Source organism: Streptomyces sp. NPDC006335 (genome assembly GCF_040612795.1).
In the GTDB taxonomy this organism is placed as follows: domain Bacteria; phylum Actinomycetota; class Actinomycetes; order Streptomycetales; family Streptomycetaceae; genus Streptomyces.
Genome location: NZ_JBEXQX010000002.1, coordinates 505437 through 619230 on the forward strand (window position 1 = coordinate 505437; position 113794 = coordinate 619230).

Annotated in this window: 98 protein-coding genes and 2 pseudogenes (2 of these 100 only partly in view); 48 read left to right on the top strand and 52 right to left on the bottom strand. The window is 70.5% G+C overall.

Annotation, left to right across the window (positions count from 1 at the left end):
• On the bottom strand, nucleotides 1-304 hold the beginning of the coding sequence (locus tag ABZ098_RS08255) for an MFS transporter (protein WP_356588459.1). The gene continues 965 nt to the left of window position 1, outside the view; 304 of the gene's 1269 nt are visible here — the first part of the coding sequence; its start codon is at nucleotides 302-304; its stop codon lies off the left edge, out of view.
• A gap of 63 nt (nucleotides 305-367) precedes the next feature.
• Between ABZ098_RS08255 and ABZ098_RS08260 the strand changes: the two genes are divergently transcribed.
• Nucleotides 368-1318 (top strand): LysR substrate-binding domain-containing protein, encoded by a 951-nt coding sequence (locus ABZ098_RS08260; protein ID WP_356588461.1) that lies wholly within the window; start codon nucleotides 368-370, stop codon nucleotides 1316-1318.
• Between the two features lie 22 nt (nucleotides 1319-1340).
• Here the strand turns inward: ABZ098_RS08260 and ABZ098_RS08265 are convergent, their stop codons facing one another.
• On the bottom strand, nucleotides 1341-2096 hold the full coding sequence (locus ABZ098_RS08265) for an alpha/beta hydrolase (protein ID WP_356588463.1): 756 nt from the start codon (nucleotides 2094-2096) through the stop codon (nucleotides 1341-1343).
• A gap of 113 nt (nucleotides 2097-2209) precedes the next feature.
• Between ABZ098_RS08265 and ABZ098_RS08270 the strand changes: the two genes are divergently transcribed.
• Nucleotides 2210-3373 (top strand): adenosine deaminase, encoded by a 1164-nt coding sequence (locus tag ABZ098_RS08270; protein WP_356588465.1) that lies wholly within the window; start codon nucleotides 2210-2212, stop codon nucleotides 3371-3373.
• A 137-nt stretch (nucleotides 3374-3510) separates the two neighbouring features.
• On the top strand, nucleotides 3511-3867 hold the full coding sequence (locus ABZ098_RS08275) for an ATP-binding protein (RefSeq protein WP_356588467.1): 357 nt from the start codon (nucleotides 3511-3513) through the stop codon (nucleotides 3865-3867).
• A gap of 81 nt (nucleotides 3868-3948) precedes the next feature.
• On the opposite strand, the gene ABZ098_RS08280 is transcribed toward ABZ098_RS08275, so the two are convergent.
• The 5 genes from ABZ098_RS08280 to afsQ1 all read right to left on the bottom strand — a co-directional run bounded on the left by ABZ098_RS08280 (nucleotide 3949) and on the right by afsQ1 (nucleotide 7795).
• Nucleotides 3949-4149, bottom strand: a complete 201-nt coding sequence (locus ABZ098_RS08280; protein WP_123762707.1) for a PspC domain-containing protein — start codon at nucleotides 4147-4149, stop codon at nucleotides 3949-3951.
• A 96-nt stretch (nucleotides 4150-4245) separates the two neighbouring features.
• Nucleotides 4246-4797, bottom strand: coding sequence for a VanZ family protein (locus ABZ098_RS08285; RefSeq protein ID WP_356588469.1), 552 nt, complete (start codon nucleotides 4795-4797; stop codon nucleotides 4246-4248).
• Between the two features lie 93 nt (nucleotides 4798-4890).
• Entirely contained in the window at nucleotides 4891-5544 is a 654-nt protein-coding gene (locus tag ABZ098_RS08290; RefSeq protein WP_356589359.1) for a hypothetical protein, read from the bottom strand.
• Entirely contained in the window at nucleotides 5544-7121 is a 1578-nt protein-coding gene (locus ABZ098_RS08295) for a HAMP domain-containing sensor histidine kinase (protein WP_356588471.1), read from the bottom strand. Before ABZ098_RS08295 ends, ABZ098_RS08290 begins: the two co-directional genes overlap by 1 nt.
• Nucleotides 7118-7795, bottom strand: a complete 678-nt coding sequence (afsQ1, locus tag ABZ098_RS08300; protein ID WP_053851936.1) for a two-component system response regulator AfsQ1 — start codon at nucleotides 7793-7795, stop codon at nucleotides 7118-7120. Before afsQ1 ends, ABZ098_RS08295 begins: the two co-directional genes overlap by 4 nt.
• A 229-nt stretch (nucleotides 7796-8024) precedes the next feature.
• Here afsQ1 and ABZ098_RS08305 point away from each other — a divergent pair, with 229 nt between their 5' ends.
• Nucleotides 8025-8768, top strand: coding sequence for a SigE family RNA polymerase sigma factor (locus ABZ098_RS08305; RefSeq protein WP_356588473.1), 744 nt, complete (start codon nucleotides 8025-8027; stop codon nucleotides 8766-8768).
• 151 nt (nucleotides 8769-8919) lie between these two features.
• Here the strand turns inward: ABZ098_RS08305 and ABZ098_RS08310 are convergent, their stop codons facing one another.
• Complete coding sequence (locus ABZ098_RS08310) at nucleotides 8920-9264, bottom strand: DUF6281 family protein (protein ID WP_356588475.1); 345 nt, start codon at nucleotides 9262-9264, stop codon at nucleotides 8920-8922.
• Nucleotides 9265-9337: 73 nt separating this feature from the next.
• The gene (locus ABZ098_RS08315) at nucleotides 9338-9997 is read right to left on the bottom strand and encodes a uridine kinase (protein ID WP_356588477.1); all 660 of its coding nucleotides are present in this window, start codon (nucleotides 9995-9997) and stop codon (nucleotides 9338-9340) included.
• Nucleotides 9998-10103: 106 nt separating this feature from the next.
• On the opposite strand from ABZ098_RS08315, the gene ABZ098_RS08320 reads away from it, so the two are divergent.
• The gene (locus tag ABZ098_RS08320) at nucleotides 10104-10499 is read left to right on the top strand and encodes a hypothetical protein (RefSeq protein WP_356588479.1); all 396 of its coding nucleotides are present in this window, start codon (nucleotides 10104-10106) and stop codon (nucleotides 10497-10499) included.
• 85 nt (nucleotides 10500-10584) lie between these two features.
• Here the strand turns inward: ABZ098_RS08320 and ABZ098_RS08325 are convergent, their stop codons facing one another.
• Genes ABZ098_RS08325 through deoC form a run of 3 tightly spaced genes read right to left on the bottom strand, consistent with a single transcriptional unit; the run spans nucleotide 10585 to nucleotide 13884 of the window.
• Entirely contained in the window at nucleotides 10585-11472 is an 888-nt protein-coding gene (locus ABZ098_RS08325; RefSeq protein ID WP_356588481.1) for an aldehyde dehydrogenase family protein, read from the bottom strand.
• Complete coding sequence (locus tag ABZ098_RS08330) at nucleotides 11465-12919, bottom strand: aldehyde dehydrogenase family protein (RefSeq protein ID WP_356588483.1); 1455 nt, start codon at nucleotides 12917-12919, stop codon at nucleotides 11465-11467. The genes ABZ098_RS08325 and ABZ098_RS08330 overlap by 8 nt, the downstream gene beginning before the upstream one ends.
• 5 nt (nucleotides 12920-12924) lie before the next feature.
• On the bottom strand, nucleotides 12925-13884 hold the full coding sequence (gene deoC, locus ABZ098_RS08335; RefSeq protein WP_356589361.1) for a deoxyribose-phosphate aldolase: 960 nt from the start codon (nucleotides 13882-13884) through the stop codon (nucleotides 12925-12927).
• A 110-nt stretch (nucleotides 13885-13994) separates the two neighbouring features.
• Between deoC and ABZ098_RS08340 the strand changes: the two genes are divergently transcribed.
• Nucleotides 13995-14666 (top strand): PH domain-containing protein, encoded by a 672-nt coding sequence (locus tag ABZ098_RS08340; RefSeq protein WP_356588485.1) that lies wholly within the window; start codon nucleotides 13995-13997, stop codon nucleotides 14664-14666.
• A 588-nt stretch (nucleotides 14667-15254) separates the two neighbouring features.
• Here the strand turns inward: ABZ098_RS08340 and ABZ098_RS08345 are convergent.
• From ABZ098_RS08345 to ABZ098_RS08355, 3 genes are all read right to left on the bottom strand, one after another.
• A complete protein-coding gene (locus ABZ098_RS08345; protein ID WP_356588487.1) occupies nucleotides 15255-16886 on the bottom strand; it encodes a phospho-sugar mutase in 1632 nt (543 codons plus the stop codon).
• 351 nt (nucleotides 16887-17237) lie between these two features.
• On the bottom strand, nucleotides 17238-18062 hold the full coding sequence (locus ABZ098_RS08350; protein WP_356588489.1) for a purine-nucleoside phosphorylase: 825 nt from the start codon (nucleotides 18060-18062) through the stop codon (nucleotides 17238-17240).
• A gap of 123 nt (nucleotides 18063-18185) precedes the next feature.
• Nucleotides 18186-18623 (bottom strand): gamma-glutamylcyclotransferase, encoded by a 438-nt coding sequence (locus ABZ098_RS08355; protein ID WP_037718810.1) that lies wholly within the window; start codon nucleotides 18621-18623, stop codon nucleotides 18186-18188.
• Nucleotides 18624-18719: 96 nt separating this feature from the next.
• Between ABZ098_RS08355 and ABZ098_RS08360 the strand changes: the two genes are divergently transcribed.
• From ABZ098_RS08360 to ABZ098_RS08375, 4 genes are all read left to right on the top strand, one after another.
• Nucleotides 18720-20168, top strand: coding sequence for an NAD(P)H-quinone dehydrogenase (locus ABZ098_RS08360; protein WP_356588491.1), 1449 nt, complete (start codon nucleotides 18720-18722; stop codon nucleotides 20166-20168).
• Between the two features lie 190 nt (nucleotides 20169-20358).
• Entirely contained in the window at nucleotides 20359-21300 is a 942-nt protein-coding gene (locus ABZ098_RS08365) for a DeoR/GlpR family DNA-binding transcription regulator (protein ID WP_356589363.1), read from the top strand.
• Nucleotides 21301-21936: 636 nt separating this feature from the next.
• Complete coding sequence (locus ABZ098_RS08370; RefSeq protein WP_356588493.1) at nucleotides 21937-22986, top strand: helix-turn-helix transcriptional regulator; 1050 nt, start codon at nucleotides 21937-21939, stop codon at nucleotides 22984-22986.
• Nucleotides 22987-23066: 80 nt separating this feature from the next.
• Nucleotides 23067-23765, top strand: coding sequence for a hypothetical protein (locus ABZ098_RS08375; RefSeq protein ID WP_356588495.1), 699 nt, complete (start codon nucleotides 23067-23069; stop codon nucleotides 23763-23765).
• Nucleotides 23766-23870: 105 nt separating this feature from the next.
• Here the strand turns inward: ABZ098_RS08375 and ABZ098_RS08380 are convergent, their stop codons facing one another.
• Entirely contained in the window at nucleotides 23871-25643 is a 1773-nt protein-coding gene (locus ABZ098_RS08380) for a biotin carboxylase N-terminal domain-containing protein (RefSeq protein WP_356588497.1), read from the bottom strand.
• Between the two features lie 363 nt (nucleotides 25644-26006).
• Between ABZ098_RS08380 and ABZ098_RS08385 the strand changes: the two genes are divergently transcribed.
• Nucleotides 26007-26519 (top strand): hypothetical protein, encoded by a 513-nt coding sequence (locus tag ABZ098_RS08385; RefSeq protein ID WP_356588499.1) that lies wholly within the window; start codon nucleotides 26007-26009, stop codon nucleotides 26517-26519.
• Here ABZ098_RS08385 and ABZ098_RS08390 read toward each other — a convergent pair.
• Complete coding sequence (locus ABZ098_RS08390) at nucleotides 26488-27108, bottom strand: nucleoside triphosphate pyrophosphatase (RefSeq protein ID WP_356588501.1); 621 nt, start codon at nucleotides 27106-27108, stop codon at nucleotides 26488-26490. The genes ABZ098_RS08385 and ABZ098_RS08390 overlap by 32 nt on opposite strands.
• An 18-nt stretch (nucleotides 27109-27126) precedes the next feature.
• A complete protein-coding gene (locus tag ABZ098_RS08395) occupies nucleotides 27127-27255 on the bottom strand; it encodes a hypothetical protein (protein ID WP_086724589.1) in 129 nt (42 codons plus the stop codon).
• Between the two features lie 106 nt (nucleotides 27256-27361).
• Between ABZ098_RS08395 and ABZ098_RS08400 the strand changes: the two genes are divergently transcribed.
• The gene (locus ABZ098_RS08400; RefSeq protein WP_356588503.1) at nucleotides 27362-28483 is read left to right on the top strand and encodes an SGNH/GDSL hydrolase family protein; all 1122 of its coding nucleotides are present in this window, start codon (nucleotides 27362-27364) and stop codon (nucleotides 28481-28483) included.
• Here the strand turns inward: ABZ098_RS08400 and ABZ098_RS08405 are convergent.
• Together ABZ098_RS08405 and ABZ098_RS08410 are read right to left on the bottom strand one after the other, a co-directional pair.
• The gene (locus ABZ098_RS08405) at nucleotides 28480-28689 is read right to left on the bottom strand and encodes an acyl-CoA carboxylase subunit epsilon (protein WP_356588505.1); all 210 of its coding nucleotides are present in this window, start codon (nucleotides 28687-28689) and stop codon (nucleotides 28480-28482) included. The genes ABZ098_RS08400 and ABZ098_RS08405 overlap by 4 nt on opposite strands.
• A gap of 17 nt (nucleotides 28690-28706) precedes the next feature.
• A complete protein-coding gene (locus tag ABZ098_RS08410; RefSeq protein ID WP_356588507.1) occupies nucleotides 28707-30299 on the bottom strand; it encodes an acyl-CoA carboxylase subunit beta in 1593 nt (530 codons plus the stop codon).
• A 111-nt stretch (nucleotides 30300-30410) separates the two neighbouring features.
• Here ABZ098_RS08410 and ABZ098_RS08415 point away from each other — a divergent pair, with 111 nt between their 5' ends.
• Together ABZ098_RS08415 and ABZ098_RS08420 are read left to right on the top strand one after the other, a co-directional pair.
• Entirely contained in the window at nucleotides 30411-31274 is an 864-nt protein-coding gene (locus tag ABZ098_RS08415; protein WP_356588509.1) for a biotin--[acetyl-CoA-carboxylase] ligase, read from the top strand.
• 132 nt (nucleotides 31275-31406) lie between these two features.
• On the top strand, nucleotides 31407-32498 hold the full coding sequence (locus tag ABZ098_RS08420; protein ID WP_356588511.1) for an adenylate/guanylate cyclase domain-containing protein: 1092 nt from the start codon (nucleotides 31407-31409) through the stop codon (nucleotides 32496-32498).
• Here the strand turns inward: ABZ098_RS08420 and ABZ098_RS08425 are convergent.
• Nucleotides 32495-33136, bottom strand: coding sequence for a hypothetical protein (locus ABZ098_RS08425; protein ID WP_356588513.1), 642 nt, complete (start codon nucleotides 33134-33136; stop codon nucleotides 32495-32497). The genes ABZ098_RS08420 and ABZ098_RS08425 overlap by 4 nt on opposite strands.
• Nucleotides 33137-33336: 200 nt before the next feature.
• Here ABZ098_RS08425 and ABZ098_RS08430 point away from each other — a divergent pair, with 200 nt between their 5' ends.
• From ABZ098_RS08430 to hutH, 3 genes are all read left to right on the top strand, one after another.
• Complete coding sequence (locus ABZ098_RS08430; RefSeq protein WP_356588515.1) at nucleotides 33337-34137, top strand: enoyl-CoA hydratase-related protein; 801 nt, start codon at nucleotides 33337-33339, stop codon at nucleotides 34135-34137.
• Between the two features lie 447 nt (nucleotides 34138-34584).
• Nucleotides 34585-35733, top strand: a complete 1149-nt coding sequence (locus ABZ098_RS08435; protein WP_356588517.1) for a GGDEF domain-containing protein — start codon at nucleotides 34585-34587, stop codon at nucleotides 35731-35733.
• An 81-nt stretch (nucleotides 35734-35814) separates the two neighbouring features.
• The gene (gene hutH, locus ABZ098_RS08440; protein WP_356589365.1) at nucleotides 35815-37353 is read left to right on the top strand and encodes a histidine ammonia-lyase; all 1539 of its coding nucleotides are present in this window, start codon (nucleotides 35815-35817) and stop codon (nucleotides 37351-37353) included.
• A gap of 43 nt (nucleotides 37354-37396) precedes the next feature.
• Here the strand turns inward: hutH and ABZ098_RS08445 are convergent, their stop codons facing one another.
• Both ABZ098_RS08445 and ABZ098_RS08450 read right to left on the bottom strand, forming a co-directional pair.
• Nucleotides 37397-38158 carry a hypothetical protein gene (locus ABZ098_RS08445; RefSeq protein WP_356588519.1) on the bottom strand — a complete coding sequence of 254 codons (762 nt, stop codon included), beginning with the start codon at nucleotides 38156-38158 and terminating at the stop codon, nucleotides 37397-37399.
• 42 nt (nucleotides 38159-38200) lie between these two features.
• The gene (locus ABZ098_RS08450) at nucleotides 38201-38503 is read right to left on the bottom strand and encodes a hypothetical protein (protein WP_356588521.1); all 303 of its coding nucleotides are present in this window, start codon (nucleotides 38501-38503) and stop codon (nucleotides 38201-38203) included.
• A gap of 109 nt (nucleotides 38504-38612) precedes the next feature.
• Between ABZ098_RS08450 and ABZ098_RS08455 the strand changes: the two genes are divergently transcribed.
• Together ABZ098_RS08455 and ABZ098_RS08460 are read left to right on the top strand one after the other, a co-directional pair.
• Nucleotides 38613-38957: a hypothetical protein gene (locus ABZ098_RS08455; protein WP_356588523.1), complete on the top strand. Its 345-nt coding sequence runs from the start codon at nucleotides 38613-38615 to the stop codon at nucleotides 38955-38957.
• 212 nt (nucleotides 38958-39169) lie between these two features.
• Nucleotides 39170-40435, top strand: coding sequence for an Ig-like domain-containing protein (locus ABZ098_RS08460; RefSeq protein WP_356588525.1), 1266 nt, complete (start codon nucleotides 39170-39172; stop codon nucleotides 40433-40435).
• 77 nt (nucleotides 40436-40512) lie between these two features.
• On the opposite strand, the gene ABZ098_RS08465 is transcribed toward ABZ098_RS08460, so the two are convergent.
• Complete coding sequence (locus ABZ098_RS08465; RefSeq protein ID WP_356588527.1) at nucleotides 40513-44670, bottom strand: hypothetical protein; 4158 nt, start codon at nucleotides 44668-44670, stop codon at nucleotides 40513-40515.
• Between the two features lie 525 nt (nucleotides 44671-45195).
• Here ABZ098_RS08465 and ABZ098_RS08470 point away from each other — a divergent pair.
• From ABZ098_RS08470 to ABZ098_RS08490, 5 genes are all read left to right on the top strand, one after another.
• Nucleotides 45196-52008, top strand: coding sequence for an RHS repeat-associated core domain-containing protein (locus ABZ098_RS08470; protein ID WP_356588529.1), 6813 nt, complete (start codon nucleotides 45196-45198; stop codon nucleotides 52006-52008).
• A gap of 22 nt (nucleotides 52009-52030) precedes the next feature.
• Nucleotides 52031-52792 carry a hypothetical protein gene (locus ABZ098_RS08475; protein ID WP_356588531.1) on the top strand — a complete coding sequence of 254 codons (762 nt, stop codon included), beginning with the start codon at nucleotides 52031-52033 and terminating at the stop codon, nucleotides 52790-52792.
• Nucleotides 52793-52939: 147 nt separating this feature from the next.
• Nucleotides 52940-54400, top strand: coding sequence for an ABC transporter permease (locus ABZ098_RS08480; protein ID WP_356588533.1), 1461 nt, complete (start codon nucleotides 52940-52942; stop codon nucleotides 54398-54400).
• Nucleotides 54401-54636: 236 nt separating this feature from the next.
• Nucleotides 54637-55320 (top strand): ABC transporter ATP-binding protein, encoded by a 684-nt coding sequence (locus tag ABZ098_RS08485; RefSeq protein WP_356588535.1) that lies wholly within the window; start codon nucleotides 54637-54639, stop codon nucleotides 55318-55320.
• 214 nt (nucleotides 55321-55534) lie between these two features.
• Nucleotides 55535-58855: a S8 family peptidase gene (locus ABZ098_RS08490; RefSeq protein ID WP_356589367.1), complete on the top strand. Its 3321-nt coding sequence runs from the start codon at nucleotides 55535-55537 to the stop codon at nucleotides 58853-58855.
• A 105-nt stretch (nucleotides 58856-58960) separates the two neighbouring features.
• Here the strand turns inward: ABZ098_RS08490 and ABZ098_RS08495 are convergent, their stop codons facing one another.
• Nucleotides 58961-59431, bottom strand: a complete 471-nt coding sequence (locus ABZ098_RS08495) for an Lrp/AsnC family transcriptional regulator (RefSeq protein ID WP_356588537.1) — start codon at nucleotides 59429-59431, stop codon at nucleotides 58961-58963.
• A 93-nt stretch (nucleotides 59432-59524) separates the two neighbouring features.
• Here ABZ098_RS08495 and ABZ098_RS08500 point away from each other — a divergent pair, with 93 nt between their 5' ends.
• Nucleotides 59525-60337, top strand: coding sequence for an LLM class flavin-dependent oxidoreductase (locus ABZ098_RS08500; protein WP_356588538.1), 813 nt, complete (start codon nucleotides 59525-59527; stop codon nucleotides 60335-60337).
• On the top strand, nucleotides 60334-60786 hold the full coding sequence (locus tag ABZ098_RS08505) for a nucleoside deaminase (protein WP_356588540.1): 453 nt from the start codon (nucleotides 60334-60336) through the stop codon (nucleotides 60784-60786). Before ABZ098_RS08500 ends, ABZ098_RS08505 begins: the two co-directional genes overlap by 4 nt.
• A gap of 87 nt (nucleotides 60787-60873) precedes the next feature.
• On the opposite strand, the gene ABZ098_RS08510 is transcribed toward ABZ098_RS08505, so the two are convergent.
• Nucleotides 60874-61179, bottom strand: coding sequence for a hypothetical protein (locus ABZ098_RS08510; RefSeq protein WP_356588542.1), 306 nt, complete (start codon nucleotides 61177-61179; stop codon nucleotides 60874-60876).
• A 410-nt stretch (nucleotides 61180-61589) separates the two neighbouring features.
• Between ABZ098_RS08510 and ABZ098_RS08515 the strand changes: the two genes are divergently transcribed.
• Nucleotides 61590-62360: an antibiotic biosynthesis monooxygenase gene (locus tag ABZ098_RS08515; protein ID WP_356588544.1), complete on the top strand. Its 771-nt coding sequence runs from the start codon at nucleotides 61590-61592 to the stop codon at nucleotides 62358-62360.
• Between the two features lie 40 nt (nucleotides 62361-62400).
• Here the strand turns inward: ABZ098_RS08515 and ABZ098_RS08520 are convergent, their stop codons facing one another.
• The gene (locus ABZ098_RS08520; protein WP_356588546.1) at nucleotides 62401-63303 is read right to left on the bottom strand and encodes a helix-turn-helix transcriptional regulator; all 903 of its coding nucleotides are present in this window, start codon (nucleotides 63301-63303) and stop codon (nucleotides 62401-62403) included.
• Between the two features lie 180 nt (nucleotides 63304-63483).
• On the opposite strand from ABZ098_RS08520, the gene ABZ098_RS08525 reads away from it, so the two are divergent.
• The 4 genes and pseudogenes from ABZ098_RS08525 (at nucleotide 63484) to ABZ098_RS08540 (ending at nucleotide 66592) form a co-directional block, all read left to right on the top strand.
• A complete protein-coding gene (locus tag ABZ098_RS08525) occupies nucleotides 63484-64524 on the top strand; it encodes an NAD(P)-dependent alcohol dehydrogenase (RefSeq protein ID WP_356588548.1) in 1041 nt (346 codons plus the stop codon).
• Nucleotides 64525-64619: 95 nt separating this feature from the next.
• Nucleotides 64620-64810 (top strand): annotated as a pseudogene (locus tag ABZ098_RS08530) (VOC family protein); the annotation flags it as partial.
• Between the two features lie 433 nt (nucleotides 64811-65243).
• On the top strand, nucleotides 65244-65936 hold the full coding sequence (locus ABZ098_RS08535) for a hypothetical protein (RefSeq protein WP_356588550.1): 693 nt from the start codon (nucleotides 65244-65246) through the stop codon (nucleotides 65934-65936).
• Nucleotides 65937-65968: 32 nt separating this feature from the next.
• The gene (locus ABZ098_RS08540; RefSeq protein WP_356588552.1) at nucleotides 65969-66592 is read left to right on the top strand and encodes a hypothetical protein; all 624 of its coding nucleotides are present in this window, start codon (nucleotides 65969-65971) and stop codon (nucleotides 66590-66592) included.
• A gap of 40 nt (nucleotides 66593-66632) precedes the next feature.
• On the opposite strand, the gene ABZ098_RS08545 is transcribed toward ABZ098_RS08540, so the two are convergent.
• A complete protein-coding gene (locus ABZ098_RS08545) occupies nucleotides 66633-67226 on the bottom strand; it encodes a hypothetical protein (RefSeq protein WP_356588554.1) in 594 nt (197 codons plus the stop codon).
• 253 nt (nucleotides 67227-67479) lie between these two features.
• Here ABZ098_RS08545 and msrA (ABZ098_RS08550) point away from each other — a divergent pair, with 253 nt between their 5' ends.
• Complete coding sequence (gene msrA, locus ABZ098_RS08550; protein WP_356588556.1) at nucleotides 67480-67992, top strand: peptide-methionine (S)-S-oxide reductase MsrA; 513 nt, start codon at nucleotides 67480-67482, stop codon at nucleotides 67990-67992.
• A 133-nt stretch (nucleotides 67993-68125) separates the two neighbouring features.
• Here the strand turns inward: msrA (ABZ098_RS08550) and ABZ098_RS08555 are convergent, their stop codons facing one another.
• From ABZ098_RS08555 to ABZ098_RS08570, 4 genes are all read right to left on the bottom strand, one after another.
• On the bottom strand, nucleotides 68126-69046 hold the full coding sequence (locus tag ABZ098_RS08555) for a DUF5829 family protein (RefSeq protein WP_356589369.1): 921 nt from the start codon (nucleotides 69044-69046) through the stop codon (nucleotides 68126-68128).
• Nucleotides 69047-69366: 320 nt separating this feature from the next.
• On the bottom strand, nucleotides 69367-69960 hold the full coding sequence (locus ABZ098_RS08560) for a DUF4291 domain-containing protein (protein WP_356588558.1): 594 nt from the start codon (nucleotides 69958-69960) through the stop codon (nucleotides 69367-69369).
• 425 nt (nucleotides 69961-70385) lie between these two features.
• Nucleotides 70386-71093, bottom strand: a complete 708-nt coding sequence (gene msrA / locus ABZ098_RS08565; RefSeq protein WP_356588560.1) for a peptide-methionine (S)-S-oxide reductase MsrA — start codon at nucleotides 71091-71093, stop codon at nucleotides 70386-70388.
• 355 nt (nucleotides 71094-71448) lie between these two features.
• Nucleotides 71449-72567, bottom strand: a complete 1119-nt coding sequence (locus ABZ098_RS08570; protein WP_356588562.1) for a hypothetical protein — start codon at nucleotides 72565-72567, stop codon at nucleotides 71449-71451.
• A 161-nt stretch (nucleotides 72568-72728) separates the two neighbouring features.
• On the opposite strand from ABZ098_RS08570, the gene ABZ098_RS08575 reads away from it, so the two are divergent.
• The gene (locus tag ABZ098_RS08575; protein ID WP_356588563.1) at nucleotides 72729-73886 is read left to right on the top strand and encodes a cystathionine gamma-synthase; all 1158 of its coding nucleotides are present in this window, start codon (nucleotides 72729-72731) and stop codon (nucleotides 73884-73886) included.
• A gap of 12 nt (nucleotides 73887-73898) precedes the next feature.
• Here the strand turns inward: ABZ098_RS08575 and ABZ098_RS08580 are convergent, their stop codons facing one another.
• The 3 genes from ABZ098_RS08580 to ABZ098_RS08590 all read right to left on the bottom strand — a co-directional run bounded on the left by ABZ098_RS08580 (nucleotide 73899) and on the right by ABZ098_RS08590 (nucleotide 75313).
• Nucleotides 73899-74147 (bottom strand): hypothetical protein, encoded by a 249-nt coding sequence (locus ABZ098_RS08580; protein WP_356588565.1) that lies wholly within the window; start codon nucleotides 74145-74147, stop codon nucleotides 73899-73901.
• A gap of 28 nt (nucleotides 74148-74175) precedes the next feature.
• Complete coding sequence (locus ABZ098_RS08585; protein WP_356588567.1) at nucleotides 74176-74679, bottom strand: sigma factor-like helix-turn-helix DNA-binding protein; 504 nt, start codon at nucleotides 74677-74679, stop codon at nucleotides 74176-74178.
• Nucleotides 74680-74809: 130 nt separating this feature from the next.
• The gene (locus ABZ098_RS08590) at nucleotides 74810-75313 is read right to left on the bottom strand and encodes a MarR family transcriptional regulator (protein ID WP_209440215.1); all 504 of its coding nucleotides are present in this window, start codon (nucleotides 75311-75313) and stop codon (nucleotides 74810-74812) included.
• A gap of 161 nt (nucleotides 75314-75474) precedes the next feature.
• On the opposite strand from ABZ098_RS08590, the gene ilvA reads away from it, so the two are divergent.
• The 3 genes from ilvA (at nucleotide 75475) to ABZ098_RS08605 (ending at nucleotide 78769) form a co-directional block, all read left to right on the top strand.
• A complete protein-coding gene (ilvA, locus tag ABZ098_RS08595; protein WP_356588569.1) occupies nucleotides 75475-76704 on the top strand; it encodes a threonine ammonia-lyase in 1230 nt (409 codons plus the stop codon).
• Between the two features lie 194 nt (nucleotides 76705-76898).
• Entirely contained in the window at nucleotides 76899-77927 is a 1029-nt protein-coding gene (locus ABZ098_RS08600; protein WP_356588571.1) for an ATP-binding cassette domain-containing protein, read from the top strand.
• Nucleotides 77924-78769, top strand: coding sequence for an ABC transporter permease (locus ABZ098_RS08605; RefSeq protein WP_356588573.1), 846 nt, complete (start codon nucleotides 77924-77926; stop codon nucleotides 78767-78769). The genes ABZ098_RS08600 and ABZ098_RS08605 overlap by 4 nt, the downstream gene beginning before the upstream one ends.
• A gap of 60 nt (nucleotides 78770-78829) precedes the next feature.
• Here the strand turns inward: ABZ098_RS08605 and greA are convergent, their stop codons facing one another.
• Nucleotides 78830-79330, bottom strand: a complete 501-nt coding sequence (greA, locus tag ABZ098_RS08610) for a transcription elongation factor GreA (RefSeq protein ID WP_053851062.1) — start codon at nucleotides 79328-79330, stop codon at nucleotides 78830-78832.
• Between the two features lie 167 nt (nucleotides 79331-79497).
• On the bottom strand, nucleotides 79498-79896 hold the full coding sequence (locus tag ABZ098_RS08615; protein ID WP_356588576.1) for a DUF4307 domain-containing protein: 399 nt from the start codon (nucleotides 79894-79896) through the stop codon (nucleotides 79498-79500).
• Between the two features lie 135 nt (nucleotides 79897-80031).
• Here ABZ098_RS08615 and mca point away from each other — a divergent pair, with 135 nt between their 5' ends.
• Nucleotides 80032-80892, top strand: a complete 861-nt coding sequence (gene mca / locus ABZ098_RS08620; protein WP_356589370.1) for a mycothiol conjugate amidase Mca — start codon at nucleotides 80032-80034, stop codon at nucleotides 80890-80892.
• Complete coding sequence (locus ABZ098_RS08625) at nucleotides 80885-81142, top strand: hypothetical protein (RefSeq protein WP_356588578.1); 258 nt, start codon at nucleotides 80885-80887, stop codon at nucleotides 81140-81142. Before mca ends, ABZ098_RS08625 begins: the two co-directional genes overlap by 8 nt.
• 1008 nt (nucleotides 81143-82150) lie before the next feature.
• On the opposite strand, the gene ABZ098_RS08630 is transcribed toward ABZ098_RS08625, so the two are convergent.
• The gene (locus ABZ098_RS08630; protein ID WP_356588580.1) at nucleotides 82151-85354 is read right to left on the bottom strand and encodes a tetratricopeptide repeat protein; all 3204 of its coding nucleotides are present in this window, start codon (nucleotides 85352-85354) and stop codon (nucleotides 82151-82153) included.
• 169 nt (nucleotides 85355-85523) lie between these two features.
• Here ABZ098_RS08630 and ABZ098_RS08635 point away from each other — a divergent pair, with 169 nt between their 5' ends.
• The gene (locus ABZ098_RS08635) at nucleotides 85524-87554 is read left to right on the top strand and encodes a thioredoxin domain-containing protein (RefSeq protein WP_356588582.1); all 2031 of its coding nucleotides are present in this window, start codon (nucleotides 85524-85526) and stop codon (nucleotides 87552-87554) included.
• On the opposite strand, the gene ABZ098_RS08640 is transcribed toward ABZ098_RS08635, so the two are convergent.
• From ABZ098_RS08640 to ABZ098_RS08655, 4 genes and pseudogenes are all read right to left on the bottom strand, one after another.
• Nucleotides 87551-88294, bottom strand: a complete 744-nt coding sequence (locus ABZ098_RS08640) for a Mut7-C RNAse domain-containing protein (RefSeq protein WP_356588584.1) — start codon at nucleotides 88292-88294, stop codon at nucleotides 87551-87553. The two genes, ABZ098_RS08635 and ABZ098_RS08640, sit on opposite strands and share 4 nt — an antisense overlap.
• A 33-nt stretch (nucleotides 88295-88327) precedes the next feature.
• Entirely contained in the window at nucleotides 88328-88954 is a 627-nt protein-coding gene (locus ABZ098_RS08645; protein WP_356588585.1) for a TetR family transcriptional regulator, read from the bottom strand.
• Between the two features lie 11 nt (nucleotides 88955-88965).
• Nucleotides 88966-90565 (bottom strand): annotated as a pseudogene (locus ABZ098_RS08650) (MFS transporter).
• Nucleotides 90566-90665: 100 nt separating this feature from the next.
• Nucleotides 90666-91379, bottom strand: a complete 714-nt coding sequence (locus tag ABZ098_RS08655) for a hemolysin III family protein (RefSeq protein WP_356588587.1) — start codon at nucleotides 91377-91379, stop codon at nucleotides 90666-90668.
• A 336-nt stretch (nucleotides 91380-91715) separates the two neighbouring features.
• On the opposite strand from ABZ098_RS08655, the gene ABZ098_RS08660 reads away from it, so the two are divergent.
• Entirely contained in the window at nucleotides 91716-93539 is a 1824-nt protein-coding gene (locus tag ABZ098_RS08660; protein WP_356588589.1) for a phosphoenolpyruvate carboxykinase (GTP), read from the top strand.
• A gap of 189 nt (nucleotides 93540-93728) precedes the next feature.
• On the opposite strand, the gene ABZ098_RS08665 is transcribed toward ABZ098_RS08660, so the two are convergent.
• The 6 genes from ABZ098_RS08665 to ABZ098_RS08690 form a co-directional block, all read right to left on the bottom strand.
• Nucleotides 93729-94325, bottom strand: a complete 597-nt coding sequence (locus ABZ098_RS08665; protein ID WP_356588591.1) for a hypothetical protein — start codon at nucleotides 94323-94325, stop codon at nucleotides 93729-93731.
• Nucleotides 94312-95868, bottom strand: a complete 1557-nt coding sequence (locus ABZ098_RS08670) for a VWA domain-containing protein (RefSeq protein ID WP_356588593.1) — start codon at nucleotides 95866-95868, stop codon at nucleotides 94312-94314. Before ABZ098_RS08670 ends, ABZ098_RS08665 begins: the two co-directional genes overlap by 14 nt.
• A complete protein-coding gene (locus ABZ098_RS08675; protein WP_356588594.1) occupies nucleotides 95865-97040 on the bottom strand; it encodes a toxic anion resistance protein in 1176 nt (391 codons plus the stop codon). Before ABZ098_RS08675 ends, ABZ098_RS08670 begins: the two co-directional genes overlap by 4 nt.
• Nucleotides 97041-97054: 14 nt before the next feature.
• Complete coding sequence (locus ABZ098_RS08680) at nucleotides 97055-98119, bottom strand: hypothetical protein (protein ID WP_356588596.1); 1065 nt, start codon at nucleotides 98117-98119, stop codon at nucleotides 97055-97057.
• 475 nt (nucleotides 98120-98594) lie between these two features.
• Entirely contained in the window at nucleotides 98595-99017 is a 423-nt protein-coding gene (locus tag ABZ098_RS08685) for a hypothetical protein (RefSeq protein ID WP_356588597.1), read from the bottom strand.
• An 88-nt stretch (nucleotides 99018-99105) separates the two neighbouring features.
• The gene (locus tag ABZ098_RS08690) at nucleotides 99106-100317 is read right to left on the bottom strand and encodes a pyridoxal phosphate-dependent aminotransferase (RefSeq protein WP_356588599.1); all 1212 of its coding nucleotides are present in this window, start codon (nucleotides 100315-100317) and stop codon (nucleotides 99106-99108) included.
• 125 nt (nucleotides 100318-100442) lie between these two features.
• Between ABZ098_RS08690 and ABZ098_RS08695 the strand changes: the two genes are divergently transcribed.
• Nucleotides 100443-101129: a hypothetical protein gene (locus ABZ098_RS08695; RefSeq protein WP_356588601.1), complete on the top strand. Its 687-nt coding sequence runs from the start codon at nucleotides 100443-100445 to the stop codon at nucleotides 101127-101129.
• Nucleotides 101130-101331: 202 nt separating this feature from the next.
• A complete protein-coding gene (locus ABZ098_RS08700; protein WP_356588603.1) occupies nucleotides 101332-102264 on the top strand; it encodes a serine protease in 933 nt (310 codons plus the stop codon).
• A gap of 7 nt (nucleotides 102265-102271) precedes the next feature.
• On the opposite strand, the gene ABZ098_RS08705 is transcribed toward ABZ098_RS08700, so the two are convergent.
• Nucleotides 102272-103903, bottom strand: coding sequence for a D-aminoacylase (locus tag ABZ098_RS08705; protein WP_356588606.1), 1632 nt, complete (start codon nucleotides 103901-103903; stop codon nucleotides 102272-102274).
• A gap of 25 nt (nucleotides 103904-103928) precedes the next feature.
• Complete coding sequence (locus ABZ098_RS08710; protein WP_356588608.1) at nucleotides 103929-105203, bottom strand: amino acid deaminase; 1275 nt, start codon at nucleotides 105201-105203, stop codon at nucleotides 103929-103931.
• Between the two features lie 111 nt (nucleotides 105204-105314).
• Between ABZ098_RS08710 and ABZ098_RS08715 the strand changes: the two genes are divergently transcribed.
• The 5 genes from ABZ098_RS08715 to ABZ098_RS08735 all read left to right on the top strand — a co-directional run bounded on the left by ABZ098_RS08715 (nucleotide 105315) and on the right by ABZ098_RS08735 (nucleotide 109783).
• A complete protein-coding gene (locus ABZ098_RS08715; protein WP_356588610.1) occupies nucleotides 105315-106409 on the top strand; it encodes a sugar kinase in 1095 nt (364 codons plus the stop codon).
• Nucleotides 106406-107176: an IclR family transcriptional regulator gene (locus ABZ098_RS08720; protein WP_356588612.1), complete on the top strand. Its 771-nt coding sequence runs from the start codon at nucleotides 106406-106408 to the stop codon at nucleotides 107174-107176. Before ABZ098_RS08715 ends, ABZ098_RS08720 begins: the two co-directional genes overlap by 4 nt.
• Complete coding sequence (locus ABZ098_RS08725) at nucleotides 107173-107592, top strand: RidA family protein (RefSeq protein WP_356588614.1); 420 nt, start codon at nucleotides 107173-107175, stop codon at nucleotides 107590-107592. The genes ABZ098_RS08720 and ABZ098_RS08725 overlap by 4 nt, the downstream gene beginning before the upstream one ends.
• 113 nt (nucleotides 107593-107705) lie before the next feature.
• Nucleotides 107706-109178 (top strand): gluconate:H+ symporter, encoded by a 1473-nt coding sequence (locus tag ABZ098_RS08730; RefSeq protein ID WP_356588616.1) that lies wholly within the window; start codon nucleotides 107706-107708, stop codon nucleotides 109176-109178.
• 83 nt (nucleotides 109179-109261) lie between these two features.
• Nucleotides 109262-109783, top strand: a complete 522-nt coding sequence (locus ABZ098_RS08735) for a hypothetical protein (protein ID WP_356588618.1) — start codon at nucleotides 109262-109264, stop codon at nucleotides 109781-109783.
• A gap of 56 nt (nucleotides 109784-109839) precedes the next feature.
• On the opposite strand, the gene ABZ098_RS08740 is transcribed toward ABZ098_RS08735, so the two are convergent.
• Nucleotides 109840-111183, bottom strand: coding sequence for a M14 family metallopeptidase (locus ABZ098_RS08740; protein ID WP_356588620.1), 1344 nt, complete (start codon nucleotides 111181-111183; stop codon nucleotides 109840-109842).
• A gap of 239 nt (nucleotides 111184-111422) precedes the next feature.
• On the opposite strand from ABZ098_RS08740, the gene ABZ098_RS08745 reads away from it, so the two are divergent.
• Entirely contained in the window at nucleotides 111423-112739 is a 1317-nt protein-coding gene (locus ABZ098_RS08745; protein WP_356588622.1) for an Nramp family divalent metal transporter, read from the top strand.
• Here ABZ098_RS08745 and ABZ098_RS08750 read toward each other — a convergent pair.
• Nucleotides 112736-113794, bottom strand: the 3' portion of a protein-coding gene (locus ABZ098_RS08750; RefSeq protein ID WP_356588624.1) for a hypothetical protein. The gene runs 198 nt beyond the window's last position; only the last 1059 of its 1257 coding nucleotides appear in the window; the start codon falls outside the window, past its right edge; its stop codon occupies nucleotides 112736-112738. The two genes, ABZ098_RS08745 and ABZ098_RS08750, sit on opposite strands and share 4 nt — an antisense overlap.

The window sequence follows — 113794 nt, forward strand, 5'->3', positions numbered from 1 at the left end:
TGACCGTACGGCGTCCGAAGCGCTCGGAGAGGGCGCTCATCGGCAGCACGAACAGCGCCAGACCGCCGGTCGCCGCCGCCACCGTCCAGCTCGCCTCGCTCGCCGCGACCCCGAACTCGCCCGAGATCAGCGGGAGGAGGGCCTGCGTGGAGTACAGCAGCGCGAAGGTCGCGACACCGGCGAGGAACAGGGCGAAGCTCATCCGGCGGTAGCCGGGGCCGCCCGGGGTCAGACGGGAGTCGGCGGTGACGGGGACGGGGGATACGGCGCCCACGTGGGTGGACGCCTCGGTACTGGCAGGCATGCTTCGAAGCTACGTACGACCGCGCTCATCCGTCCAATGCATGGATTCGCCATAATCGTTCCCATGGAGCATCAGCAGAGGTCACAGCCGCGCCTGTCACCGTCCAGTGACACAGAAGACATGGTGACGTTGCTGGCCCCGCGGCTCGCCCACTTCGCCGGGGTCGCCCGCACCGAGCACGTCACCCGCGCCGCCCAGGAGATGGACGTACCCCAGTCGACGCTCTCGCGGGCCATGGTCCGCCTCGAACAGGACCTCGGCGTCGACCTGTTCGCCCGTATCGGCCGCACGGTCTCCCTCACCCCCGCCGGCCGCACCTTCCTCGTCTCCGTCGAACGCGCCCTCGCCGAGATCCGGCGAGCAGCCGACGAAGTCCGCGCCGACGCCGACCCGGCCACCGGCAAGGTCGCCTTCGGGTTCCTCCACACGATGGGTTCGGAGACCGTCCCGGGCCTGATCCGCGCCTTCCGCGCCGACCATCCCCGTGTCCGGTTCAGCCTGGTCCAGAACTACGGCGAGGCGATGATCGAACGTCTGCGCGCGGGCGAGCTGGACCTGTGCCTGACCTCCCCGGTCCCGGACGCCCCCGACCTCGTCGCCCGCCGCCTGGACGAGCAGAAGCTGCGGCTCGTGGTCCCCGCCGACCACCCCCTCGCCACCCGCAAGCGGGTACGCCTCGCCGAGGCCGCCGAGGAGTCCTTCGTCACCCTGGAACCCGGCTACGGCCTGCGCCGCATCACCGACGACCTCTGCCAGGAGGCCGGCTTCAAACCGAGGATCGCCTTCGAGGGGGAGGAGGCGGAGACGCTGAGGGGTCTGGTGGCGGCGGGCCTGGGAGTCGCCCTGCTGCCACCGCCCGCCTTCCCCCGCCCGGGCGTCGCGGAACTGACGGTCACCGCGCCGAGGGCGGCCCGCGAGATCGGCGTCGCCTGGCTCGACGGCCACCCGGACACCCCGCCGGTGGCCGCCTTCAAGAAGTTCCTGCTGTCGAGGCGGGGCAACCTGCTGCCCTGACCTACCGCCTACCGCCTACCGCCTACCGCCGACGCCCGAACCCGGAGGCGAGCGGCATCCGCAGCCCCAGCGGCGGGGGCGCGGCCAGCGCGTCCTGCACCGGCCGGGACAGCACCCGCCCGAACAGCGCCCCCATCACGAAGTCGACGGTGAGGGCCTGGACTTCGGCCCGGTACTGGTGCAGTCCGTGCCCGTCGGAGTGCACCTCGAACCGGCACACCTCCCGGTTCGCCTTCTTCGCCCGGGACGCGAGCCGGAACGACAACTCGGGGTCCGCCTGCTCGTCGTTGGTCCCGTGCACGATCAGCACCCGCCGCCCCACGAGCTGCCTGACCGGTTCGGGCGTGGCCGCCACATCCTCCTCGGGCAGCCAAGGAGCGACCGCGACCACGGAGTTGACCGCCTCGTGCCCGCCCGCGCGCAGTGCTGCCCGGCCGCCCATGTCGACACCGACCAGGGCCACGGGGACGTCGCCGTAACGCCGTACGACCTCGTCGGCGGCCCAGGTCGCGTCGTGCGCGAGATGCGCCTCGCCGCCGTTCCACCCGCGGTAGCGGTAGTGCACCAGGTGTGCCGCGAGCCCCTCGGCGTGCCCCGCGCGGGCGAGTCGTCGTCCCAACGCCCTTACGGCGGAGGGGAGTCGCATCGAGGCGGGTCTGCGCAAAGAGGTCTCGTCGCCGCCCGGGAGGAGCAGCACCACTCCGCTCACCGCCGCCGGCTCCGGGCCGAGTGTCCTGCCCAGTCGGGCGCTGCGAACCGGCGTCGCTTGCTGTGCCATGACAGAACAGTGTCAGAAGCCGCGGTGTACGACACGGGGCGGGGCGGTCACCGTTACGTATCGGCGGATTCGTACAACGGGCGCTCTACGCGCGTAGGAGTTACAGTGCCAGGATGACGAGCCAGACTGACCGGATGGGGAACTCCCCGAGCCCGGACCAGATCCGCCGGGCACCCAAGGTTCTGCTGCACGACCACCTCGACGGCGGGCTGCGCCCCGGCACGGTCGTCGACCTCGCCCGGGAGACCGGGTACTCCCAGCTCCCCGAGGACGACGCCGACCGGCTGGGCGTCTGGTTCCGCGAGGCCGCCGACTCCGGTTCGCTGGAACGGTACTTGGAGACCTTCTCGCACACCGTGGGCGTCATGCAGACCCGTGAGGCGCTGACGCGGGTGGCCGCCGAGTGCGCCGAGGACCTCGCCGCGGACGGCGTCGTCTACGCCGAGGTGCGGTACGCCCCCGAGCAGCACCTGGAGAAGGGGCTGACCCTCGAAGAGGTCGTCGAGGCCGTCAACGAGGGCTTCCGGGAGGGCGAGCGCAGGGCCAGGGCCGAGGGCCGCCGCATCCGGGTCGGCGCCCTGCTCACCGCCATGCGGCACGCGGCCCGCGCCCTGGAGATCGCCGAACTCGCCAACCGCTACCGCGACCTGGGCGTCGTCGGGTTCGACATCGCGGGCGCGGAGGCCGGCTACCCGCCCACCCGGCACCTCGACGCCTTCGAGTACCTGAAGCGCGAGAACAACCACTTCACCATCCACGCCGGGGAAGCCTTCGGGCTGCCGTCGATCTGGCAGGCCCTCCAGTGGTGCGGCGCCGACCGGCTCGGGCACGGTGTGCGCATCATCGACGACATCCAGGTCCACGAGGACGGCACGGTCAAGCTCGGACGGCTCGCCTCCTACGTGCGGGACAAGCGCATCCCGCTGGAGCTGTGCCCCAGCTCCAATCTCCAGACCGGGGCCGCGTCGTCGTACGCCGAGCACCCGATCGGACTCCTGCGGCGCCTGCACTTCCGGGCCACCGTGAACACCGACAACCGGCTGATGTCCGGCACCAGCATGAGCCGGGAATTCGAGCACCTTGTCGACGCGTTCGGTTATTCACTCGAAGACATGCAGTGGTTCTCCGTCAATGCGATGAAATCAGCGTTCATTCCTTTCGATGAACGACTCGCGATGATCAATGACGTCATCAAGCCCGGATATGCCGAGCTGAAGTCCGAATGGCTGTTCCAGCAGACCGCCTCCACCAGCGGTTCTGTGGCCGACGAGAACTGACCGGGGAAATTCTCGGGTGCGGAATGCGGGCGGGTGTTCACAAACCGTCCGCATTTCGATGTTTGCGGCGGGCGGGTTCCCGTGTTTACGGTCGTGGACCGCTGACATCCCGCAAACCCATTTCGAGGACGCATTTCATGAAGCAGTCTGCTGCCAAGACCCTCGGTGTCGCCGCCCTCGGTGCCGCCTTCGCCGCCGCCGGCGCGGGTGCCGCGAACGCCGCTCCGGCGGTCCCGGACGCCACCCAGGCGCTCGGCTCCGTCTCCCAGGGGCTCCCCACCGAGAACGTCACCAAGGCGCTGCCGGGTGCCGGCGACGCGCTGACGCAGGCCCAGCCGGCGGTCACCACCGGCCTCTCGGCCGCGCAGCCCGCCGTGGAGAAGGTCCTCGCCGACGGTCCGACCGGGCCCGTCGCCGGTCTCCTCGGCGGTCTGCCGGTCGGCCAGATCATCCCCGGCAGCGGTACCGGCCTCAACGGCCTGCCGCTCGGCTGAGTCCCGTCGCTCCTCGCACGCGCCGGTGGGGCGCATCCCGAGTTCACGGGGTGCGCCCCACCGGCGTACGTGCACAGGAGGTCACCAGGCGGTCTGCGCCTTGTCCTCCGAGGGGAACAGGATCCACAGCGCGATGTAGAGCAGGAACTGCGGGCCGGGCAGCAGGCAGGACACCAGGAAGATCACGCGCATCGTGGTCGCGGAGGTGCCGAAGCGCCGTGCCAGCGCGGCACACACTCCGCCGATCATGCGGCCGTTGGTGGGGCGGGCGAGGCGGGACATTGCGGCTCCTTCGTGAGCGTCGACGACGGTCCGGGTCCGAGTGACCCTTTCCAGCTGTCTTCAACGCTACGGAGACGAACGGCACAAAGCGTCGCTCTACGGTGCGATCCCGACCCTGGGAATCGTCGGGGTCCTACCCTGAGTCGGCTCCTCCTGGCGGGCCGTTGCGCTTCCGCGCCGCTCGTTCCTGCGGCGGAGCGAGTGCCGTACCGCCGGCACGACCACGAGGTGCGCGAGGGCGACGCCCGCGGTGTTCAGGAACAGGGAGTCGATGTCGACGACCTGGCCGGGGACGCCGGTCTGGAGCAGCTCTATGCCCAGGGAGATCAGCGCGCCCGCGGCGCAGGTGCGGATCAGGGAACCGACCGGGGACGCCCACAGGCGGCCGTGCACCATCGGGAGCAGCAAGCCGAGGGGGGCCAGCAGGGCGAGTCCCTCACCGATCCGGCGGGCCGCCTCCTGGCCGCCGAGGGCGAGGTCGGCGCGGATGCCGGCGAACGGGTGCAGGTTGGCGGGGACGACCCAGGGCACGTCCAGCGGACGCAGCGTGAGCCAGGCGACGAACGCGAGGTGTGCGACCAGGAGGGCACCTCCTGCCACACGGACGCGAAGGGCGGCATTGCCGCCGACGAAGCCTTGACGCTGCACGATCCCCTAGACGCCCCGCTCGGCACGATCGGTTCCGGAACACCCCGAGGTACCTGGGTGAGGTCTGTGCCACACGTGGTGGCCGCTCCCGCGTCAGCCGCCCGTCACCTCGGTCGACGGCGGCTGGTGGCTGCCCGGCTGGGCGCGCACCTCGTCCGTGCAGTCGTAGCGGCGCAGCGGTGCGGTCGTGGGGCCGCCGAGGACGACGGAGCCGTCACCCTCGGCCGCGGCCGAGTCGGAGAAGGTGCACACGACCTGGGCGAGGGCGTAGGCGGAGAGCTCGGTGGGCGGGGTGCTCAGCCGGAGCGTGTCCTCGGGGTCCCTCGGGCGCGGACCGCTGACGGTCGTGCCGCCGCGCACGTACGTCTGGTACCCGGCCTCCCGCTCGGCCGTCGACGGTGTCTCGGCGAGCTGGTCGAGGAGCCCCTGCGCGACGAGCACCCGCCGTTCGGAGTCGGCGGTCCCGTCCGGGACCCTGAGGCTCCGGTCGACGGCCACCAGGGACGCCCCGCACAGCAGGAACACCTGCACGGCCAGGCGCTGCGCGGCCTGCTCGGAGGCGTCCGGCTCGGACAGCGAACACCGCACCCGGGAGGGCGCCGGGCCGAAGTCGGTGGGCACCTCGGTGGGCCGGATCCCGCACCCGGCGACCAGCAGACCGAGCAGCGGGAGCGCCAGCAGCCGGCGCGCGGCCGGTCCGGTGCGCGGTGCCGCCGCCCGCCGCGCACGTCGTCCTCGCCGGTGCATCACGCCTGCCCCTTCTTCGCCCCGTCGTCGTCCTTCTTGGCCTCCGTGAGCTGTTCCGCCAGCGCCGAGGCGTCCCGCGGAATCCGCAGCGTGAAGACGGCGCCCCCGTCGGGGGAGTTCGCCGCGGTGATCTCGCCGCCGTGGATGTGGGCGTTCTCCAGGGCGATCGAGAGGCCGAGGCCGCTGCCCTCGGAGCGGGGGCGGGAGGCGCTGGCCTTGTAGAAGCGGTCGAAGACATGCGGCAGGACGTCCTCGGGGATGCCGGGGCCGTGGTCGCGGACCCCGATGACCACCTCGTCGTCCGCCGCGCGCACCGCCACCCGCACCGGGGAGCCGCCGTGCTTGAGGGCGTTGCCGATCAGGTTGGCCAGGATCACGTCGAGGCGCCGCGGATCGAGGCGGGCGTGGATGCCGCGCTCGGCGTCCAGCTCCACCGCGTCCAGCCACGCCCGCGCGTCGATGCACGCGGTGATCTGGTCGGCCACGTCGACGTCGTCGAGGACCAGCCGGGCCGTCCCCGCGTCGAAGCGGGTGACCTCCATCAGGTTCTCGACCAGGTCGTTGAGCCTGCGTGTCTCGCTGACCACCAGGCGCACGGCCGGCTCGATCATCGGGTCCATGGAGCCGGACTCGGCCTCCAGCTCCTCCTCCAGGATCTCCGTCACGGCGGTGATCGCGGTGAGCGGAGTGCGCAGTTCGTGGCTCATGTCCGCGACGAACCGCCGGGACGCGTCGTCGCGGGCGGCCATGTCGTCGACCCGCTTCTCCAGCGCCTCGGCCGCGTAGTTGAACGTCCGTGACAGATCGGCGAGTTCATCGGTGCCCGACACCCTCAGCCGGGTGTCCAGCCTGCCCTCGCCGAGCCGCCGGGCGGCGACCCCCAGCCGGTGCACCGGTTTCAGTACGGTCGTCGCGGCGGCCTGCGCGAGCAGCGCGGAGCCGATCAGGGCGAGCCCGGTGGCGATCCCCAGCGACCAGGCGAGGGAGTTGAGGTCCTTGGCCTCGGGCTCCAGGGACTTGAGCATGTACCCGGTCGGGCCGCCGCCGATCACGCGCGTGCCGGCGACCAGGTACGGGGTGTCGTGGACGACGGTCCGCTGCCAGTACAGGTGGTACGCGTACTTGTTGGCGGAGTCGACCTTCTGCTTCTCGTTCACCGCCTCGCGCAGCGACACGGGCACGTCCTGGAGCGTGAAGCCGTCCAGGGCGCCCGAATTGCCGTACACCTCCCCGCCCTTGGCGTCGGAGGCCACGAGCAGCACGCTGAACCGCTGGCTGCTGCCCGCCATCTGGCCCGCCGCCTGCTGGAGTTCGCCCTGGGTGGGGTCCTCCGGCAGGGCGCCCGCGCGGTTCTGCATCTCCTGCTGGAAGTCCCGCAGGACCGCGTCCTGGGCGCGGGTGAGCACCGCCTCGCGGTTGAGCCAGTAGGCGATCCCGGACGCGGACACGGCGGCGGTCAGCGCCACCAGGCCGAAGACGACGACCAGACGCAGCCGCAGGCTGGTGAAACGCAGCCGTGACCACACACCCTTGCGAGCCGCGAACCAACCGCGGAGCCCCCCTTGCGCTTCGGTCACTGAGGCGTGTCCAGCCGGTAGCCCACGCCCCGCACGGTACGGATCAGCGTCGGGGACGAGGGCACGTCCTCGACCTTGGCGCGCAGCCGCTGCACACAGGCGTCCACCAGGCGCGAGTCGCCGAGGTAGTCGTGCTCCCACACGAGCCGCAGCAACTGCTGGCGGGACAGCGCCTGGCCGGGCCGCCGGCTCAGCTCCAGCAGCAGCCTGAGCTCGGTCGGGGTGAGCTGGAGGTCCTCGCCGTTCTTCGTCACGGTCATGGCCGCGCGGTCGATGACGAGCGAGCCGAAGGACGCCGAGTCGTTGGACTCCCGCTCCCCGCGCCGCAGCACGGCCCGGATCCGGGCGTCCAGCACCCGGCCCTGCACCGGCTTGACGACGTAGTCGTCGGCGCCGGACTCCAGCCCGACCACCACGTCGATGTCGTCGTTGCGGGCGGTCAGCAGGATGATCGGCAACTGGTCCGTGCGCCGGATGCGCCGGCACACCTCGAACCCGTCGATGCCGGGCAGCATCACGTCCAGCACGATCAGGTCCGGCCGCTGCTCACGCAGCAGTTTGAGGCCGTCCTCACCGGTGGCAGCGGTGGCAACCCGGTGACCCTGGCGCGTGAGGCTCAGCTCCAGGGCCGTACGGATGGCGTCGTCGTCCTCGATCAGCAACAGGGAAGGCACGGGCTCATTCTGGCCCATGGAGGGGGTGCGGTACGACCTGTGGGGACACGCAGTCCGTACGGCACCCGTCCGTGGGTCCGCTGGGCAATTCCTGAGACGGATCCCTGTGACAGGTCTGTGACAGTCGGCGGACACGGCCATGAAGGTGCGTTGGCAGAGTTCTCGGCACAGGCAAGGAACCACCGCCTGAGCAAGCCGAACACCGGAAGTCCACGACGGGGGGCGCGAGATGAACACGCTGCACAGCATCAGCACCAGCGCAGTGGTCACGCGGCTGCACGACGTGAACGGGGGCCGGGGTTCCGAGAAGTCCGGTGCGGTGAGCGGGCGGGGGTGCGCTCGCGGCACCGGGCGTCAGCACACCGGGTACATGTCGGTGGTTGACACCTTCACGGGGGAATCGCACGGGGGATCGTCGTACAGGGAGGACACGGGGGAGCGTCGTTCGCTGTCGGAGGCGGAGTTCACCGCCTACGTCCAGGAGCGCCGCGCCTCCCTGTACGCCACCGCCTACCACCTGACCGGCGACCGCTTCGAGGCCGAGGACCTGCTCCAGAGCGCGCTGTTCTCGACGTACAAGGCGTGGGACCGGATCAGCGACAAGGCCGCGGTCGGGGGCTACCTCCGCCGCACCATGACGAACCTGCACATCAGCGCGTGGCGCCGCCGCAAGCTGAACGAATACCCGACCGAGGAACTGCCGGAGACGCCCGGCGACACGGACGCGATGCGCGGCACGGAACTGCGCGCGGTCCTGTGGCAGGCGCTCGCCCGGCTCCCCGAACTCCAGCGCACGATGCTGGTCCTCCGGTACTACGAGGGCCGCACCGACCCGGAGATCGCGGAGATCCTCGACATCAGTGTCGGCACGGTGAAGTCCAGCATCTGGCGGTCCCTGCGCCGCCTGCGCGAGGACGAGGTCCTCAGCTTCGGCCGTGACGAGGAGAACGCCTTCGGGGAGCTCGTCGCCTGAGGGTGGGGGGAAAGCAAGGGAACGGGGGACCAGGGGTACCGGCTGGGGGGCCGGTACCCGTGGGGGGGACCAACGGGGAACACGGGGGAAGCACCGAGAAGCGGGACCGGAGGGCCGGGGGGTCCGTCCAGTCCCGCTTTTCGGCGTGCGCTCAGCGGATCTCCACGAGCCGCGCCCCGGCGGGCGTGTCACCGACGGCCACGGCCTCGGCGGGGTCCCGCCCCTCGACCGCGTACGCGCCGGTCGTCGCCTCCGGGACCGCGGCCTCGTCGTCGCCCGGTGTGTCGTCGCACGCGGGGACCGTGGCGGTGCCCAGCTTCTCGCCGACGGTGAAGTCCGCCTTGTCGCTGGGCAGATAGCGCCGGTTCTCGAAGCTCACCACCCCGGCGCAGGAGGGCGCGGCCTCTCCGTCCGAGGACGTGGCGTCGCCGTCCACCGTGCAGCCGACGGCCGCCACCAGCATCGCTACCGTCATGACCAGCCGCGCGTTCGTCATCGGCTTCCTCTCCGCGGGGACCTGTTTACGGTCCTACGACGGAGACGGCACCGAAGTCGTTCGGCCGGGCCGTTCAGGCGGCCGGAGTCGCGGCCGGCCGGCGGCCCGCCGCCGCGGCGGCCAGGCGGCCGAGGGCCTCGTCCTTGTCGCAGCGGTGGGCGCCCAGCGCGGTCTGGCGGGCGATGATCGAACGTTCCAGGCGCATCAGCCGCCAGCCGCGGCGCAGCAGGAACGGCACGGACTTGCGGCCCTCGCGCAGGTCCCGCAGGAACCGGCGACGGAAGGTGCGCACCGGTCCCCGGCTCAGGCACAGCGCGTCGGCCAGCACCCCGAGTTCCCGGCAGCGGGTGACGATCTCGGCGGCGAAGATGCCCTCCGCGATGAACAGCGGGGTCCGGCCCATCTCGACCGCCTCCTCGCCGGTGCGGGCGCTCAGCGAGATGTCGTACACCGGGATCTTCGTACGGCCCGTGCGGCACAGGTCGACGATCGCGGCCACCGCGGTGTCCGCGTCCCACGATCCGGGGTGGTCCCAGTCGATGTCGGAGCTCCCCGCCACCAGCGGCAGCGTCGGGTCGTCGCCCTCCTTGTAGAAGTCGTCGAGCCTGAGGACCGGCAGACCGGAACGGGCCGAGAGAAGGGACTTGCCGGAGCCGGAGGGGCCGCAGAGCAGCACGACTCGCGTCGGTATGGGCGGTTGGGAACTCACGGGACACCAGTGTGAGGCATTCACCCGCTGTTCATCGACCCAGCGGGTTGGCTTTGAAGCGCGCGTCACACCTCAACTACCCTTCGTGTCGACACGATTACCCAGTGCACGAAAAAAGGTGGCAGAAACGATGGCCCGACACGCGAACCCGACCGTCCAGCGCACGCTCACCGCCCTCGCGACCGCGGGTGTCGCTCTCGGCGCCGGCGCCCCGGTGGCAGCCGCGGACGCCGAGCCGCTTGTCGACGTGCTGCACACCCGGCCCACCTCCCTCGGCAACATCGACCCCCAGGCCGGGCTCCGCTCCCTCACCGGGACGGTCGGCTACGTCACCGGACCGGTCGCCGGCCTCAAGCCGAACCCGCTGGCCGGGACGGGCGTGGACCCGCTGGACAACGGGCTGGGGACCCAGCTGGCGGATTTCCAGCCGCTGACGTCCCAGGCGGTGACCGGGCCGGTCGCACAGGCGCAGTCCATCGGGAGCATGCCGGTGGTGGGGCAGGTGGCGGGACTGCTGAGCAACTGAGCCGGACACCCGGCCGCTTCGGCACAGAGCCGCGCCTTCCCCGGACGGGAGGAAGGCGCGGCTCCGCGGTGTCGCGGCTCCGGTGTCAGTACGCGGAACCGGACGCGCCCAGCGACCCCGTCGGGTGCCACACCGTCTTGGTCTCCAGGAACGCCGTCAACCGGTCGATGCCCGGGGTCGCCGTCCAGTCGTCCACAGGCTGTGGACGCAGGACGCGCTTCAGGTTGTCCGCCGCCGCGATCTCCAGCTCCTTGGCGAGGACCTCGTCCGCGCCCGCCAGATCGATCGCGTTGACGTCCTGGTGGGAGGCGAGCGGGGCCGCGATCTCCGCGGTGCGGCCCGAGAGGACGTTGACCACGCCTCCGGGGACGTCCGAGGTGGCCAGGACCTCGGCCAGGGAGAGGGCGGGGAGGGGGGACCTCTCCGAAGCCACCACCACTGCCGTGTTGCCCGTGGCGATCACCGGGGCCAGCACGCTCACCAGGCCCAGGAACGACGACTCCTGCGGGGCCAGGACGGCCACCACGCCCGTCGGCTCGGGGGAGGACAGGTTGAAATAGGGGCCCGCGACCGGGTTGCCGCCGCCCACGACCTGGGCGATCTTGTCGGTCCAGCCCGCGTACCAGACCCAGCGGTCGATGGTCGCCTCGACCTGCTCGGCCGCCTTCGACTTCGACAGGCCCTCGGCGTCGGCCACCTCGTGGACGAACTGCGCCCTGCGGCCCTCCAGCATCTCCGCCACGCGGTAGAGGACCTGGCCGCGGTTGTACGCCGTCGCGCCGGACCAGCCGCCGAACGCCTTGCGCGCGGCCACGACCGCGTCACGGGCGTCCTTGCGGCTCGACTGCGGCGCGTTCGCCAGCCACTTGCCCTTCGAGTCCGTCACCTCGTACACCCGGCCGCTCTCGGAACGCGGGAACTTCCCGCCGACGTACAGCTTGTAGGTCTTGAGCACGGAAAGTCGGTCAGACATCGAGGTACGCCTCCAGGCCGTGGCGGCCGCCCTCGCGGCCGAAGCCCGACTCCTTGTAACCGCCGAACGGCGAGGTCGGGTCGAACTTGTTGAACGTGTTGGACCAGACGACACCGGCGCGGAGCTTGTTGGCCACGGCCAGGATCCGCGAGCCCTTCTCCGTCCAGATGCCCGCCGACAGGCCGTACTGCGTGTTGTTGGCCTTGGCGACGGCCTCGTCCGGGGTGCGGAAGGTGAGGACCGACAGGACCGGGCCGAAGATCTCGTCGCGGGCGATGGTGTGCGCCTGGGTGACGTTCGTGAAGAGCGTCGGGGCGAACCAGTAGCCGGAGGAGGGGAGTTCGCACTCCGGTGACCAGGGCTCGGCGCCCTCGGCCGTGCCCTTCTCGACGAGCGAGGTGATCCGCGAGAGCTGCTCGGCGGAGTTGATCGCGCCGATGTCGGTGTTCTTGTCGAGCGGGTCGCCGAGACGCAGGGTGGACAGCCGGCGCTTGAGCGAGTCCAGCAGCTCGTCCTGGATCGACTCCTGGACGAGGAGGCGGGAGCCCGCGCAGCAGACCTGGCCCTGGTTGAAGAAGATGCCGTTGACGATCCCCTCGACGGCCTGGTCGATCGGGGCGTCGTCGAAGACGATGTTGGCGCCCTTGCCGCCCAGTTCGAGGGTGAGCTTCTTCCGCGACCCGGCGACCGTGCGCGCGATCTCCTTGCCGACGGCGGTGGAGCCGGTGAAGGCCACCTTGTTGACGTCCGGGTGCGCGACCAGCGCGGCCCCTGTGTCGCCGTAGCCCGGAAGGATGTTGACGACACCCCTGGGCAGGCCGGCCTGGCGGCAGATGTCCGCGAAGAACAGGGCGGACAGCGGGGTCGTCTCGGCGGGCTTGAGCACCACCGTGTTGCCGGTCGCCAGCGCCGGGGCGATCTTCCACGCCAGCATCAACAACGGGAAGTTCCACGGGATGACCTGACCGGCGACACCGAGGGGCTTGGGGTTCGTGCCGAAGCCGGCGTGCTCCAGCTTGTCGGCCCAGCCCGCGTAGTAGAAGAAGTGCGCGGCGACCAGCGGGAGGTCCGCGTCGCGGGTCTCCTTGATGGGCTTGCCGTTGTCCAGGGTCTCCAGGACGGCGAGCTCGCGGCTGCGCTCCTGGATGATCCGGGCGATCCGGAACAGGTACTTGGCGCGCTCGCAGCCGGACAGCGCCGACCACTTCTCGAAGGCCTTGCGAGCGGCCAGCACGGCACGGTCGACGTCCGCCTCGCCCGCCTGGGCGATCTCGGACAGGACCTCCTCGGTGGACGGGGAGACGGTCTTGAAGACCCTGCCGTCGGCGGCCTCCACGAACTCGCCGTCGATGAACAGCCCGTAGGAGGGGGCGATGTCGACGACCGAGCGGGATTCGGGTGCCGGGGCGTACTCGAATGCGGATGCGGATGCGGATGCGGATGCCATGGTGATCAGTCCACCGTCACGTAGTCGGGGCCGGAGTAGCGGCCGGTGGCCAGCTTCTGACGCTGCATCAGCAGGTCGTTCAGGAGCGAGGAGGCGCCGAAGCGGAACCAGTGGTTGTCCAGCCAGTCCTCGCCGACGGTCTCGTTGACCAGCACGAGAAACTTGATCGCGTCCTTGGTCGTACGGATGCCGCCCGCCGGCTTCACGCCCACCTGGACGCCGGTCTGCGCGCGGAAGTCGCGCACCGCCTCCAGCATGAGGAGGGTGTTCGACGGCGTGGCGTTGACCGCGACCTTGCCGGTGGACGTCTTGATGAAGTCCGCGCCCGCCAGCATGCCGAGCCAGCTCGCGCGGCGGATGTTGTCGTACGTCGACAGCTCGCCGGTCTCGAAGATGACCTTGAGCCGGGCGTCCGTACCGCAGACCTCGCGCACGGCGACGATCTCGTCGTACACCTTCATGTACCGGCCGGCGAGGAACGCGCCGCGGTCGATGACCATGTCGACCTCCTCGGCACCGGCGGCCACGGCGTCGCGCACGTCGGCCAGCTTCACGTCGAGGGCGGCGCGGCCGGCCGGGAACGCGGTGGCGACCGAGGCGACCTTCACGCCGGAACCGGCGACGGCCTCCTTGGCGACGGTCACCATGTCGGGATAGACGCAGACCGCGGCCGTGGCGGGGGTCGTCCGGTCGGTCGGGTCGGGGCGGACCGCCTTGGCGCCGAGCGCCCGGACCTTGCCCGGGGTGTCCGCGCCTTCCAGCGTCGTGAGGTCGACCATCGAGATGGCGAGGTCGATCGCGTACGCCTTCGCGGTCGTCTTGATGGAACGGGTGCCGAGGGAGGCGGCGCGCGCCTCCAGGCCGACCGCGTCGACGCCGGGCAGCCCGTGGAGGAAGCGGCGCAGCGTGCTGTCGGACGCGGTCACGTCCGTGAGCGGGTGTGCGGCTGATGCAGTGGTGGGCATGGTCACCAGACGAGCATATCTACGCGCGTAGCGGCTGTACACCCCGGCGATCGGGTTCTGCGGGCACCCGCACACGGTCGCGAACCGGCCCGGCGCTTAGGATCGGCCTCATGACGACCGCACCCCCCGAGTCCAGGGACCGCATCTACCGCTCACCCATGGCCTTGATCGGCGGCTTCCTCCTCCTCGTCATCATCGGCTGGCTCGGTATCGACGCCGTCCTCTCCGGCTCCGGCCGCACACCGTGGCTCGCCCTCGCCACGCTGATCCTCGTCGTCCCTCTGGTGGTCGCCTTCACCCTGCGCCCGGCCGTCTTCGCGAACGACGACCGGCTGCGCATCCGCAACCCCTTCCGCGTGATCGTCGTGCCGTGGGGCCAGGTCGAGATGTTCCGCTCCGGCTACTCGAACGAGGTGTTCGTCGAGTCCGGCACCAAGTACCAGCTGTGGTCGATCCCGGTCTCCCTGCGCGGCCGCAAGAAGGCGGCCCGCCAGACCGCCCGGCAGGCGGCCCGGCCGTCCGACGCCCGCGGTTCCGGCCGGGGCCTCGGCCTGTTCGGCGGCGGAATGCAGGCGGACGGCTTCGGCGGCCGCACACCGGTCCCGGAGGGGCCGACCCGGGCCGAGACCGACAAGATCATGGACGAGCTGCGCGAGCTGCTGGAGGCACGGGGGAAGGCGAAGACCTCCCAGGGTGAGGTCACCGTGCGATGGGCGTACGAGATCGTGGGGCCGGCGGTGGCGGGGGCGGTACTGCTGGCGATCCTGGTGGCGGTGGGATAGCGCGTTTCGGGCGCCGTGGGGTGGGGTGCGGTCCTGTAGGGCGGGTGCTTGCGGGCCCGCGCCGTGTACGCCCCCACGGGTGGTCGGGGTTCGGTGGAACCGGCTCGTCGGGGTGCGCGGGGTGAGGAACGGCCTGTCGTGGTGCGGGTGACTACAGCTCCCCAGGGGCGCGGGGAACTGCGCGACCGGCGACGACGTGCCCGCGGCCGCCGTACGACGGCACGTGGCAGTGGAGTTTGCTGTCGGTCGCGTCAGATGGCGGCGCGGTCGGTCGGGGTGCGTGGTGTGGGGGAAGGTCTGTCGTGGCGCGGGTGAGTGCGCTCCTCAGGGGCGCGGGAAACTGCGCGAGCGGTCACGACGTGCCCGCGGCGGCTGTGCGACATTACGTGCGGGGCGGGGACGGTCTGTCGTGGTGCGGGTGACTACAGCTCCCCAGGGGCGCGGGAAACTGCGCGACCGGCCACGACGTGCCCGCGGCGGCTGTACGACATCACGTGGCCGTTGACTGGTCGTGGCTGTTGTTCGGAGGGCGGCCGTCGCTGAGGGGGCAACTGACGGCCGTCTCCTCCTGTGCGGCCGGTGTCGGGGTCAGATGCCGGCCGCCGCCGACAGGTCGCGCTTGATCGCGGTCAGCAGGTCGGTCGCCCGGGCGCGGGCCGCCGGGAGGTCGCCGTGGGTGGCGACCGGGACGACCACCTCCAGGTAGCACTTCAGCTTGGGCTCGGTGCCGCTCGGGCGGACGATGACCCGGGCGCCGTCCAGCGTGTAGCGCAGACCGTCCGTGGGCGGCAGCCTGTCCGTGCCCCGCGTGAGGTCCTCGGCCCGGGTGATGGCCAGGCCCGCGAGCTCGGTCGGCGGGTGCTCGCGGAGCTGCTCCATCGCGCGGGCGATGACCGACAGGTCCTCCACGCGGACGGAGAGCTGGTCCGTGGCGTGCAGGCCGTGGGTCACGGCGAGGTCGTCGAGGAGGTCGGGGAGCGTGCGGTTCTGCTCCTTCAACTCGGAGGCGAGCTCCGTGACGAGGAGGGCCGCGGTGATGCCGTCCTTGTCCCGTACGCCCTCGGGGTCCACGCAGTAGCCGAGGGCCTCCTCGTAGCCGTAGCGCAGGCCGTCCACCCGGGCGATCCACTTGAAGCCGGTGAGGGTCTCCTCGTAGGGGAGGCCCGCCTTCTCGGCGATCCGGCCGAGGAGGGAGGAGGAGACGATCGACTCGGCGAAGGTGCCCCGGGCGCCGCGGGCCACCAGGTGGGCGGCGAGGAGGGCGCCCACCTCGTCGCCCCTCAGCATGCGCCAGGCGCCGTCCTCCTTGACCGCCACCGCGCAGCGGTCCGCGTCGGGGTCGTTGGCGATGATCAGGTCCGGGTCCGTCTCCCGGGCCTTCGCGAAGGCCAGGTCCATCGCGCCGGGCTCTTCCGGGTTGGGGAAGGCGACGGTCGGGAAGTCGGGGTCGGGGTCGGCCTGCTCCACGACGAGCTCCGGCGCGGGGAAGCCGGCCCGGGCGAAGGCGGCGAGGAGGGTGTCCTTGCCGACGCCGTGCATCGCGGTGTAGACGGTGCGGGCGGTACGCGGGGAGTCGGCCGCGAGTACGGCGTCCGTGCGGGCGAGGTAGGCGTCGAGGACGGCGTCGTCGAGGGTCTCCCAGCCGGTGTCGGGGCGCGGGACGTCGTTCAGGCTCACGATCGCGGCGATCTCGGCTGCGATGTCCGCGTCGGCGGGCGGGACGATCTGGGAGCCGTCGCCGAGGTAGACCTTGTAGCCGTTGTCGCGGGGCGGGTTGTGGCTGGCGGTGACCTCCACGCCGGCGACCGCGCCGAGGTGCCTTATGGCGAACGCGAGGACGGGGGTCGGCAGGGGGCGGGGAAGCACCGCCGCCCTGAGGCCCGCGCCGGTCATCACGGCCGCGGTGTCGCGCGCGAAGTCGGCGGACTTGTGGCGGGCGTCGTAGCCGATGACCACGAGGCCGCCGGTGCTGCCCTGCTTCTTGAGGTACGCGGCGAGGCCGGCGGCGGCGCGGATGACGACCGCGCGGTTCATGCGCATCGGTCCGGCGCCGAGTTCGCCCCGCAGGCCGGCGGTGCCGAACTGGAGCGTGCCGCTGAAGCGGGCGGTGAGTTCGCTGACGTCTCCGGCCTCGATGAGCCGCGCGAGCTCGTCGCGGGTGTCCGGGTCGGGGTCCTCGGCGAGCCAGGTTCTGGCCCGGGCGATGAGATCGTCGTGCACGGGTGCCTCCGGCGGTTGGGCGGTTCGTGTGCGGGTGGGGTGGGGGCGGGCGTCTTTTGCGCAGTTCCCCGCGCCCCTGATGCCTGCGGCGCAGCTGCGGGCCCGGTGGGGGCTTGTGCAGCGCTGCGGGTGGGTCGTGGGGTCGGTGCCGGGGTGGGGGGTATCCGTCCTCGGTCCGGCGGCTCGGTCACTCCAACAGTTCTGGATGACGGACGCCGGCCGCTGCGGGCGGACACCCCCACCCCGTCCCCTTCGCGCCGTACGCGGCTTGAGGTGCGTCCACCGTCCCACCCCAGGGGCGCGGGGAACTGCGCGGCCGGCCACGAAGGACCCGCAGCCGCCGCGTTTCCCTCAGATGCGGCCGAGCACCTGCGCCAGCAGGGAACCCATCCGGGTCGCGCTGTCACGGCCCGCCTGGAGGACCTCCTCGTGGTTCAGCGGCTCACCCGTCATTCCCGCGGCGAGGTTCGTCACCAGGGAGATGCCCAGGACCTCTGCGCCCGCCTCACGCGCGGCGATCGCTTCGAGGACGGTCGACATGCCCACCAGGTCCGCGCCGATGACGCGGGCCATGCGGATCTCGGCCGGGGTCTCGTAGTGCGGGCCGGGGAACTGGGCGTAGACGCCCTCTTCCAGGCTGGCGTCGATCTCCTTGCACAGGGCGCGCAGACGGGGGGAGTAGAGGTCGGTCAGGTCGACGAAGTTCGCACCGATGATCGGGGAGGTCGCCGTGAGGTTGATGTGGTCGCTGATCAGGACCGGCTGGCCGGGGCGCATGCCCTCACGCAGGCCGCCGCAGCCGTTGGTGAGGACGATCGTCTTGCAGCCGGCCGCGACCGCGGTGCGCACGCCGTGGGCCACGGCCGCGACGCCCCGGCCCTCGTAGTAGTGGGTGCGGCCGAGGAAGACCAGGGCCCGCTTCGCACCGATCTTGTACGAGCGGATCTTGCCGCCGTGTCCCTCCACCGCCGGCGGCGGGAAACCGGGCAGCTCGGTGACCGGGAACTCGGCGTCGGGGGCGCCGAGGGCGTCCACGGCCGGCGCCCAGCCGGAGCCCATCACGAGGGCGACGTCGTGGGTCTCGGCGCCGGTCAGTTCGCGCAGGCGCGCGGCGGCGGCGTCGGCGGCGGCGTGCGGGTCGCCCTGGATGTCGTCCGGAAGAAGAGATGCGTTCACGCGCATGAGGGTAGCCGGTCTCGGCCTACGCGCGTAGATGACAGAGCTGACGGGATGGCGATCGTTGTCTTGTCGTTTCCAACCAACCGGGTGACCCAGGGTGGCCCGGGTGACGTGTCCGGGTCAGCAGGGGCGTTTGCGGAGTTCCATGACGTAGTCGTGGGGCGCACCCGCGGACTCCGCCGCGTCCGCGATCTCCCCCAGGTAGCGGGCGGAGGGCAGACCGCCCTCGTAACCGTTCAGGACGTACGTCCAGGCATGCTCCTCACCCTCCAGGGTGTGGACCCGCATGCGCGTGCGGCGGTAGATGTCCAGGCCCACGCCTTCCCAGCGGTCCATCGACTCGTCGTCGGCGGGGGCGATCTCGTAGAGCGCCACGAACACCTGGGACAGGGGGTCCTCGACGATCGTCGCGAGCGCGCCCTCCCAGCCCATGTGCTCGCCCCCGAAGGTCAGCCGCCACCCGTTCAGCCACCCCGTGGCGCGCAGCGGCGAGTGCGGGGCGCGGCGGGTCATCAGCCGCGCGTCGAGGTTGCCGGCGTAGGCGGCGTAGAGCGACATGGGTCGAGGGTACGGCAGCCTTCCCCGGTGTCTCTCCCGTAACAGTGGCGTCTCGGGGCGCCCCCCAGGCCGTGGCACCCCGGGTCGTGCGGGACAATGGAGTACGTGACTCGGATCGTGATCATCGGTGGCGGACCCGGCGGATACGAGGCGGCCCTGGTGGCCGCCCAGCTCGGCGCGGAGGTGACCGTCGTCGACTGCGACGGTCTGGGCGGAGCGTCGGTGCTGACCGACTGCGTGCCGTCGAAGACCCTTATCGCTACGGCCGAGGTCATGACGACCTTCGACTCGTCGTACGAGGAACTGGGGATCATCGTCGCCGACGACACCCCACCCCTGGAGCAGGCCGCCCGGGTGGTCGGGGTCGATCTGGGGAAGGTCAACCGGCGTGTGAAGCGGCTCGCTCTCGCCCAGTCCCATGACATCACCGCCTCCGTGACGCGCGCCGGGGCCCGGGTGCTGCGCGGGCGGGGCCGTCTGGAGGGCATGCAGGCCCTCGACGGGTCGCGGAAGGTGGTCGTGCGGGCCGCCGACGGGAGCGAGGAGACGCTCGTCGCGGACGCCGTGCTGATCGCCACCGGCGGTCACCCCCGTGAGCTTCCCGACGCCCAGCCCGACGGTGAGCGCATCCTCAACTGGACCCAGGTCTACGACCTCACCGAGCTGCCGGAAGAGCTCATCGTGGTCGGCTCCGGTGTCACCGGTGCCGAGTTCGCCGGTGCCTACCAGGCGCTCGGCTCCAAGGTGACGCTGGTCTCGTCGCGGGACCGGGTGCTGCCGGGGGAGGACCCGGACGCGGCCGCCGTCCTCGAGGACGTCTTCCGCCGCCGGGGCATGAACGTCATGGCGCGCTCCCGTGCCCAGTCCGCCAAGCGGGTCGGGGACCGCGTCGAGGTCACTCTCGCGGACGGGCGGGTCATCACCGGGTCGCACTGCCTGATGGCCGTGGGCGCCATCCCGAACAGTGCCGGCATGGGGCTGGAGGAAGCGGGCGTCAAGCTGCGCGACTCCGGGCACATCTGGACCGACAAGGTGTCCCGGACGACGGCTCCCGGCGTGTATGCCGCCGGTGACGTGACCGGCGTCTTCGCACTCGCCTCCGTCGCCGCCATGCAGGGACGTATCGCCATGTACCACTTCCTCGGCGACGCGGTGGCCCCGCTCAACCTGAAGACGGTCTCGTCGAACGTCTTCACCGACCCCGAGATCGCCACCGTCGGCTACTCGCAGTCCGACGTGGACGGCGGGAAGATCGACGCCCGGGTCGTGAAGCTGCCGTTGCTCAGGAACCCGCGCGCCAAGATGCAGGGCATCCGCGACGGCTTCGTCAAGATCTTCTGCCGGCCGGGCACCGGGATCGTCGTCGGCGGTGTCGTCGTCGCGCCCCGCGCCTCCGAACTGATCCATCCCATCTCGATCGCGGTCGACAACAATCTGACGGTCGAACAGATCGCGAACGCGTTCACCGTTTACCCCTCCCTTTCGGGCTCGATCGCCGAGGTGGCACGGCAGTTGCACACGCGCAAGGAGACGGGCGGGGCCTGACGGCCGAAAGCGATTCCTGCCTGGTCACAGGGAGTTGCCGACCATTCGCGCGGCATAGGCGGGGGGATTAGGCCCTATACCACTTCCCGCCCTGCTGTGCGAACATCTTCTGCTATTCGGCGCAAACAGCTGAAAGCAGACGGTCGCCCGCGTTACTGTCAGTTTCGTGTTCGCTGCAGAACGTCGCCAATTGATCCTCGAAATGGTGCGAGCCAATGGAGCCGTGTCGCTCCGTGAGCTCGCCCGCGTCGTCCAGACCTCCGAAGTGACCGTACGGCGGGACGTGCGCGCACTGGAGGCAGAAGGACTCCTCGACCGCCGGCATGGCGGTGCGGTATTGCCGGGCGGGTTCACGCGGGAGTCCGGCTTTCCGCAGAAATCGCATCTCGCGACCGCCGAGAAGACGGCCATCGCCGATCTCGCCGCGGGTCTCGTCGAAGAAGGCGAGGCCATTGTGGTGGGGGCGGGTACCACCACACAGGAGCTGGCCCGCCGGCTCGCCCGGGTTCCCGGACTGACCGTCGTGACCAATTCCCTCCTGGTGGCCCAGGCGCTCGCCCACGCCAACCGGGTCGAAGTCGTGATGACGGGCGGCACCCTGCGCGGTTCCAATTACGCCCTGGTGGGTTCGGGGGCGGAACAGTCGCTTCAGGGGCTCCGGGTCTCACGGGCCTTCCTCTCCGGGAGCGGGCTCACCGCCGAGCGCGGCCTTTCCACGTCCAACATGCTGTCGGCGTCCGTGGACCGGGCGCTGGTGCAGGCCGCCGCGGAGGTCGTGGTCCTCGCCGACCACACCAAGCTCGGCACCGACACGATGTTCCAGACCGTGCCGACGGACGTCATCACCCGCCTGGTCACGGACGAGCCCCCGGCCCACGACGACCGGGCCGCCACGGAACTCCAGGCGCTCGCCGACCAGGGGGTGCAGATCGCCGTGGCCGGTGCGTCGGGAGCACCGGGGGGTGATCACGTCCCGGCGCGGCAGCAACAGCGCCGGGACGTGCCCGTCCCGGGCCCCCGCCGCAGCCAGCTCCCGTCGGCGGGCCCCTCGCTGCGAACGGCCACGGCCCTGGGCGAACCGGCTCCGGGAGCGGAGCGGGCGGCCCGGGTGGCGGACCTGCGCCGCCGCTGAGACCCTCGGTGCCGTGGGGGCCCTTGGTCGGATACGTCTCCGGGCGGCTCGCGGAACGGGGGCAGGGCTGCTTGGGGCGGGCGGGGACTGTTCGAGCCGGGGCAGCTCGTCTGGCCGCATGGGGTTGCACCGGCGGTGCGAGGCGTGGTCCGGGACGGCATGCCTCGGGCCCGTGGCCCGAGGGCGGTGCGGAAACTCGTCCGCGTGGCGGCTCCAGAATGGGAGCGCGGGCGTGGGGCTGGTTCGAGGCCGCAGGTGGTCGTGAGCTTCAACGGCCGTGAAGTACAGGTGACTTGAGGCGCGAGGTTGCTCCAGCCGCTGCCGATGCCGAGTCGGCGGCAGCGTTGCCGTGCGGCACGCTCACGGGACGGCCGGATGGTCCGAGGGCCGGTGACGGACTCACGTGTCGGGGCGGCTGCGGGCGTAACCGCGTGCGGTCGGTGTCCCTGACCCGCCTCCGGGCACCCTCAGCTCGACCAGCCCCGGGAACCCCCAGCTCAACCAGCCCTCTGCGCGCCCCCGTCGGTCCTCCGCCCAACCCCGGCATTCCCCGCGCGCCCCTTCACCTGGCGGCTGCACGTCGTACGTTCTTCTCAAGAGGGAGATCTCTGGCGAGAGCGGCGCCGGGAGAGTGGCATGGAGATCAGCGGGGCGGACGCGCGTCGAGTGGTGGAGCTGGGGCGGGAGCTGGCGGACGCCGCCCGGCCGGAGGAGCTGTGGGAGCGGGCGCTGACCGCGGTGATGGGGCTCGTGCCCGCCGACGCCGGGCAGCGGTACCGGCTGCCGCTCGACGGGCGCGGGGTGTTCGTGCTCAACGTGCCCGCCGACTCCTTCCACGCCGACCCGATGGTGATCTACGACCATCCCCTGGACCACCCCTTGACCGACCTGATGCTGGACACCGTCACCCCCGGCGCCTGGCGCGTCAGCGACGTGGCCGGTGAGCGTCAGTGGCGGCGCACCCACTGCTACAACCTCGACTTCCGCCCCTTCGGCCTGCGCCACCACCTCGTCGCGGCCGGGGGGACGGACAACGCGACCGCAGTCGAGGGCTACGCGCTGGTCCGCTCCCGCACCGACTTCACCCCACGCGAACGCGACCTGCTCAGCCTGGCCCAGCTGCAATTCAGCACGTTGGAGACCCAGTTGGCCGAGCGGCAGCGCCTCCTCGCCCTCTCCGCCGCCGCCCTGCGCCTCGCCGAGGGGCACGGCTGCGGAGTCGCGAGCATCGACGCCACCGGCCGCCCCCACCCCCTCAACGCCGTCGCCGCCGAACTCCTCACCGCCCTGCGCGACGACCCACGCCTCACCGCCGAAGCCTCCTTCACCGCCCGCCACATCGAGGTCCGGCACCTCCCCGCCACCCCCGGCCTGCCCGCCCTGCTCCTCCTCCACGACTTGTCCCGTGCCCGCGCCGTGGCCCGGCTGTTCGGCGTCACCGAGCAGGAGCACCGCACCCTCGCCCACCTCCACGACGGCCGTACGCCGACGGAGACGGCCCACCGGATGCGGCTGTCCCCCGCGACCGTGCGCGGCTACATCGCCTCCCTGCACCGCAAGCTGGAGGCCGGCCACACCGCCGCCCTGCTGCGCCGGGGCCGCGACCTGGGCCTCCTCACCGACCGCAGTGACTGGACGGACCACCGAACGGACCGACACGACATGTCGCGACCCCCTCAGAATTGACGGATGGTCACCGGTCGCCCCCCGCCGCTTCACTGGCACAAGGCGCTCCGCACGGGGGCAGACCGCCAAGGGGGACTCCCATGACCACCACACCGGCAGCCACGCCCACCGCCGCCGCCGAGGGCGCCTCGCCCGGCACCGCCCGCCTGCTCGCCGCGATCGCGGCCGGCCTCGGCCCCCTGATGTTCGCGGCGGCGGGCCTCGTGGCGCCGTACGACACGGACGCCTCCAGCAAGGAGATCGCCCGGGACGTGGCCGCGCACCAAGGAGCCACGGAACTGTCCGTGTGGCTGTGGACGGTGGGCACCGTGCTGTTCCTGCCGGGCCTCGTCGGCGTGGCACTGCTCGCCGTGTCCCGCTCGGCCCGGCTGGGCCTGTGGGGCTCGGTCCTCTTCGGCACCGGGCTGATCGCCGTCAACGCCACCCCCAACCTCGACATGGTCGCGCTCGGCGGTTTCGAGAAGGGCGTGAGCCAGGACTCCCTGGTGCGGGTGGCCGACGGTGTCAACGAACTCGCCGTGGTGAACGGCCCGATCCTCTACTTCGTCGCCGCCCACGTCGTCGGCGCGATCCTGCTCGGCGTGGCCCTGCTGCGCGGCCGCGTGGTCCCGCCCTGGGCCGCCTGGCTGCTGATCCTGTCCATGCCGCTCAACGTCGCCGGGTACGTGATCGGAGTCGCGCCCCTGACCGCGCTCTCCTTCGTCATGGCGGCCGTCGGCTTCGTCCTGGCCGGTCTCGCCCTGGTCCGCCACGGCACCGGATGGGCGCGGACCGCGTAGGACCACCGTATCGGGGGACGGGGAAACGAGGCGCCCCGCGGACCGACTGCTCCGGTCCGCGGGGCGCCTCGGGATGCCGTGGGGCAAAGGGCGTACGAGGTGCGCTCAGTCCTTGATCTCGCAGATCGCCGAGCCCGAGGTGATCGACGCGCCGACCTCGGCGGACAGGCCCTTGATGGTGCCTGCCTTGTGCGCGTTGAGCGGCTGTTCCATCTTCATCGCCTCCAGGACGACGACGAGGTCGCCCTCCTTGACCTCTTGGCCCTCCTCGACGGCGATCTTGACGATGGTGCCCTGCATCGGGGAGGCGAGGGTGTCACCGGAGGCGACGGGGCCGGACTTCTTGGCCGCCCGGCGCTTGGGCTTGGCACCCGCGGCGAGGCCGGTGCGGGCCAGGGACATGCCCAGCGAGGAGGGCAGGGAGACCTCCAGGCGCTTGCCGCCGACCTCGACGACGATCGTCTCGCGGTCCGCGTCGTCCTCGGCCTCGGTGTCGGCCGGGGCCGCGAAGGGCTTGATGTCGTTGACGAACTCGGTCTCGATCCAGCGGGTGTGGACCGTGAACGGGTCGCTGGAGCCGGTCAGTTCGGGGGCGAACGCCGGGTCCTTGACGACCACGCGGTGGAAGGGGATGGCAGTGGCCATGCCCTCGACCTGGAACTCCTCCAGGGCGCGGGCGGCGCGCTGGAGGGCCTGCTCGCGGGTGGCGCCGGTGACGATCAGCTTGGCCAGCAGGGAGTCCCAGGCCGGACCGATCACGCTGCCGGCTTCCACGCCCGCGTCCAGGCGCACGCCGGGGCCGGAGGGGGCCTCGAACTTGGTGACGGTGCCGGGGGCGGGCAGGAAGTTGCGGCCCGGGTCCTCGCCGTTGATGCGGAACTCGAAGGAGTGGCCGCGCAGTTCGGGGTCGCCGTAGCCGAGTTCCTCGCCGTCGGCGATGCGGAACATCTCGCGCACCAGGTCGATGCCGGCGACCTCCTCGGTGACCGGGTGCTCGACCTGGAGGCGGGTGTTCACTTCGAGGAAGGAGATGGTGCCGTCCTGGCCGACGAGGAACTCGCAGGTGCCGGCGCCCTCGTAGGAGGCCTCCTTGAGGATGGCCTTGGAGGCCCGGTACAGCTCGGCGACCTGCTCCTCGGAGAGGAAGGGCGCGGGGGCCTCCTCGACCAGCTTCTGGTGGCGGCGCTGGAGGGAGCAGTCACGGGTGGAGACGACGACCACGTTGCCGTGCTTGTCGGCCAGGCACTGGGTCTCCACGTGCCGGGGGCGGTCCAGGTAGCGCTCGACGAAGCACTCGCCGCGGCCGAAGGCGGCCACCGCCTCGCGGACCGCGGAGTCGTACAGCTCGGGGACCTCTTCGAGGGTGCGGGCGACCTTGAGGCCGCGGCCGCCGCCGCCGAAGGCCGCCTTGATGGCGATCGGCAGGCCGTGCTCCTCGGCGAAGGCCACGACCTCGTCCGCGCCGGAGACCGGGTCGGGGGTGCCGGCGACCAGGGGGGCGCCGGCGCGCTGGGCGATGTGCCGGGCGGCGACCTTGTCACCCAGATCGCGGATGGCCTGCGGGGGCGGGCCGATCCAGATCAGACCCGCGTCCAGGACCGCCTGCGCGAACTCGGCGTTCTCGGACAGGAAGCCGTAGCCGGGGTGGATGGCGTCCGCGCCCGACTCACGCGCGGCGCCCAGGACCTTCTCGATGTCCAGGTAGCTGGTGGCCGGGGTGTCACCGCCCAGGGCGAACGCCTCATCCGCGGCGCGGACATGCAGAGCGTCCCGGTCCGGGTCGGCGTACACGGCCACGCTCGCGATACCGGCATCCCGGCAGGCCCGGGCCACGCGGACAGCGATTTCGCCACGGTTGGCGATGAGCACCTTGCGCACGATTGAGGCTCCCTCCTTGAAACAAGCCGAGTTTAGGGACTGCCGACACGGCTCTTCGACCCGTCCCCAGTGGTGAGCTTCCCCACACGGAGCGTGATGCGAGCTTGCACGACCCGCGAAATCCCTTGTCGCACCACGGTACGCAGGACTCCTCCCGGAAACCCTAGCCCTCCGCTGTGGTCAAGGTCTCTGTGAGAGCGTGCTGCGGACCACTCCGATTCTTTGTGGAGTCCCTACGAATGGCCCAATGATTCTTTGCCCCCGGCCGAACCCTTGTCCCGCGGTTTACCCGTTAGTAGCGTTCGCGCTGTACCGAACGTACTTCGGGTAACAAGAGCACGGCTCGAAAGTGGGTGGGGACCGGTGATACGCAGGCCGGTGGCGTTCGTCGTGGCGGTCGTCCTCTTGGCCGAGGCCTTCGGCGTGGCGATCCTGAACTGGATCATGGGCACTCTCGTCGGCGCGCAGAACATGTCGCTGGCCGGTCTGGACCCGCACGCGATGTCGGTGTCCTCGAAGATCGGCGGGATCGTCTTCGGCCTCTACTTCGCGCTGTGCGCGCTGGTCGCCCTGCTGGTCGCGGTGCGCGACCGGCAGCCCGCCGGGCTCGGGCGTGTCCTGCTGATCAGCGCCGCCGTCGTGCACGGCCTGCTGGGCGCGGCCGCCTGGGCGCTGATCGGCACGCCCCAGTTCCTCTTCATGATCGTGATGCTCGGGCTGATCGTGCTCGTGCTGGTGACCTACGACGGACGGCGCAAGCCGGTCGCGGCGGAGCCGCACGACACGCGGGGCCCGGGTGGCCCCGAGGGGCCGGAGCGTCCCCGCGGGACCGACGGCTCGCCGCTCACGCCTCCGCCGGCGCCCACAGTTCCGTGATGCCGACGCCCAGGCCGGCCAGCAGTCGGCGCAGCAGGGGCAGGCTGAGGCCGATCACATTGCCGTGGTCGCCGTCGATCCCCTCGATGAACGGGGCCGAACGGCCGTCCAGGGTGAACGCCCCCGCGACGTAGAGGGGTTCGCCGGAGGCGACGTAGGCGGCGATCTCCTCGTCGGTCGGCTCGCCGAAGCGGACGACGGTGGAGGCGACCGCGGACACGTACCGGCCGCTCGCCGTGTCGTAGACGCAGTGGCCGGTCTGCAGGGTGCCCGCGCGCCCGCGCATGGCCTTCCAGCGGGCCGTCGCCTCCTCGGCGTCGGCCGGTTTGCCGAGCGCCTCGCCGTCCAGGTCGAGCACCGAGTCGCAGCCGATCACCAGCGCACCCTTGACCTCGGGCTTCGCGGCCACGACGGAGGCCTTGGCCTCGGCGAGGGCGAGGGCCAGTTCGGCGGGGGTGGGGGCGGTGACGGCGTCCTCGTCGACCCCGCTCACGAGCACCTCGGGTGCGAGGCCGGCCTGTCGCAGCAGGCCCAGCCGGGCGGGGGACTGGGAGGCGAGCACGAGTCGGCGGCGCGGCTGATCGGTCATGCGGTCAGCGTAGTCCGATCAGCGCAGCCCGATCACGATCATGGCGAGCACCATGGCCAGCGCCAGGAAGACGCTCAGTCGCCGAAGCATGTCCTGCATGTCGCGCAGTTCCTTCGGCGGTTCGTTCTCGGGGTCGGACCACAGCATGGTTTCCAGCGTGCGGCGATTTCGTGGAGGGCGCCTGAGTACGCGTACTCAACTTCCCCAAACGGTACTGTGGTTCCATTAGCAGTCCGTGAGAGAGGTACGTGTCGTGTTCACCACCGCTTGGTCCGCCTCGCCTCAGCTCCCCGCCGAGGGCTTCACCCCCAACTGGTCCCGCGAGGGCTTCTGGCGGCAGTCCGTGCGCCAGGTCGTCCGGCTGTCGGCGGGAGGCAGGCGGGTGCGGGTGCGGCTGTCCCACGCGTACGGCACCTCGCCGGTCCGTCTCGCGGGCGCGACCATCGGCCGTACGGCCTCGGGGGCCGGTGTCGAGCCGGGATCGCTGCGAAGGCTCACGCTCGCGGACGAGATCCCCGCCCGGGGTTCCCTGGTCAGCGAGCCGGTCGAACTCGCCGTGACGGCGGGGGAGTCGGTGACGGTCACCCTGCACTTCGACGCGGCGACCGGCCCCGCGACCTTCCACGCGCAGGCGTTCACGCCCACCTACCGGGGTGCGGGCGATCTCGTGACCGAGGTGGGCGGGCAGGGCTTCGACGCGGTGAGCGAGTCCTGGTACTTCCTGGCCGCCGTCGAGACGGACGCGGGACGCACGGACGGGGTCGCGCTCTTCGGGGACTCCCTCACGGACGGGTTCGGATCCACGGTGGGCGCGGACCGGCGGTGGTCCGACGCGCTGGCCCGGCTGAGCGGACGGCCCGTGCTCAATGCCGGCATCGGCGGGAACCTGCTGCTCAACGACTCCGCGTGGTACGGGGAGAAGGGGGTGGGCCGGTTCCGGCGGGACGTGCTGGGCCTGGTCGGCGTGGACACGGTCGTCGTGCTGCTGGGGCTCAACGACATCGGGTTCAGCGAGACCGACGAGCAGCCGACGTACAAGCCGGCGCCGGTGGTGGAGGCGTCCGAACTCGTCGCCGGGCACCGGGAGTTGATACGGCAGGCCCGAGGGCTGCGGGTGATCGGATGCACCCTGCTGCCGTTCGGCGGCTCGGACCACTGGGGTGAGCACGCGGCGAAGGTGGGGCACGAGGTGAACGAGTGGGTGCGCTGCTCCGGTGAGTACGACGCGGTGGTCGACTTCGCGCGCCTGATGGCCGGCCCGGACGATCCGGACCGGCTGCACCCGGCGTACGACTTCGGCGATCACCTGCATCCGAACGATCTCGGATACGAGGTGATGGCCGAAGCGCTGTCAGCCGTCCTCCAGGACGGCTAGGCCGGCCAGTACGTGCGGGACCATGCCGTCGGCCCCGGCCGGGGCAGGCGGCGGCCCGCGATGCGTGACGGGTCGGACCACGCGGCCTTGTGCTCCTCCGCGCCGGACGGCGTGTCCGTCGCCGCCGCGGCGCGGGCCCGGACCACCGCCAGGGCGGCGGCGAGCTCCTCCGGGGTGGGGTTTCCCCGTACGACCTTGATGTTCATGACGGCTCCCGGCAGGGCTAGAGGGGGATGTTGCCGTGCTTCTTCGGAGGCAGGGACTCACGCTTGGTACGGAGCTGGCGCAGCCCCCGGACCACATGGCGGCGGGTGTCCGACGGCATGATCACGGAGTCGATGTAACCGCGCTCGGCCGCGATGTAGGGGTTGAGGAGGGCGTCCTCGTACTCCTGAATCAGCCGGGCCCGGGTCGCCTCCGCGTCCCCGGCGGCCTCGGCCTCGGCGATGGTGCGGCGGTGCAGGATGTTGACCGCGCCCTGGGCGCCCATGACGGCGATCTGGGCGGTGGGCCAGGCGAGGTTGATGTCCGCGCCGAGGTGCTTGGAGCCCATGACGTCGTAGGCGCCGCCGAAGGCCTTGCGGGTGATCACCGTGATCAGCGGGACGGTGGCCTCCGCGTAGGCGTAGATGAGCTTGGCGCCGCGGCGGATGATGCCGTCGTGCTCCTGGTCGACGCCCGGCAGGAACCCGGGGACGTCCACGAAGGTGATCACCGGGATGTTGAAGGCGTCGCAGGTGCGGACGAAGCGGGCCGCCTTCTCCGACGCGGTGATGTCGAGACAGCCGGCGAACTGCATCGGCTGGTTGGCGACGATGCCGACCGGGTGACCCTCGACACGGCCGTAGCCGGTGAGGATGTTCGGCGCGAACAGCGGCTGCGTCTCGAAGAACTCGGCGTCGTCCAGGATGTGCTCGATCACCGTGTGCATGTCGTACGGCTGGTTCGCGCTGTCCGGGACGAGCGTGTCCAGCTCGCGGTCCTCGTCGGTGATCGCGAGGTCCGCCTCCTCCGGGTAGACCGGCGGCTCGGACAGGTTGTTGGACGGCAGGTACGACAGCAGCTGCTTGACGTACTCGACGGCGTCCTTCTCGTCCCCGGCCATGTGGTGGGCCACGCCGGACACCGAGTTGTGGGTGCGGGCACCGCCCAGCTCCTCGAAGCCGACGTCCTCGCCGGTGACCGTCTTGATGACGTCCGGTCCTGTGATGAACATGTGCGAGGTCTGGTCGACCATCACCGTGAAGTCGGTGATCGCCGGCGAGTACACCGCTCCACCGGCACACGGCCCCACGACCAGGCTGATCTGCGGGATGACCCCGCTCGCGTGGGTGTTGCGGCGGAAGATCTCGCCGTACGCGCCCAGCGAGGCCACGCCCTCCTGGATACGGGCGCCGCCGGAGTCGTTGATGCCGATGACCGGGCAACCGGTCTTCAGCGCGAAGTCCATCACCTTGACGATCTTCTGCCCGTAGACCTCGCCCAGCGCACCGCCGAACACGGTGAAGTCCTGGGAGAACACGGCGACGGGGCGGCCGTCGACCGTGCCGTACCCGGTGACGACACCGTCGCCGTACGGACGGTTCTTCTCGAGCCCGAAGTTGGTGGAGCGGTGCCGGGCGAACTCGTCCAACTCCACGAAGGAGCCTTCGTCGAGGAGCAGGTCGATGCGCTCACGGGCCGTCAACTTGCCCTTGGCGTGCTGCTTCTCGACGGCACGTTCGGAGCCGGCGTGCGTCGCCTCGTCAATACGACGCTGGAGATCCGCGAGCTTGCCCGCGGTGGTGTGGATGTCGATCTCTTCCGGCTCGGACATCGGTCTCGCGGCTCCCTGCCTGCTCAAAAGGGGGGACGGTTACTCATCCGTAGAGTAGTGGTGCCCCTAGGAATCAGCAGTGCGGCGTTTCACACACCTAGGGTGGCTTGCATGACGCCGCGAGATGTTTCAGGAGACGACAGCCGGTGGTCGGACCTCGACCGGCCGCCTCTCAACGCCGCCGCGCTGCGCCGCGGGCTGGTGCGGGAGGGCGGGCTGTGGTCCGGGATCGAGGTGCTGGCCGGCACCGGCTCCACCAACTCCGACCTGGTCGCCCGCGCCGCCGCGGGCAGGGTGACCGAGGGCGCGGTCCTCGTCGCCGAGGAGCAGACGGCGGGGCGGGGCCGCCTGGACCGCCGGTGGACGGCACCGCCGCGCTCGGGCCTGTTCTTCTCGGTCCTGCTGACACCGACGGACGTGCCGGTGGCGCGCTGGGGCTGGCTGCCCCTGCTCACGGGGGTCGCGGTGGCGACGGGCCTGTCCCGGTCGGCCGGCGTGGACACGGCCCTCAAGTGGCCCAACGACCTCCTGGTCACCGTGGGCGGCGAGGAACGCAAGGCCGGCGGGATCCTCGCCGAACGGGCGGGCGACGACGGCGTCGTCATCGGCGTCGGCATCAACGTCACCCTCAAGGAGGACGAGCTGCCCGTCCCCACCGCGGGTTCGCTGGCCCTGGCCGGAGCGGTGAGCACCGACCGGGACCCCCTGCTGCGGGCCGTCCTGCGCTCCCTGGAGGAGTGGTACGACCGCTGGCGGGCGGCGGCGGGCGACCCGACGGCGAGCGACCTCCAGGAGACGTACGCGGCGGGGTGCGCGACGCTGGGAAGACGGGTACGGGCGGAGCTGCCGGGAGACCGCTCACTGGTCGGCGAGGCGGTGGCGGTGGACGGAGACGGCCGCCTGGTGATCGCGACGGAGGAGGGCGTACAGGAACCGGTGGGTGCGGGAGACATCGTGCACCTGCGACCTGCGTGAGCTGCACCCAGGACAAGCCACCCACGGTCTCCCCGCTCCACTTGGCGGAGCGGGGACGTGAGCTACCGCACACCTGCCGTACAGTTGAGGCCGGTCGATACCTGACCGTGACAGATCGGAAGGGCAGCAGGCGTGACCGCAGACGACACGGGCTCCGGCGCGGACGCGACCCCGCACCCGCTCGCCGTGCGTCTCGAACAGCTCATCCTCGGCGCCGAGCGGCGTTACACCCCCTTTCAGGCGGCCCGCACCGCCGGCGTCTCCATGGAGCTGGCCACCCGCTTCTGGCGGGCGATGGGCTTCGCCGACGTCGGCCAGGCCAAGGCGTTCACCGAGGCGGACGTCCTCGCGCTGCGCCGGCTCGCCGGTCTCGTCGAGGCGGGGCTGCTGAGCGAGGCCATGGCCGTACAGGTGGCGCGGTCCACCGGGCAGACCACCGCCCGGCTCGCCGAGTGGCAGATCGACTCCTTCCTGGAGGGCCTGACCGACCCCCCGGAACCGGGCATGACCCGCACCGAGGTGACGTACCCGATCATCGAGCTGCTCCTGCCCGAGCTGGAGGAGTTCCTTGTCTACGTCTGGCGCCGCCAGCTCTCCGCCTCCGCGGGGCGGGTCGTGCAGGCCGCCGACGACGAGGAGATGGTCGACCGGCGGCTGTGCGTCGGCTTCGCCGACCTCGTCGGATTCACGCGGCTGACCCGCCGTATGGAGGAGGAGGAGCTCGGCGAACTCGTCGAGGCCTTCGAGACCACCGCCGCGGACCTGGTGGCGGCCAGGGGCGGGCGGCTCATCAAGACCCTCGGCGACGAGGTGCTGTACGCGGCCGACGACGCCGCGGTGGCCGCCGAGATCGCCCTGCGGCTGATCGAGACCATGGCGAACGACGAGACCATGCCGGAGCTGCGCGTCGGCATCGCCTTCGGCACGGTGACCACCCGTATGGGTGACGTCTTCGGGACGACGGTGAACCTCGCCTCCCGGCTGACCTCGATAGCTCCCCGTGACGCCGTCCTCGTCGACTCCGCCTTCGCGGAGGAGCTGATCCGGCACGGCGAGGCGCCCGCCTCCGAGGCGGAGGCGGCCGAGGCCGCGGCCACCGCCGAGAAGGAGGGCGAGGAGCCGCCGACCTACCGCTTCGGGCTCCAGCCGATGTGGCAGCGGCCGGTCCGCGGCCTCGGCGTCGTCGAGCCCTGGCTGCTGACCCGCAGGGACGTGGCGCCCTAGCCGCTCTGCTGCACGCACAGGCCGATGATCGGCACGCACAGGCCCGGCGCGGGCCGGGTCGTGTGGGTGGGCTGGGGTGCCGGTGTCGATGCCGGCGGGGGCGTGGTCCGGGACGGTTGCGGGGCGGCGGTCGTCGCCGGTGCGTGCGGCGCCCGGGACGCGGTGGTCGCCGTGGGGGTCGGTGCCGGTGCCTGGGTGTTCGGCGCCTCCGGGATCGTCGTGGGGGCCGCCGCGAGCGGCAGGGGGAGCGCGGTCGCGGACCCGGCCGGGGCCGGGGAGGTGCCCGGTGTCGCGGTCGCGGACACTCCGCCCATCGCCGTGGTCGACGAGGGGCTCGGTTGCGGGACGGAGCCCACGGTCGCCGCCGCGTTCGTCGCCCGGTCCGTGCCGGGGCCGGTGTCGATGTCCGTGTCCGTGCCCGGGGCGGCCTGCGGGTCCGCCTCCGTGGCCCCGAAGCCGCCCACGGCCGCGTCGGGGGCCAGCCGTACGAGACTCAGGGCGCCGGCGGCCAGGGCGAGGCCGCCGGCCGCGAGCAGGACCTTGCGGGGGCGGGGCTTGCGGTGGCGGCCGCGCGGCCCGAACAGGCGGGTGCCGCCGTCCTCCGCCAGGCCTGTCGTCGTCATCGTCGTCGCCGTCATGCTTCCTCCCCTGGGTGCCCGCGCCCCCTGTGCGCCATGGCGGGGCGCACGTTATGCGCTGCCGTGGGCGGTGGAGGGGGAGTTGAGCGGGATGTCACTCGAACGGGGTGTCGGGTGGATCGGCGGGAACCTTTCGCGGCGGGGTCGGGGCTGCGATGATCGGAGCGTTCTTGTTAACCCGCGTTAACCGGGAGGGTGTCATGGGCGAGGAGCGGTTCGGGGAGTTCGTGGTGGTGCGGCGGCATGAGGAGGGGCATGTCGCCGAGCTGGTTCTCGACCGGCCCAAGGCGATGAACGCGGTCTCCACGGAGATGGCCCGGTCCGTCGCCGCCGCCTGTGCCGCGCTGGGCGGTGACCAGGGGGTACGGGTGGTCGTGGTGACCTCCACGCACGAGCGGGCCTTCTGCGTGGGGGCCGACCTGAAGGAGCGGAACTCCTTCAGCGACGCGGATCTGCTGCGGCAGCGGCCGGTGACCCGGGGGGCGTACACGGGCGTGCTGGAGCTGCCCGTGCCGACGATCGCCGCGGTGCACGGGTTCGCGTTGGGCGGGGGGTTCGAGCTGGCGCTGTCCTGCGACCTGATCGTGGCCGACCGCACGGCGGTGGTGGGGCTGCCGGAGGTGTCGGTGGGGGTGATCCCCGGAGGCGGGGGGACGCAGTTGCTGCCGCGGCGGGTGGGGGCGGCCCGGGCCGCTGAACTGATCTTCACGGCGCGACGGCTGGAGGCGGAGGAGGCGCAGCGGCTGGGGCTCGTGGATCAGCTCGTGGAGGCCGGGGAGGACCGCACGGAGGCGCTGGCGCTGGCCGGTCGCATCGCCGCGAACTCGCCCGTGGGACTGCGGGCGGCCAAGCGGGCGCTGCGGCTCGGGCAGGGGCTGGATCTCAGGGCCGGCCTCGAGGTGGAGGACGCGGCGTGGCGGACGGTGGCGTTCTCGGGCGACCGCGCGGAGGGGGTGGCGGCGTTCAACGAACGGCGGGCGCCGCGGTGGCCCGGTCAGTGACGGTGCCTCCGGCGGTGGTGCGGGTGGGGTCGTCGTTCGGCTGCGGGTTCGGTGGGGGCGGGCGTCTTGCGCAGTTCCCCGCGCCCCTGACGCCTGCGGCGCAGCTGCGGCCCCGGTGGGGGGTCTGTAACGGACGCCGGCCGCTGCGGGCGGACACCCCCGCCCCGTCCCCTTCGCGCCGTACGCGGCTACCGGTCCGCCGTGTCGCGGGTGACTGCAACCCCCTAGGGGCGCGGGGAACTGCGCGACCAGCCCCCACGCGCCCGCACCCGCCCGCCAACCCGCCCCGGCACCCCCGAAGGCGCCCGGCCCAGGTCCAGCACAGCGGCCCCGCGGGGAACTGCGCGACCAGCCCCCACGCACCCGCACCCGCCCGGTAGCCCGTCCCGTTCCCGAACGGCCCAACCGCACCCCGGTCCCCGCCCGAATCCTCCCTAACCTGGACTGATGGGTGAGGACATCCGGCTGGCCGCGGTCGTCGCGTTGGCTCAGGGCATGGCGGCGGCCCACGGCTCGCGGGAGGCGTGGCGGGCCGCCGCCGCCGGGGCGTGCCGTGCGCTCGGGGGGAGCTTCGCCGCGCTGTCCGTGTGGGAGCGGGAGCTCGGTCGGCTCAGGGTGCTGGTGAACGTGGGCGACCGGGCCGCGGGCGAGGAGGAGTTCCCCGAGAACGAGGCCTACCCCGTGCACCAGTTCCCGGAGATCACCGAGTTCCTGCACGAGCGTTGGGCCGGGGGCGGGGAGCCCAACGCGTGGGTCGAGACGGCGGAGGGTCCGGCGGCCGGAGGGCGGCCCGGATATGTGCACCAGCGTGTCGCCGCGCTGCGCAGGAGGGGCCGCGGGAGCTGTGTCGTCGCCCCCATCGTGCTGAACGGGCGGGCCTGGGGGGAGCTGTATGTCGCCCGGCCCGCCGGCGCCCCCGTCTTCGGGCGGGAGGACGCCGACTTCGCCACCGTGCTGGCCGCCGTCGTCGCCGCCGGAATCGCCCAGGCGGAGCGGCTGGAGGAGGCGAGACGGCTGGCCTTCACGGACGCGCTGACCGGGCTCGCCAACCGCCGTGCCGTGGACGCGCGGCTCGACGAGGCCGTCGACCGGCACAAGAGGGACGGCGTCGTCGTCAGTCTCGTCGTCTGTGATCTCAACGGGCTGAAGCGGGTCAACGACACCCGCGGGCACGCCGTGGGCGACCGGCTGCTGGAACGTTTCGGGTCGGTTCTGTCGCTGTGCGGGGCCATGCTGCCGGGAGCCCTGGCCGCGCGGCTCGGCGGGGACGAATTCTGCCTGCTCGCGGTCGGGCCGTCCGCCGACGACGTCGTCAGCGCCGCCGACGAACTCTGCCGGCGGGCCGGGGAGCTGGAGCTGGGCGAGGGCGTGGCGTGCGGGGTCGCCTCCACCGCGGATCCCATCGGCCCCGTCCGCTCGGCCCGGCGGCTCTTCCGGCTCGCCGATGCCGCGCAGTACCGGGCCAAGGCCGAGCGTGCCCGAAGGCCCGTCGTCGCGGGGCGGGGCGGGCCGGACGATCCCGTCGTACGGCTGGCCGATGCCGCCCCCTCCACCCAGTCGGCCGAGCGGCGGACGTTCCGGGGACGGCGGCCCTGAGGGGGGCGTGGTGGTAAGGGGTGTACCCCCGACCCACTAGTGACATCCCGGAATTCAATGCGTACGCTCCTGAATATGGATATGCACACTGTGGTGGTGGGGACGTCCGGGGTCACCGCGTCCGACGTCCTTGCCGTGGCGCGGGACGGTGCCCGTGTCGAGCTCTCCGAGGAGGCGGTCGCCGCCCTCGCCGCGGCCCGCGGGATCGTCGACGCCCTCGCGGCCAAGCCCGAGCCCGTCTACGGCGTCAGCACCGGCTTCGGCGCCCTCGCGACCCGGCACATCAGCCAGGAGCTCCGGGGCCGGCTGCAGCGCAACATCGTCCGCTCGCACGCCGCGGGCATGGGAGCGCGGGTCGAGCGGGAGGTCGTACGGGCGCTGATGTTCCTGCGGCTCAAGACCGTCTGCTCCGGACACACGGGAGTGCGGCCCGAGGTCGCGCAGACCATGGCCGACGTGCTCAACGCCGGGATCACCCCGGTCGTCCACGAGTACGGGTCGCTCGGCTGCTCCGGTGACCTCGCGCCGCTGTCCCACTGCGCCCTCACGCTCATGGGGGAGGGGGACGCCGAGGGACCGGACGGGGTCGTACGGCCCGCCGGGGAACTGCTCGCCGAGCACGGGATCGCGCCCGTCGAACTGCGGGAGAAGGAGGGGCTCGCCCTCCTCAACGGCACCGACGGCATGCTCGGGATGCTGGTCATGGCCCTCGCCGACCTGGACATGCTCTACAAGTCCGCCGACATCACCGCCGCCCTCTCGCTGGAGGCCCTGCTCGGCACCGACAAGGTGCTCGCTCCCGAGCTGCACGCCATCCGGCCGCACCCGGGGCAGGGCGCCTCCGCCGCCAACATGCTGGCCGTGCTGAAGGGTTCGGAGCTCACCGGCCACCACCAGGACGACGCGCCGCGCGTGCAGGACGCCTACTCCGTGCGCTGCGCCCCGCAGGTCGCCGGGGCCGGGCGGGACACCCTGGCCCACGCACGGCTGGTCGCCGAGCGGGAGTTGGCCTCCGCGGTCGACAACCCCGTGGTGCTGCCCGACGGGCGGGTGGAGTCCAACGGCAACTTCCACGGCGCGCCCGTCGCTTATGTCCTCGACTTCCTCGCCATCGCCGTCGCCGACCTCGCGTCGATCGCCGAGCGGCGCACCGACCGGCTGCTGGACAAGAACCGGTCCCACGGGCTGCCGCCGTTCCTGGCCGACGACGCCGGAGTGGACTCCGGGCTGATGATCGCCCAGTACACCCAGGCCGCGCTGGTCAGCGAGTTGAAGCGGCTGGCCGTCCCCGCCTCCGCGGACTCGATCCCCTCGTCCGCGATGCAGGAGGACCACGTCTCCATGGGGTGGTCGGCCGCCCGCAAGCTGCGCACCGCCGTCGACAACCTCACCCGGGTCCTCGCCGTCGAGCTGTACGCCGCCTCGCGCGCCGTCGAGCTGCGCGAGGGCCTGAGCCCGGCGCCGGCGACCCAGGCCGCCATCACCGCCGTACGCAAGGCGGGTGTCGAGGGTCCCGGCCCCGACCGGTTCCTGGCGCCGGACCTCGCGGCGGCCGACGCGTTCGTGCGCGAGGGGCGGCTGGTCGAGGCGGTGGAGACGGTCACCGGGCCGTTGCGGTGAGGGGGACGGGCCCTGCCGTACGACGACGGCGGGGCCCGTGGTGCTACTTCAGCTTGCCCACCTGGGCGTCGATCACCGCGAGCGGGACGGCGGACGTCCCGCCGCTCTCGATCGAGGCGAAGTCGACCGAGTAGTACGTGGAGACGATGGTGCCGACGCGCACCACCTCGACGGTGAAGGAGCCTGTGCCCTCGCCGTCCATGTCGGCGTCCAGGACGAAGGCCACCGACTCGTCACCCTTGCCGGAGGCCTTGCCCGCGGCGACCTTGGTGATCTTCATCTTCTCGCCCTGGGCCGTGATGCCGAACCCGCCGGAGCAGGCGGCGATCCCCGAGGAGACGGCATCGAGGGCCTTCTCCGCGCCGTCGCCCTCGTACGACGAGAGGCCCACGCTGGTCATGGTGACCTCGAAGGAGTTCCCGAGCCGTTCCTCCGACGTGACGGTGTTGCTCGCGCCGGCGTCCGTGTCGCCCGGGGGGAGGCCGGTCAGGGCGTGGGCGAGGGGGGCGCACGCGGCCTTGTCCGTCGTCAGCTCGCTCCGGGACTTCGGCAGGGTGTCGTCGGCGTCGGAGACCTTGTCCCTGGGCAGGTCGCTCTGCACGAGCAGCAGCTTCTCCAAGGCGGCCGCGCTGAGGGCCTTCGCGGCCGCGGCCGTGCTCGGCACGGAGGAGGCGCCGGCCTCCTTGGACGCCCCGGTCTCCTTCGCGTCGTCGTCCGAACCGCCGCCGCAGCCCGTGACGAGGGCGAGCGACAGTACGCCCAGGGCCGCCGTGGCGCCTATGCGCGCCCGCGATGATCTCTTCATGGGCGGACTATGAAGGTCTCGCCAAGAAAGCGTCAAGCGCGCCTAAAAGCCCAGGCGTTCCCGACGTACCGAATAGACGACGAAGCCCGCACCCAGCGTGAGGAAGAGGGTGCCGCCGACGACGTACGGCGTGGTGTCGAAGCTGCCGGTGTCGGCGAGCCGGGCGACGTCCGTGGACGTCTCCGTGCTCGTGGTGGTGACCCGCGCCTGCGTCGTGGCCTGCGGGGACGGCTCGGTTCTCGCCGGGGTGTCCTGGGTCGCGTTGGCGGACGGGACGAACCACAGGGCACCCAGCAGGGTCCCCGCGGCGGTGGCGGTCAGCAACGGACGACGAACGGATGACACGGAATATCGATCCCCTTGTGGTGCTGGCGAATTGGCCGTGTGGGGCGATGTTAGTGAAAGGCGCGGGTCACGGGAAAGTCACGGGAGACATGGGCTTTACGCTCCGGGCATGAGCACTGAAGAGACATCACGTTTTGTACGGCTTCGGGTGGAACTCATCGTCGAGGTCGACGACCAGGACGCCGTGACCCGGGCCGCGCTGGCGCGGATCGCGGAGGATCCGGACGTGCCGGACGACGAGCGGGCGCATGCCGAGGGCGCTGTGACGGAAGACACTGCGGAGGCCCTCGCGTATCTCGTGGACCCGTTCGACCTGGTCGGGGAGGTGCCCGGGGTCGAACTGGCCCAGGCCTCCTGGAGCAGCGAGCGCATCGACTACGACCCGGATTCGCCGGACTGGGACCTCGACGAGGATGATGTGGAGGAAGACGAGGAAGAAGAGGTCGTCGGCTGAGCGCGCTGGGAAAATCGTGACCCCGGGCGGCAACCGCCGTCCGGGGTTTCGTCGTCTCAGGGGTCGCACGGACCGACAGACGCACCTGCCGCCACAGCGGACGTGGTGTGCCCCACACCTTCCGAGAAGGTGGAACGGGACGAACCGGTCGTAGCGTTTAGGTGTATTGACGGGGACTCTCGGGATTTCGGGGTTTCTGGGATTCGGCAACGATGGAGAAGCGTGTGATGACGGTCAGTAAGCGGCGCAGGGGCCTGACGGTCGCGTCCGCTCTGCTCGGCGGGGTGCTGGTGCTCTCGGCCTGTTCCGGTGGCGACGACTCTTCGTCGGGCGGCGGCGGCAGCGACACCTCGCAGGCCAAGGCCGACGAGGCGGCGGCCAAGAAGAGCTCCCAGGCCGAGATCAAGATCACGCCCAAGGACGGCACGGACAACGCCTCCATCAACAACTCGGCCGCCGTCACCGTGAGCAAGGGCACGCTCACGGACGTGACGATGACGACCTCCGACGGCACGAAGGTCGCCGGCGAGCTGTCCGCCGACAAGACGAGCTGGAAGCCCGACACCCAGCTCGAGCGCTCCACGACCTACAAGGTCGCCGCGGAGGCGAAGGACTCCGAGGGCCTCGTCGCCCACGAGAACGCCTCGTTCACGACGGTCTCCCCGGCCAACAGCTTCATAGGCAACTTCACGCCGGAGAACGGATCGACCGTCGGCGTGGGCATGCCGGTGTCGATCAACTTCGACAAGGCGATCACCAACAAGGCGGCCGTCCAGAAGGGCATCACCGTCTCCTCCAGCAGCGGTCAGGAGGTCGTCGGCCACTGGTTCAACGCCAACCGCATCGACTTCCGCCCCGAGGACTACTGGAAGGAGAACTCCACCGTCACGCTGAAGCTCGCGCTCGACGGTGTCGAGGGTGCCTCCGGTGTCTACGGCGTCCAGCAGAAGACGGTCACCTTCAAGATCGGCCGCAACCAGGTCTCGTACGTCGACGCCAAGACCAAGCAGATGAAGATCACGCACAACGGCACGACGATCAAGACCATCCCGATCTCGGCCGGTTCGCCGGAGAACAAGACGTACGAAGGCATCATGGTGATGTCCGAGAAGTTCAAGGAGACGCGCATGAACGGCGCGACCGTGGGCTTCACCGACGACGACGGCAAGGGCGAGTACGACATCAAGGACGTGCCGCACGCCATCCGGCTCACCAACTCCGGCACCTTCGTGCACGGCAACTACTGGGGCGCCAAGTCCGTCTTCGGCAACGTGAACACCAGCCACGGCTGTGTGGGCCTGTCGGACACCAAGGGCGCCAACGACACCGGCACGCCGGGCTACTGGTTCTACACCAACTCGATCGTCGGTGACGTGGTGGTCGTGAAGAACACCGGCGACAAGACGGTGGCCCCGGACAACGGCCTCAACGGCTGGAACCTGAGCTGGGCGGACTGGAAGGCGGGGTCGGCGATCTGACCGCCCCCACCGACTGACGCGAGAAGGCGGTCACCCTGCGGGGGTGACCGCCTTCCGTGTTCGTTCCCGCGGCCGCGCTAGGCGTCCGGGCCGAGTGAGGCGAGGTCGTAGGCGTTGCTGATGCTGCTGTACCCGTCCGACGTCAGATTGACGTGATCACCGGAGTCGAAGTCGGCGGGAGCGCTGTCGCTGCCAAGCTTCAGGGCCTGCGGGTCGGCCGTACTGGCCGTGTCGGTGACCGCCACGACCGACTCCGCGTCCACATAAGTGACGGTGGGGGAGGTGAAGTCGAGTTGGTCGGTGATCCAGGTGTTGGTGTCGATGCGGTTCTGGTCGACGGCCGCGGTGCAGGGACTGTAGCCGTCACAGGGGGTCAGTGTGGTGAAGACGACCTTGATCCCCCATCCCCTGAGCTGGTCGCGCAGGAGGCCGAGGGCGTTGTCGATGTCCACGTCGTCGTGGCCCGCGACGATGTCCTCCAGGCCCTGGGTGACCACGACTGTGCGGATGCCGGGGACGGAGAGGACATCTCGGTCCAGGCGGGTCAGCGCCGCGCGGCCGCCGGCTCCTGCCCCCTGGTCGGTGCCCAGGTAGTTGTTCTCGATACCCGAAGCCACCACACCGTAGACCGGGATGCCGTCGGTGTTGTTGACCAGTCGGTACGCCAGCCACTGGTTGAAGCGTGAGGTCGTGTAGCCCGCGGTCGTGCCCGTGGTGCGGGTGTCGACGAGACCGTCGCCGAGGACGGAGACGGTGGGCCGGTGGTCGGTGGTGGTGACGTCGATGCCGGTCAGGATGTCGGCGAAGCGGCCCGATTCCGTGCCGGTGCCCGTGAAGGCCGTGTTCGCGGTGTCCGTGGTGTGGTCGCCGCTGCCGACCGCGCTCACGTAGCCGACGGTGTCCGTGGCCGCCCAGGGGTGCATGACCAGGTAGTTCACCTGGTTCACCAGGTGGATGCTGGTCGTGATCACCCCGCGTGGCGCGACCGTCATGGGGATCGGGTCGCTGTAGAGCTCGCCGCCCTCCGGGATCACCACTGACCTGTCTCCGCCGAAGGTGACGTCCACCGGTGGGGATGCCAGGGTGGCGCCGTTGCCGTACGGGGCGACCGTCACGTGGTCGAGGGTCAGTGGATCGGTGCCCAGGGCGTTGGACAGGCGCAGCCGCACCGCATCACCGCCCGCGCTTGCCATGGTGACCTCGCGGAAGGTCTGGTTGCTGAAGGCGCCCATATCGGAGAAGTGGAACCGTTCCTCGGTGGGCGCGCTCCAACTGCCGGTCCAGGCAGCGCCGTTCGGGGCGCTCGTGGTGTCGCGGACGGACATGCCGATGATGTGAAGTCCCGGCACGTACTTGCGGGCGGCGTCGGCCAGGTCGGGCAGCGTCACCGAGTCGACGGCGGCGCCCGCCTTCAGGGGGACGGCGAAAGCATAGATGTTCGTGCTCCGGGTCTCCTGGGTGCTTGGCGTGTTGCGGTGGAGCAGGGTGACGGCCGCCAGGGTGTCCGAGCCGTAGACCCAGTCGGGCATGGCCAGGTAGTACGGCTGCGCTGTGCCGTCCCCGTAGGTGATGGAGCCTGTCGGAGTGACGCAGTCCTCGTAGGTGGCGTTGCCCAGGCTGCAGTCGGTCGCCGCGATGCTGGTGCCGTCCGGAACGACGGGGCTGGTGGTGTCACCGCTCTGATGCTGGGAGCCGATCATGCCGTAGGTGGAGAAGCCGAGGAAGACGAGGGCCCGGCCGCTCGTACCGTTCATCTGGATGGTCTGGTTGGCGGCCATCACGTTGTCGCCGCCGCTGGAACCCCAGTTGGGCAGGGTGAAGGACGCGCCGTCCACGGTGATCTTCCCGCCGGGCTGCCAGCCGGCTGCCTTGAGGTCCTGGAGGGAGAGCGTGGCGCCGACTCCGTCCGCGTCCGCCGTGCTGCGGTTGCTGTCGTCGGTGGTGGCGGTGTTGTCGAAGGCGGCTTGCAGGCTGGCGTAGCTCTTCGTGGCGTGGCCGAGCGCGGTGAACTCGTACTGCTGCTGGGAGGAGACGTTGCCCGCGGAGTCGACCGCGTAGACGTAGAGGGTGTGGGTGCCGGGCGCCGCCGGGGTGACCGTGATGGTGGCCTTGTTGCTGACCGCCGTCTTGGTCTGCGAGGACGGGGTGTTGGACGTGGGCGGGGCGGCGTCGAGGCCGTACAGGAACTTGGCGGCGTTGTTGCCGTTGGTGCCGGGGTCCACCGAGACGGTGAAGTTGCCCGGGGTGCCGGCGGCGGTCGTGCCGGGCTGGTCCTCCGGGTAGAGGCTGTCCGAGCTGGTCACGGTGGGTTGGGCGGGGCTGTGCAGATCGACGGTGAAGTGGCAGGTCGCCGAGGTGGCGGAAGTGTCCTTGCCGTCGCTGGAGGTGGCCTTCCAGCTCACGACGCTGCCGTCGGCCAGCCCACTCATGAACGTGGAGGGCAACTGCTTGGGCGCGTTGGCGCCGCTGGCGACTGTGGCGCTGGTGGTCGTGGTCGCCGAGCCGCTGCCCACCCAATACGCGTAGGTGGCGGCCAGGGCGTCCTTGTCGGCGTCGCTCACCTTGGCGTTGAGGGTGGGCGGGGTGGTGGCGAGGGTCTTGCCGACGATCGGGTACGGGGTGGCGGTGCCGCAGCCGAGCGAGGTGGAGCCGACCTTGGTGGCCAGGGTGCCGGGTTTGGCCGGCACGTGGTTGTACTCGATGGACATCGACGGGTTGTTGTCGAACCGCTTGAAGTAATTGCCGTCACCGCTGCCGCTGTGGCTGTTGACCAGGGCGAAGGTCCAGCTCTTCCAGTGCGCGGCGGCGCCCTTGGCGATCGTGGAGGTCACCGAGAAGCCGCCCGAGGGCTCGCTCGTGCAGGCCGGGCCGAAGCTCTTGGTGGCCAGCTTGCTGGTCAGGGACGGTTTGGTGGTCCAGGAGGTGGACGAGCTGATCGCGCCGGACCAGTAGAGGTAGACGTCCGAGGAGAGACTGCAGCTCGCGGAGTAGTTCTCCTTGGTGTCGACCGTGGCGGAGACGATGTGCGAGTCGTAGACGGCGGAGGGCACCGCCAGTTGGAAGTACGAGCGTTCGCCGCCGATGCAGCCCGACCAGCTGTTGTAGCCGACGCCCGGGTCGCCGTACTGGGTGGAGTCGTAGTTCTTCGCGGTGGGGCAGCCCTGCTGGGTCTCGACGTAGTGCTGCTTGGCGCCGCTGGCGTAGTGCGGGTTCCAGGTCGGGTCGATGTAGACCGGGAACCTGGTGTGTGCGTCCGTGAGCAGCTTGGGGTCGGGGGTCAGGGAGAGGGTGTGACCGTGCAACCTTCCCTTGACGCGGGCGACATGAGCCTTGGGGGCGGGTGCCTCGGAGGTGGCACCGGCCCCTGTGGAGTCCCACATCGATGGTTGCGGAGCGCTGAAGAGGACCTGTCCGTCCGGGGTGGTCGCGGCGAGGTTGCCGTGGCCGTCGTCGGCGACGGTGAGGCCGTTGGCCTGGGTGGTGAGGGCGAGTCGGGCGAGCCCGGGGTCGGCCGCGGCCTGCGCGTTCTTGACGACGAGGACCTCGGACCAGCCGCCCTGGGTGTCGGCGGTGACCCGGAGGTCCACGTCGGGCAGCACGTCGGGGTAGGTCAGGCTCGCGCCGGAGGCGTGGGGGGCGGGCAGAGCGCCCGGCCAGGACAGGGCGAGAGATGCCTTGCCCTTGGTCATGGTGGCGAGAGGGGCCGCACCGCCGCCGGAGAGGGAGAGAGGCTCGGCTGAGGCCTTCGGGCTCCATGTGCCGTCGGCGTTGCGCTGCAGGGTGGCGTCGACCGGTACCCAGTGGTGAGCCCTGCGGACCCGGACGGGCAGCAGGCTGGAGTCGTAGGTGACCGTTCCGGACGGGTTCGCCGTCGTGGTCGCCGTCTCGGTGGTCAGGGCGTCGACCCGGGTCGGCTTGCCGGTCGCTGTGGCCTGCTGCTGAGCGACCGCGAGTGCCGACTCCTCGGAGGACGTCAGGCCGTAGTCGTCGGACGGCCGCAGTGAGCCGGTCGGTTTCGGCGGCTCCGTATGGTCCGTCGGCGCCGGAGTCAGGTCGGGCAGGCTCGTGTTCGCATCCGCGACGGAGCCTGGCCCGGAATCGGCCGACGCCGGCTGAGCGGCCAGCGAAGTCAGACAGAGTGCGCCGGCCGCGGCGAGGACGAGGAATGAGCCCGGTATTCGCGGACTCTTTCTGAATGGAATGCCGGATGGAAACCGGCGGGAACGGTCGGACATCTGCCCCCCTGTTTTGAGTCCGAGACAAAGTGCCGTGGGCGCGAGGGACGCTACCCGTAATCATGCCGAGGCGACAACGGGACAAGAGGCAAAGGCGTGCAGCCGCGTATCCACCCTTGTGTTGATGACGTGTGCAATTTTGCTGTGTGGTGGGCTGGATGAGGATGTTGTTGAGCAATCGACCGTGTTGGTGCGGAAGTTGATGCATTCGTCCATCAAGTTTGGTCGAACGGGGGGCGATACGTGGCGATCTCTATACCTGTTCTAGATGTGTGCGGGCTGTGACGGGAGGGTCTCGGCCTGTTCCAATATCTCTCGACAGCCGTGCTGGAATGGGGGGCCGCAGTGCGTCGGAATTCTCGGTTGCGGATTTACAGAAAGACCATGGGGATACGTAGGGCGCCCGCCCTCTGGATCGTCGCGATCAGTGCCCTTGGTCTCCTTGTGGGAATTCTGTCGCCAACGGCCGCCGCCGCTGTCGGGCAACGGTCCAACTATCTCGTCAAGGCCGCGAAAGAACGGCCCGTGCCCGTTGCACCGGTCAAGGGCAGGGCCGTGAAGGTTCCGCGGATGGCCCGCTGGAGCGCCGCCCGGGCGCACAAGAGCTGGCCCGCCAAGGGCACGGCCGAGTTGGCGGTTCCCGCCCGCGGCGCCGCGCGGACCGGTGAGGTGCCCGTGACCCTCGCTCCGGCGAAGGGTGCACACCGGGCCGCCGCCGGCACCCGCCTGCAGGTGTCGCTGCCCGGGCAGACGGCGGCGCAGAAACTCGGTCTGCACGGCGTGGTCCTCACCGTCCGCCCGGACCGGACCACCAGCCACGGCACTGCCCAAGTAGGCCTCGACTACTCGGAGTTCAAGGACGCCTACGGCGGCGACTGGGCCGGTCGGCTGCGCCTCGTGCAGCTTCCGGCCTGTGCTCTGACAACCCCGCGGTCCGCTGCCTGCCGTCAGCAGACCCCGTTGACCTCCACCAACGACGCCAAGACCCAGACGGTCTCCGCGCAGGTCACCACCGCACAGCCCATGGTCCTGGCGGCCGAGGCGACCGCGTCCGGCGGCGGTGGCACCTACGCGGCAACCTCCCTCGCCTCCTCGGGCCAGTGGTCGGCCGGCGGCTCGTCCGGCGCGTTCACCTACTCGTATCCGATCTCGGTACCGGACGTCCCCGGAAGCCTGACCCCGAGCATCTCGCTGGACTACAGCTCACAGACCGTCGACGGCCGCACCTCCTCGACCAACGCCCAGTCCTCCTGGATCGGCGACGGCTGGGACTACGCGCCCGGCTTCGTCGAGCGGAGCTACGCCTCCTGCTCCGACGACACCGCGAACGGCACCCCGAAGACCTCCGACGAGTGCTGGTCGGACGATGTCGACACCCTCACGCTGTCGCTGAACGGCTCGTCCAACACCCTCGTCCACGACACGACGTCGGGCTCCTGGCATCCCCAGAGCGACAACGGCGAGAAGATCGAGATCAAGACCGACACGGTCAACGGCGACAACGACAACGAGTACTTCGTCGTCACCACCGCCGACGGCGCCAAGTACTACTTCGGCCGCAACCGCCTTCCGGGCTGGACGACCGGAGCGGCCACCACCAACTCGGTGTTCACCACCCCCGTCTACGGCAACGACACCGGCGAGCCCTGCCACGCCTCCACCTTCGCCGGCTCCTGGTGCCAACAGGGCTACCGGTGGAACCTCGACTACACCGTCGACCCGCACGGCAACGCCATCAGCTACTGGTACACACCCGAGACCGGCTACTACGGCCGGGACAACACCACCACCCCGACCCCTTACTCCCGCGGCGGCTACCTCTCCAAGATCCAGTACGGGCAGTTGGACGGGAAGGCCTACGACAGCACCGCACCGCCCGCGGCCCAGGTCTTCTTCGACACCTCCGAACGCTGCCTGGCCGACTCCGGGTTCGACTGCGCGTCCTCCAAGATGACGACGGCCAACGCCTCGCACTGGCCGGACGTACCCGTCGACCAGGTCTGCCCGTCCTCGGGCACCTGCGACAACCACGGCCCGGCCTTCTTCACCACCCAACGCCTCACGGGCATCCGCACCCAGGTCCTGGTCGGTACCGTCTACAAGGACGTCGACGCCTGGACGCTCACCCACACCTTCCCGCCGACCGGTGACACCACCACCCCGTCACTCTGGCTGAGCCAGATCGTGCACACCGGCAAGGACGGCGGCAGCGCGGACCTGCCGCCGGTGAAATTCGCCGGACAGGCACTGGCCAACCGGGTCGACGGGCTGGACGGCTACCAGCCGATCACCCGATACCGGATCACCGACATCACCACCGAGTCCGGTGAGGTGATCACGGCCGACTACACCGGGCCGCAGTGCCACCGCACCGGCACCGCGGTGCTGCCGTCCAGCCAGGACGACAACAACCTCCGCTGCTATCCGCAGTACTGGACCCCGCCCGGTCAGACCTCTCCGCAGCTGGACTGGTTCAACAAGTTCGTCGTCAACTCCGTGACGGCACAGGACCCCACGGGCGACGGCCTTCCCGTCCAGACGTCGTACAAGTACATCGGCGACCCTGCCTGGCACTTCAACGACGACCCGATGACCCAAGCCAAGTACCGCACCTGGAACCAGTGGCGCGGCTACGGCACGGTCGAGACCCGCACCGGCACGTCCCCCGCGACGATCACCCTCACCCGGGAGACGTTCTTCAGGGGCATGGACGGCGACAGGACCTCCACCGGCACCCACAGCGAGACCCTCAACGACAGCGCGAACGACGATCCGCAGAAGGACTCCGACTGGCTGGCCGGCCAGGGCTTCGAGGCCCAGTCCTTCAACGGCGACGGCGGCGCTCTGCTGTCCGACGGCGTGACCGACCCGTGGAGCTCGGCGGCGACGGCCACCCAGACCCGTACGAACGCCGGCCTGGACCCGTTGGTCGCGCACATCACGAACATCAAGCGGGCCCGCACGGTCACCACCAAGGGGGACGGCACCAAGCAGACCACCGAGGTCGACTACACCATCGACCCCGCGACCGGTCTGCCCACCGCCGTGGACGACCAGGGCGACACCTCCACGTCCACCGACGACAAGTGCACCCGCACCTGGTACGTCCAGGACCCGTCGGGCGCGAACCTGCCGGTGCCGCGCCGGGTGCAGGACCTCGCCGTCTCCTGCTCGGCCACCCCGGACTACACGAAGGACCTGGTCAGTGACGACCTGACCTTCTTCGACAACTCCACGGACAACACCGCGGTGCCCACCAAGGGCGATGTGACGATGGTCCAGAAGGCCGACTCGGTCGCCGCGGACGGCACCATCCACCACATCACGGCCTTGAAGAACACCTACGACACCTACGGCCGCGAACTCACCGAGACCGACGCCGACGGCCGCACCACCACCACGGCCTACAACCCGACCACCGGCGCCGCCCCGACCTCCGTCACGGTCACCCAGCCGAAGGTCACCGGCCAGACCACGGCCTTCACCACCACGACCACCCTCGACCCGGCCCGCGGCCTGGACCTGAAGACCACCGACGCGGCCGGCTACTCCACCACCAGCACCTACGACGCGCTGGGCCGACTGACCGCCGTGTGGAACCCGGGCTTCCCCACCGACAACAACCCCAACACCAAGTTCAGTTACAACCTCTCGCCGTCGTCGCCGTCCACGGTCACCACCCAGACCCTGACCGACGCCAACGCCTACCGCACCTCCATCTCGATCTACGACGCGATGCTGCGCCCCCGCGAGACGCAGACGGCGACGGTCGACGGCGGTCGCACGATCACCGACACCGTGTACGACAGCCACGGCTGGCCGGTGAGTTCCTCCGACGCGTACTACAACACCGGCGCCCCGTCCGGTGACCTGGTGGACGCGCCCGACAACCAGACGCCGTCCCAGACCGGCACGCTCTACGACGGCGCCGGCCGCGCCACCGCCTCGATCGCCTACCACTTCGCGTCGGAGACCTGGCGCACCAGCACCGCCTACCCCGGCTCGGACCGCGTCGACGTCACCCCGCCCGCGGGTGCGACCCCCACCACGACGTACACCGACGCCCGCGGCCAACTGGTCAAGCTGCTGCGCTACCACGGCACCACCCCCACCGGCGCCGCCGACACCGTCACCTACTCCTACGACGCGGCCGGCCACCAGACCGGTCAGGACGACGGCCAGGGCCACACCTGGAGCAGCCACTACGACCTCCTGGGCCGTCGCACCTCCCAGACCGACCCCGACACCGGCAATTCGTCCTCCGCCTACGACAACGCGGGCCAGCTGCTGAGCACGACCGACGCCCGTGGCAAGACCATCAGCTACAAGTACGACGAACTGGGCCGCAAGACAGCCGAGTTCGACACCACGGGCGGTGCCGCGCAGTCCACGGCCAACGAGCTCGCGGCCTGGACCTACGACACGCTGAAGAAGGGCAGGCCGACCGCGTCCATCCGCTACGTGGGCGGCACGAGCGGATCGGCGTACGCCGAGAAGGTCCTCGGCTACGACAGCCACGGCTGGGCGCAGGCCACCGAACTCGTCGTCCCCGCGGCCGAGGGCGCCCTGGCGGGCAACTACATCCACCAGAACACGTACAACCTCACCGGCACGCTGAGGAACTACACCGACCAGGACCCGACCACCGTCAAGCTGCCGCAGGAGACCGTCTCCTACACCTACGACGCCTACGACCGGCCCACGGCCGTCGGCGGCACCACGAACAGCTGGTCCTACGTCAACAAGCTCTCCTACACGGAGTTCGACGAGCCGTACCAGTTCAGCTACGGCACCTCGGGCAACTTCGCCCAGCAGACCTTGAACTACGACGACCAGACCCACCGCCTCACGGACTCCACCACGGTCACCCAGTCGGGCGCGGCGATCGCCGACAAGACGGCGTACTCCTACCAGCCGTCCGGCAACGTCACGAAGATCAGCGACAAGCTGGAGAACGGCCAGACCGACACCCAGTGCTTCGCCTACGACTGGGCGCAGCGCCTGAAGTCCGCGTGGACGGCGACCGACGCCTGCGCGGCCACCCCGGCGCCGGGCGCCTCATCGACGGTGGGCGGCCCCTCGCCGTACTGGCAGTCCTGGACCTACGACGCCACCGGCGCCCGCACCACCCAGGTCGACCACGACCCGACCGGCGCCACCGCGAAGGACGCGACGGCCACCTACACCCCCTTCGCGGCGGGCGCGGGCCCGGCCCACGCCGTCTCCCAGGTGGACACGGTCGTGCCGGGCGACGCGACGGCGAACACCACGAGTTCCTACACCTACGACGCGGACGGCAACGTCCTCACCCGTACCACCCGCGCGGGCACCGACACGCTGACGTACGACGACGAGGGCGCCCTGGCCGACCTGTCCTCGACGGGCTCGGCGGGCGACACGAAGTACCTGTACGACGCCGACGGCACCCTGCTGCTGCGCCGCGGCCCCGACGCCACCACCCTCTACACGGGCGACGAGGAGATCACCCTCAAGTCCGGTGCAGCCGCCGCCGACGGGGTGCGCTACATCTCCCTCGCCGGCGAGACCGTGGCCACCCACTCCTCCGACGGCACCTTCTCCTACCTCGTCCCGGACCGCCAGGGCACCGGCACCCTCCAGATCGACTCGCAGACCCAGCAGGTCGTACGCCGCCAGTACAAGCCCTTCGGTGAGACCCGCGACCAGTCCTCCGGGACATGGATCGGCCAACGCGGTTACGTCGGAGGCACCGAGGACGACGACACCGGCCTGACCCACCTCGGCGCCCGCGAGTACGACCCCACCATCGGCCGCTTCCTCAGCCCCGACCCGCTGCTGGACCCCGGCTCCCCGCAGACCTGGAACGCCTACGACTACGCCGGCGACTCCCCGGTCACCGAGTCCGACCCCTCCGGCCTGTGCATGGCGGACCAGTGCGGTGTCGGCTACCCGATCGGCGGCACCGGCACCAGCAAGAGCAACCCGACCCGGTACGTCACGACCGGCCCGGTCGATCCGGGCGGCAGCAACACCGCGTACTGCCACCACGGCAACTGCACCGACGGCCACAAGCTCGGCGAAGGCACGGGCGCGGGTGGCGGAAACATCAACAACAAGACGTACGACCGTCAGGCCGAGGTGAAGGCGGCGCAGCGGGCCAAGGCGACCGCGAACGCGGCTGCCGCGGCGGCGAAGAAGCAGGTGTCCGGCTTCAAGCACCAGCTGCTGAGCCTGGTCGCGGACGTCATCGGCCTGACCGACGCCTACAACTGCTTCACCAAGGGCGACGTGATGGGCTGTGTGAACACGGCCCTGACGGCGGTCCCTTGGGGCAAGGTCTTCAAGGCCATCAAGGTCGGGGTCGAGGCCTTCAAGATCTGGCGTGCCCTTGATCGTGCGTATACAGCGGTGAAGGACGCGGAGGAGGCCGCGAGGGTGGCCGAGGACGCGGTACGGGCGGAGAAGGCGTTCGCCGAGGCGGAGAACGCCGGTGCCGACGCGGTCGAGGGAGTGGGCTGCTCACTGCACAGTTTCGTCCCAGGCACCAGGGTCGAGATGGGGGACGGCACGGCGAGACCGATCAGCAAGATCAAGATCGGCGACACGGTCCTGGCGACAGACCCGCAGACGGGCGTGACGGCTCCGGAGGAGGTCCAGCAGGTCATCGTCACGAAGACCGACAAGGACTTCACGACCCTGACCCTGGACACGACCCCGACCCGCGGTCCGCCTCATAGGCCTCACGCTGCGCCTCACCAAACCCTCACCACCACCTGGCACCACCCCTTCTGGGACGTCACTCACCACCGCTGGACCGACGCCCATGACCTGACCCCGGGCACGAGGCTCCGCACAGCGTCCGGCGCGACGGTCACGGTGGACCAGGTCCACAATTTCCACCAGCAGGAGACCACGTACGACCTGACGGTCGGCACCTTGCACACCTACTACGTGCTCGCAGGGGCTACGTCGATCCTCGTTCACAACTGCGAGACCACTCTCACCGCTCGACAGGCGAGCCTGATACGTCCAGGCCCGCACGCGGACGAATCCGTGGCCGCGACTGGTGCGGAAGTAACGGGTGCACAGTCCGAGGCGATGCAGGGGTTGCCCTGCCACTCCTGCGGCAGCACCGCGGAGGGGGAGACCATGGTCGGGGACCACCAGCCTGCCACCGGGCTGAACCCCGGCGCCGATCAGCGGCTCTATCCGCAGTGTCCTTCCTGCAGCGGTGACCAGTCCAGAGCGGTCCTCCGGGCGCAGAAGCTCATGCGTGATCACTTCAATATGCCCGACCCGGGGGCAGCGGGATATCACGATAAGCTCCTTTCGATCCTTGACGACCACATCAGTGGCTAGTCACTGATGAATGGAGCGAGTCATGCACATCGGGGAAGTCCAGGTTCTGCTCAACCATCCGCGGGTGTTCATCGGACCTGCGGGCGAGTTGGAGGACTTCGTCGAGACGCCGTTGACCGGGCCGATGCCCGTGGAATTCTCACACATTGCGGTTCCTGCTAGAGCCCAGGTCTCCACGGTGTCGGTTCGGATCTGGAGTGGGGCGCACCCGAGTACGGGAATGGTGGTCTTCAGCTCTTCGCTGGAACTTCCCCGCGGGGACATCGCAATCTTCGACGTCGATGGTCTGAGTCGGTTCGTGAGAACCGTCGGCAGGCCGGGACGTCATCACCTCACGATCCGCGTCGACGATCCTGTGCGGGCGTCACGAGTGGACGTCGTGGTGGACAGCGGTCCTGACAAGGCCACTTTGAACCGCGTCCCGGGTTATCGGCTGCCCGAGATCGAAGGGGTGTCGGGCGAACTCTCTCCCCCCGACACGCTGCATATGATCCTCTCGGGGGTGAGCAGTCCCAAAGCGCGTCTGGTCACCGCGCTTGATCTGGTGATCTCCGAATGGGAGAGTTCCGATTCTCCACGTCATGCCCAAGTGAACTCATTCCGGCTCCGGTTGATCACGGAATGGCTCAAGGGTGTTTACCCGGAAGTAGAGAGCGGGTTCTGGCACGACGTTTCCGTCCGCCTTGAAGCTGAGGTCGCGGATGCGGAGGGCCCTACCGTGGGCGGGGTGGCGGTCTCCATCGCCCAGCGGATCATCGCCCTGGCCGAGGAGTCCAGCCGGTGAGAGATACGGGAGCCGGTTGCCGACGCGGCGGTGGGCGGTCCGTTGAACAGGCCCGTCACGGTTCTCACCTGGCCCCCGGACAGCCTTCTCATGCAGCTCTTATGGGTGGCTTATGGAGTCATCACGCGCCGTACCTAGCTTGCGGCCATGTTCTTCACCTACCTGAGGCGCGAACTGCGCCGCCGCAGAAAGGCGGCCCTCGTCGTCGCCTCCGGGCTCGCGCTCGGGATCGCGCTGGTCATCGTGGTCAGTTCCGTGTCGTCCGGCATGGGGCAGGCCCAGGACAAGGTCCTGCAATCGCTGTACGGGCTGGGCACCGACATGACCGTCACCAAGGCCGCCCAGCCGCAGGCCGCTTCGGGAGAGCGGCCGAGCTTCCGGTTCGACGCGCAGGCGAACGGCTCCGGCTCGGAGCAGAGCAGCGACCGGGTGATGGTGCAGGGGTTCGAGACCCTGTCCACGTCCACGGTCGCCGAGGTCGACCAGCAGAGCGGTGTCTCGGACGCGGTCGGCGGACTGAGCCTCCGGGTCATCAAGATCAACGGCCAGTTCACCCGCGGCGAGTTCCAGCAGAACGGAAACGGCGGCGGTGCGGGCGGCTTCGGCCGGAACGGGGGCGGCTCCGGGCAGCCGCAGGGTGAAGTGCGGGGCGGCGGCGCCGACTTCGACGTCGACAACTACTCCGTCTTCGGCACCGACGTCACCAAGGCGGCCCTCGGCCCGCTGACCTCCTCCAAGATCACCAGCGGTCGTACGTTCAAGTCGACCGAGACCGACGCCAAGGTGGCCGTCGTCGACTCCGCGTACGCCAAGGAGAAGAAGCTCAAGGTCGGTTCCACCGTCACCATCAAGAGCGTCAAGTTCAAGGTGATCGGCATCGCCACCGCGGACAGCGGGGACGCGGCCGCCAACGTCTACATCCCCCTCACCCAGGCGCAGACCCTCAGCGACTCCAAGAACAAGGTCACCACGATCTACGTCAAGGCGACCGACTCCCAGAAGATCGGCTCCGTCAAGTCGGCGATCCAGAAGAACATCTCGGGCACCACGGTGACGACCTCGGCGGATCTCGCGGACACGGTGTCCGGGTCCCTGTCGACTGCGTCCTCGCTCGCCACGAACGTCGGCAAGTGGCTGTCGATCGCGGTGCTCGTCGCCGCGTTCCTCGTCGCCGGACTGCTGACCTCGGCCGCCGTCTCGCGCCGGGTACGGGAGTTCGGCACGCTCAAGGCGCTGGGCTGGAAGTCGGGGCGAGTGACCCGGCAGGTCGTCGGCGAGGCCATGGTCAACGGCCTGCTGGGCGGGGCGCTGGGCATCGCGCTCGGTCTCGCGGGGGCGTACGCCGTGACGGCCGTCAGCCCCACATTGCAGGCGCAGTTGGGCGGTGGCGGGGGTGCGGGTGGTCCCGGCGGCGGAGGTGACTTCGGCGGGTTCCGTCGGCAGGCGGCCGCGAAGACGTTCGACGTCGCGCTGACGGCCCCGGTCAGCCTGACGACGGTGGCGGTCGCGGTGGCCCTGGCAGTGGCCGGTGGTCTGGTCGCCGGGGCGTTCGGCGGCTGGCGCGCGTCCCGGCTGCGGCCGGCGGACGCGTTGCGGCGAGTCGAGTAGCGGGCGTTCGCTGCGGCACCGGGGCGCCCAGGGATGTGCCTCATCCGCGGTCCGGCGGCTGCGGAGGCGTCGTGGCTGGTCGCGCAGTTCCCCGCGCCCCTGAGTGGGTGCAGACCAGGCGTGCCCCAGCCGCACCCACCTAGGGGTGCGGGGACCTGCGCAAACGAGCCCCCACCGGACCGCGCCCGACACCGCCTCGCACCACCCCGAACCCCACCACCACCCCAGGAGTCACCATGTACGAGCTCAGAAACGTCACCAAGCGCTACGCCCGAGGCAAGGACACCGTCGACGCCCTCGCCGGTGTGGACCTCACCATCGCCGACGGCGACCGTCTCGTCATCCAGGGCCCCACCGGCGGCGGCAAGTCCACCCTCCTCCAGATGCTCGGCGGACTGGACAGGCCCACGGAGGGCGAAGTCGTGCTCGACGGGACCGACTTGGCCAAGCTCTCCGAGGCCAGGCTCACCAAGGTCCGCAGCGAGAACATCGGCTTCGTCTTCCAGGCCTTCAACCTCATCCCCACCCTCACCGCCCAGGAGAACGTCGAGACCGCTCTCGTCCCCCTCGGCGTGAAGGTGAAGGAGAGGAGGGAGCGGGCCGCCGAGGCGCTCACCTCCGTAGGCCTCGGGGAGCGGCTCTCACACCTGCCCTCCGAGATGTCCGGAGGACAGCAGCAGCGCGTCGCCATCGCCCGTGCCCTGGTCAAGGAGCCGAAGGTGCTCCTCGCCGACGAACCCACCGGCAACCTCGACGAGTCGATGCGCGACGAGATCATGGACGTACTCGAACGCATGTGGAAGGAACTGGGGTTGACCTTCATCATGGTCACCCACGACTCCGCCATCGCGAAGAAGGCCCCGCGTCTCGCCACGATCCGGAAGGGAAGGATCACGGTGAAGGAGAACGCCGCCCCCTGAGCGCGGCTGCCCGACCGAGTGCCTCAACTCCCGCTGAATCCGGCAGTCTTGTAACAGACTTTGCTGTCAGGGACTTGTCTATTGAGGTCGTGATCACCCCTCGGCATACTTCGAGCACCGGGGGGTGCACGCATAGGTGTGCGAGTCTGCCCCCCGCCCGGGTGAACGGGGAATTCGCCCGGTCCTTCTGCAAGGGGGAAACTTGCGCAGACAAGTGAAAAAGGCATGCGCGGCCACGATCGCCACGGCGGCCGCGGTAGCGCTCGCGGCGGGCATGACCAGCCCGGCGGCGGCGGACGCGCAGCAGACGGCGAGCGTCTCGCAGTCGAACAAGGCGCAGCTCACGCCCAAGCACCGCATCACCCTGATCACCGGCGACCGCGTCGTCGTGGACGCCAAGGGCCGTGTCGTGGGTCTGGAGCCCGCGAAGGGCCGCGAGCACATACCGGTCCAGCTCCGCAAGGCCGACGGCCACACCTACGTGCTGCCGTCCGACGTCGTCCGCCTGGTGTCGAGCGGCAAGCTCGACCAGCGCCTGTTCGACGTCACCGAGCTCAACAAGGCCGCCACCCGCAAGTCCCAGAACAAGGGACTGAAGGTGATCGTCGGCTACAAGGGCGCGGCGAGCGCGGCCAAGGACGACGTCCGGGACGCGGGCACGCTCCGCCACTCCCTGACCTCCCTGAACGCCGACGCGGTACAGACGCCGAAGGAGGACGCGCCCGAGCTGTGGGACGCCGTCACCAACGGCGACAAGACCGCCTCCGGCATCGCGCACGTCTGGCTCGACGGCGTCCGCAAGGCCAGCCTCGACAAGTCCGTGCCGCAGATCGGCGCGCCGACCGCCTGGGCCAAGGGCTACGACGGCAAGGGCGTCAAGATCGCCGTCCTGGACACCGGTGTCGACGCGACCCACCCGGACCTCAAGGACCAGGTGATCGCCTCGAAGAACTTCTCCACTTCCGCCGACGCGACCGACAAGTTCGGCCACGGCACCCACGTCGCCTCCACCGCGGCCGGTACCGGTGCGAAGTCCGGCGGCAAGTACAAGGGTGTGGCGCCGGGCGCCAAGCTGCTCAACGGCAAGGTGCTCAGCGACGACGGCTACGGCGAGGACTCGCAGATCCTCGCGGGCATGGAGTGGGCGGCCGAGCAGGGCGCCGACGTCGTCAACCTCAGCCTGGGCGGCGGCGACACCCCGGAGATCGACCCGCTGGAAGCCGAGGTCAACAAGCTCTCGGAGACCAAGGGCATCCTGTTCGCCATCGCCGCCGGCAACGAGGGCGACTTCGGCGACCAGACCATCGGCTCCCCGGGCAGCGCCGCCTCCGCCCTGACCGTCGGCGCGGTCGACGACAAGGACCAGCTGGCGTCCTTCTCCAGCACCGGACCCGGCCTCGACGGGCAGATCAAGCCCGACGTGACCGCGCCCGGCGTGGACATCACCGCGGCCGCCGCTCCCGGCAGCCTCATCGCCAAGGAGGTCGGCGAGAAGCCCGCCGGCTACCTCACCATCTCCGGTACGTCGATGGCGACCCCGCATGTCGCGGGCGCGGCGGCGATCCTCAAGCAGGAGCACCCGGACTGGGACTTCGCCGAGCTGAAGGGCGCCCTGACGGGCTCCGCCAAGGGCGGCAAGTACACCCCGTTCCAGCAGGGTTCGGGCCGTATCCAGGTCGACAAGGCCATCAAGCAGACCGTGATCGCCGACCCGGTGTCGGTGAGCTTCGGCACCCAGCAGTGGCCGCACACCGACGACAAGCCGGTCACCAAGCAGGTGACGTACCGCAACCTCGGTACGACGGACGTCACGCTGAAGCTGACGTCGACGGCCACCAACCCGAAGGGGCAGGCCGCTCCGGCCGGCTTCTTCAAGCTGGGCGCCACCACGGTGACGGTCCCGGCGGGCGGCAAGGCCTCCGTCGACGTCACCGTCAACACCAAGCTGGGCGGCACGCTCGACGGCGCGTACTCGGCGTACGTGACCGCGACGGGCGGCGGCCAGACCGTGCGTACGGCGGCGGCCGTGCAGCGGGAGGTGGAGTCGTACAACGTCACGCTGAACGTGCTCGACCGTGACGGCAAGCCGACCAAGAACTATGACGCCGGCCTGTACGGCATTTCCGGTCTGGCCAACGGCAAGGTCTTCGCGCCGTACGAGGCAGACGGCACTGTCACCGTCCGTGTGCCCAAGGGCGGTTACATCCTCAACTCCGCGTACTACCTGGACCCGGAGGACTTTGCCAAGGGCGCCGACTGGCTGGTCCAGCCCAAGCTGAACGTCACGAAGAACACGACGGTCACGCTGGACGCGCGCAAGGCCAAGCCGGTGGACATCACCGTGCCGGACACGAGCGCCAAGTCGGAGTTCGCCTCGCCCGGTTTCCAGATCGACACGCCCAACGGCGGTTACGGTTTCGGCTGGTTCCTGGACTCGTACACGGGCTTCCGTACCGCGCACTTCGGTCCGCAGGTGACCGACGGCTCGCTCACCGAGCAGTTCGACGGCCACTGGAGCAAGGGCGCCACCGAGCAGTACGACACCGTGGCCGGCGGCAAGGTCAAGCAGCTCGCCACCGGTTACACCAAGCACTACAAGGCGAGCGAGCTGGCCAAGGTGAAGGTCGCCATGGGCGCGGCGGCGAGCGGCAAGAAGGGCTCGATCAACGCCGTCGGCTGGCTGCCCGGCTCCTTCTCCGCCTCCTCGATGGGTATCCAGCAGACCCTGCCGGGCACCCGCACCCTGCACCTTTCCACCCTCAGCGGTGTGAAGTGGGAGATGGACTTCGAGCAGTCCGGCGGTGTCGACGAGGAGGGCTTCCCGCTCTCCGAGGCGTACTACACCCTCGGTGCCGCGCAGTCCTTCCAGGGCGGCAAGTCCTACGCGAAGACCTTCAACACCGCGGTCTTCGGCCCGCATCTCAACGCCACCTTCGGTCTGTACCGCGACGGCAACGAGATCTTCGGCTCCCTCCCGCTGTTCGCGGACGGCCAGGGCCACGCCGGCTCCTCGGTGTTCACCTCGGTCAACACCACGCTGTACAAGAACGGCGTCAAGGTGGGCTCGAACGACGACCCGCTGTTCGGCGAGAAGACGTTCAAGGTCCCGGCCGGCCAGGCCAACTACAAGCTGACGACCTCGGTCAAGCGCAGCGTCAAGGTCGCGGCGGCCTCCACCCGGATCGACGCCAGCTGGACGTTCGCGTCCAAGAAGACGGCCGACCTCACCAAGCTGCCCGCCTCCATGGTCCGCTTCAACGCGAAGACGGGTCTGGACAGCAGGGTCGAGGCCGGTAAGACGGTCAAGATCCCGGTGACCGTCGAGGGCTCCGCCAAGGGCTCCAACCTGAAGTCCCTCGCGGTGTACGTGTCGTACGACTACGGCCAGACCTGGAAGAAGGTCACGGTCTCGGGCGGCAAGATCACCGTGAAGAACCCGGCGAAGGGGAAGGCCATCTCCTTCCACGCCAAGATCGCCGACAAGAAGGGCAACAAGTCGACGATCTCGATCTACAACGCGTACTACGCGAAGTAGTCCTGGCCAGGCAGTCTGGTCGGTAGATCAATGAGAGACGGCCCGCCGGTTTCGAACCGGCGGGCCGTTTCCCGTCCGATGTCAGTAGGTGTCGCTGATGAGCGGTCATGTGGCGGCGGTCGGCTGTTGGCCGGGCCGCTCTGGTCCGCGGTACGGCAGTGTCCGGCTGTAGACGACGCTCGTGGTGGTGGTGCCGAAGCCGGCCAGTTCGTCCATGAGCGTCTCCAGGTGTTCCATGGAGGTCGCGGCCACCTTCAGGGTGTAGCAGTCGTCGCCGGTGGTCCGCAGGCACTCCAGGATCTCGCGGCGTTCGGCGAGCAGGTGGTGCAGCGGCTGGTGGCGGTTGCCGGGGTACTTCAGGCGGACGACGGCGAGCACCGGGTAGCCGACCTTGGCCAGGTCCACGGTGGCGTGGTAGCCGGTGATGACGCCCAGCGACTCCAGATTGCGTACCCGCTCGGTGGTGGCCGACGGACTGAGGCTGACGCGGCGCCCCAGCTCGCTGAGGGAGACGCGGGCGTCCTGCTGCAACTGCTCGATGATCGCCCAGTCGATGTCGTCGAGGTTCACGGCCATGGCGCGATATTACCGGGAGATTCGCCGCAGGAAGCCGGAAGTACCGGGAAGGTTCGGTTCCCCGCAGCCTGATCACCGCAATAACCTCAAGACATGCAACTTGGTGTCAACGTACCGAACTTCGGGCCCGGGACCGATCCGGGCGTGCTGCGTGAATGGGCGCGGGTCGTGGCCGGGAACGGGTTCGATCTGCTGATGGTGTCGGACCACGTGGCCGTCACCCCGGATGTGGCGGAGCGGTATCCGGAGCCGTTCTACGACCCGTTCACCACGCTGTCCTGGCTGGCCGGTATCAGCGGTGGCGAGCTGTCGCTGGGCACGACCGTGCTGGTGCTGCCGTACCGTCATCCGCTGCTGGCGGCACGGATGGCGAGCAACCTGCAACGGCTCAGCGGAGGGCGGTTCGTGCTCGGTGTGGGGGTCGGATGGGCGCGGCAGGAGTTCGACGCGCTCGGGGTACCGTTCGGCGCGCGCGGCCGGCTGACCGACGAGTACCTGGGGGTGATGCGGCAGGTGTGGGAGGCGGAGGACCAGGCCGCGCCCGCGGTGTGGGTCGGCGGGCACAGTGCGGCGGCGATCCGGCGGGCGGTCAGGTTCGGCGATGCCTGGCATCCGCTGAGGCTTCCGCTGGCGCGGATGCGGTCGGTTCTCGCGGCCAACGCGTTGCCGGGGTTCGCGCCGCGGATCGCGCTGCGTCTGACCGACGCTCCGGTCGAAGACGCCGAGCGGCCGGCCGGTGTCGGCGACGTGCGGCAGATCGTGGGTGATCTGACGGAGCTTCGCGGGCTCGGCGCCCGGACGGTGGTGCTCGACCCCTACCACGGGGACCCGGCTCAGACCCGTCGACCCGAGGCCGCGTGGCGCGCGCTCACCGCGGTTGCCGAGCAGTGGAGGACGGCGGCGTGATCACTCCTGCTGACGAGGTGCTGCTGCGGCAGGCCATCGGTATCGCGGCGCGCGCGGTGGAGCTGGGCGACGCGCCGTACGGCTCGCTGCTGGCCGGGCCGGACGGGGCGATCCTCGCCGAGGCGCACAACACGGTCCGCCGGGACGACGACATCACGGCCCATCCGGAGTTGAAGCTGGCCCGGTGGGCCGCCCGTGAGCTGGATCCAGACACGGCCGCCCGTACCACCATGTACACGAGCTGCCAGCCGTGCGGCATGTGTGGCGGCGGCATCGTCCGCTCCGGCATCGGCCGGGTCGTGTACGCGCTCTCCACGGAGCAACTCGTCGAACTCAACCCGGAGTCCCGCCTCTGGCCGTCAGTGCCTCAGGACGGTCCGGCCCTACTCGACGAGGCACGCGCACCCATCGACTCCTACTACGGGCCACGCCCATCGGCCGCCACCTGACCCACAGCTCCTCATTTTAATGCACGCTCTAGGCCCGCTGAAAAGGAATGACGTCCGTCGCTGCCACGCTTTTCAGCGCCGAATGCCTCATTTCACGTCCTTTACTACAGCGATGACGTGCCAAACGGCTGTCACGTGTGCGAGAGCGGCGGCCCACCAACCCCAGAGTTCAACCTCTCGGTCTCGCAGCGACTCCAGTGCCGTCGTCCAGTGCAGCATGAGCAGGCCCAGAGCGAAGACCCAGACGGGCCAACTGAGGAACGCGGCCCAACTGCGGGCCCCGAACAGGTAGTCGAGGCCGAGTGGGACGGCGAAAAGAATCGTGCTCACAACCCAGTCAACCGTGCCGACATAGGTGTTGGCGTCCTTGCCTTCATGGCGCATCGTGAACATGAGTTTCCCCAGAGAGATACGGGTGGGCGGTTGCCGCCGGAGCAGAGCGCCCTTTCGGGTACGACGATGCGGGCAGCCTTCAACGCACATTGGCGAAACAGAGCGCCGGGTCCGCAAAGAAATTACGTGACGAGTTGATCAAGGGGCAAGAAGATCGCGAAGCTTGGCCGAATCGAAGCGAGGCCACAGAGCTGATCTCCAGAGCTTCCCTTCGGCGGCGTAAGGGCCGTGAGTAAACGGCCCCGAAGAGTGCGCACCTGTCCAGGCTGGCCGAATTCCGGCCGAGGAGGTCACGACCGGCCTGGAACGCATGACATCGGGGCCGACCTCCAGGGTCGCCTCGCTGAGCCCTCAGCGAACTCGGGTCGGAGGGGGAGCCTCCGGCGGGGTGTCCGTGTTTGTGTGAAGGCATGACCACAGAGACCGTCGAGTACATCCGCTACCGCATCCCGGAAGACCGCTCGGCGGAGTTCCTGTCCGCCTACACCCACGCCTCGACCCAGCTGGCCGCGGCCCCGCAGTGTGTCGACTACGAACTGGCGCGCTGCGAGGAGGACTTCGAGCACTTCGTCCTGCGTATCACATGGACCTCCACCGAGGACCACCTGGAGGGCTTCCGCAAGTCGGAGCTGTTCGCGGACTTCCTCGCCCAGATCCGGCCGTACGTCGAGAACATCGAGGAGATGCGGCACTACAAGCCGACGACGGTACGGGGGCGGGGTGCCGCCGTGCCCACGCTGTTCGACTGGGCGGGCGGCGCGGAGGCGTTCGGCAGGCTCACCACGGTGTTCTACGAGAAGGTCCTGGCCGACGACCTGCTGGCCCCGGTGTTCGAGGGCCTGGCCCCCGAGCACGCCGAGCACGTCGCCCTGTGGCTCGCGGAGGTCTTCGGCGGCCCGACCGCCTACTCGGAGACCCAGGGCGGCCACGGCCATATGGTCGCCAAGCACCTCGGCCGCGGCATCACCGAGCCGCAGCGCCGCCGCTGGGTGAACCTCATCCAGGACGCCGCCGACGAGGCAGGCCTGCCCACCGACGCCGAGTTCCGCTCGGCGTTCCTCGCCTACGTGGAGTGGGGCACCCGACTCGCGGTCCACTTCTCGGAGCCGGACGCCAAGCCGCCCGCGGAGCAGCCGGTGCCGCAGTGGAACTGGGGCGCGGCACCGCCGTACCAGGGCTGAGCCGGGTCAAGGGCTGAGCCGGGTCAAGGGCTGAGCCGGGTCAGGAGTGCGCGGACTCGCCCGCCCGGGTCGCGTCCGCGCCCCAGCTCGCCAGCAGGCGCAGCGCGTCGGCCGACGGGGAGCCCGGTTCGGCGTGGTAGGTGATCAGGGCCTGCTCGGTGCCGTCGGACAGGGGGAACGACTCGAAGTGCAGGGTCAGGTCGCCGACCAGCGGGTGACGCAGCTGCTTGACGCCGAAGTTCTTCTCCTTGACGTCGTGCGTGGCCCACAGCCGCCTGAACTCCTCGCTCTTGACGGAGAGTTCACCCACGAGCGCGGACAGTTGCGGATCGTCCGGATGGCAGCCCGCGTCCATCCGCAGATAGCTGACCACGTCCGTCGCCTTCTGCTCCCACGGCACGAACAGCTCGCGGTACTCCGGCCGCAGGAACACCAGCCGGGCCCAGTTGCGGTCCTGCGCCGGCAGCTCCGACCAGTCGCCGAAGACCGCCGCCGCCATCCGGTTCCAGGCGAGGATGTCCGAGCGCCGCCCCGAGACGTACGCCGGGACGTCCATCGAGTCGAGCAGGTGCCGGATCGACCCGCGCACCTGCTCGGTCCGCGCGGCCGGCTTCTTCTTGTGCTGCTTGGGTTTCGCCAGGTGCGTGAGGTGGGCGTGCTCGGCGTCCGTCAGCCGCAGCGCGCGGGCGATCGAGCCGAGGACCTCCGTCGAGACGTTCCGCCCGTTGCCCTGCTCCAGGCGTGTGTAGTACGCCACGGAGACGCCCGCGAGCTGGGCCAGCTCCTCGCGGCGCAGCCCCGGTACCCTGCGGTGCCGCCCGAAGTCCGGCAGCCCCACGTCCTGGGGCTTCAGCCGGGCCCGCCGGGTGCGCAGGAACTCGCTGAGCTCGGCACGCCGGTCCAGTGAGCCGCTTCCGGGCAGTTCCTCGGCCATGTCGTCCATACGTCAAGTATTCACGGTCGTACGCCCAGCATCCTGTCCCCGTCAGTAGTAGGAACAGTGGACGTACGCAAAGCCGTGGCCTGGGTGGATCGTGGGCCAGGGGGCACTCTGGAGAACGTGCCCGGACGGATGGACAGAAGGCAGCCGGGCACGCACCCCCTCGCTAGGAGAACACCCGGCATGACCACTGTCGCCGCATACGCCGCCCCCGCCGCGAAGGCTCCCCTGGAGCGCACCACCATCGAGCGCCGGGCGGTCCGTGAACATGACGTCCTGATCGACATCAAGTTCGCCGGCATCTGCCACTCCGACATCCACCAGGCCCAGGAGGGCTGGGGCGAGGCCATCTTCCCGATGGTCCCGGGCCACGAGATCGCGGGCATCGTCTCCGAGGTCGGCCCCGGCGTCACCAAGTACAAGGTCGGCGACCGCGTGGGCGTCGGCTGCATGGTCGACTCGTGCGGTGAGTGCGAGAACTGCAAGGCCGGCATCGAGCAGCACTGCCTCCAGGGCAACGTCCCCACGTACAACGGCATCGGCAAGGACGGCGAGCCCACCTACGGCGGCTACTCCGAGAAGGTCGTCGTCGACGAGAACTACGTCGTCCGCATCCCCGAGGGCCTGGCCCTCGACGAGGCCGCCCCGCTGCTGTGCGCCGGCATCACCACGTACTCCCCGCTGAAGAAGTGGGGCGCCGGCCCCGGCAAGAAGGTCGCCGTGATCGGCCTGGGGGGCCTCGGCCACATGGGCGTCAAGATCGCGCACGCGCTGGGCGCCGAGGTCACGGTGCTCTCCCAGTCCCTGCGCAAGAAGGACGACGGCCTCAAGCTGGGCGCCGACCACTACTACGCGACCAGCGACGAGAACACCTTCAAGGAGCTGGCGGGCACCTTCGACGTCATCCTCTCCACGGTCTCGGCCCCGCTGGACTTCGGCGCGTACCTCGGCCTGCTCAAGACGGGCGGCGCGCTGGTCAACGTCGGCGCCCCCGAGGAGCCGATCTCCCTGAACCTGTTCTCCCTCATCGGCGGCAACAAGACCCTCGCCGGTTCGATGATCGGCGGCATCGCCGAGACCCAGGAGATGCTGGACTTCTGCGCGCAGCACGGCATCGGCGCCGAGATCGAGCTCATCGCCGCGTCGGAGATCAACGAGGCGTACGAGCGCGTCGTCAACAGCGACGTCCGCTACCGGTTCGTGATCGACACGGCGACGATCTGACCCGCCTGCCACCCCCGGCATGAACGAAGGGCCCCGGCCTCACTCCGGGGCCCTTCGGCGTGCAGGCTCGGTGTGGGGCGGGGTCGTTCGGCGGCGTGAGCCCGCAGTACGGCCCCTTCGTCCCGGTCGAGAACCCAACGGCGTGACCCTCGATTACATGGACACGCCGGAACGGATCACGCCGCAGCACTACGCGTTCCTCGTCTCCGAGGACGACTTCGACACGATCTTCGCCCGCGTCCGGGAAGCGGGACTCACGTACTGGGCGGACCCCTTCCACCACCGCCCCGATCCTGACGCGCCCGTACGGCAGCGGGGGTTGACGTTCCGGGGGCGGCTGGGGCGTCGGCGGGCCGTGCTCGCGGGCCGCGTGGGGGGACCGCCGGCCGGACATCGGTGTCGAACACCCCGCCAAGCCCGTCGTCGGCGACTCTCGTACGAACGGCTCGGTGGGCGCAGCCGCGGTTGTCCTCGTGGATGGGCCCGGAAGTTGGGAGGGGGCGGCTGATCTCGACGACCGGGACCGTCTCCTGCACCTCCCCGTTCGTTCGACGGCTTGAGGCCGCCCAGGGCCAGAAAAACCCACGTCCCCCCTCGACGGACGATCTACTGTGCTACTCAACGCCTTGAGCTGTGGCAGAGCGCTCGCGTTCCAGAATCAAACAGGTGGAGAAACAGTGGTTCGCCAATCACGCGTCGGCATTACGGTTGCCATGCTCATGACCTCGTCGGCGCTCGCCGGATGCGGAACCGGACAGGACTCCCAGGCAGACGGGGCAACGGAGCCGACAAAAACGTCCGGTGTACAGGCCAAGCCGCTGAGCAAGGCGGACCTGGAGCGGGCGACGATCACAGGCGCGGATCTCGTCGGATACGACGTGGAGCGGGACCTCGCCGCCACCTCCGCGTCCCACAAGACGGCGGACCCTGCCGAATGCGCGCCTGTCATGCAGGCGGTGGGCGGCAGCAGCGGCTTCGCGGCCACCGCGCGCACCGCACGGATCATTGTGCCGAGGGAGCGCGGATCCGGTGCGCACATGACCCTTTCGTCGCACAGCCCCGCAGACGCCCAGCAGGTGATCGACGCGTTGCGGACGGCCGCGGAGCGGTGCAAGACCTTCAAGGACATCCAGGTGGACTTCGACTACGACGCGGTCCAACTCCAACCCGACCCCGGCTACGGCGACGATTCCGTGTCCCTCCGGCTCACACAGCTGGCGGCGTTCGGCGACGGTGAGGAGCCGGTCCGGGTGCCCTATGCGGTGGTGGCCGTCCGGCAAGGGGCCACGGTCGCCATGTTCACCGACTCCAACCGCCCCAGCGGGCCGAATGACGACGAGCCGGCCGGCATACCGAACGCGATCGTCAAGGGACAGCTGAACAAGCTCAGCAAGCCGGCGGCTGCCAAGTGACCAGGATCCTCTCTCCGTAAAGGCGCACCGGCATGGGCACGGACATCCACGGCGGGATCGAGTTCCGCCATCCCCACGTCGGCACCGACTACTACGACGGCGAACCATGGGTGACCGCGATGGATCTGTGGCCGCTGTACGACGAGACCGACTACACGGCCTTCGGCGCACTCTTCGGTGTCCGCAACTACGCCGGCTTCCGGCCGCTCGCGGCCGGTCGTGGCCTTCCCGCCGACCTGTCGAGCGCCATGCGTTCAGAACTGGGTTCATGGGTTGCCCAAGGCGAGTTGGACGGGGCGAGCTGGGTCCTCTGGGCCGAACTCGCCTCCATCGATCCCGCGACCACGCCCGAACACTTCGTCGGCCGAGTGACCTGGCACGCCAAATCGCTCCCCGCCATACGGCGGCGTCAACTCGTGTCTCGGCCGTGGCCGACATCAGTCCTGTCCACCGTGGGCGTACCGCCCGCCGACGTGGACAGCGCCGCAGAACGCGTCGAGTGGACCACCGACGACTTGGTCTGTGCTTACGAACCACTGACCCTCGGCAGTGTTCTCGGACCGACGACACACTGGCCGCACGTCTTCGCCGTGATGAAGGCCCTGGCCGACCGCTTCGGCGACGACGGTGTCCGCCTGGTCGCAGCGTTCGACTGAGGGCGCGCGGCCTCGCACCGTGAAAGCCCCCGCCGCCGCATCACGGACTCGGCGGACGGGTCCACAGGGTCACGTCGCTGCTCGTCGCGACGGCGAGGGTGCGGCCGGAGGGGGAGAAACCGACGGCCCGGAGCTCGGAATAGTGGGAGTGGAAGACGTGCCACCACCCTTCGCCGTGCGGTTCGCGGTGGGGCATGCCGCTGCCGCGGGAGAGCAGGACGCGGTCGTTCGGCCAGGCCGGGGAGACGACCTCCACGTGCCAGCCGCCGGTGGCCGTGGTGTGGAGCCCGCCGCCGTACAGCCCGGCGATGTGCACCCTGCTGCCGGCGATCGGTCCGAGGCCCGGGCAGGTCAGATCCGCGGCCGCGTCCGGCGTACTGGTCTCGGGGTCGGGGTCCCGGTCCCGGGCGAGCCGCTCACCGGTGACGGCGTCGAAGAGACCGTGACCGGCGGTGGAGACGACCATCACCAGGTCGTCGCCGCTGTCGGGGTGCGTCGCGAATCCGATGCCGAGAAGGCCGCCGACCGCGGCGCAGCTCTCGAAGACCGGCTTCCACGGCGCGGGCGCGGGCACCACGGGCACGGCGAGCAACCGGTCACGCAGGTCCTGCTGATACGGCGAGAGTGGTGTCACCTGGCCATGATCTCCTGTCGAACGGACCGGATGGACCGGATGGACCGGATGGACCGGATGGACCGTACGGCGACCGGGCCGGGTCGGAGGCGCCCGGAATCGTCCGGAACCCTCGTGCGTTGAGGGGGGTGGGCACAGGACGCCGATGACGTGCGAGCAGACGCGAGTAGATGCGAGCAGACGGATGCGAGCAGACGGATGCGAGCAGAGTGGCCCGCCCGATTGACCGAGCCGACAGACAGGGAGGGCCGTGATGGCCGCGCAGACACAGAGGGCCGTCTTGGCGGGCGGATGCTTCTGGGGCATGGAAGAGCTGATCCGCCGGCTTCCGGGTGTGACGGCGACCCGGGTGGGATACACCGGGGGCGACGTGCCGAACGCGACGTACCGCAACCACGGCACCCACGCGGAGGCCATCGAGATCCTCTACGACCCCGAGAAGACCGACTATCGCGCGCTCCTGGAGTTCTTCTTCCAGATCCACGACCCGAGCACCAAGAACCGCCAGGGCAACGACATCGGCCTCAGCTACCGCTCGGCGATCTACTACGTGGACGACGAGCAGAAGCGGATCGCCGAGGACACCATCGCGGACGTGGACGCCTCCGGCCTGTGGCCCGGCAAGGTCGTCACCGAGGTGGAGCCGGTCGGCCCCTTCTGGGAGGCCGAACCCGAGCACCAGGACTACCTCCAGCGCTACCCGGACGGCTACACCTGCCACTTCCCGCGCCCGGGATGGCGGCTGCCCGCCCGCACCGAGGGCTGACGGGGAGGCTCGGCGGCCCGGCCGAGAACCGTCAGGGCGCGGCGCGCGACCGCCCGCGTGTGTGGGTGCGCCCGCGCCGGGGCGCACTCCACTGCCTACCGAGCGCACCCACTGCCTACCGACCCGTCCCGGTCTACCGCGTGCCGTTCTGGGCGAACGTCCACACGGCACGGCTGCCCGGGCCGACGGTGAGGGTCGAGTGACCGATCCGCTCCACGTGCCGGTCCTTCACGGGCCGGTTGAGTGACATCTCGACCCGCTCGAACCCCGCTCGTTCGCGCGGGACGACGTCGAACCGGATCGTGGTGCCGCCGCCCTGTGCGACGACGCCGCCGCCCGTCACGCTCTTGACGGCGAACCCGCCGGCCCGCAGCAGCGGCACGGTGTCGGCGAGGTCGCCCTCGGTGACCGCGATGCGGACAGCGGTCACGTCACGCATCAGGTGGGTGCGGTAGTCGTCGGACAGGACGCGCTCCCGGCCGACGTCACCGGGGAAGCTCGCGGGCTCGGTGTTGCTGCGGGGATCGGCGAAGTACTCCGGCCGGTACTCCATCGCCCAGGCGTTGAAGCCGTCGTACTCGGTGGCGGTGAGGATGGCGTCGAACCACGGCACGCGCACACCGTCTCCGAAGTCCCGGGTCTGGAGGAACTCGATGGGTTCGGCGACCCCCTCGCTCTTCAGTCGCTCGGTGACCGTCGCCAGGTCGCCGTCCTGTTCGGTGGACAGGCCCAGCCCGGCCGAGCCGAGGGCGCCGTCCGGGCCGGAGATGTCACCGACGCCGAACAGTTCCAGGTAGGTCTCGCGGCCCAACAGGTAGCGGCCGGTCCAGGTCTGTCCGCCGGTACCGGTCGTGGTGCGGACCTGGAAGTTGGCGAAGTCCCTCAGGTAGTCGGAGTGTTCGATGGCGTCGGCGGTCTCCCGGTCGAGAACCCCGTAGGAGTGGTTGTAGAACAACAACTGCCGGTCGGACGAGGACCGGCTCCCTTCGGCCTGTGCCGTCCCCACGGCGCCCCCGATCGACACGGCGAGGGCTGCGGCGAGCACGACGATCATCCGTAATATCCGCTGAATCCGCATGCGGGGGATCGTAGGTCGGGGAGACGGCGACCGCGCCTCGTTTTCAACGAGCTCGAAATCCTTGACATACGCCCGCGCTCCACCCGATGAAGAGGCGTGCTCCGTCCACGCATTGCACACCCGTCCCTCCCGGACGCGTCCACGGCAGAGTCGCGACCGTCACCGACGCGAGCAGGGTTGCCGACCAGGGCGTGTCTCCTCCACCGCACCCGACCGCCCCCCGCGCCGACTTCGTCCGCCATCTGACGAGCCCCACCACACCCACCCGGCGCGAACACCCCAACCGCAACCGTCGGTCATCCTCGAAGGTGGTCCAGAAGTTCGTCTTCAACGGGATACACCCGCTCTTGGGGCAGCGCGCGGGCGGCGGAGTCCAGGTCACCACTGTCCACCAGGGCTCGGATCTCATGGACGAGTGGGGTTACGTCCCGGATGGCGACCGTCCATTCGTCCGCGTAGCGTCGTACGGCCTCACCGGAGAGGCCGAGCTGCAGTGATCGGTAGGGCAGCGGCTGCAGGTGCAGGTCCCGCTCGGGGTCCCACTGCACGCGAGCCGGTGAGCGCTTCAACTGCCGCTGCCACGTGGCCCGGTCGGGGTGTACTCCGCGCACATAACTCGACAGACTCGCGTGGCGCAGCGCCCACTCGAAGCCGTCACGCCTGATCTCGACGGCGAGGACGGTCTCCTGCCCCTCCTTGGTACCCCAGCCACAGCGGTACATCATCCACAGGAACGACGGCTTGATCCACGTCATCCGGTCGCGCTTCCACAAGGCGGGGAAACGGCCCTCCTGAGCGGCGGGCAGGCCGATCTCAGGGGCGTATGCCTGGTAAACGGTGATCGTGGATGTCGTGTGCAGCGCGCGGATCCTGTGCCGTGGTTCGTTCATGACGTACAGGGTGTGGTCCCTGGATCCTCGCCGGCCATTCGTTTTCCCACCAGGTTCCTCGCCCGGTACCCGGTCGGCAGAGCTTGAGGGTCCAGGCGAGGTCCCACTTCACCGGCTTCGGAGTGGAAGACCGGCCGACGCACAGACAGCTTCGCCATGACGTCCTTGAGTGAGACCCGTCCGGAGGTGCCGCAGCGCGAGTCGCGCAGGGCCGAGTTGGCGCCACCGACCTCGCGCGTCTGCACTTCGTTCGGGACACAGCGAGGCTGGAACGCGTCTGTTGCCGGCCTGGTCAGAACGGCCTCGCCCTCATGCTGTCCAACGAGCCGTCCTCGCAGACTCCGCCCAGCTCTGGTCGCCGACGTACTCGGCATCATGAAAATGCATGACCTCGACGATCGCCGGACACGGCTGTCGGCAGAGGCTCAGCCATCGGTGGGAGCCGGGGCGACCCCCGTCGGGCACGAAGCGCCCCAATCGGCCTCCGACGGGTCACTCAGCTTGACCCCCGTCCCGCCGATTCCGCAGTAGCCCGCCGGGTTCTTGTCGAGGTACTGCTGGTGGTAGCTCTCCGCCGGGTAGAAGGGCCGGCCCTGCGCGGGCAGGATCTCGGTCGTGATCGTGCGGTGCCCCGAGGCCGTGAGGACCTGCTGGTAGGCGGTGCGGGAGGCCTCAGCCGCCGCTGCCTGTTCGGGGGTGTGGGGGTAGATCGCCGAGCGGTACTGGGTGCCTACGTCGTTGCCCTGGCGGAAGCCCTGCGTGGGGTCGTGGGACTCCCAGAAGGTCTTCAGGAGGCGCTCGTACGAGATGAGGGCGGGGTCGAAGACCACGCGGACCGCCTCGGTGTGGCCGGTGAGACCCGAGCAGACCTCCTCGTACAGGGGGTTCTCGGTGTGGCCGCCCTGGTAACCGACCAGGGTCGTCCAGATTCCCGCCGGGAGCTGCCAGAACTTGCGCTCGGCCCCCCAGAAGCAGCCCAGGCCGAAGTCCGCGGTCCCGTACCCCTCGGGGTAGGGGCCGAGCAGCGGGGTGCCGAGGACGGTGTGCCGGTCCGGGAGCGTGAACGCCGGCTCGGAGCGGCCCTTCAGCGCCTGCTCGGGGGTGGGCAGGACGGGCGTACGGCCGAACAGCATGAGGCGGGCTCCTTCGTTCGTGCGTGCCCCACAGTGACGCGGGGCGGAACCGGGAACAACGCTTCCGTGCCGAGCCGCATTCCGACAAGCCCGGCGTCCACGGGGTCCGGCGTCACGAGGCCCGGCGCCCGGGCGGGCCCTGCGGCGACTTAAGCCTGGCGGTGACGTGAGTCCAGCGTTCCCTTGAGCCCGGCCTCCCCTAAGCGCAGCCCGGTCTCTGCCGCCCGCCCTCGACCGCGCGTGCACCAGCGCTCAGGTCCCGCACCCCGTCCCCGCCCCTCACCGAACACACCACACCACACCAACCCCCTCACCAGACGCTGGCCAGGCCCCCACCGTCACACGCTGTGCCTGGTCACTGCGCCAGCGTCGCCGGGCTGCCGCCGTTGGCCTCGTAGCCCGCGACCGCCAGCGCCCGGTATATCGCGAACTCCGCGGCCGGGTCGGCGGACAGGGTCCAGGGCAGGGCGCCGACGTGGCCGTCGATGTGCACGAGCTGGTTCATGGCCTCCGCCCAGCGTTCGCCGCGCACCAGGAAGAAGACCAGTAGGTGGCGGACATGGGCCAGCATCGGGTCGTCGGCGCGGGCCGAGTGGACGGCGTGCAGCGCGCCGTGGATCGCCTTGGTCACGACCTCGCTCCGGTAGAAACCGCTGACCAGGTTGACCTCGGGCAGGTGCTCGAAGACCGCGAACAACGGCATCGCGGCGAGCAGCGAGCCGTGCGGGGCTCGGGCGGCCGCCGCCTCCGCGAAGCTGTACGCCAGCTCACGCGAGCCGTGCCACTTCTCACACCAGTAGTGCAGCGCGGCCAGATGCGCCCCCATGTGGTTCGGGGCGCGGTCCAGGATTTTCAGCCACAGTTGCTCGAACTCCGCCTGCGAATAGGCCAGTCCGCGCGCCACGGAGAGCTCGACGATGTACGGGACCGGATCGCCGGGGGCCAGCAGCGCCGCCTCGCCGCAGGCCGCCCTCGCCTCCTCCATGATGATCCGGAACTCGTCCGTGCCCGGCGTCGAGGTCCGCCACGCCTGCTGCACCAGGAACTCCGCGTGCACGGCCGCGCCGCCCGCGTCCTTGGGCTGCTCGGCCCGCCACACCCGCAGCCATTGGCCGCCCGGCGCCTCGCTGACCCCGCCCGGCCGCTGCTGCAACTCCAGCGACGCGGCCCCTGCGAAAGCCTGCACGCGCTGCCAGCGCGGCTCGCCCTCCCGCTCGGTGCCCGCCAGGAGCTGGGCGGCGGCCTTGTAGTCCTGCGTGCGCTGCACCAGGTCCAGGACGTCCAGCAGATCCTGGTCGGGGCCGGGCATGCGGATGTCCAGCTCCTCCTGCCGTACGAAGCCGTAGTCCGCCGGGTCCGCGGCGTCCGGGTGGCCCGCCGGGACCTGCTCGATCCCGCCCCGCCTGCGCCGCAGGAACGGAAGCAGCACGAAGCTGAGCAGCACGGCCGCCATCAGGACCCAGAGAATCTCCATGCCTCAAGAGTTCCAGACGCCGCCGACAATTGCCCAACCCGGTCCGCGCCCTGTGGAAAACTTCCCGGACCGGGGCGAACACCTGGGGAAAACCCTGCCGTACGGCCCTCGGGAGCCCGGCGTCCGTCATCGGCCCTCCGGGCGGACTACCCTCGGAGCCCATGAGCGACAGGCACATCAGTCAGCACTTCGAGACCCTCGCGATCCACGCGGGCAACACCGCGGACCCCCTCACGGGCGCGGTGGTCCCGCCGATCTACCAGGTCTCGACCTACAAGCAGGACGGCGTGGGCGGTCTGCGCGGCGGCTACGAGTACAGCCGCAGCGCCAACCCGACCCGTACCGCCCTGGAGGAGAACCTCGCCGCCCTCGAAGGCGGCCGCCGGGGCCTCGCGTTCGCGTCCGGACTGGCGGCCGAGGACTGCCTGCTGCGTACGCTGCTCAGCCCCGGCGACCACGTGGTCATCCCCAACGACGCCTACGGCGGCACGTTCCGCCTCTTCGCAAAGGTCGTCGCCCGCTGGGGCGTCGAGTGGTCGGTCGCCGACACCAGCGACCCGGCCGCCGTACGGGCCGCGATCACCCCGAAGACCAAGGCCGTGTGGGTGGAGACCCCCTCCAACCCGCTGCTCGGCATCACCGACATCGCCGCCGTCGCCCAGGTCTCCCGGGACGTGGGCGCGAAGCTCGTCGTCGACAACACCTTCGCGACGCCCTACCTCCAGCAGCCGCTGGCGCTCGGCGCCGATGTCGTGGTGCACTCCCTGACCAAGTACATGGGCGGCCACTCCGACGTCGTGGGCGGGGCCCTCGTCACCGCCGACGAGGCGCTCGGCGAGGAGCTGGCGTACCACCAGAACGCGATGGGCGCGGTCGCCGGGCCCTTCGACTCCTGGCTGGTGCTGCGCGGCGCCAAGACGCTGTCGGTGCGCATGGACCGCCACAGCGAGAACGCCACCAAGGTCGCCGACATGCTCACCCGGCACGCGCGCGTGACGCAGGTGCTCTACCCGGGCCTGGAGGAGCACCCCGGCCACGAGGTCGCGGCCAAGCAGATGCGGTCCTTCGGCGGCATGGTCTCCTTCCGCGTGGAAGGCGGCGAAGAGGCGGCCGTCGAGGTCTGCAACCGCGCCCGGATCTTCACGCTGGGGGAGTCCCTTGGCGGTGTCGAGTCGCTGATCGAGCACCCCGGCCGGATGACGCACGCGTCCGCGGCGGGCTCGGCGCTGGAGGTCCCCGCCGACCTCGTGCGCCTGTCCGTGGGCATCGAGAACGTCGACGACCTGCTGGAGGACCTCCAGCAGGCGCTGTCCCGGTAGGTACGGCCGGGCTCACCAGCCCGTCATCGGTGGAGTCGTCGTGGACGGCGGCTCCACCCAGGGACGCGCGGTCAGCGCCCACACCACGAAGGCCACGCTCGCGGCCAGCAACAGCAGCCACATGATCCGGCGCGCCGCGGACCTGCGCCGCAGCATGCGCGATCCCCGCCGCAGGGCGTCCCCGTACAGATCAGCCGGTACCTGCGGCGTGCCCCGCTCCATGAGCTGCCGCACGGCCGCCTCGCGCTGGGTCCGGTTCACGCGCACCTCCCGGGACAGGCCGTCCGCCTCATGACGCCGCCACCTTTGCCCCCACGACCGCCGGTGCCGGCCCGCGCGGTGGGTGCAGCAGGGTCGCCGTGGCCCGGTCGCAGATCGTGCGGACGCGTTCCGGCGGCAGGCCGAGCAGGGCCGCCGTCTGTTCCTCGGCCACGCCCTCGTAGAGGCGGAGGACCACGATCAGCCGCTCCTGGGGCGCCAGCTCGGACAACGGGCTGGAGGGGTGGGTGCGGCCGCCGAGCAGGAGGCCGTGGCGGCGCCATGCCCCGTGGGCGAAGCGCAGGGCGAGGTACTGGCGGGCCCGGTCGTAGGGGTCCTCGCCGCGCAGCCGGTCCCAGCACGCGTACGTGTGGGCGAGCGCCAGCGTCAGCAGACGTCGCGCGCGCGGGTTGTCGTCCGGCGACTCCGCCGTCAGCAGTGTCGCGGCGTGCAGGAGCCGCCCCGCCGCGCCCGCGACGAACGCCTCGAACTCCCGGGCCCGCAGCGTGCCCTGGGACGCCTGCCGTTGCCGCACCGCACCTCCCCGCCTGCGGATGGCCGTACGACGGCTTCGTACGACCACGAGGACCCAGAGGACCCGGTCTCATATGAGGCCCGGCGCGCCCGTCCGGTCAAGAGGTGGGGCGATACACACGCGCGCGTGTCTAAGAGGACTGCGCCTCCGGTCCCGGAACGCCCTGGGCCGCCATCCGGGAGGAGAGCGCGGTGTTGAAGCGCGTGAGGAGCGTGCAGAACGCCTCGCGCTCCTCCGGCGCCCAGTCGTGTGTCAGCTCGGCCATCAACTGACGCCGGGAGGAGCGCACTTCCTCCAGCCGGGACTGTCCTCGCGGGGAGAGCTGGAGGACCACCGCCCGTCCGTCCTCCGGGTGGGAAGTCCGCTTGACCAGGCCGGTGTCGACGAGCGGCGCCACCTGCCGGGTGACCGTCGACGAGTCGATGCCCATGCTCGCCGCGAGCGCCTTGACGCCCATCGGGCCTTCCTTGTCGAGCCGGTTGAGCAGCAGGTAAGCGGCGCGGTCCATGGAGTTGCGCACCTGCCCCACCCCGCCGAGCCGGGTCTGTTCGGCACGACGGGCGAAGACCGCCACCTCGTGCTGCAGGGTGTCGAGGAGACCGGTGTCACCGACGGTCGTCATGTCCATCGACATTTCAGGTGTTGTGGGCATGGCCGGGGGCTCACTTCATGAAGGCTGCTGGGTTGGGGGACAGGTTACGCGGCCGGGGGGCGGGCCGTACCGGCGCTGCACAAACCCGTCTCGGACGTTGGTCACAACGCGAACACGCACGTGTGAACTGCGAGACTCGAGTCATGAACTACCGCAAGGCCCACCCCGTGCCGCCGGTGACGCTCGACGACGTGCGCGGCGCGCAGAAGATGCTGTCGGGCGTGGCGCGGACGACCGCGATGGAGGGCAGCCGCCATCTGAGTCGGCTCGTGGGCGCGCCGGTGCACTTCAAGTGCGAGAACCTCCAGCGGACGGGGTCGTTCAAACTCCGCGGCGCCTACGTCCGGATCGCCGGACTTCTGCCCGAGGAGCGGGCCGCGGGTGTCGTGGCCGCGAGCGCCGGGAACCACGCGCAGGGCGTCGCACTGGCGTCCACGCTGCTCGGCGTGCGCTCCACGGTGTTCATGCCCAAGGGCGCCCCGCTGCCGAAGATCAGCGCGACCAGGCACTACGGCGCCGAGGTGCGCCTGCACGGCCAGGTGGTCGACGAGACGCTGGCCGCAGCGCAGGAGTACGCGGCCGAGACGGGCGCGGTGTTCATCCACCCCTTCGACCACCCGGACGTCATCGCGGGCCAGGGCACGGTCGGCCTGGAGATCCTGGAGCAGTGCCCGGAGGTGCGCACGGTCGTCCTCGGGATCGGCGGCGGCGGACTCGCGGCCGGGGTCGCGATCGCCGTGAAGGCCCTGCGGCCCGACGTGCGGATCGTGGGCGTGCAGGCGGCGGGCGCGGCCGCGTACCCGCCCTCGCTGGCGGCCGGGCACCCGGTGTCGATCGAGAACCCGGCGACGATGGCCGACGGCATGAAGGTGGGGCGGCCCGGGGACGTGCCGTTCGGGATCGTGGGCGAACTCGTCGACGAGGTCCGTACGGTGACCGAGGACGAGCTGTCCGCCGCGCTGCTGCTGTGCCTGGAGCGGGCCAAGCTGGTCGTCGAGCCCGCCGGGGCGAGCCCGGTCGCCGCTCTGCTGAGCGATCCGGGTGCTTTCGAGGGGCCGGTCGTCGCCGTGCTGTCCGGCGGCAACGTCGACCCGGTGCTGCTCCAGCGGGTCCTGCGGCACGGCATGGCCGCGCAGGGCCGCTACCTGGCCGTCCGGCTGCGGCTGACCGACCGGCCCGGTGCCCTCGCGACACTTCTCGGGGTGTTGTCAGTGGTCGACGCTAATGTCCTGGACGTGAGCCACGTCCGGACCGATCCACGGCTCGGGCTCGCGGAGGCGGAGGTCGAGCTGCACCTGGAGACGAAGGGACCCGAGCACTGCGCCGAGGTCGGCCGCGCCCTGCGTGAGGCGGGCTACACGGTCATCGACTGAGGTCAGAGCACCCTCGGGACCCCTCCGAACTCAGGAGTCACTCTTTCGGGTAAGTCCATTGAGAGACGCGATACATCGCGTTATGGTGTGTCTCGTGCCACCGCTCACACCGCCCGCGAAAGAAAAAGAACGGGCGGAGGAAATCGCACAAACCTAGGCTTTACCAAGAATCCCCGACGACGTGGAGACTTCATATGCCAGGCGCCATCTATGCCGAAGGCCTGGTCAAGACCTTCGGAGACGTAAAGGCACTGGACGGCGTCGACCTCGATGTCCCGGAAGGCACCGTCCTGGGCCTCCTCGGACCGAACGGCGCGGGCAAGACGACGACCGTCCGCTGTCTGACCACCCTGCTCAAACCGGACCGCGGCTCGGCGGTCGTCGCCGGCATCGACGTCCTCAAGCACCCCGACGCCGTGCGCCGCTCCATCGGCCTCTCCGGCCAGTTCGCGGCGGTCGACGAATACCTCACCGGCCGCGAGAACCTCCAGATGGTGGGCCAGCTCTACCAGATGAAGGCCAAGCACGCGAAGGCCCGCGCGACCGAACTGCTGGAGCAGTTCGACCTCGCCGACGCGGCCGACCGCCCCACCAAGACCTACTCCGGCGGTATGCGCCGCCGCCTCGACCTCGCGGCCGCCCTGGTGGTCTCCCCGCCCGTGATGTTCATGGACGAGCCGACGACCGGCCTGGACCCGCGCAACCGCCAACTGCTGTGGGAGGTCATCAAAGGGCTGGTCTCGGGGGGCACCACGCTGCTGCTGACCACCCAGTACCTGGAGGAGGCCGACCACCTCGCCCACGACATCGCCGTCGTCGACCACGGTCATGTCATCGCCACGGGCACCTCCGACCAGCTCAAGGCCCGCACCGGCGGCGAGCGCGTCGAGGTGGTCGTGCACGAGCGCGAGCACATCCAGGCCGCCTCGGAGATCCTGCGTGGTTTCGGCAAGGGCGACACCACGGTCGAGGACCACATGCGCAAGCTCACCGTGCCCGTCACCGGCGGCGCCAAGCTGCTCGCCGAGGTCATCCGCGAGCTCGACACCCGTGGCATCGAGATAGACGACATCGGCCTGCGCCGACCCACCCTCGACGACGTCTTCCTGTCCCTGACGGGCCATGTGGCCGAGGTGAAGGACGAGGACACGGACGAGAAGGCAGGCGAGAAGGCGGACAAGAAGGCGGACAGGAAGACGGATACGAAGGAGGACGCCAAGTGAGCGCCGTCACCGACACCGCGCGGGTCGCGGCACCCGGCAACCCCCTCAGCCAGTCCGTCCGGGACTCGCTGGTCCTCGCCAAGCGGAACCTGATCCGGATGTCCCGGATCCCCGAGATGGTCATCTTCGGCCTCATCCAGCCGATCATGTTCGTGGTGCTGTTCAGCTATGTCTTCGGCGGCTCCATGAACATCGGCGGCACCACGGACTCCACCGTCTACCGCGAGTTCCTGATGGCCGGCATCTTCGCGCAGACCGTCACCTTCGCCACCGCGGGCGCCGGTGCGGGAATCGCCGACGACATGCACAAGGGGCTCATCGACCGCTTCCGCTCACTGCCCATGGCCCGCGGCGCGGTCCTCACCGGACGCACGCTCGCCGACCTGGTGCAGACGGCCCTGACCCTGTTCGTGCTGGCCATGGTCGCCCTGCTGGTCGGCTGGCGCACCCACACCAACATCGGTGAGGTCCTCGGCGCCTTCGGCCTGCTGCTCCTGCTCGGGTACGCGTTCACCTGGGTCGGCGCCCTGATCGGCCTGTCCGTGCGCACCCCGGAGGCGGCCACCTCGGGAGGGCTGATCTGGCTCTTCCCGGTGACGTTCATCTCGAACGCCTTCGTGGACTCCAGCCGTATGACTCCCTGGCTGCGGCACGTAGCCGACTGGAACCCGTTCAGTGCCACGGTCCAGGCCTGCCGTGAGCTGTTCGGAAACCCCGGCGTGTCCCCCTCGGACGCCTGGCCCATGCAGCACCCGGTCTGGGCCTCGCTGATCTACTCGGTCCTGATCATCGTCCTCTTCAGAACCCTGGCGGTCCGCAAGTACCGCTCGGCCACCGCATGACGAAGCCCCCGGCGCCGAGAGGGCGCCGGGGGCCCGCCAAGGACGGACGGTCGGCCGGGATCAGCCGTTGTAGGGCTCGGCCTTGAGGATGGTCACGGAGGCCTTCTTGCCGTTCGGCAGCTCGTACTCCGCGTCCTCGCCGACCTTGTGGCCGATCACGCCGGATCCCAGCGGGGACTGCGGCGAGTAGGTCTCGATGTCCGCGCTCGCGTACTCGCGCGAGGCGAGCAGGAAGGTCATGGTGTCGTCCTCGTCCCCGTCGAAGGCGATCGTCACGACCATGCCGGGCGCCACGGCACCGTCCGCCGACGCCGGAGCCTCGCCGACCTTGGCCTTCTCCAGGAGCTGGGTGAGCTGGCGGATGCGGAGCTCCTGCTTGCCCTGCTCTTCCTTGGCCGCGTGGTACCCGCCGTTCTCGCGCAGGTCGCCCTCCTCGCGCGCGGCCGCGATCTTCGCGGTGACTTCCTCGCGCGCGGGACCAGACAGGTACGCCAGCTCTTCCTTGAGCTTGGTGTACGCCTCCTGCGTAAGCCAGGTGACGTCTTCGCTGGTCTGGGTCACAGGTGCTCCTCGTAGGTACTGGGAATACAAAGCATCGCCCTACCCAGAAGAATGTTCCTTCACGGATGGGCGAAACCACGAGCCTAACAATTCAGCAGCCGAAGGGGGAGGACATAAGCCATCAGAAATACGTTGACGCAGGTCAGGGCCGCATATCGAGGGTGACGTCAGTCGGCGTGACAGCCCAGCAGCTCGGCCGTGGTCCCCGGGGCCGTCGTACGGAGCGTGACGACCTTGTCGATGCGGGTGGCGTCACCGTCGAAGCGGAAGTCGGCCCGGCCCACCTCGGAGCCGTCCGCCGCCTGCGAGCGGACCGTGCAGTAGCCGGAGGTACCGGAGTCCTTGCGGACCTCCAGATGCACCTCGACCGCGGACTTCTTCGCGTCGAAGGCGATCACCTCGCCGCTGATCTTGCTCTGGCCGACGTAGTGGTAGGCGAAGTAACCGATGAGCGCGAGCAGGAGGGCTCCGAGCACGGCACCGGCGATCCTGAGCTTGTGGTCGGCGCGCTCGTCCGAGGAGCGGCCGTAGCGGCCGTCGGGCAGCCGTGTGCTCGCCGTGCTCATGATCGTCTCCCTGGAAACCGGGCCGCGGAATTAATCGCCCCCCGATTCGGTCACTATAGAAGCCGCCGTTCGCACCCGAAGACACCGGGGGCGCCGACTTACGAGGATTGAGTCTTGACTGACCAGCTGCGACTGATGGCCGTGCACGCCCACCCCGACGACGAGTCGAGCAAGGGCGCGGCCACCATGGCGAAGTACGTGTCCGAGGGGGTGGACGTGCTGATCGTGACCTGCACGGGCGGGGAGCGCGGCTCCATCCTCAATCCGAAGCTCCAGGGCGACAAGTACATCGAGGAGCACATCCACGAGGTACGCAAGAAGGAGATGGACGAGGCCCGCGAGATCCTCGGCGTCCGCCAGGAGTGGCTCGGCTTCGTCGACTCCGGCCTGCCCGAGGGCGACCCGCTGCCGCCGCTGCCCGAGGGCTGCTTCGCCCTGGAGGACGTCGACAAGGCCGCCGGCGAGCTGGTGAAGCAGATCCGCACCTTCCGTCCCCAGGTGATCACCACCTACGACGAGAACGGCGGCTACCCGCACCCCGACCACATCATGACCCACAAGATCTCGATGGTGGCGTTCGAGGGCGCGGCGGACACCGAGAAGTTCCCCGAGTCCGAGTTCGGCCCGGCCTACCAGCCGGTCAAGCTCTACTACAACCAGGGCTTCAACCGCCCCCGCACCGAAGCCCTCCACAACGCGCTGATCGAGCGGGGCATGGAGTCGCCGTACGGCGACTGGCTCAAGCGCTGGGACGACTCGCCGATGCGCGACCGCACCCTGACCACGCACATCCCCTGCGCGGAGTTCTACGAGATCCGCGACAAGGCCCTCATCGCGCACGCCACCCAGATCGACCCCGACGGCGGCTGGTTCCGCGTGCCGCTGGAGCTCCAGAAGGAGGTCTGGCCGACCGAGGAGTACGAGCTCGCGAAGTCCCTCGTCGATACCTCCCTCCCCGAGGACGACCTCTTTGCGGGCATCCGCGACAATGCCTGACATGAGCGCAAGCGCAAGCCTGGCAATGACGCACCTCGTGACCTTCGCCAAGGAGGTCGACGAGGACAAGGTCACCCCCGGCGTCCTCGGCTTCATCGTCTTCGCGGCGATGGCCCTGGCGGTGTGGGCCCTGATGAAGTCCATGAGCAAGCACATGAACAAGGTCGACTTCAAGGAGTCCCCGGACGAGGCCTCCGGCAAGGGAACCGCGGAGAACTCCTCCGGCAAGGCCTCCCCGGCCAAGGGCTGAACCACACGGCCACGACGGGAGGGAGTCCCCTCCCGTCCTCCGCCCCCTCCCGTCCTCGGCCGCGCCCGTCCGGTGACGGCAGCCTCCCCGGGCGACTCCGCGTGCAGCGGGAGCATGCCCCGGCCGGTCGGTCTCCGAGGCGGCGGGGCTGTCCCGATTTCGTCGGATGTACGGGCGTGCCTCGGCCTGAGCCCGTGCTGCGGATGCCGCCTCCGGTCAGTGACCGCGGTGCACGGCACGACTCCGCACGCAGCGGGACGCAGCGTCCCTCGGCCCGGCCCGGCCCGGCGGAGCGGGTGTCAGGGACCCCGGAGCCGTCGCGGTCGGCGGGTATGCGGGCGTGCTTCAGCCCGTGTGTCGGTGCCGTCGCCGCCGACCGATGACGGCAGCTGCCCGGGACGACTCCGCGTGCAGCGGGTGGGAGAGAGCGTCGCCCCGCCCGGTGTCCCACTCACCGGCACCGCCTGCGCCATCACCGCCCGCCGGTGACCGCAGCGCCCGGGACGACTCCGCGCGCACTGGGCGAGACAGCGCCCCGGCCCCGGCCGGCGTCCCGAACACCGGAGCCCGCCTGGGCTGCCGCTTCGGGTCGGTGGTCGAAGTGCACCGGAACGTGCCTGGGCGGCCGCTCCGGGCTGGTGGTCGAAGTGCTCCGGAGTCTGCCTGGGGTGCCGCTCCGGGTTGGTGGTCGCAGTGTGTCGGAGCCCGTCTGGACTGCCGCTTCGGGTCGGTGGTCGATGTGCGTCGGAGCCCGTATGGGCGGCCGCTCCGGGCTAGTGGTCGAAGTGCACCGGAGTCTGCCCGGGCCGCCGCACCGGGCCGGTGATCGCAGCGCACCAGAACCCGCCCGGGCTGCCGCTCCCAGCCAGTGATCGCAGTGCACCGGAAACGTCGGGGCCGCCGTTCCCGGCGGCCGGTGATCGCAGCGCAGGGGACGGAGCGTGGCCTGGTTCGAGCCGGGGTGCTGATCACCGTCGGCGGCGGGCAGGTGAACCGGGCCGGGGCCCGTCACCCCCGTGCCGAAGCCACCCCCACCCCCATCACCTCACGCGCGTGCCGGTTCGGCACCATTCCCAGACGCCAGGCCTGCCACCCGGTGTCCAGGTTCACCCCGCGCTCCAGCAGCAGCCCGTACGCCCCCACGTAGTCGTCCAGCTTCTCGTCGCGTGAGCCGTGCTCCCGGCGGGCCAGTTCCGCCAGCTCCTCCTGGGCGACCGCCGTACCGATCTCCACGCCGCCCGGTGCCGCGTACGGCAGCAGGGTGCAGCGCAGGAAACGGGCCCAGTCCTCGCCCCGCCGATCGCCGTAGGAGGCGAACAGGGCCACCGCCTCGTCGCACAGGGCGAGGGCCTGCGGGGTACGGCCGTTGCCCGCGTCCACCACCGCCAGTTCCAGGCACGTCCACGCCTCGCCGTGGGCGACGCCGATGCGCTGGAAGTCGGCGCGGGCATCGACCAGGAGCTGGCGGGCGAAGCCGGAGTTGCGCAACGAGCCGGTCTGGGCGGCCCGTTGGTCGCGGGTGACGCGGGCCGAGTGGTGCCGGGCACAGGCCAGGCCGTAGACGTCCCGCATCCGGGAGAACATCGTCCGCGAGCGTTCCAGCTCCCGGACCGACAGGTCCAGGTTGCCGGTCTCCTCCAACGCCTGGCCCAGGTAGTACACCGTCCACGCCTCGCCCCGCGCGTCCTCGTTGTCGCGGTGCCGGGAGGCCGCCTGGCGCAGACCGTCCACCGCGGCCGACGGGTCTGCGGCCACCAGTCGCGCCCGCGCGAGCTGGGTCAGCGCCCACGCCTCGCCACGGGCGTCACGGGTGCGGCCGTACAGGTCGAGGGCCGTCCTGAGCTCCGACTCCGCACGCGGCACGTCACCCATGCGCAGGGCCAGCTGACCGAGCTGGAAGTGGGCCCAGGCCTCGCCGTGCACGGACTCGCCGGCGCGGTGCAGCACCAGGGAGCGGGTGAGCAGGTCGAGGGACTCGGCCACACGGCCGCGATCCCGCTCCACCGCCGCCAGGGCGTGCATGGTCCAGGCACGGTCCGTGGCCAGTTCGGGGGGCGACTGGAGGGCCAGCGCCTCCTGGAGCTTCGCCGCCGCCTCGGTCAGATGACCCTGGTGGTGCAGGGTGATGCCCAGCGAGCACAGGGCACGCGCGGCGCCCGCGTCGTGATGCGCCTCCATGTACAGGTCGACCACCGAGGTCAGGGTCGTGCGCGCCTTGTCCAGCTCGCCGAGCTGACGGGCGGCGATACCGGTGCGCCACTGCACCGAACGGACCAGCAGCCCCTGGTCCACGGCCTGCGCCAACTCGCTGATCTCGCCCAGGCGGTAGAGGTCGCCGCGCAGCAGGCAGTAGTCGCACAGCGCGCCCAGGAGGTTGAGGACCGCCCCTTGGTTGACGCCGTCCGCGTGCCGCAGCGCCGCCGTGATGAAGCTCGACTCGTCGTCCAGCCAGCGCAACGCCTCGTCCAGGGAGGTGAAACCGTGCGGGCTGAAACGGTCCGAGCGGGTCGACATGTTGCCGTCGACCAGACGCAGCACCGAGTCGGCGAGGTCGGCGTAGTTGACGATGAGGCGTTCCTGCGCGGCCGTGCGCTCGGTCGGCTCCTCCTCGTCCAGCAGTCTCGCCTGGGCGAAGGCGCGGACCACGTCATGAACGCGGTAGCGGCTGCCGCGGACGTGGTCGATCAGGCCCGCGCGGGCCAGCGCCGTCAGATGCCGGACCGCCTCCGTCTCGTCGGTGGCCAGCAGCGCGGCGGCCGCGGCGGCGCCGAGCGAGGCCCGGCCGGCCAGCGCGAGCCGGCGCAGCAGCCGGCGGGCCTGCTCCGACTGATCGGTGTAGCGCAGCCACAGGGCACGCTCCACGGGTCCGACCGGGCCGTACGCACCCAGATCCGAGGCGAGCTGCCGCGGCGAACGGGGGCCCAGCGACGAGCCCGCGATGCGCAGGGCCAGCGGCAGACCGCCGCACAGCTCCCTGATCCGGTCGGCGGACTGGGCGTCGTAGGGGCCGGTGGCGGACTGCGCGGCCGCGTCCAGCAACTCCTCGGCGCCCGCCGCGTCGAGGGCGTCGATCGGAAGTTCGTGCACATGGGCGGCGAGGTCCGCGGGCAGACCGAGCGGCTCGCGCGCGGTGACCAGGATCAGGCTGTCGGAACGCTCCGGGACGAGCGTGCGGACCTGCTCGGGGTCAGAGGCGTCGTCCAGCACGATCGTCACCGGTAGGCCCGTCAGATGCTGGTGGTACAGCTCGCTCAGCCGCTTGACCTGCTGGTCGGGGGAGGAACGCTCACGGAACAGGAGCTGCTCGCGCGGGGCACCGAGCCGGTTCAGCAGATGCAGCAGCGCGTCCCGGGTCGACAGCGGGGACTCCTCCGGGTTGTCGCCGCGCAGGTCCACGACGCAGGCGCCCCGGAAGTAGTCCTTGAGATCGTGCGCCGCCCGTACGGCCAGTGCCGTACGACCGCTGCCGGGCGGCCCGTGCAGGACGACCACGGTGGGCCGGGTCTCGGTGGTCGCGCGCGCGGCCTGCACCCACTGCCGGATACGGCCCATCTCCGCCCGCCGGTCCGCGAACTCGCCTATCCGCTCCGGAAGTTGACCGAACGACTGCTCCAGCACGCTTCTTCCGCGGGCCGCCGCGCTCTTGTCCGTGCCGCGCAGCCGCGGGCCCGCCTTCTTCGGACCGGTCGACGCGTTCAGTACCCGCTGCTGGTCGAGGAAGGGCCGGATCCCCCGCACCTCCAGGGCCGTCAGCCACTGGAGCCGCAGCTGTTCCGGGCCGCCGGGCTGACCGATGGCGCCCGCCCGGTGGTGCGCGGCCGGCAGATGCGAGCCGGCCACCTTCACGACGGTCGTCGCGGCGCCCACGACCCCGACGACCACGCCCGCGCCCAGCGCGGTGCCCGCCCCGGTACCGAGCGCCAGGTCGGCGACGGCGGCGGCCACAGCGGCGACCGCGGCCACCAGCAGGGGAGTGCCGGACGCCTCCTTCGCGTACCGCTGCCCGAACGTGAGCTGTCCGGCCTGCGCCTCGTCCAGCGCGCGCGTGTAGGCCTCGTACTCCTCGGCGGCCGTCTGCGCCATCGCGTCCAGTGATCCACGGGCCCGCGCGAGCAGCACGGTGCCGTCGACCCGCCCGCCCGACCGCCGCACCTCCTCCTCCACGGCCCGCCCCAACAGCCGTTCGGCTTCCGCCCGATGGCTGTCCCGCATGTCACGTCCCCCTCCGGCGGCAACGGCTTTCTTGGTCAAGTGTGCTGCGGACGGGGCACCGGGGCGAGAGGGCGAACGCCTTCGACGTCATCGGGGACGGTTTGTCCGCGTCGCCGTCCGGGGCACGCCTGACGCCTCACCCGAGGGGTACTGCGGCAGGATGGACTCCATGCCGAACCGACTGGCCCACGAGACGTCCCCCTACCTCCTCCAGCACGCCGACAACCCGGTCGACTGGTGGCCCTGGTCGGCCGAGGCCTTCGAGGAGGCGCGGAGGACGAACAAACCCGTCCTGCTGAGCGTCGGGTATTCGAGCTGCCACTGGTGCCACGTTCTCGCCCGGGAAAGCTTCGAGGACGAGGTGGTCGCCGCCTTCATGAACGAGCACTTCGTCAACATCAAGGTCGACCGCGAGGAACGTCCCGACGTCGACGCCGTCTACATGGAGGCCGTGCAGGCCGCCACCGGGCAGGGTGGCTGGCCCATGACCGTGTTCCTGACCCCGGACGCCGAGCCCTTCTACTTCGGCACCTACTTCCCGCCCTCGCCCCGCCAGGGCATGCCCTCCTTCCGGCAGGTGCTGGAGGGGGTGCGGGCCGCGTGGAGCGACCGGCGGGACGAGGTCGCCGAGGTCGCCGGGAAGATCGTGCGGGACCTCGCCGGGCGGGAGATCTCCTACGGCGACTCGCAGGCCCCCGACGAGGAGCAGCTCGCCGCGGCGCTGCTGGGGCTGACGCGGGAGTACGACGCGCAGCGCGGCGGGTTCGGCGGGGCGCCGAAGTTCCCGCCGTCGATGGTGGTCGAGTTCCTGCTGCGGCACCACGCGCGCACCGGTGCCGAGGGTGCCCTCCAGATGGCTCAGGACACCTGCGAGCGTATGGCCCGCGGTGGCATCCACGACCAGCTCGGCGGTGGTTTCGCCCGCTACTCCGTGGACCGCGACTGGATCGTGCCGCACTTCGAGAAGATGCTCTATGACAACGCCCTGCTGTGCCGTGTCTACGCGCACCTCTGGCGTGCCACCGGCTCCGATCTCGCTCGGCGGGTGGCGCTCGACACCGCCGACTTCATGGTGCGGGAACTGCGCACCGCCGAGGGCGGGTTCGCCTCCGCGTTGGACGCCGACAGTGACGACGGGAGTGGGAAGCACGTCGAGGGGGCGTACTACGTGTGGACGCCGGGGCAGTTGCGTGAGGTGCTCGGGGAACAGGACGCCGAGCTCGCCGCGCAGTACTTCGGTGTGACCGAGGAGGGCACGTTCGAGCACGGGCAGTCAGTGCTGCAACTGCCGCAGCAGGACACCGTGTTCGATGCGGAGAGGGTCGAGTCGATCAGGCGGCGGCTGCTCGACGCCCGCGCCGAGCGGCCCGCCCCCGGCCGGGACGACAAGGTCGTCGCCGCGTGGAACGGGCTCGCGATCGCCGCGCTCGCCGAGACCGGGGCGTACTTCGACCGCCCCGACCTGGTGGACGCCGCTGTCGGGGCCGCGGACCTTCTCGTGCGGCTGCATCTGGACGAGCAGGCCCGGCTGGCCCGTACGAGCAAGGACGGTCAGGTGGGTGCCAACGCCGGGGTGTTGGAGGACTACGCCGATGTGGCCGAGGGGTTCCTCGCGCTGGCGTCGGTGACCGGGGAGGGGGTCTGGCTCGACTTCGCCGGGTTCCTGCTCGACCACGTACTGACGCGGTTCACCGGGCCGGAGGGGGCGCTGTTCGACACCGCCGCCGATGCCGAGAAGTTGATCCGGCGGCCTCAGGATCCGACCGACAACGCGGTGCCGTCCGGGTGGACGGCCGCGGCGGGGGCGTTGTTGTCCTATGCGGCGCAGACCGGGGCCGAGCCCCATCGTGCCGCCGCGGAGAAGGCGCTCGGGGTGGTGAAGGCGCTCGGTCCGCGGGTGCCGCGGTTCGTCGGGTGGGGGCTCGCGGTGGCGGAGGCACGGCTCGACGGGCCGAAGGAGGTCGCGATCGTGGGGCCCGCGCTGACCGACGAGGCCACAAGGGCTTTGCACCGTACGGCACTTCTGGGGACCGCTCCGGGTGCGGTGGTCGCGGTGGGGACCGCGGGCAGCGAGGAGCTGCCGTTGCTCGCCGACCGGGTTCTCGTCGAGGGGCGGCCCACCGCGTACGTCTGCCGGCACTTCACGTGTGATGCGCCTACGACCGACGCGGAGGCGTTGCGGGTGACGTTGGGCGGTTAGCCCGCGTCGGCGTCCCGGCGGTCGGACTGCGCCAGGGCGTTCGCCACGATCGCCTCCAGTTGTTCGTGGTGGGCGCCCTTCCAGTAGGCGCGACCGCACTCCTCGCACTGGGCGAAGACGTCGTACGACCGTTCCGTGCCGCCCTCCAGCCGGTCCGCCACCTGTTCCTTGGTGGCCTCGCGCAGCAGGCCGTTGCAGGCCGTGCAGCGGGTCCAGGGCTTGAGTTCGGGGCGGAACCGGTCCAGGACGTCGCGGAGTTGGTCCTCGGGGCGGGTGCTGTAGACGAAGGCGCCGGCCCAGAGTTCCCTGCGGTGCAGCAGGCCGCGGTCGCGGCTGAGCATGACCCGTTTCTCGGTGGCCGAGCGGGTGGCGAGGGCCGGGTCGCCGATGTCCGTCGACTCGTACGCGGTGTCCACGCCGAGCAGGCGCAGCCGACGGGCGAGGGTGCCGAGGTGGACGTCGAGGAGGAAGCGGAGCGGGGCGCCGGGGACGTGCTGGGGGCGGGCGACCGGGAGGACGTGCACGGCGTCGCCCGCGGAGGGGACGTACGACCTGGGCACCTCGCGGCCGTCGACGCGCAGTGCGCCGACCTCGGTGAGCGGGACGCCGAGGGACTCCACGACATGGCCGAGGGAGGAGGTGCCGTCGGTGGTGACGGGGGTGGCGCCGCGGCGGCGTCCGTGTGGGACGAACAGGGCCAGCTCGGGGGCGAATTCGACGTGGATCTCGGGTGCGCTCACCGGGTCAGGATGGCATGGGGGCGGGCGGTGGTCTCAGGGCTTTTTCGCGGGGAGCCCGTGTTCCAGGACGCGCAGGGCGCGCTCGGTGAGGCTGTGCAGGTCGTCCCGCATGCCGTTCTCCGCCCAGTACTGGTAGACCTCGGTGAGACCGCCGATGAGGGACATGGTCTGGACCCGTACCTCCAGGTCGTCCGCGTCGCGGCCGGTGCGTTCCGCGATCGCCCCGGAGAGCAGCCGGCCGGTGACGGACATGCTCTCCATCATGCGGGCGCGCACCGCCGGCACCTGGATCATCAGATGGGCGCGCAGCCGGGTGATCTCGTAGTCCACGTCGGAGAGGTCGAGGGCGCGGTGCAGGATGTGCCGCACGGACTCCGTCCACGGCTCGTCCACCGGCCGGGCGCGCAGCTCGTCCAGCATGACGGAGTCGTACTCGTCCGTGAGGACGATGTCCTCCTTCGTGGGGAAGTAGCGGAAGACCGTGGACGGCGACACCTCGGCGCGTTCGGCGATCTGCTCGACCGTGGTGGCGTCGTAGCCCTGTTCCTCGATCAGCGCGTACGTGGCGTCGCGGATCGCCGTCCGGGTCTTGATCTTCTTCCGCTCGCGAAGTCCCAGCTGGGGGGTGTCAGCGGGGGGAGAGGAGTGTACGGGCGTCATGGGTGCCATTCTCAGGCATGGGCCTCCTCGGCAGCGATGTCCGGGTCGGTGGAGGTCTTGGTCGGGCGGGGTGTGGCGGGCAGGAACGCGGCCGCGAGGAGTGCGGCGACGAGGGCGGCGATCCCGCACACCAGCAGGACGACGCCCATGCCGTGGACGTACGCGTCGTTCGCGGAGGCCAGCAGGTCGGCGGAGCCGGTGCGCTGGGCGACGAGGTGTGCCGCGACCACGGACTCGCCGGCGGTGTCGGCGGCCTTGGCGGGCAGTCCGGTGACGTCGAGGCGGTCCCGGAAGGTGTCGGCGAGCAGGCTGCCGAGCAGGGCGATGCCGATCGCGCCGCCGACCTGGCGCATGGTCATCAGGAGTCCGGAGCCTCCCCCACTGCCCGAAAGGCGTGGGGGGACCCCCAGCCGGCGCGGTCGCCGGGGAGGGCGCTCAGGCCGCCGTTCATGGCGGGGATGAGGGAGAGGCCGAAGCCGAATCCGGTGAGGGAGAGCCAGAGCGCGACGAATCCGTAGCCGGAGTCCACGGTCGTACGGCTGCCCAGGAGCCCGGCGAAGGCCAGCACCACCAGGCCGGCGCTCACCGTGGCGCGGGCGCCGAAGCGGGCCACGATGCTGGGGGCGAGGCGGGACGCGACCAGCAAGCCGCCCATCATCGGCAGCAGTCGGACGCCGGTGCCGAGGCGTCGTGGCCGAGGACGGCCTGGAGGAAGGGCGGCAGGACGAACAGCAGGCCGGACAGGATGAAGCTGACCAGGGTCGCGGCGATCGTGTTGAAGAGGAAGCCGCGGTGGGTGAGCAGGGTCATGTCGAGCATGGGGCGCTGGACCCGGCGTTCGCGCAGGACCAGGGTGGTGATGAGGGCGACGGCCGCCGCGAGCATCCCGAGCACCAGCGGGTCGCTCCAGCCGCGGGTGGGGGCCTCGATGATCGCGTAGACGAGGGCGCCGAGGCCGGTGACGGCCAGCGCGGCGGAGAAGGCGTCGACCTTGGGGGAGGAGGGGTCCCGGGTCTCGGGGAGCAGGAAGACGCAGGCGGCGATGCCGATGGCGGCCATCGGGACGTTGACGAGGAAGACCGAGCCCCACCAGAAGTGGTTGAGCAGCCGGCCGCCGATGATCGGGCCGAGCGGCAGGCCGAGCGCGGAGGCGGCGGAGACGATGCCGACGGCCTTGGTGCGTTCGTCGGGGGCGAAGAGCGTGGGCAGTACGGAGAGCGCGAGCGGGGTGACGAGGGCGCCGCCGATTCCCATCACCGCGCGGGCCGCGATCACCGCGTTCACGTCGGTGGCAAGCGCGCCGACCAGGGAGCCGGCGAGGAAGACGGCGAGTCCGGTGATCAGCATCCGGCGCCGCCCGAAGCGGTCGCCGAGCAGGCCCGCGGGGAGCATCAGGGCGGCGAAGACGACGACGTAGGCGTCCGCCATCCTCCCCCAGTGCTAAACGCCTGGGGGGACCCCCAGCTGTGCGCCGGTTCCGGCGTCGAGGTCGGCGGCCATCGTCGGCAGCGCCACGTTGAGGATCGTCAGGTCGAAGCCGAGCGTCAGTATGCTCGCGACGAGGGCGGCCAGGGCCCACCAGCGACGGGGGGCGGGAGTGATGGTTTCCATGAATTGAGAGTAACTCTCAAAAAGTAGAGACTGTCAATCGATTCCGGCACGCAAAAAGGGCCACGGCTCGCAAGCCGTGGCCCTCGATGGGGGACCGGTCCTATGTGTGCTGGTACGCCACCAGGGAGATGCCGATGTAGTGGACGGCGAAGGCGGCCACGGTGAGGGAGTGGAACACCTCGTGGAAGCCGAAATAGCGCGGTGACGGGTTCGGTCGCTTGAGGCCGTAGATCACCCCGCCCGCGCTGTAGAGCAGGCCGCCGACGACGACCAGGACCAGGACCGCGACGCCGCCGGCGCGCATGAAGTCGGGCAGGAAGAAGACGGCGGCCCAGCCCATGGCGATGTAGCAGGGGGTGTAGAGCCAGCGCGGGGCGCCGACCCAGAAGACCCGGAAGAGGATGCCGGCCAGCGCGGCACTCCAGATGCCCCACAGCAGCCACCGTCCCTTGCTGCCCGGCAGGAGCAGCATGGTCAGTGGCGTGTAGGTGCCGGCGATGATCAGGAAGATGTTGGCGTGGTCCAGTCGTCGCAGGACGCCGTCCATGCGGGGGCTCCAGGTGCCGCGGTGGTACAGCGCGCTGACGCCGAACAGCAGACAGGCGGTCAGGGCGAAGATCCCGCAGGCGATACGGCCTCTGGTGGAGTCGGCGAGGGCGGTCAGCACGAGTCCCGCGATCAGTGCGGCCGGGAACATTCCGAGGTGCAGCCAGCCGCGCAGCTTCGGCTTGATGGGCTCGGCCAGGTCGTGGGCGTGCTGCTTGATCTGGTGGGGCAGGGAGGGCGCATCGGCGTCGTGGGCGGGCGGCGTCATGCCCGGCATCGTACCTACGGGACCGTAAGTTACGCATGAGTACAGCGTGGGAACGGTCGAGAGTGGCCATCATCTCATGGGAGTTGACCAGTAAAGAAACGGTCGGCTGAACGTTATGTGCGCGCAAATAAACGCGCTGTGTACAGAGAAAGCGTGGCGATCCTCACTCCGCTCACTTGTGATGCCCTCTGGACAGATGGGCGCTTCAGTCGGATGATCAAATGAGTGCGGTCGGCACCGGATGAGCGCCAAGGTCACCACCAAAGGCACGAAAAGCATCCGGGTCGCAGCCCCCACGGGGCCTCCAAACACAAAATCCCTCATCTAGGAGCAATCGTGGCGCGCGACATCGCGGCTCCCCCCGTCATCCCCACCCAGCACAAGGAACTGATCTCGTGGGTGAACGAGATCGCCGAACTGACCCAGCCGGACAGCGTGGTCTGGTGTGACGGATCCGAAGCGGAGTACGAGCGCCTGTGCGAGGAGCTCGTCGCGAAGGGCACCTTCAAGAAGCTCGACCCGATCAAGCGCCCCAACTCCTACTACGCGGCCTCCGACCCGACCGACGTCGCGCGCGTCGAGGACCGCACCTTCATCTGCTCGGAGAAGGAGGAGGACGCCGGGCCGACCAACCACTGGAAGGCACCGGGGGAGATGCGGGAGATCTTCGCCGGGGAGCAGGGCGTCTTCCGCGGTTCGATGAAGGGCCGGACGATGTACGTCGTCCCCTTCTGCATGGGCCCGCTCGGCTCGGACCTCTCCGCGATCGGCGTCGAGATCACCGACTCCGCCTACGTCGCCGTCTCCATGCGCACCATGACCCGCATGGGACAGCCCGTCCTCGACGAGCTCGGCGACGACGGCTTCTTCGTGAAGGCCGTGCACACCCTCGGGGCGCCGCTGGAGGAGGGCCAGGAGGACGTTCCCTGGCCCTGCAACTCCACCAAGTACATCTCGCACTTCCCGGAGTCCCGCGAGATCTGGTCCTACGGCTCCGGCTACGGCGGCAACGCCCTGCTCGGCAAGAAGTGCTACGCCCTGCGCATCGCGTCGGTGATGGCCCGCGACGAGGGCTGGCTCGCCGAGCACATGCTCATCCTCAAGCTCACCCCGCCGCAGGGCGAGTCCAAGTACGTCGCCGCCGCCTTCCCGTCCGCCTGCGGCAAGACCAACCTCGCCATGCTGGAGCCCACGATCTCCGGCTGGACCGTGGAGACCATCGGCGACGACATCGCCTGGATGCGCTTCGGTGAGGACGGCCGCCTCTACGCGATCAACCCCGAGGCCGGCTTCTTCGGCGTCGCCCCCGGCACCGGCGAGCACACCAACGCCAACGCGATGAAGACGCTGTGGGGCAACTCCGTCTTCACCAACGTCGCCCTCACCGACGACAACGACATCTGGTGGGAGGGCATGACGGAGGAGACCCCGGCCCACCTCACCGACTGGAAGGGCAACGACTGGACGCCCGAGTCGGGGACGCCCGCCGCCCACCCCAACGCCCGCTTCACCGTCCCCGCCTCGCAGTGCCCGATCATCGCGCCCGAGTGGGAGGACCCCAAGGGCGTGCCGATCTCGGCGATCCTCTTCGGCGGCCGCCGCGCCAGCGCCGTACCCCTGGTGACGGAGTCCTTCGACTGGAACCACGGCGTCTTCCTGGGCGCCAACGTGGCCTCCGAGAAGACCGCCGCCGCCGAGGGAAAGGTCGGCGAGCTGCGCCGCGACCCCTTCGCCATGCTGCCGTTCTGCGGCTACAACATGGGCGACTACATGGGGCACTGGGTCGACGTGGCCAAGGACAAGGACCAGTCCAAGCTGCCGAAGATCTACTACGTCAACTGGTTCCGCAAGAACGACGAGGGCGCGTTCGTCTGGCCCGGCTTCGGTGAGAACAGCCGTGTCCTGAAGTGGATCGTGGAGCGCCTCGAAGGCAAGGCCGAGGGCGTCGAGACGCCGATCGGCATCCTGCCGACCAAGGACGCCATCGACACCAAAGGTCTCGAACTGGCCGACTCCGACCTGGAGTTCCTGCTCACGGTCGACAAGGAGGTGTGGCGGGAGGAGGCGTCCCTGATTCCCGAGCACCTCAACACCTTCGGCGACCACACGCCCAAGGAGCTGTGGGACGAGTACCGGGCGCTGGTGCAGCGCCTGGGCTGAGGTCCCGCCAAGACACCGCGGTCGGCTCCGATCGTGCCCTGACCAGCAATATCGTCACGGCCGACCGCGGTTTCAGTACGGCGAGGCCGCACACAACGGCGTGTGCGGCTGTGGGCCTGCCCTTACCTATTCCCGTCCGCCCCGACGGGAAGCCCGGTGAGGGCGGGCCCTCGCCGGCTTTCCCCGTCGCTAACGCTCCGAGCGTTCCTCCAGGTAGCGGGTGTGGGTCTCCTGCCGTCTGGCCTCCGAGTCCCGCAGGGCCGCCGCCAGTTGCTCCGCGTCCTTCTTCATGAGGCCCAACTGCTGCTCCAGATGGAGCTCGGGGGACTCCGTGCCCGGCGTCATCCGCGTCCACCACCGGGTCCGTACGAAGCTGTCGACGGCCTCGGGCAGGTCGCGCCGCACGATCCGGGACAGCGAGTGCACACCTTCCGGATCGTGCGCCAGCAGCTCCTCGCTCCAGCCCCGGTCGAGCAACGCGCCCAGCAGCTCACCGAGTTCACGCAGCCGGGCCGCCGCCGTGACCGACAGCTCGATGTCCGTCAGATACGCCCGCAGCTTCTCGAAGTCGCCCCGCAGCTCGTCGAGCTGGGCCGACGGGTCGGGGAAGTCCGGCAGTGCGGGACGCTCCGGCGGGGCGATCAGGGCGCCCGCGCCGTAGAGCCCGGCCACCACCACGGGCCAGTACGGGCCCGCCACCCCCGCGAAGGTCAGCGCCAGTCCTGCCAGCCCGCACGCGCTGCCCGTGAGGTTCTTGCGGGACTCCAGGTACCTACTGATAGCCACGGATCTCCTCGAAGGCGCCGTCCAGCGAGCCCTGCCGGGCGTCGAAGAGGCGGCCGCCGGTCAGGTCGGCGATGTGGGCCAGCTCGGAGCGGTCGGAGTCGCCGAAGAGGATGGGGAAGACGGGGATGTCCCGGGCCTCCCGGCCGAGCCGGGCGTAGAAGGCGTCGAAGTCCTCGGCCTCCGCCCCGGCCGTGTTCTCGCCGTCCGTCATCAGCACGATCGACGTGAACGTGTCCCTGTCGGCGCCGAGGTGGTCGTACGCCTTCTCCAGCGAGGTGTAGATCGCGGTGTCGCCGTCGGCGGAGAGCGCCGAGGTGTCCTCGCGGATGGCGTCCAGGCCGGTCCGCGGGTCCGCCGGCTCGACCACGTGCGTCCGTACGCTCTTCACCTCCGAGCCGAACGGCATCAGCGTGACCTCCTCACGCTCACGGAAGTCGCCGGTCAGATCGGTGAGTGCCGTCTTCAGGCGGTCCAGCCGCTCGCCCTCCATCGAGCCAGAGGTGTCCAGGACGTACACGGTCCTCGACGGGCGGCGCAGCTCGTTCTCGTAGGAGTCGAGGAGACCGTCGGCGACGGAACGGGTGCCCGGGAAGGGGAGTTCGCGGCGGCGGGTGGTGTCCAGGCCGCTCGCGGGCGCGACCGCGGTGACGACCGGGCGGCGGTGGGTGCGCTCGGTGATCAGCCGCTGGATCTTCCCGGTGCGCAGGTCCTCGGTCACGCGGCGGACGTCCTCGCGGGTCCGCGTGTCCGTGGACTTGAGCGTGGTGAGCGGGTAGTCGGCGGTGACCACGCCGTCGCGGGGGCGGATCACCGTCAGGCCCGGGACGCCGCTGAGGACGGACTCGTAGTTCAGGAGGGCGTCGACGTCACCGCGCCGGTCGTAGGCCGCGGCCAGCCAGCCCGAGGAGCCCGAGGTCAGTTTCTGGCCCCTGAAGAACTCCTTCAGCCGGGGCGTGGCCTCGGTGACGTCCGCGTCGGTGAGCGCCGACTGGGCGCCGGAGAGGGCCGAGGCCACCGAGACCAGCGTGGAGAAGCCGGAGTTGGAGCGGGCCGGGTCGGTCATGCCGTACGTCAGCCTCCCGTCCTGGACGGCCTGCTCGACCTGGGACCAGGTGACGTCGGCGGGCTTCCAGCCGAGTGACCTCACCGTCGCGGTCCGCACGCCGATCGCGACCGGGCTCGACATGACGGGCGTCTCGGAGACCACCTTCTTCGCCGCGTCGGGGCGCAGCCGGAGGTAGTCGTTCGAGGACAGCCACAGGGCGTCGTACCGGCCGTCGGTCCTCCCCGTGGCCAGCATGTCCACGGCGTCCAGCGTGCCGATGGGGTTCAGCTTCACCTTGACGCCGGTGTCCTTCTCGACCTGGGCGAGGACCGGGGCCATGTCGCTCAGCTCGCTGGAGGCAAGGACGCGGAGGGTGCCCGGCTCGGCGGGGCCGGGGACGCCGGGCGTCGAGAGGCCGCCGATCCCGTCGTCCTGAGTGGTGCAGGCGGTGAGCAGACCGAGTGCCGCCAGGCAGCCGGCCAGTGCGCGTCGACTCATCCGAGGCCCCCCTCCACCGCGCCCTGCGACCGGCTGCGCTCCAAGTACCCGCTCGCGTGCTGGAGTTCGGTGGTCAGGGACGCCACGGTCGCCGCCATCACCTCGGTCGCCTGGACCTTGTACGTGTCGATCGCGTCCAGCGTGCGGTAGATCTGCTGGAAGGCGGAGCGCAGGGTCTCGGCGCCGACCGCCGGGTCGGCCGCGATGCGCTGGATCTCCCCGCTCTGGGTCGCCAGCATCTCGGCGTTGCCCCGGATCAGGTCCTCGGTCGTCCCGCGCAGGGCGTTGACCTGCTCGACGACCTTCTTCTGGTTGTCGAGCGCGGAGGCCAGCATGACCGAGATCCTGAGGGCCGAGACGGTGGTCGTGGCCGCCCGCTCGACGCCCTTGATGAGCTCCTCGTTGTTGCGCCGTACGACGTCCATGGCGAGGTAGCCCTGCGCGCAGACGGCGAGCTGGGTGAGCAGGTCCTGGTGCTTCTGCCGGACGGGGAAGAGCACGTCGGCGCGGAGGGTGTCGGCCGCCCCGGGATCTCCCACCGCGGTGATGTGCTGCTCGACGGCCGTGTCCAGGGCCTCGGTCAGCACCACGTACTCCTGGAGCTTGCCCATGGTCTCCCACAGCCGGACCCGCTCGGTCTGCAACGCGGCGTCGTCCCGGCGCAGTTCGTCCTGACCGCCGCGCAGCGAGCCCACGATCCTGTTCAGCGTCCCCTGGGCGGAGGCGTACTTGGCGACATGGTCGCGCAGCCTGTCGCCGCCGGGGAGCCGGGACAGGAACCTGCGGCCCTTTGCGGTGGACAGGTCCCGCGGGTCCAGGTCCTCGACCACCCGCCGCAGTTCGACGAGCGATCCGGCCACCTGCGACTGGGCGTCCCCGCCCTTGTCCGGCAGGCTGCGCACGGTCCGCTCCAGCATCCGGTTGGACTGCGCGGCGGCACCGCGCAACTCCCCGCCGCCGAGCGCGGTGATCTCGCCGACCTTGCCGGCGAACTCGGGGGAGCGGGCGTCGAGCGTCGCGAGTCCCTCGACGTACGCGGAGGCCTTCCTGGCCATGTCGGTCCGCACCGAGTCGTCGACGGGGACGAGCCCGCCGGCCTTCTCACGGGGCACGGCGGCCACGGGCTCGGGCGGAGTGAGCGTGAAGGTGTCGTTGTCGTTCATGGATGTCATCGGTGCTTCCCCCGTCATCCGCGCGCCCGTCGCGCCAGCTCGTGCAGCACCGCGGAGGTGGGCACGGGCGCCTGGCGGACGCCGGTCAGTTCCTGCTTGAGATAGGTGGCGGCCGAGGCGAACTCGGTGGCCTCGCCCTGCGGCCGGAACCCGTGCCGGACCTCCAGCGCGCGCAGCCGCGGGTCGCTGGAAAGGAGTTCGGCGACGGCCTGGCCGTTCTCGGTCAGCGGTACGACCGTGTGGTCGCTGTTGACCGTGGTGTCCGGGTAGAGGACGACCAGGTCGTCGGGGTGCTGCCCGTCCGCGAGGAGCGAGGCGACCTGGGACTCGTAGACCAGGACGAGCGGGTTGCCGGCCCCGCTGACGAAGTCCCGGAAGGCCGCGTCCGTGCTGGACTGCTGGGCGCCCTGCACGCTGACGAGCCTGTGCAGCAGGGGAGTCGTCCTCGTGACCTCGGTACCGCTCGCGACGACCTTGCCGCCGTTCGCCACGTAGGAGGCGGCGGCGAGGTAGAGGGCGCCGGAGTTCGAGGTCTCCGGGTCGGTGCTGGAGAGATAGAGGGTGCCGGTCAACTCACCGTGCTTCCCGGCCCCCTTGAGCTGCTGCCAGGTGCGGTCCGCGCGGGCCGCGTCGAGGTAGGCGGCCATCTTCAGCGTGCCGCGGTGCTCGGCGTCCAGGGTGGCCAGGCCGTTGCCCGCGAGGACCCCGGCGGCGCTCTGGTGCGCCACGACGACCAGGGGCGAGTAGAAGGGGCGGGGGAGGGTCCCCCGTACCTTGTGCCTCGCGGCGAGCTCGGTGGCCGGCGCCTGGCTCGACGGGAAGGCGAAGTCGTACCCGTCGAGGTCCAGCCCCTCCATGGCCCAGGACCCGGAGGTCTCGGCCTTCACGGTCCAGCCCTTGGCGGCGAGGGCCTTCACCACGTCGGGATCTTCGAAGAACTCGGCCTTCTCCGATCCGATCACTGCCTGCACGGTCTTCGTTGCCGTGCCCTTGTCGTCCGCTTCCCGGCCCGCCACGACGGCTGCCACCACGCCGCCGATCAGCAGGACCGCGAGGACGATCCCTACGATTCGTCTCACACCGCGAAGAGTGCTCCCGGAACGGTAAGTTCCTGGGCAACGAGAATGAACAGCAGGTGTAGTCCCGGTCCCGTCTCAACACGGCCGACTCGGGGAAGCCCCTCTCCGGGGCGCGGGGAACGGCGCGACAAGCCACGACGCACCCGCACCCGCCGGATCGGGGAAGCCCTCTCCGGGGCGCGGGGAACGGCGCGACAAGCCACAACGAACCCGCACCCGCCGACTGGGGGAAGCTCTCTCAGGGGCGCGGGGAACGGCGCGACAAGCCACAACGAACCCGCACCCGCCGACCGCGGGAAGCCCTCTCAGGGGCGCGGGGAACGGCGCGACAAGCCACGACGCACCCGCACCCGCCGGACGACACGACCCCCACGGCGAGAAGGCACCCCGGCTCAAGCCAACGCAGTGCATGGCACCCGGTCCGCACGTCGCTCTGGGTGCGCGCGGACCGGGGCCGTTCAGGGAGCCGTGGGGCTCAGTGGGTGGCGAGTTCGCGGGGCTCCAGGGCCGCCGCGTGGGAGTCCATCCGCTCCGCCGCCAGGATCGCCGCCGCCGTGTCCGCCCGGGACGCCGCCACGAGCAGCGCGCGGCCGGCCACCGCGTGGGCACGGCGGTGCAGGTCGGGGAGGTGCGGTGCGGAGGTGACCGAGGTCAGCGACGCACGGGCCGGTGTGCCGCCGCCCCGCAGCCGGGCCACCTGCTCGGCGAGCCGCTCGGCCGCGGTGTCGAGGTCGGCGGACGGTGCCAGCGCGCGCAGCTCGTCCGTGACGGCGAGCAGTGCGGCGAGGTGGCCACCGAGCTGGATGTCCAGCTCCTCCTCGCGGGAGCGGTGGGGGAAGTCGGTGGGGGCGTCGGCCATCGTGGAGTGGACCGACTTGGTGCGGATCGGTTCGTACATGGGATGGCCTCCTGTGCAGTCAGGAAACCATCCTAGCTTAGATTCCGTCTAAAGTTGAGTGAGCGAAAAAGATCGGGTGCGACGAGGTTTACGGCTGCCCGTACCCGTCCAGGAAGTTCCCGATCCGCCCCACCGCGTCCCGCAGGTCGCCGACGGTGGGCAGGGTGACCACCCGGAAGTGATCGGGTTCGGGCCAGTTGAAGCCGGAACCCTGGACGACCATGATCTTCTCCTGGCGCAGCAGGTCGAGGACCATCCGCCGGTCGTCCTTGATCTTGAAGACCTTGGGGTCGAGGCGGGGGAAGAGGTACAGCGCCCCCTTCGGCTTCACGCAGCTCACGCCGGGGATCTGCGTCAGCAGCTCGTACGCCACGTCCCGCTGCTCGACGAGCCGCCCGCCCGGCAGGACCAGGTCCTTGATGGACTGCCGTCCGCTGAGCGCGGCGACCACCCCGTGCTGCCCCGGCATGTTCGCGCACAGACGCATGTTGGCCAGGACGGTCAGGCCCTCGATGTAGGAGTCGGCGTGCGCGCGCGGGCCGGAGATCGACATCCAGCCCACCCGGTAGCCCGCCACCCGGTACGCCTTGGACATGCCGTTGAAGGTGAGGGTCAGCAGGTCGGGGGCGATCGAGGCGGTCGGGGTGTGCGTGGCGCCGTCGTAGAGGATCTTGTCGTAGATCTCGTCCGAGCAGACCAGCAGGTTGTGACGGCGGGCGATGTCGGTCAGCCCCTTGAGCATGGTCTCGTCGTAGACCGCGCCCGTGGGGTTGTTGGGGTTGATGATGACGATCGCCTTGGTGCGGTCGGTGACCTTCCGCTCCACGTCCGCCAGGTCGGGCATCCAGTCCGCCTGCTCGTCGCAGCGGTAGTGCACGGCCGTCCCGCCGGACAGGGACACCGCGGCAGTCCACAGCGGGTAGTCGGGGGCCGGTACGAGGACCTCGTCGCCGTCGTCCAGCAGGCCCTGCATGGCCATCACGATCAGCTCGGAGACGCCGTTGCCGATGAAGACGTGCTCGACGTCGGTCTCGATGCCGATGGTCTGGTTGTGCATGACGACGGCCCGGCGCGCGGCGAGCAGTCCCTTCGCGTCGCCGTATCCATGGGCCGTCGAGACGTTGCGGAGGACGTCCTCCAGGATCTCCGGCGGTGCCTCGAACCCGAAGGCCGCGGGGTTGCCCGTGTTCAGCTTGAGGATGCGGTGCCCGGCCGCTTCCAGGCGCATCGCCTCCTCGAGAACCGGGCCCCGGATCTCGTAACAGACATTGGCGAGCTTGGTCGACTGGATCACCTGCATGTCTGGAGCTTACGGCCCGGTAACGCCTGACGGGTCGTGTTTTCCGCCACGTGAGACGCGGCGGTTTGGGCTGTTATCGCCGGTAGCTGTCCCAGCGGCCTCATCCGTCCCTACAATCCTGCGCCATGTCGAGGCCAGTCGAATACGAGTCCGGGGCACCGCGCGTCTATCAGCCACTGCCCACGGCGGCCCCGGCGTACGAGGAGTACCCGGACCCCGCGGCCGCGCACGGCTGGCAGAACGAGTACGACGCGACGGCCGAGCTCCCCCAGGTCGAGCCCGCGGGTCCGGAGCCCGCGGGTCCGGAGCCCGCAGGTCCGGAATCCGGCGACCGGGAGCCGGGCGCGCCGGATCCCGGCGGCCGCGCCGCCCGGCGACGGGCCGCCCGCCGCGGTGGCGGCGGGCGCTCGCGCAAGGTGGTCGTGGCCGTCGGAGCCGTGGGCGCGGCGGCGCTGATCGCGGGGCTGTCCCTGTCGGGCTCCTCCTCGGAGCCCGACAGGGACCCGGGGAGCGGTGCCTCCTCGGCGGCCCCGGAGACCGGGGGCGCCACCGACCCGGCCGACTCCGGCCGCCCGGCGGCCCCGGGTGCGAGGGCCTCCGGTGAGCCGGCGACCGGCACCGGCGCGTCCGGCGCGAGCCCTTCCGCGGACGCGTCCGACGGTCCGAGGGCGAGCGGGAGTCCGTCGGCCCGGGTCTCCTCCGCCCCCTCGGCCACCCCCTCGGTGAGCGCCACCGCCCCCGTCACCGCGGGCGGTCCGGGCAACTCCGACGGCAAGGGGCGCGGACAGGGCGCCACGAAGAAGCCCAAGTAGGCCTGCGACTGGGTAAGTTGACCTCGCGGAACGGCAAGCCCGGTGTTCGTGCTGTCCCGGATGTGGAGGTGTCGCCCGTCGAGAGGCGCGGGCTCGGCACAACTTCTTGCCCCAGCGACCACCCTTCTTCACAATGTCCATGACAAACTCACGGGCGGCCGGAAGATTTCCGGTCGCCCAAGTCGCAAGAGGGGACCCCCACATGAGAAAGCCTCTCGTCGCCGTGCTCAGCGCCCTGGCCCTGGCCGGGATCGGCACGGCACCCGCGGTCGCCGCCCAACCCGCCGCATCCGGCGTGGGCAAGAGCGTCGACACGGACACCCCCGTCTCCGTGGTCCAGGACGTGGTCACGTCCGCCACCGCGACCCTGTCCCAGGTCACGTCGCCGTCGCCCAAGCTCCAGGCCGTGACCCTCGCCGGGACCGTCTCGCTCAGCAACTGCTCCGGCTCGGTCATCCGCTTCCCCAACTCCGTGGACACCGACCCGGCGCTGGTGCTCAGCAACGGGCACTGCCTCACCACCGGCTTCCCCGAGCCGGGCGAGGTGCTCACCAACCAGGCCTCCAGCCGGACCTTCGGACTGCTCAACTCCTCCGGCACCAAGGTCGCCACACTGCGCGCCAGCAAGCTCGCCTACGGCACGATGACCGACACGGACGTCTCGATCTACCAGCTGACCTCCACGTACGCGTCGATCAAGAGCTCGTACGGCATCTCGGCGCTCACCGTGCAGGACACGCACCCGACCGCCGGGACCGCCATCACCGTGGCCTCCGGCTACTGGAAGCGGCTCTACAGCTGCAACATCGACGGGTTCGTGTACCGCCTGAAGGAGGGCGACTGGACCTGGAAGGACTCGGTCCGCTACACCTCCGCCTGCCAGACCATCGGCGGCACCTCGGGCTCGCCCGTCATCGACCAGGCCACCGGCAAGGTCGTCGCCGTCAACAACACCGGCAACGAGGACGGCCAGCGCTGCACGGAGAACAACCCGTGCGAGGTCGACGCGAACGGCAACGTCACCGTCCGCGAGGGCATCAACTACGCCCAGGAGATCTACAACATCCCGGCCTGCTTCACGACCCGCAACCAGCTCAACCTGAACGCGAGCGGGTGCACCCTGCCCAAGCCGTAGCGTGCCCCTAGCGGTGTCGGGTGTTCCGTTGCATGGGACTGCGACGGACCGCCCTGCCCGCCAGAACGTCTGTGCGGCGGCCGTCCTCGATCACGAACCGGCCGTCGACCAGGACGTGCGGGATGCCGGTCGGGAGGCGGAGCGGCTCCTCGAACGTCGAACCCGGGGCCACCGTCCGCGCGTCGAACAGGACCAGATCCGCTCGGTACCCCTCCTTCACCAGACCCCGGTCCGGCAGACGCAGCCTGGCCGCCGGGCGCGAGGTGAGGTGGGCCACGCACTCCTCCAGGGACAGCACGCCCAACTCCCGTACATACGTGCCGAGATACCTCGGGAACGTGCCGTAGGCCCGCGGATGCGGCTTCGCGCCCTGAAGGATGCCGTCGGAGCCGCCGGTGTGGACGCGGTGCCGCATGATCGTGCGGACGTTGTCCTCGTGGCCGACGTGCTGGAGGATCGACGGGGCCAGGCGGTCGGCGAGCAGGAGGTGGCGGGCCGTCGTCCAGGGGCTCTCGCCCCGCCGCCGGGCCGACTCCGCGACCGTACGGCCGACGAAGTCCGCGAAGGCCGCGTCGCCGACGCCCGAGATCTCGACGGTGTCCCACTCGACGGGCACGCCGTGGCAGCCGTCGGCGCCGAGCTCCTCCAGGTGGTGCCGGATCCGCTCGGCCGTGTCGTCGTCCGCCAGCCGCTTCAGGACCGCCTCGGGACCGCCCTCGCCCGCCCAGCTCGGCAGCAGCGCCGCGAGGGTCGTGGCGCCGGGCGTGTACGGGTAGGTGTCCAGGCTGATGTCGGCGCCCGACGCCAGCGCCTCGTCCAGGAGGGCGAGCAGTTCGGGCGCCCGGCCCTTGTTCACGCCGAAGTTCATGGTGGCGTGGGCCAGATGGAGCGCGCAGCCCGCCTCCCGGGCCAGGGCGACCATCTCCTCGTACGCCTCGAGGGCGCCCGCCCCGTACGAGCGGTGGTGCGGGCAGTAGTAGCCGCCGTACCCGGCCACCACCCGGCACAGCTCGGTCAGTTCGGCGTCCTCGGCGTACATGCCGGGGGTGTAGGTCAGGCCCGACGACATGCCGAGCGCGCCCTGCTCCATGCCCTCGGCCACCAACTGCCGCATACGGTCGAGCTCCTGGGCGGTCGCCGCGCGGTCCTCCCAGCCGACGACGAGGGCGCGGACCGTGCCCTGGGGGATCAGATAGGCCGCGTTGACGGCGATCCCGCGGTCGAGGCGGTCCAGGTACTCGCCCACCGACCGCCAGTCGAAGTCGAGGTCGTCGCCGTGGCCGTTCCACCCGGTGATGGCCCGGCGGACCTCCTCCAGGGTGCGGTCGTCGACCGGCGCGTACGACAGTCCGTCCTGGCCCAGGACTTCGAGCGTGACCCCCTGCGCGGCCTTGGCGCTGTGGTCGGGGTCGCGGAGGAGGGCGAGGTCGCTGTGGGCGTGCATGTCGATGAAGCCGGGGGAGAGGGTGAGCCCCTCGGCATCCAACTCCCGGCGCGCCTTGGGGCGTTGGCAGCCGGCGTCGGCCGCCTCCTTGACGATCGAGACGATCCGGCCGCGGTCGACCACCACGTCGGCGCGGTACGAGGGGGCGCCGCTGCCGTCGACGACGTCCGCGTCCCGGATGACGAGTTCTTCCATGCCGGACCTCCCGCTGCTGAAAGTTCTAGAAGAACGTGCGGATGTATTCGACGACCGTCCCGTCGGCCTCCGCCACCGGGATCAGCTGCCACTTGTCGAAGGACGTGCACGGGTGGGAGAGGCCGAGGCCCAGCCAGTCGCCGACCTCCAGATCGGCGTCCGGGGCCGTGGCCAGCCAGGCGTGCTGGTCGGAGAGCGCGGTCACCTCGATGCCGGTGGCCGGGCGCTCGGTGCCGCCCCGCCGGACCACCTGCGGGAAGGGGAGGTCGAGGTCGTGGGCCGCGTCCCGCTTGCCCGCGTTGGCGAAGGCCTGACCGGGGGAGGGCCGGGAGACGACCTGCGTCCACAGACGGAACGCGGGCTCCAGGGCGCCCTCCTCGGGGATCCGGTTGAAGGGGGTCACCTTGCGGTAGTGGCCGTCGTCGTGCGAGACGTAGGCGCCGGAGCGGAGCAACTTCAGGACGGGGCGCGAGAGTTCGGGGATCTCGGCGAAGACGTCGGCGACCGCGTCGAACCAGGCGCTGCCGCCGGCGCTGACCACGATCTCGTCGAGCCCTTCCGCCGCGAACCGTCCCGCCTTGTCGAAGTCGGCCGCCAGGGCCACCAGCCGGCGCAGCCAGGCGTGCACCCGCTCCGGGTCCGCCCCGGGGACCTCGCCCTCGTAACCGGCGACGCCGACGAGCCGCAGCGTGCCCGTCGCCGCGACCGCGTCGGCCACGGCCGCGCACTCCGCCTCCGTGCGGACACCGGTGCGGGCGCCCTCACCGGCGGCGAGCTCGACGACGACGTCCAGGGGGCGGGAGGTCCCCCGCAGGGCCGCGTCCATCAGCTCGACCCCGCGGACGGAGTCGACGTAGCAGACGAAGCGGAAGCTCGCGTCGCTCGCCAGTTCGCCGGCGACCCACCTCAGGGCCGCCGGGTCCACCAGTTCGTTGGCGAGGAAGACCCGCTGGACGCCGTACGCCCGCGCGACCCGCACCTGGTGGGGGACGGCCAGGGTGATGCCCCAGGCGCCGCGCTCGATCTGCCGCCGGAAGAGCTGGGGGGCCATGGTCGTCTTGCCGTGCGGGGCGAAGGCGAGGCCGTGCCGGGCGGCGTACGACTCCATGAGCGCGAGGTTGTGCTCCAGGCGCTCGGCGGACAGAGCGAGCACGGGGGTCGTGAAGCCGTCGGTGAAGAGGTTGCGGCGCTGTGCGGTCAGCTCGGCGACGGTCAGGCCGTCCGCGTCAGGGGGCAGGCCCTTGAAGCGGTGGTCGACGCGGTCCTCCGCGAGGCGGGCGAGCGCTTCGGTACCGGACACGGGGCCTCCCTGAGGGATGCGTTGCAACCTGTGCAACGTTCATTGCGTATATCGCTGACTGCTGTCTAACATCCACGCCAACGCCGGGTCAATGAAGGAGCCAGCACCATCGTGAATGCCCCCGACGCCGTGGACGTCGTCGCGCTCGGCGAGTCCATGGTCACGTTCCTGCCCAGCCGCCCCGGGCGACTCGCCGACGTGCCGTCCTTCGACCGGGCCATCGGCGGGGCGGAGTCGAACGTGGCGTGCGGGCTGGCTGCCGCCGGCTTCGCGGTCCGGTGGGTCAGCCGGGTCGGGGCGGACGGGTTCGGGGATCACCTGGTCGAGACGATCGGGGGGTACGGGGTCGATACCTCTGCGGTCGGGCGGGATCCTTCGCGTCCTACGGGGGTCTACTTCCGTACGGCGGGCGACCGGGCGACGGACAGGCATGAGGTGGCGTACTACCGGGCGGGGTCGGCGGCTTCGGCGATGTCGGTCGAGAACGTGGACCTTTCGGTGGTGCGGGCGGGTCGTCTGCTGCATCTGTCGGGGATCACTGCGGCCTTGTCGGACGACTGTCTGGGGTTGCTGCGGGAGTTGACGGCTCCAGGGGGCGGGCGGCCGGTGGTGTCGTTCGACGTCAATCACCGGGCCGGGTTGTGGCGGGATGCCGACGGGCCCCGGGTGCTGCTGGAGCTGGCACGCAGGGCCGACATCGTGTTCGTGGGGGAGGACGAGGCGGAGGAGGCGTGGGGGGTGACGGGGGGTCCGGCGGCTGTTCGTGCGGTGCTGTCTGAGCCGGGGGTGCTGGTGGTGAAGCAAGGGGCGAAGGGGGCCACCGCCTTCGTTTCGGGTGCGGGCGAGTGGGGGCTGGTCGCGCCCCGCGGCGGAGCCGCAAATCGATGCAGCCCCGCGCCCCTGGGGTCGGTGACCTTCGCCCCTGCTCTGGAGGTGGACATCGTGGCCACCACCGGCGCCGGCGATGCCTTCGCCGCCGGGTTCCTCTCCGCGACCCTCCGGAACCTCCCCCTCCGCGACCGGCTCCGGCACGGTCACCTCTGGGCCGCCGCCGCCCTCACCGCCCCCGGTGACCTCGCCGTGCCGCCCTCCCGCGCACACGCCGACCGGCTCGTCGCCGTCGGAGACGACACGTGGGGGACACTTCGACTCGGCCCCGGCTGGACGCAAGCCGAGACGGCCCCGGAGGAGGTACGCACCCCATGAGCCAGACCGTCGACCGCGCGCTGAGCATCCTGCCGTTGCTCGCCGAGGGACCCGCCGACCTCGGGCAGGTCGCCGACCGCCTCGGCGTCCACAAGTCCACCGCGCTGCGGCTCCTGCGCACGCTCCACGAACACGGCATGGTCTACCGCCAGTCCGACCAGCGCTACCGCCTCGGCGCCCGACTCATCGCCCTCGCCCAGGAGGCGATGGAGAACCTCGACATCCGCGAGATCGCCCACCCCCACCTCGTACGGCTGAACGAGCAGTGCGGTCACACCGTTCACCTCGCCGTGTACGAGGAGGACGAGGTGCTGTACATCGACAAGGTCGAGAGCCGGTACCCGGTGCGGATGTACTCCCGGATCGGCAAGCCCGTCGCCATCACCGTCGCCGCCGTCGCGAAACTGCTGCTCGCCGACCTTCCCGAGGCCGAGCGCCGCGCCCTCGCGGACAAGCTCGAATACCCCCTGTACACGGCCCGTTCGACACCCAACGCCCCCGCCTTCCTCAAGGAGTTGGAGCGCGTGCGCGAACAGGGCTGGGCCACCGACCTCGGTGGCCACGAGGAGTCCATCAACTGCGTCGCGGCCCCCGTCCGGGGCGCCGACGGCAGGGTCGTCGCCGCCATGTCGGTCTCCGCGCCCAACGTCGTCGTCACCGCCGAGGAACTCCTCACCCTCCTCCCGCAGGTCCGCCGTACGGCCGATGCCATCAGCGGCGAGTACTCCGGCAGAACCACAGCAAAGGACCCCAAGGACCCCGTATGACGGACAAGACGGACAAGATCGCGCTCACCCCGAGCACCCACACCAACCCGCCGGCGAAGTTCTCCCACGGAGTGCGCAAGGGCAACATCCTCCAGGTCGCGGGACAGGTCGGCTTCCTGCCGGCCGAGGAGGGCAAGCCGCCCACACCCGCCGGACCCACCCTGCGCGAGCAGACCCTCCAGACCCTCGCCAACGTCAAGGCGATCCTGGAGGAGGGCGGCGCCTCCTGGGACGACGTGATGATGATCCGCGTCTACCTGACGGACGTGGACCACTTCGCCGAGATGAACTCGATCTACAACACCTACTTCGAGGAGCAGGGCCTCACCGCGCCCCCGGCCGCCCGTACGACGGTCTACGTCGGCCTGCCCGCCGGGCTCCTCATCGAGATCGACGCGCTCGCCGTCCTCGGCTGACGCACCGCGACTTCCGCACCTCCCGCACGTCCTGAACGGCACGGCACCCCACGGGGCGCCGTGCCGCGATCCGCCCTGCCCGAAAGCTCCATGTACTTACGCAGAGGACCCCCATGTCCCTACCGCTCGCCGCGACCACCGAGACACCCCCGCACACCGGTGGCCTGCTCCTCCTCGTCGACGGCACCGCGGGCCTCCTCACGGTCGCCGCCCTCGGTATCGCCCTGCTGCTCTTCCTGATCATCAAGGTCAGACTCCAGCCCTTCGTCGCCCTGCTCGGCGTCTCCATAGCCGTCGGCCTGCTCGCGGGGCTCTCGGTCACCGAACTCTTCGGCACGGTCCAGCGGTCGGACGCCGTGTCCACCATCGAGTCCGGGATGGGCGGCATCCTGGGCCATGTCGCCATCATCATCGGCCTGGGCACCATGCTCGGGGCGATCCTCGAAGTCAGCGGTGGCGCCGAGGTGTTGGCGTCCCGGCTGCTCCATCTCTTCGGGGAGAAGCGGGCGCCCCTCGCCATGGGCCTCACCGGCCTCGTCTTCGGTATCCCGGTCTTCTTCGACGTCGGCATCTTCGTGCTCGCGCCGATCGTGTACGCGGCGGCCAAGCGCAGCGGCAAGTCGATCCTGCTCTACTGCCTGCCGCTGCTGGCGGGCCTGTCCATGACCCACGCCTTCCTGCCGCCGCACCCCGGCCCGGTCGCGGCCGCCGGACTGCTCCACGTGGACCTCGGCTGGGTGATCCTGATGGGCATCGTCTGCGGCATCCCGGCGGTGCTGGCCGCGTGGGCCTGGTCCGCGTGGATCGGCCGCCGCATCTTCGTCGCGGTACCGCAGGACATGGTGGAGGCGGCCGCCGAGGCCAAGCAGGCCGTGATCGAGGAGCAGCGCGCGCAGGGAGTCGTACCGCGCGAGGACCCCGTCCCCCTCGCCACGGTCCTCGGCATCATCGGGACGCCCCTGGTCCTGATCCTCGCCGCCACGTTCTCCTCGATCGCGTTCGACCCCTCCACCGGCCGCTCGGTCATCGAGTTCTTCGGCAGCCCCTTCGTGGCGCTGACCATCGCCCTGGTACTCGCCTACTACCTGCTCGGCATCCGCCGCGGCTGGTCCCGCAAGTCCCTGGAGACGGTGTCGACCGCGTCCCTCAAGCCGGTCGGCAACATACTGCTCGTCGTCGGCGCGGGCGGGGTCTTCGGCGCGGTCCTCAAGGCCAGCGGGGTCGCCCAGGCGCTCTCGGACACCTTCAACGACGTCGGACTTCCGGTGCTCGTGCTGTCGTACCTGATCTCCGTGGTGCTGCGGGTGGCCCAGGGCTCGGCGACGGTCGCGATCGTGACGACGGCGGGCATCGTCGCGCCCCTCCTCTCCGAGGGCCACCACTCCCAGGCCTTCGTCGCCCTCGTCATCATGGCGATCTCGGCCGGCTCCATCTTCGCCTCGCACGTCAACGACGGCGGCTTCTGGATGGTGGCCAAGTACTTCGGCATCAGCGAACGCGACACCCTGAAGACGTGGACCGTCCTGGAGACGGTGCTGTCGGTGGCGGGGTTCGCGGTGGCGGCGGTCCTGAGTGTCTTCGTCTAGGCGATGCGGCCCCATGTAGGCGTCCGGTAACGATGTAGGGGCCGGGTGGGCCGGGCACAGGATCGTCGACCATACTGCCCGCTGTGGAGCAGCGCATAGGTTCGAGCAGCCAGCCCCTGGAAGGCGCCGGATTCGACCCGGCCTTCATCCCCGGGCTCACCTCACCCGTGTCCGGCGAGACGGAGTCCGTCCCGAAGGAGACGGAGGACACCGAGGTGACTCCGGAGGAGGTCGTCGAGGAGCCCGCCGGAGAGCCTGCCGAGGAGGAGGCCCCCGAAGGCCCCGTCTTCGAGGCCTCCGACCGGCGCGCGAGGATCGTCGCCGACCACCGGGGCGTACGGCTCTCCCTCGACGACCAGGCCTGCGAGTTCCGCTGGGACGAGATCGGCGCGATCGAGACGGAGACGCCCCGCTTCGGCAAGCGCTACACCATCACGGTCCACACCCCCGACCGCCGCTGGTACCCGATCGAGATCGAGGCCAAGTCGAGGGCGAGCTTCGAGGAGTGGGACGGTCAGATCGACGCCGTCCTCGACGCGTACTTCGAGGACGAGACTCCCGAGGCTCCAAAGACAGAGGAAGAAGAGTCCGACGAGACTCCCTAGGGGCGCGGGGAACTGCGCGACCAGCCCCCCACCGGCCCGCAGCTCCCCACAAACCTCTAGCAGTACTGAGACGCCTTCCCGATGGACCGGTACATGCAGTCCGAGTTCTCCAGGAGTTGGAGCACCGCGTCCCGGTTGCGCGAGGTCTCCCGCTCGATGACCTCGTCGGGCGGGTAGAAGCCGCCGCCGGAGCTGGACGACGGGTACATCTCGAAGGTGTACGAGAAGATCTTGTGCGTGCCCCAGAGGTAGTCGTCGATCGACCCGTCGGTGATGTACAGGTCGCTCGCCTGCTCCGCCGTGTACCCGTTGCTCGCGGCCATCTTCTGCCCGACCGCCTTGAACACGGCGTTGTCGTCGGCCGTCATCCCGGTCGCCGTGTCGGAGTACGTGTACCCGTAGGGCCACAGCACCAGTTCGCTGTAGGTGTGGAAGTCGATGTTCGTCTTGATCTGCTGGACCCCGCCGACGACCCGGCTGCGGACGAAGTTCGCGACCACCATGACCTCGGGCGCCGACTCGGCGGCCGGGCCCCGGTAGGTCTCGGAGGACGTCGAGCCGGACGAGCCGCCGCAGCAGCCCCAGCGGTAGGCCCAGTTGCGGTTGAGGTCCGTACCGACCGCCGACGAACCGGAGTTGGGCTGCCGGTTCTTGCGCCAGGATCGGTAGGAGCCGGAGGCGATGTCGTACTCGCCGCCGTCCGGGTTGAGGTCGGGGACGATCCAGATCTCACGGTTGTTCACCATGTTCGTCACCCGTGAGTCGCTCCCGTAACCCGCGCCCAGTTCGCGCAGCAGGTACAGGGCCATCTCCACCGTGAGGTGCTCGCGGGCGTGCTGGTGGTGGGTGAACAGCACCTCGGGCTCGGCCTCGTCGGTGGCCACGTTGTCGCTGATCTTGATGGCGACGATGTTCCGGCCCTGGTACGACGTGCCGATGACCCGCTTGCTCATGATGTTCGGGTAGGCGGCGAGGCGCTGGTCGATCTCGGCGTTCATCTCGGCGTAGTTGTGGTAGCGCGAGTCGGCCGACGGGAAGTCGTACAGCCGGGCCTCGTCCTCCGCGGTCCGTGCCGGGGCCGACCCCGACGCCGAGACCTCGTAGCCGAGTTGCCGCAGTTTCCTGATCTGGTCGGCGCGTCCGGAGACCACGACGGTCTCCTCGTCGGCCTCGTCGACGGTCACCCCCGTCTGCTGGATGGCCGTACGGGTCACGGGGGTCGAGTGCTGGTGGATCTCGTACTGGCGGACGTCCTCGGCGCTCGGGGCGGCCTTCGCGGCGCTGTCGGCGTTCGCGGAGAGCGGGGCCGCGAGGGCGAGGGTCATGAGGGAGGCGACGGCGGCGAGGGTGGCGTAGCGGGTGCCGCCGCGGGCGCCGGAACCGCGTGTGCGTAGTCGCATGAAGTCTCCTGTGGTCTCCAGGGATTCCGGGATCTCCGGAAGTGGGGAGTGGAGCGGGGGTGTTTCAGCGAGCTCTGCGACGTGCTGCCGGTGCGGGTGTGCCGCTCATCGTGAGCTTGTGGCATGAGCAGGTCAAGAGCGGATGAAGACGCGTTGGCGTGAACTGTGCGCCGGCTGTGCCACGTCCTTCACCGCACGCCCTCTTGCCGGGCCGCGATCTTTAGGGTTTCTTGACCTTCATGGCGGACACCACGGACAACACAGTGACCGGTGAGGCGAACTCCGTACCGCGCAAATCCAGTTGGCGGTACATCGGCCCGGGGATCGTCGTCGCCGCGACCGGCGTCGGCGCCGGTGACCTGGTCGCCACCCTCATTGCGGGCAGCAACTTCGGCTACACCCTGCTGTGGGCGGCGGTGATCGGCTGCCTCGTCAAGATCTCCCTCGCGGAGGCGGCGGGCCGCTGGCACCTGTCCACCGGCCGCACCCTGTTCGACGGCTGGGCGAGCCTGGGCCGCTGGACCACCTGGTTCTTCGCCGTCTACGTGGTGATCTGGGGCTTCGTGTACGGCGCGGCGGCGATGTCGTCGAGCGCGCTCCCGCTCCAGGCCCTGTTCCCCGACGTGATGGACCTCGAATGGTGGGCCATCGCCTGCGGGCTCGTCGGCCTGGTCTTCGTCTGGTTCAACAAGTACGCCGTCTTCGAGAAGGTCATGACCGTCCTGGTGGGCGTCATGTTCGTGGTGACCGTGTACCTGGCGATCCGGGTCACCCCCAACCTGGGCGACGCCTTCGCCGGCCTGCTCCCGGTCCTGCCCGACGAGAAGGACTCCGTCCTCAACACCCTCGGCCTGATCGGCGGCGTCGGCGGCACGATCACGCTCGCCGCGTACGGCTACTGGGTCAACGCCAAGGGGTGGACGAACACCGGCTGGATGAAGGTGATGCGCCTCGACAACCGGGTCGCCTACATCACCACCGGCATCTTCGTCGTCGCGATGCTCTTCGTCGGCGCGGAACTGCTGCACAGCGCCAATGTGGCGATCGCCAGCGGCGACAAGGGGCTCATCCAGCTCAGCGACATCCTGGAGGACGAGTACGGCTCGGCGACCGCCAAGTTCTTCCTCATCGGCTTCTTCGCCACCTCCTTCACCTCCCTGATCGGCGTCTGGCACGGGGTGAGCCTGATGTTCGCGGACTTCGTGGCGCGCTACCGCGGCCGCGAGGGTTCGGCGGGCTCGGGCCAGGAGGTCGCCTCCGGCTCACGCGAGCGCTCCTGGCCCTTCCGCGCGTACCTGCTCTGGCTGACCTTCCCGCCGATGGTCCTCCTCTTCCAGGGCCAGCCCTTCCGCCTGGTCATCCTCTACGGCGTCCTCGGCGCGGCCTTCCTCCCCTTCCTGGCCGGCACGCTGCTGTGGCTGCTGAACACCTCCCGCACGCCCGTTCAGTGGCGCAACGGTCCCCTGAGCAACGCGATGCTGGCGATCGCCGGCCTGCTGTTCCTGGTCCTGTGCGTGAAGCAGATCTGGGACCAGCCCTGGTCGGAGTTCTTCTAACTGCCGCTCCACCACCGGTCGTCCAGGGCCATCGTCCGCATCTGGGCGATGGTCAGCGCCGGAGTCTCACGGGTCGGGGACTCGTTCTGGGTGCCGGCGTTGAAGGCGCTGATCACCACTCGCCTGCCGTCGGCGCGCATGGTGTCGACGGTCCACATGACCTGGTGGCCCCTGTCCCCGGGCCCCTGCTTGACGGCGACCCGGGTGCCGTCGGGCAGGGTCTCGGAGCCCGAGCCGAACAGGTCACCGGCCGCGTCCAGCATGTCCGGCTGCACATTGACCTGGACCAGGCTCCTGCCCTTGCCGTCATCGACCACGGCGTAGGCGAAGTCACCGTCGTCGCTGCTCTTGTCGGTCACCTTCAGGCCCTTCGGCAGCAGGGCCAGCAGGTCGGTGCGGGCATGCAGGTGGGAGCCGGGGAGCTCCGGCTCGGGTTGGGGCACGGGGAGCGCGTCGGCGACGCCGCGCCACTCCTTCGCCGCCGCCAGCCGCGTCAACCCGGCCGGGTCCAGCGGCGGATCGGTCCGGGTGACGGGCATGTCCTTCTCGGCGGCCGCGTTCCACTCGCTCACGGTGATGTGCTGCCCGGTCGGCGTGACCAGCTCGGCGGTCCAGAGCTTGGTGTCCACCCGGCGGTCGGGATACTCGTACCGCTGGAGCACGGTGACCACGGACCCGTCGGCGAGCCGACTCGTCGTGCAGGCGTCGTACGGGAGGTACGCCCGGTCGGGGCACCGGGTCGCCTGCCGGGCCTCCACGCCGCCCGGCTGCACCCGGCCCACGGCGACCTCGACGGCCGCGGCGCCGTCGCCGTCGTCGAGGACGAGCCCGGCGTACGGCGCGGGCACCTTCAGGTCGTCGGTCGGATCGGTGCCGCGCCCGCGCTCCTGGCTGAAGTCACCCTTCGGCAACAGGCTCTTGAGGGTCGCGATCATCTGCTCGCCGGTCATGGGCGTGGCGGTGACGCTCGGCTTCGGCTTCGGCTTCGGCTCGGCGGAGGCCGTCACGGACGACGGCACGGCCTCGGCCGCCGTACCGCCCGGCCGCAGGAACAG

Excerpts from the sequence above, each read along its gene's own strand:
- ABZ098_RS08340 (WP_356588485.1), top strand. The coding sequence starts at position 13,995 with ATGACGACCGCACCCCCCGAGTCCAGGGACCGCATCTACCGCTCACCC.
- ABZ098_RS08325 (WP_356588481.1), bottom strand. The coding sequence starts at position 11,472 with ATGTCTGACCGACTTTCCGTGCTCAAGACCTACAAGCTGTACGTCGGC.
- ABZ098_RS08360 (WP_356588491.1), top strand. The coding sequence starts at position 18,720 with ATGGAGTACGTGACTCGGATCGTGATCATCGGTGGCGGACCCGGCGGA.
- ABZ098_RS08520 (WP_356588546.1), bottom strand. The coding sequence starts at position 63,303 with ATGGACGACATGGCCGAGGAACTGCCCGGAAGCGGCTCACTGGACCGG.
- ABZ098_RS08405 (WP_356588505.1), bottom strand. The coding sequence starts at position 28,689 with ATGAACATCAAGGTCGTACGGGGAAACCCCACCCCGGAGGAGCTCGCC.
- ABZ098_RS08390 (WP_356588501.1), bottom strand. The coding sequence starts at position 27,108 with ATGACCGATCAGCCGCGCCGCCGACTCGTGCTCGCCTCCCAGTCCCCC.
- ABZ098_RS08305 (WP_356588473.1), top strand. The coding sequence starts at position 8,025 with ATGAACACGCTGCACAGCATCAGCACCAGCGCAGTGGTCACGCGGCTG.
- ABZ098_RS08445 (WP_356588519.1), bottom strand. The coding sequence starts at position 38,158 with ATGAAGAGATCATCGCGGGCGCGCATAGGCGCCACGGCGGCCCTGGGC.
- ABZ098_RS08460 (WP_356588525.1), top strand. The coding sequence starts at position 39,170 with ATGGAGAAGCGTGTGATGACGGTCAGTAAGCGGCGCAGGGGCCTGACG.
- ABZ098_RS08510 (WP_356588542.1), bottom strand. The coding sequence starts at position 61,179 with ATGTTCACGATGCGCCATGAAGGCAAGGACGCCAACACCTATGTCGGC.
- ABZ098_RS08485 (WP_356588535.1), top strand. The coding sequence starts at position 54,637 with ATGTACGAGCTCAGAAACGTCACCAAGCGCTACGCCCGAGGCAAGGAC.
- ABZ098_RS08475 (WP_356588531.1), top strand. The coding sequence starts at position 52,031 with ATGCACATCGGGGAAGTCCAGGTTCTGCTCAACCATCCGCGGGTGTTC.
- ABZ098_RS08430 (WP_356588515.1), top strand. The coding sequence starts at position 33,337 with ATGGGCGAGGAGCGGTTCGGGGAGTTCGTGGTGGTGCGGCGGCATGAG.
- ABZ098_RS08740 (WP_356588620.1), bottom strand. The coding sequence starts at position 111,183 with ATGCGACTACGCACACGCGGTTCCGGCGCCCGCGGCGGCACCCGCTAC.
- ABZ098_RS08705 (WP_356588606.1), bottom strand. The coding sequence starts at position 103,903 with ATGGAAGAACTCGTCATCCGGGACGCGGACGTCGTCGACGGCAGCGGC.
- ABZ098_RS08290 (WP_356589359.1), bottom strand. The coding sequence starts at position 5,544 with ATGCACCGGCGAGGACGACGTGCGCGGCGGGCGGCGGCACCGCGCACC.
- ABZ098_RS08590 (WP_209440215.1), bottom strand. The coding sequence starts at position 75,313 with ATGTCGATGGACATGACGACCGTCGGTGACACCGGTCTCCTCGACACC.
- ABZ098_RS08615 (WP_356588576.1), bottom strand. The coding sequence starts at position 79,896 with ATGAGCACGGCGAGCACACGGCTGCCCGACGGCCGCTACGGCCGCTCC.
- ABZ098_RS08555 (WP_356589369.1), bottom strand. The coding sequence starts at position 69,046 with ATGATCGTCGTGCTCGCCGCAGCCCTCGCCGTGTCGATCGGGGGCGCC.
- deoC (WP_356589361.1), bottom strand. The coding sequence starts at position 13,884 with ATGCCCACCACTGCATCAGCCGCACACCCGCTCACGGACGTGACCGCG.
- ABZ098_RS08570 (WP_356588562.1), bottom strand. The coding sequence starts at position 72,567 with ATGGAGATTCTCTGGGTCCTGATGGCGGCCGTGCTGCTCAGCTTCGTG.
- hutH (WP_356589365.1), top strand. The coding sequence starts at position 35,815 with ATGCACACTGTGGTGGTGGGGACGTCCGGGGTCACCGCGTCCGACGTC.
- ABZ098_RS08695 (WP_356588601.1), top strand. The coding sequence starts at position 100,443 with ATGTCGAGGCCAGTCGAATACGAGTCCGGGGCACCGCGCGTCTATCAG.
- ABZ098_RS08320 (WP_356588479.1), top strand. The coding sequence starts at position 10,104 with ATGGCCCGACACGCGAACCCGACCGTCCAGCGCACGCTCACCGCCCTC.
- ABZ098_RS08645 (WP_356588585.1), bottom strand. The coding sequence starts at position 88,954 with ATGACGCCCGTACACTCCTCTCCCCCCGCTGACACCCCCCAGCTGGGA.
- ABZ098_RS08690 (WP_356588599.1), bottom strand. The coding sequence starts at position 100,317 with ATGCAGGTGATCCAGTCGACCAAGCTCGCCAATGTCTGTTACGAGATC.
- ABZ098_RS08330 (WP_356588483.1), bottom strand. The coding sequence starts at position 12,919 with ATGGCATCCGCATCCGCATCCGCATCCGCATTCGAGTACGCCCCGGCA.
- ABZ098_RS08355 (WP_037718810.1), bottom strand. The coding sequence starts at position 18,623 with ATGTCGCTCTACGCCGCCTACGCCGGCAACCTCGACGCGCGGCTGATG.
- ABZ098_RS08745 (WP_356588622.1), top strand. The coding sequence starts at position 111,423 with ATGGCGGACACCACGGACAACACAGTGACCGGTGAGGCGAACTCCGTA.
- ABZ098_RS08560 (WP_356588558.1), bottom strand. The coding sequence starts at position 69,960 with ATGAACGAACCACGGCACAGGATCCGCGCGCTGCACACGACATCCACG.
- ABZ098_RS08635 (WP_356588582.1), top strand. The coding sequence starts at position 85,524 with ATGCCGAACCGACTGGCCCACGAGACGTCCCCCTACCTCCTCCAGCAC.
- ABZ098_RS08655 (WP_356588587.1), bottom strand. The coding sequence starts at position 91,379 with ATGACGCCGCCCGCCCACGACGCCGATGCGCCCTCCCTGCCCCACCAG.
- ABZ098_RS08465 (WP_356588527.1), bottom strand. The coding sequence starts at position 44,670 with ATGTCCGACCGTTCCCGCCGGTTTCCATCCGGCATTCCATTCAGAAAG.
- ABZ098_RS08310 (WP_356588475.1), bottom strand. The coding sequence starts at position 9,264 with ATGACGAACGCGCGGCTGGTCATGACGGTAGCGATGCTGGTGGCGGCC.
- ABZ098_RS08720 (WP_356588612.1), top strand. The coding sequence starts at position 106,406 with ATGAGCCAGACCGTCGACCGCGCGCTGAGCATCCTGCCGTTGCTCGCC.
- ABZ098_RS08515 (WP_356588544.1), top strand. The coding sequence starts at position 61,590 with ATGACCACAGAGACCGTCGAGTACATCCGCTACCGCATCCCGGAAGAC.
- msrA (WP_356588556.1), top strand. The coding sequence starts at position 67,480 with ATGGCCGCGCAGACACAGAGGGCCGTCTTGGCGGGCGGATGCTTCTGG.
- ABZ098_RS08265 (WP_356588463.1), bottom strand. The coding sequence starts at position 2,096 with ATGGCACAGCAAGCGACGCCGGTTCGCAGCGCCCGACTGGGCAGGACA.
- ABZ098_RS08625 (WP_356588578.1), top strand. The coding sequence starts at position 80,885 with ATGCCTGACATGAGCGCAAGCGCAAGCCTGGCAATGACGCACCTCGTG.
- ABZ098_RS08525 (WP_356588548.1), top strand. The coding sequence starts at position 63,484 with ATGACCACTGTCGCCGCATACGCCGCCCCCGCCGCGAAGGCTCCCCTG.
- ABZ098_RS08395 (WP_086724589.1), bottom strand. The coding sequence starts at position 27,255 with ATGCTGTGGTCCGACCCCGAGAACGAACCGCCGAAGGAACTGCGCGAC.
- ABZ098_RS08270 (WP_356588465.1), top strand. The coding sequence starts at position 2,210 with ATGACGAGCCAGACTGACCGGATGGGGAACTCCCCGAGCCCGGACCAG.
- ABZ098_RS08670 (WP_356588593.1), bottom strand. The coding sequence starts at position 95,868 with ATGAGTCGACGCGCACTGGCCGGCTGCCTGGCGGCACTCGGTCTGCTC.
- ABZ098_RS08685 (WP_356588597.1), bottom strand. The coding sequence starts at position 99,017 with ATGTACGAACCGATCCGCACCAAGTCGGTCCACTCCACGATGGCCGAC.
- ABZ098_RS08495 (WP_356588537.1), bottom strand. The coding sequence starts at position 59,431 with ATGGCCGTGAACCTCGACGACATCGACTGGGCGATCATCGAGCAGTTG.
- ABZ098_RS08260 (WP_356588461.1), top strand. The coding sequence starts at position 368 with ATGGAGCATCAGCAGAGGTCACAGCCGCGCCTGTCACCGTCCAGTGAC.
- ilvA (WP_356588569.1), top strand. The coding sequence starts at position 75,475 with ATGAACTACCGCAAGGCCCACCCCGTGCCGCCGGTGACGCTCGACGAC.
- ABZ098_RS08370 (WP_356588493.1), top strand. The coding sequence starts at position 21,937 with ATGGAGATCAGCGGGGCGGACGCGCGTCGAGTGGTGGAGCTGGGGCGG.
- ABZ098_RS08700 (WP_356588603.1), top strand. The coding sequence starts at position 101,332 with ATGAGAAAGCCTCTCGTCGCCGTGCTCAGCGCCCTGGCCCTGGCCGGG.
- ABZ098_RS08435 (WP_356588517.1), top strand. The coding sequence starts at position 34,585 with ATGGGTGAGGACATCCGGCTGGCCGCGGTCGTCGCGTTGGCTCAGGGC.
- ABZ098_RS08410 (WP_356588507.1), bottom strand. The coding sequence starts at position 30,299 with ATGTCCGAGCCGGAAGAGATCGACATCCACACCACCGCGGGCAAGCTC.
- ABZ098_RS08480 (WP_356588533.1), top strand. The coding sequence starts at position 52,940 with ATGTTCTTCACCTACCTGAGGCGCGAACTGCGCCGCCGCAGAAAGGCG.
- ABZ098_RS08375 (WP_356588495.1), top strand. The coding sequence starts at position 23,067 with ATGACCACCACACCGGCAGCCACGCCCACCGCCGCCGCCGAGGGCGCC.
- ABZ098_RS08725 (WP_356588614.1), top strand. The coding sequence starts at position 107,173 with ATGACGGACAAGACGGACAAGATCGCGCTCACCCCGAGCACCCACACC.
- ABZ098_RS08275 (WP_356588467.1), top strand. The coding sequence starts at position 3,511 with ATGAAGCAGTCTGCTGCCAAGACCCTCGGTGTCGCCGCCCTCGGTGCC.
- ABZ098_RS08600 (WP_356588571.1), top strand. The coding sequence starts at position 76,899 with ATGCCAGGCGCCATCTATGCCGAAGGCCTGGTCAAGACCTTCGGAGAC.
- ABZ098_RS08540 (WP_356588552.1), top strand. The coding sequence starts at position 65,969 with ATGGGCACGGACATCCACGGCGGGATCGAGTTCCGCCATCCCCACGTC.
- ABZ098_RS08675 (WP_356588594.1), bottom strand. The coding sequence starts at position 97,040 with ATGACATCCATGAACGACAACGACACCTTCACGCTCACTCCGCCCGAG.
- ABZ098_RS08630 (WP_356588580.1), bottom strand. The coding sequence starts at position 85,354 with ATGCGGGACAGCCATCGGGCGGAAGCCGAACGGCTGTTGGGGCGGGCC.
- ABZ098_RS08535 (WP_356588550.1), top strand. The coding sequence starts at position 65,244 with ATGACCTCGTCGGCGCTCGCCGGATGCGGAACCGGACAGGACTCCCAG.
- ABZ098_RS08425 (WP_356588513.1), bottom strand. The coding sequence starts at position 33,136 with ATGACGGCGACGACGATGACGACGACAGGCCTGGCGGAGGACGGCGGC.
- ABZ098_RS08730 (WP_356588616.1), top strand. The coding sequence starts at position 107,706 with ATGTCCCTACCGCTCGCCGCGACCACCGAGACACCCCCGCACACCGGT.
- ABZ098_RS08500 (WP_356588538.1), top strand. The coding sequence starts at position 59,525 with ATGCAACTTGGTGTCAACGTACCGAACTTCGGGCCCGGGACCGATCCG.
- ABZ098_RS08415 (WP_356588509.1), top strand. The coding sequence starts at position 30,411 with ATGACGCCGCGAGATGTTTCAGGAGACGACAGCCGGTGGTCGGACCTC.
- ABZ098_RS08455 (WP_356588523.1), top strand. The coding sequence starts at position 38,613 with ATGAGCACTGAAGAGACATCACGTTTTGTACGGCTTCGGGTGGAACTC.
- msrA (WP_356588560.1), bottom strand. The coding sequence starts at position 71,093 with ATGCTGTTCGGCCGTACGCCCGTCCTGCCCACCCCCGAGCAGGCGCTG.
- ABZ098_RS08575 (WP_356588563.1), top strand. The coding sequence starts at position 72,729 with ATGAGCGACAGGCACATCAGTCAGCACTTCGAGACCCTCGCGATCCAC.
- ABZ098_RS08280 (WP_123762707.1), bottom strand. The coding sequence starts at position 4,149 with ATGTCCCGCCTCGCCCGCCCCACCAACGGCCGCATGATCGGCGGAGTG.
- mca (WP_356589370.1), top strand. The coding sequence starts at position 80,032 with ATGGCCGTGCACGCCCACCCCGACGACGAGTCGAGCAAGGGCGCGGCC.